Source organism: Xanthobacter sp. DMC12 (assembly GCF_056314105.1).
Genome location: NZ_JBQUYZ010000003.1, coordinates 423584 through 511227, shown reverse-complemented (window position 1 = coordinate 511227; position 87644 = coordinate 423584). Strand labels below are relative to the sequence as shown.

The window sequence follows — 87644 nt, the reverse complement described above, 5'->3', positions numbered from 1 at the left end:
CCGTTCGGCGTCTATCCCGTGTTCCTGATGAAGGTGATGTGCTTCGCGCTGTTCGCGTGCGCCTTCAACCTGCTGCTGGGCTACACGGGGCTCCTGTCGTTCGGCCACGCCATGTTCTTCGGCGGGTCGGCCTACATCTGCGCCCACACCACCAAGGTGCTGGGCTTCACGCCGGAGCTCGCCATCCTCGCGGGCGTCGCCTTCGCGGCGCTGCTGGGGCTGATCTCCGGCCTGCTCGCCATCCGCCGGCAGGGCATCTACTTCGCCATGGTCACGCTGGCCCTGGCGCAGATGTTCTTCTTCTTCTGCCTGCAGGCGAAGTTCACCGGCGGTGAGGACGGCCTTCAGGCGGTGCCGCGGCGCCCGCTGTTCGGCGTCATCGACATCAGCCAGGACATCCACCTTTATTATTTCGTGCTGGCGATCTTCCTGTTCGGCTTCTTCGTCATCTACCGCACCATCCACTCGCCCTTCGGGCAAGTGCTGAAGGCGATCCGCGAGAACGAGCCGCGCGCCATCTCCCTCGGCTATCGGGCGAACCAGTACAAGCTGCTCGCCTTCGTGCTCTCGGCGGCGCTGGCGGGTCTTGCCGGCTCCACCAAGGTGCTGGTCTTCCAGCTCGCCTCGCTCACCGATGTCGCCTGGCAGATGTCGGGCGAGGTGATCCTGATGACGCTGGTGGGCGGCATGGGCACCATCCTCGGCCCGGTGGTGGGCGCGGCGGTGATCGTGACCATGCAGAACTATCTCGCCGGCCTCGGCGAATGGGTGCTGGTGATTCAGGGCGTCATCTTCGTGCTCGCCGTCTCGCTCTTCCGCCGCGGCTTCGTCGGCGAGGTGATCGGGATCTGGGCGCAGATGAAGGCTCGCAAGTCCAACGGCTAACCTCGCGGCGTCCGGCTCCGGCCGCCGGACAGACATCCTCCCACCCCGCGGGCGTCCATCGTCCGCGGGGTTTTTGTTTGCGCTCGCGGGGCTTTTGTTGGAACGCCCCCTTCAGCGGCGGCGCACGGTATCCATGGCGAAGACCGCAAGGCCGGCGGCCAGTCCCCAGACCGGGGCGCCGAGACCAAGTGCGCTGATGCCCGACGCCGTGGTGGCGAACGTCACGATGGCGGCGGTGCGGTCCTTGTCCACGTTGAGCGCGGCGGTGAGCGAGCCGGTGAGGGGGGCGATCAGCGCCAGCCCCGCAATGGTGGCGACCAGCGCCGGCGGCAGCGCCGCGAACACCGCCACCAGCGAGGCGCCGGCCGCCGCCAGCAGCAGATAGAACAGGGCATAGACCGGCCCCGCCTTCCACCGCGCCCGCGGGTCGGGGTCGCACTCCGGCCCGGTGCAGAGAGCGGCGGTGATGGCGGCTAGGTTCGAGGCATGGGCGCCGAACGGCGCGGTCAGCACCGAGGCGATGCCTGTCGTGGCGAGGATGGAGCGCACCGGCGGGACGTAGCCGCTGGCCGTCAGCACGGCGAAGCCGGGCAGGTTCTGCGACGCCATGGTCACGAGGAACAGCGGCAAGGCGATGCTGACCAGCACGCCGCCATCGAACTCCGGTGTCACCCACACCAGCGCCGAGAGTTCGGGCGCCGGCATGGGCCCGACCGCCCCCAGCCCGAGGGCCGCGCCGATGCCGGCAACGAGCGCCGCCGGCACCGACCAGCTCGGCGCCAGCCGGCGCGTCAGGAAGAAGGCGGCCACCACCGGCAGGACCAGCGCCGGGCTTTTCACCGCATGTTCGGCAAGCGCCGTGACGAAGCGCACCAGCACGCCCGCGAGCATCGCCGCCGCCACCGCAACGGGAATGCGCGCCACCAGCGTGCCGAGCGGCTTCACCGCTGCGCACGCCACCATGAGCAGGCCGGCCACCAGAAAGGCGCCCACCGCCCGCTCCATGCCGATCCCTGCGCCGAACGCAGCGAGCAGCGCAGCACCCGGCGTGGACCACGAGCTGATGATGGGCATGCGGTGGTGGATGGAGAGGAATGCGCTCGATCCGGCCACTGCGAGGCACAGCGCCGCCACCCAGGACGACGCCTGCGCCGGGCTCGCCCCCACCGCCGCGGCGGCGGAAAGGATGAGGGCGAGCGTGCCGCCGAAGCCCACGAGGGCGGCGACGAAGGCCGACACGATGGCGGAGACGGGCACGCTCAACTCCTCGCGGACGTCTATCGGAAGGCCTCCGCCTACCGGGTCAGGGGGCCTGCGCCGACAGCACCGGGACGAGCGCCGCCAGCGTCTGCCGCCGTGCCACCAGCCCGAGGGATTCGGAGGATGCCATGTCGAGGGAGGTATAGCGCACGAACACCGCGGTGCGGCCGTCCTTCTTCGCAAAGCCGACGAACCAGCCGAACGGCCGTGACCGGTCGCTGCGCCCGTCCGGGAAGCGGCCGTAGCCGGAGCCTGTCTTGCCGAAGGTGAGCCAGCCGGCCGGCTGCTCCTCGATCGCCATGATGCGGATCGTCTGGTCCACGGCATCGGCAGACACCGGCAGCTCGCCCTTCAGCATGCGGCGCAGGAAGTCGATCTGCTCGCGGGGGGAGATGACGAGGGAAGAGGAGATCCAGTAGCGCTTGCCGGGCTCCTCTTCGCCCTTCACCCCGCCCATATTCTCGTTGCCGTAGGTGAAGACCTTGAGGTAGTGCGCCATCCGCTCCCGGCCCAGCTCGCCGGCCAGAACCTCGGAATACCAGACCACCGAATTCTTCATCCAGGAGCGGGGCGTCTGCGGGCCGCGCGTCACCTCCCGTTCAAGGTCGGCACCTGGCGGCGGCTCGTAGACCGGCTGGCTGTCGCTCTTGAGGATGCCTGTGTCGTAGCCCATCAGCGCCAGCACCACCTTGAAGGTGGAGTTGGGCGGGTGCCGCGCGGCGCACAGCCCCTGCTTCGCCAACACCCGTCCGCTGTCGAGATCGGTGACGAGCAGGCAGTCCTCGGCCGCGGCCGCGGGGCGCATGCCGAGAAGCGCCGGGGCCAAAACGAGGGACAGGGTGAAAGCGAGGCGGGCGAGGGGCCGTCCCGCCCCCGAGCGCAAGCGCCCCATCAGGAGGCCTTGGCCGGCTTGTCCACGAGGCGCGGCGCGTAGGTGTGCTCCTTGGCCGGGAAGGTGCGGGCGCGCACTTCCTCGGCATAGGTCGCCACCGCCGTCTCGATGTCCGGGCCGAGGTTCGCGTACTTCTTCACGAACTTGGGCACCCGGTCGCCGAGGCCCAGCATGTCCTCCAGCACCAAGATCTGCCCGTCGCAGGCGGGCGAGCCGCCGATGCCGATGGTGGGGCAGGGGACTTCCTCGGTGATGCGGCGCGCCAGCGGCTCGGCGATGGCCTCAAGCACGATGGAGAAGGCACCGGCCTCGGCCACTGCACGGGCATCGTCGAGGATGATGGAGGCCTCGGCATCGTCGCGGCCGCGGGCCTTGAACGAGCCGAGCGTGTTGATGGCCTGCGGGGTGAGGCCCACATGGCCCATCACCGGCACGCCGCGATCCACCAGGAAGCGCACGGTCTCGGCCATGCGGCGGCCGCCTTCGAGCTTCACCGCGCCGGCGCCGGTCTCCTTCAGCACGCGGGCTGCGGTGTGGAAGGCCTCGGTGGGGCTCGCCTCGTAGCTGCCGAACGGCAGGTCCACCACGATGAGCGCGCGCTGCGTGCCCCGCACCACGGCGCGGCCGTGGACGATCATCATCTCCACAGTGACTGGGACGGTGGTCTCCAGCCCGTGCATCACCATGCCGAGGCTGTCGCCGACCAGGATCACGTCCACGTGGCGGTCGAGCAGGCGCGCCGTGTGGGCGTGGTAGGAGGTGAGCGACACGATGGGCTCGCCCCCCTTGCGGGCCTGGATCTCGGGCGCGGTGACGCGGCGGGCGTCGGCCTGAATGGACATGGCGTTCCTCTTGGCTTGGCCGCCGTCATGGCTGCGGCCGGGGTCGTACGCGGCTCCGGCAGGAGCCGCCCTCACCTGTGCGTTATTCTTGTTCCCCTGCGGCTTTGCCGCTTCTACATCACCGGCACGCCGACGACGTAGGGATGGAATAGGTAGGCGAGGGCGAGATAGAGCACCAGCCCCCCGCCCACCACGAGGGCGTCGCCCGCCCAGTTCTTCGGCGCCACCGGCGCCGGCAGGTTGCGCCGCTTCAGCGAGATGCGGTCGAACACCGCCCAGGCCAGCACCGCGCCGAACAGCACGATGGAGGCGATGTCGCCATTGGCGAGCAGGTGCGCCACCGCCCATATCTTCACGCCCACCAGCATGGGGTGCTTGAGCCAGGCCTTCACATGGCTCGGCACATAGGCGGCGACGATGGCGATGGCGGCGAACAGCATCAGCAACAGCGTGAGGTGCCGCATCCCGACCGGCGGATTCCACACCTGCAGCGGGCCGGAGGCGCGCCACAGGGCATAGCCATACGCCGTGAGCAGCAGTCCCGACGCCGCCAGGAGGGAATAGAAGCCCTTGTAGGGCCCTTCCCCCAATTGGGCGATGAGGCTGGCGCGCAGGCCTCTGACAGTCGTCACCAGGTGGATGCCGAGGAAGACGACGAGACCGAGCAGCATCATCACCATGGGGCAGGTCTCCTTCAGGCGCGGACCGCAGACGTTCGCCGCCGCCGGGCGGACATTAGTGGCACCGGAGCCGGTTGGAAACGGGGCAGGGGCCCGGCAACTGGTGGACGGTGCGAGCGGCGGCAACAGCTTGCGCGCGACCGCAAGCGTGGCACTATGGCTGACGGGAGGGCAGCGGGCATGAGTCTAGCTCTGGTTGTGCGACCGCGTGCCGGCTGGAAGGCCCAGCATCCGCTCGCGATGCGCCCGCTGCCAGGGTCCTGCGGTTGGCTGGCGGCACTTCTCCTCGCCGTCTCGCTCATTTTGTCGCTGGCCTTTGCCGCTCCCGCCTCCGCCGGCACCGCGGCCGTGGTGGCGCGGATCGACCTGTCGCGCCAGACCATGACGGTGAGCGTCAACGGCATGCCACAATATTCCTGGCCGGTCTCCACCGCCCGGCGCGGCTATGTCACGCCCACCGGCGCCTACCGGCCGCAGCGCATGTACCGCAGCTATTTCTCGCGCAAGTATTACAACTCGCCCATGCCCTACTCGATCTTCTTCAACGGGGGCTATGCCATCCATGGCAGCTACGAGGTGAGCCGCCTCGGCGCGCCGGCCTCGCACGGCTGTGTGCGGCTGCATCCGTCAAATGCCGCCACCCTCTATTCCCTGGTGCAGAACTACGGGGCGGGCAACACGCTGATTCTCATCACGCGCTGAGGAGCCGCTTTTCCTGCTCCTCGTCCGGTGCATGCGTGCCCTGCAGCGAATCCCTCGCAACAGGTCTTCTATTCGTCGCGCACCCATGGTATCGGCCACTGCCAACTCGTAGCGAGGCGTCGGAGCCCAAGGCCAGCCCAAGGCTTGGTCCAGGATCTGTCTCTCGTTCCGGCCCCGATCCAGCGGTCGCGTTCCGCGCCGCCACCAGGAGTTGGCCATGACGACCCCCAATGGGACTGCGCATTCGTCCGCGATCGACAGCCGCTCGCGCTTCCGCGAGGCGCTGACGTTCGACGACGTGCTGCTGACGCCCGGCGCCTCCGAGGTGATGCCCGGTCAGGTGGAGATCGGCACCCAGCTGACCAAGACCATCAGCCTCAACCTGCCGATCCTCTCCGCCGCGATGGATACCGTGACTGAATCGCGGCTGGCCATCGCCATGGCCCAGGCTGGCGGTATTGGCGTCATCCACCGCAATCTGTCGCCCGAGATGCAGGCCGAGCATGTGCGGCAGGTGAAGAAGTATGAATCTGGCATGGTGGTGAACCCCGTCACCATCCATCCCGACCAGACGCTCTCCGACGCCCTCGACCTGATGAAGCGCTATTCCATCTCCGGCATTCCGGTGGTGGAGCGCGGCACCGGCGGCATCGCCGGCCGTCTCGTCGGCATCCTGACCAACCGCGACGTGCGCTTTGCCCGCGATCCCGGCCAGCGCGTCGCCGAGCTGATGACCAAGGACCGGCTGGTCACCGTCCGCGAGGGGCAGGTGAACCAGGACGAGGCCAAGCGCCTGCTGCACCAGTACCGCATCGAGAAGCTTCTGGTGGTGGATGCGGACGATCGCTGCGTCGGCCTCATCACGGTCAAGGACATCGAGAAGGCGGTGGCCTATCCCAACGCCGCCAAGGACGAGCAGGGCCGCCTGCGCGTTGCCGCCGCGACCACGGTGGGCGAGGACGGCTTCGAGCGCACCGAGCGCCTGATCGACGCCGGCGTCGATCTCGTGGTGGTGGACACGGCCCACGGCCATTCCCGCAAGGTGCTGGACCAGGTGGAGCGCATCAAGAAGCTCTCCAACCGCACCCAGATCCTCGCCGGCAACATCGCCACCTCCGACGGCGCCAAGGCGCTGATCGATGCTGGCGCGGATGCGGTGAAGGTGGGCATCGGCCCCGGCTCCATCTGCACCACACGCATCGTGGCCGGCGTCGGCGTGCCCCAGCTCACCGCCGTGATGGACGCGGTGGAAGCGGCGCTCCTCACCGGAACGCCGGTGGTCGCCGATGGCGGCATCAAGTTCTCCGGCGATCTTGCCAAGGCGCTGGCGGCCGGCGCGTCCGCCGCCATGGTGGGCTCTCTGCTCGCCGGCACCGACGAGAGCCCCGGCGAGGTGTTCCTGTTCCAGGGGCGCTCTTACAAGTCGTATCGCGGCATGGGCTCGGTGGGCGCCATGGCCCGCGGCTCGGCCGACCGCTATTTCCAGGCCGAGGTGCGCGACACCCTGAAGCTGGTGCCGGAAGGCATCGAGGGGCAGGTCGCGTACAAGGGGCCGGTGGGCGCGGTTCTGCATCAGCTCGCCGGCGGTCTCCGCGCGGCGATGGGCTACGTGGGCGGCAGCAACCTGAAAGAGTTCCGCGAGCGCGCCCGCTTCGTGCGCATCTCCTCAGCCGGCCTGCGCGAGAGCCACGTCCATGACGTGACCATCACCCGCGAGAGCCCCAACTACCCGACCAGCATCTGAAGCTGTTTGGGTGTTCACACCGGCGCGGCTCAGCCCGCGCCGGTGGCACCGCCGCCGCGCATCCGGACCACAAATTCCACCAGGAAGGCCGTGGACCAGGCGACCATCATGGGTCCGATGAGCGATTCGAACCCTGCCAGCGCCCGGAACGCCCTGGCAATGCTCACCCCGTCCGGTCCGAGCGTGGTGTAGGTCGAGAGGGAATAGTAGATCGCGTCGCGCGGGTCGCCGATGGCGTCGAGCAGCACATAGGCGCCGGCCCAGATGCACACCTCCGCCAGATGCACGAGGCTGAGGCTGAGCACGGTCGCGCTGATGATGACGGTTTCCACGAAGACATGGTCGACGTAGATCTTCCCACGGATCCGGCGGTTGAGGCGGCGGCGGATGAGCGTCAGCGATATCGCGTGCGTGACCACCGTAAGCATCGCGAGCACGATGCACGTGACGACCACCGCGAGTACCGCGCCCGAACCGATGTTTCCATCCATGTGCCTTGGCCCGCTCCCGTTTTGAGGGCGCAGACCATATCACCCGACGGCGGCTCTGCCCGCCCCTAGGGAACGATTGTCACACGTTACGGCGGGGATCCTTGGGCGGTGTCACGTCGATCATGCCGCTCTCGTCCGGCGTCCCGTAAGTGCGCGTCTCGCGCAGGTCGATGACCCGGAAGGAAAAGCCGCCGTCGCGCTTCATGCCCGGCGCGCGGCCGGTCACGAGGGCATAGACGCCGCCGCCAATGACCAGGGCGGTGATGACGATGCCCGCCACCAGGATGAGCCCGCCCACAAGCGTGAAGAGGGCGAGGCCCACGAGACCCGCCACCACAAGGCCGGCGATGCCGCCGAAGATGTTCACGAGCTGTTTCATGCCTGAAAGACTGCCGGCCAATTCAGGCGGAAATCCGTGCGGCGACGCAGGGGCACCAGCAACCTTTTCGTGACCGGGCTGGGCGCGGAGCGTGGAGGGGTGGGAGGCGGATCAGTCCGCCGGCCCATCGTCATATTGCTCCATCGCCGGCTCGCGGCCGATCAGCCGGGCGAGTTGGCGCAAGCGGTTCTGCACACGCTCGTTGACCAGTGGCACCAGCGCTTTTGGTACGCTTAGCACCAGCTGGTCGCCACGCACCTTCAGCGGCATGCGGGGCAGGATGCCCGGCATGGCAGCGGACAGCACATAGGCCACCCGCATGGCTGCGCCGAGAATGCGTGCGCGGTCCAGCATTCCAGTGGTGACGAGTTCGAGAATGCGGGTGTCGCTCTCGTCGGCGCCGAGTCCCACATGCCGGAAATAGACCGACAGCGCCACATACGCCCGGCCGGGATGATCGATGCCGGCGAAGGCGGCGTGGGCGATCATGTTGAGGCTTTGCTCGCCGCGATAGTCGGGATGGGCGCGCCAGCCCACGTCCGCCAGCAGGCAGGCCGCGCGGCGCAGGCGGCGCTCCTCCTCCGCTTCTTCCAGCACCGGCGCCGAAGCAAAGAAGCCGTCGGTCCAGGCCACCAGTTCCTCGCCGTGCAGGGGCGAGCGGGAGCGCAGGACGTTCATTTCGGCCGCGGCGATGAGCAGCGGGTCGCCGGCGCGCTCGGCTTCCGGCAGCAGCGAATAGAGCAGCCCCTCGCGCACGCCGAGCGCGGAGATGACAACCTCGGACGGACGCCCCTGCCGCACGATGTTCTCCAGCACCAGCGCGCCGTAGGCGAGCAGGGGCCGGCGGGCGTCGGAAATCACGTCGATATGGGCCAGCGCCTCGGTATCGGCGCGATGGACGATGCGGGTGAAGTCCAGCGCTTCCCGGGCAGGGATGACGTAGCCGTGCATCACATGCAGCGGATAGCCCTTGGTGAACATGTGGAGGCGCGCGAGCGCCCGCCATGTGCCGCCCACCGCATAGAAGGTGCGGCCGGCGAGGCCTTCCAGAACCTGCGCCTCGGGGATGGTATCGCGGACGATCTTCTCCGCCTTGCGCGTCGAGCGCGCGGAGCGGTCCTGGAGGGCGAGGCCGCCCAGGGGCAGGGTCACGCCGGTGCCGACGCAGCCGGCCTTGACGTCCACCAGTTCGAGCGAGCCGCCGCCGAGGTCGCCGACGATGCCGTCCGGCGCATGGACGCCGGCGACGATGCCGCACGCGGCGAGTTCCGCCTCGCGCTTGCCGGTCAGGAGTTCGATGCGGGTTCCGCAGATGGCCTCGCACTCGGCGATGAAGGCCGGGCCGTTCTGGGCGTCACGCGCCGCCGCGGTGGCGAGGGCGTGGACCTCTCCCACCTCCATGGCGTCGCAGAGCGCACGGAATCGCTTCAGGGCCGCGAAGGCGCGATCGACCGCATCCTGCGGAAGCCGGCCGGTGGAGAGCACCTCCCGTCCGAGCCCGCACAGGGCCTTCTCGTTGAAGATCGGCGTCAGCGCACGGTTGAGCCCCTCGTAAACAACGAGGCGCACCGAGTTTGAGCCGATGTCGATGACGGCAACCGGCGCCCCGTGGGACAGCCGGCCTGGCGCATGCGTCAACTCAGCGCCCGCCTCCGCGGCGGACGAAGAGGCTACGCGGCGAAGAATCCTTGAGAGACTTTCCACGTCCGGACAAGCTCGGATTTGTCATGAAGTACTGATGGGCGTTGAACGGTTCCTCGCCCGGCGCCGGGACTATGCGTTCCGAGGAGCCATCCGGCAAGACGCGCCAGCTCTGCTGGTTGTCGATTAGGTTCGCAACCATGATCTGGTCGAGCACCTGTTCATGCACCGTGGGGTTGGTGATGGGACACAGGGTCTCGACCCGACGGTCGAGGTTGCGCGGCATGAGGTCCGCCGAAGAGATGTAGACGATGGCGTTCGGGCTCGGCAGGCCGTGGCCGCCGCCGAAGCAGTAGATGCGCGAGTGCTCCAGGAAGCGCCCGACGATGGACTTGACCCGGATGTTCTCGGAAAGGCCGGGAATGCCGGGCCTGAGGCAGCAGATGCCGCGAATGACGCAATCCACCTGCACGCCGGCGGCGCTCGCGGCATAGAGCGCGTCGATGATCTCGGGGTCCACCAGCGAATTGCACTTCAGCCAGATGGCTGCCGGCCGACCGGCCCGCGCGAACTCGATCTCGTCCGCGATGTGCTTCATCAGACGCGGCTTCAGCGAGGCAGGCGAGACGGCCATCGCGTCCAGCTCGCCCGGCGTCGCATAGCCCGTGATGAAGTTGAAGATGCGCGCGACGTCCTGGGCGATCACCGGGTCGGCGGTGAAGAAGGAGAGATCGGTGTAGATGCGTGCGGTAATGGGGTGGTAATTGCCGGTGCCCACGTGGACGTAGGTGGCGAGCTGCGAGCCTTCCCGGCGCACCGCCATGGAAAGCTTGCCGTGGGTCTTCAACTCGATGAAGCCGAACACCACCTGCACGCCCGCGCGCTCCAGGTCGCGGGCCCAGCGGATGTTGGCTTCCTCGTCGAAGCGGGCCTTCAGCTCCACCAGAGCTGTCACCGACTTGCCAGCCTCGGCCGCCTCGGCCAGGGCCTTCACGATGGGGCTGTCGGAGGAGGTGCGGTAGAGGGTCTGCTTGATGGCGACGACGTTGGGGTCGCGGGCGGCCTGACGAAGGAACTGAACCACCACGTCAAAGGATTCATAAGGGTGGTGAACCAGAATGTCCTTCTCACGAATAGCGAGAAAGCAGTCTCCGCCGTGGTCGCGGATGCGCTCGGGAAATCGGGCGTTGTAGGCCTGAAACTTGAGGTCCGGCCGGTCCACCGAAACGAGCTGGGAAAACTCGTTCAGGGCGAGCACGCCGTCCACCACGAAAATCTCGTCGTCGTTCACGCCGAGTTCGCGGGCGACGAAGTTGCGCAGTTCTTCCGGCATGGCGGCGTCGGCCTCCATGCGGATCACTTCGCCGTAGCGGCGCTGCTTGAGGGCGGTCTCGAACAGGCGCACGAGGTCTTCCGCCTCTTCCTCGATCTCGAGGTCGCTGTCGCGGATGACCCGGAACACGCCCTGTCCCTTCACCGCGTAGCCGGGGAAGAGGCGGGCGATGAACAGGCCGATCATCTGCTCCAGCGTCATGAAGCGCAGCGCGCCGGTGCCGAGGTCCGGCAGGCGGATGAAGCGATCGACCTTCGCCGGAATGCGGATGAGCGCGTTCATGCCCCGCCCGTCCGACTGGCGCACCAGCTGGAGCGCCAGCGAGAAGCCGAGGTTGGGAATGAACGGGAAGGGGTGCGCCGGATCGATGGCGAGAGGCGTCAGCACCGGGAAGACGTAGTTGAGGAAGTGGCGCTCCAGCACCTCCAGGTCCTCGGGCGTCCCGTCCGCGCCGTCCACGAGCACGATGCCGGCGCCGGCGAGGTCTCGCCTCAGTTCGCGCCAGCGGCCCTGCTGGTCGGCGATCAGCTGCGCCGCGGCGGCGAGAATGGTGGTGAGCTGCTCGGAAGGGGTGAGGCCATCGGGGCTCGGGGTCTGCACGCCCTCGCGCACCTGCTCCTTCAGGCCGGCGACGCGGACCATGAAGAATTCATCGAGGTTGTTGGCGGAGATGGAGAGGAAGCGCAATTGCTCCAGCAACGGATGATTGCGATTCTCCGCTTCCTCAAGCACGCGGCGGTTGAAGCCGAGCCAGGAAATCTCGCGGTTGATGAACCGCTGCGGTGACTGCGCGAGCGGGCTTTCCACTTCGGCGACGACTTCGGTCTCGGAGAGAGCCACAGCCTCGTTCATGCCCATTCGCTCCCGTCGCTCCCTCGTGCCCCAATGGCGGAAACCGGCCGGACCATGGCTGGCTTGGATGACCACTCTATGACATTGCGGCGCCCGTGCATGCTCCTCAATCTTCCGACTGGGGAGATGCGCCCGAGGGCGCCTCGTCCGGCAGATCGGCGAGCGCGGTCGCCAGCACCTGGGCAGCAAGAGCACGCGTCACCGGACGCCGGGCGGCCAGCGCTGCCTGGTCGAGCGCCTCAACGATCTGTTGCGCGCCCGCGACCGAGCGCGGGATGCGCAACAGCAGGTATTGCACGGTTGCCTCATCCACGGCGAGCTGCCGGTCGGCGAACAGCTTGACCAGGACCGCGGCGAGCAGCGCATCGTCCGCCGGGGCGATCTCGAACACCGGGATCGCCCGCAGCCGGGAGGCGAGGTCGGCTGTGGCGAGGGTGAAGCCGGAGGGCGGCGTGCGCGCCGTCATCAGCAGGTAGGCCTGCTGCTCGCGGGCGAGATTGAGCAGGTGGAACAAGGCGGGCTCGCTGAACGTCGCCGGGTCGAGGTCTTCCAATACCAGCGCATCATGGGCGAGGGCCGCCGGCACCGCCTCGCGGGCGAGATCGGAGGCGGCCAGCGTCAGCGCGCCCGAACGCTCGGCGAAGATGGCGGCGAGGTGGCTCTTGCCCGCGCCCTCCGGCCCGACGAGGCAGGCGACGCGCGACGGCCAGTCGGGGAAGGCGTCGATCAGGGCGAGTGCCGCCGCGTTGCCGGGCGCGGCCAGGAAGTCCTCGCGCCGGAGAGCGGGCTGGTTCGGCAGATCGAGGGGAAGCTGTCGCGGCGGCTCGGCCGGGGTGCGGGGCATCGGCTCAGCGCGTCTCGGCGGGCGGATCTTCGTCCGCCGCGCCCTGATAGAGCGAGGACTGCATGTAGCGGGCGATGGCGAAGCGCACCAGCACGCCGGCGACGGCCGTGAGCGGAACCGCCAGCAGCAGGCCCACGAAGCCGAAGAGATAGCCGAAGGCGAACAAGGCGAACATCAGCCACACCGGGTGCACGCCGATGCTGTCGCCCACCAGTTTTGGCGAGAGCACATAGCCCTCGATGGTCTGGCCGGCGACGAAGATGGCGAGCACGGTGCCGATCATGCTCCAGTCCGGGAAGAACTGGACGATGGCCACGCCCATGGCCAGCACGAAGCCGGTGAGCGAGCCCACATAAGGGATGAAGGTGATGACCCCCGAGACGATGCCGATCAGCAGGCCGAAGTTCAGCCCCACCATGGAGAGGGAGACGGCATAGAAACCGCCGAGCAGCAGACAGACCATGGCCTGCCCGCGCACGAAGCCGGCCACGGCATTGTCCATGGCGTGGGCGAGGCTCCTCACCACCGGGCGGTGCGGCACGGGAACCAGCCGGTCCACCAGACCCACCATCTCGTTCCAGTCGCACAGGATGTAGAACACAACCACCGGTGTCACCACCAGCAGCGCGAACAGCGAGATCAGCGCCTGCCCGCCGGACCAGACCGACGAGAGCAGGCTCAGCACATGGCTCACCCCCTGCGTCATCAGGTCGGAGATGGAGCGCTGCATGTCCGGCAGCCGGTCGCCGACGATGCCGCTCAGCCATTCCCGGTTTTCTTCGGTCAGAAGGCCCTGCAGGCGCGTCACATAGGACGGCAGGCGCTGGATGAACTCGAACAGCTGGGACGACAGGATGGGCAGCGCCAGCAGGAAGAACAGCATCACCAGCAGCAGCATGATCCCCACCACGACCAGCGCGGAGAGGGTGCGGGCGACGCCGATGCGCTCCAGGCGCGCGACGACCGGATTGAGGAAATAGGCGAGGACGATGCCGGCCACGAACGGCAGGAGGATGCCGGCGAGCAGCCACAGGACGACGGCGGTGAGCAGCAGCGCGCCCACCCAGAAGCGGGCCTGAATGCGCACGGAGGGGCCCTCCACCTCGGCATGGACCGGCAGGGGCATGCGCGGCAGGCGGGCGAAGGCGGCACCGCGCCGCGCCGGCGACGTGGGGTCGCTGCGGAGTTCCGGCATACGGGTGCGGTCGCCGTCCATCACCTTGCGCCTTTCAACCGGCCGCCCCGAGAAGCGCCGATCCTGAACCGTTGCCCCTCAGCTTGCCATATGGCGCGTCCATGCGGCGAGATAGGCAGCGGCGGAAAGGCCCGTCAAGAGGCCGACAAGCACCAGCCCCAGATCGTACAGGCCGGGCACCGTCACCCCGAAGCCCGCGCTGGCAAGCACAAGGGCGGCGAAGCTGATCTGGGCCGCCGTATTGACCTTGGAAATCAGCAGCGGGCTGATGGTTACCGGCTTCGCCATCACCAGCGACAGCACCACCGCGCCGATGATCATCACGTCCCGCGACACCACCGCGATGGCCACCCAGCGCGGAATGAGGCCCACCACCGCCAGCGTCACGTAGATGGAGACGAGGAGCGCCTTGTCGGCAACAGGGTCCAGATAGGAGCCCAGCTCCGTCTGCATCTGGAAGCGCTTGGCGATGAAGCCGTCGAGCGCGTCGGAAATCCCGGCCGCGAGGAACAGCCAGAAGGCGAACAGCGGTTCGCCGGACGCAATGGCCCACACCACGGCCGGCACCAGGAAGATGCGCAGCAAGGTGATGATGTTGGGGATGCTCACGGCTCTTCCGCCACCCTGATAGCGTTGAAAGGCCCGTCATTGGGGGCGCGGAGGGCTCCGCGCCAGTTCAGCCGCTGATGCGCTCGATCTCGGCGCCGCAGCGCGACAGCTTCTCTTCCAGCTTCTCGAAGCCGCGATCGAGATGGTAGACGCGCTGGACCATGGTCTCGCCCTCGGCGGCGAGGCCGGCGATGACCAGGGAGACCGAAGCGCGCAGGTCGGTGGCCATCACCGGGGCGCCGGTCAGCCGCTCGACGCCCTCCACCACGGCGGTGTCGCCGTCGAGCTGGATGCGGGCGCCGAGGCGGGCCAGCTCCTGCACGTGCATGAAGCGGTTCTCGAAAATGGTCTCGGTGATGCGCGAACGACCCTTGGCCTTGGTCATCAGGGCCATGAGCTGGGCCTGGAGGTCCGTCGGGAAGCCCGGATAGGGGGCGGTGGAGACCTCCACCGGCAGGATGCCGGCGCCGTTGCGGCGCACGCGAATGCCCTCGTTGGTGGCGTCGATCTCCGCGCCGGCGTGGCGCAGGGTCTCCAGCGCGTCTTCAAGCAGGTCCGGACGGGCGCCGGCGAGCATCACGTCGCCGCCGGTCATGGCCGTCGCCATGGCATAGGTCCCGGTCTCGATGCGGTCGGGCAGCACCGCGTGGCGGGCGGCCTTGAGGCGCGGCACGCCTTCGATGCGGATGGTGGAGGTGCCGGCCCCCTCGATGCGTGCGCCCATCTTGATGAGACAGTCGGCCACGTCGACGATCTCGGGCTCGCGCGCGGCGTTCTCGATCACGCTCTCGCCCCGGGCGAGGGCGGCGGCCATCAGCGCGGTATGGGTCGCGCCCACCGACACCTTCGGGAACACGATGCGGGCGCCGGTGAGCCCGCGCGGCGCCTTGGCCAGCACGTAGCCGGCGTCGATCTCGATGTCCGCGCCGAGCGCGCGCAGGGCGTCGAGGTGGAAATCAACCGGCCGCGTGCCGATGGCGCAGCCGCCCGGCAGGGAGACCTTGGCGACCCCCATGCGGGCGAGGAGCGGCCCGACCACCCAGAAGGAGGCGCGCATCTTCGACACCAGTTCGTAAGGAGCGACGGTATCGACGATGACGCGGGCATCGATCTCCAGCGTCTGGCCGGCATAGGGGTCGTCCCCATTGCGCTTGCCGTTGGTGGTGATGTCCACACCGTGATTGCCGAGGATGCGCTGCAGCAGCGCCACGTCCGCGAGCCGCGGCACGTTCTCGAGAATCAGCTTCTCCTCGGTCAGGAGGCTGGCGATCATCAGCGGCAGGGCTGCGTTCTTCGCGCCCGAGATGGGGATCGTGCCCTTCAGCTCGTTGCCGCCGACGATGCGAATCTTGTCCATGCCGTCCTGTCCTTGCCTTGCGGGCGGCGCCCCCCGAGCCGGCCGTAAGCGGGTATAAGAGGAAAGCTCTAGCCCGCCTCGCCGTCCGGCACAATCGCGGGCTTCCCCTCGGGCGGGGCGCTGCTACCACCCGTTGCGGGATTTCCACCGGAAGCCTCGGGAGAAGACGACGGATCGGGCGCCTGCGGCGCGCGCCGGGCGCGGGCCTGCGTCTTGCGGCGCTGGAGATTGGCGCGCAGGGCGGCGGCGAGGCGGTCCGATCGATCCGTGTCAGATGCCATGATGTTCCCTTTTCGTCCCATTAAAGCTGGTCCCAAGCCGGCGCAAGGGCACCCTTTCTCCTTACCTTTGCGTGCATTGCTGGCCTTGCCGCAGGGAGTGTGCTAACGAGCCCAATTGCTGGGCCGGGGGCACGCGGGCGTTCAGGCGCTCCACCATCCGCGCGCGGCGCGAGGACGGACCGACGCAATCTCGTCTCCTTCGCGACGGAGGGGGACTGGGCACGGCGGAAAAAAGGCATTATGCCCTCGTCCAGCCGCCGAACGGCAACGGGATTATCCGAACAACCGAGGGTTCGATCTATGAGTGACATCGCCGAGCGGGTGAAGAAGATTGTCGCGGAGCATCTGGGGGTTGAGCCCGAGAAGGTCACGGAGAGCGCCTCCTTCATCGACGATCTCGGCGCCGACAGCCTCGACACCGTGGAACTCGTGATGGCCTTCGAGGAGGCTTTCAACTGCGAGATCCCGGACGATGCCGCCGAGACCATTCTGACTGTGGGCGACGCGATCAAGTTCCTGGAAAAGAACGCGGCTTGATCCATTCGCGTGTCCATCTGGCGGTCGCGTGGCGCTCGGCGCCCGCGGCCGTTGTTGCACCGGGCCGCGCGCCAGGCGCGCTGATTGCCCGCCTCCCGGAGTTTTTCCCATGAGACGTGTTGTCGTCACCGGCCTCGGCATGGTGACGCCGCTCGCCTGCGGCGTCGAGCCGACCTGGCGGCGGCTTCTCGCCGGCGAAAGCGGTGTCAAGGCGATCAGCCATTTCGAGGTCGCCGACCTCGCGTGCAAGATCGCGGCGAACATCCCACGCGGCGACGGGTCCGACGGCACCTACAATCCCGACCAGTGGATGGAGCCGAAGGAACAGCGCAAGGTCGATGAATTCATCGTCTTCGCCATGGCCGCGGCCACCCAGGCTCTGGACGACGCCGGCTGGCATCCCACGGAGTACGAGGACCAGATCACCTCGGGCGTCCTGATCGGCTCCGGCATCGGCGGCATCGAGGGTATCGCGGATGCGTCCCTGCTGCTGAAGGATCGCGGCCCGCGCCGCATCTCGCCCTTCTTCATTCCCGGCCGGCTCATCAACCTCGCCGGCGGCTACGTCTCCATCGCCCACGGCCTCAAGGGGCCGAACCACGCGGTGGTCACGGCCTGCTCCACCGGCGCCCACGCCATCGGCGACGCCGGCCGGCTGATCGCCCTCGGCGATGCGGACGTGATGGTCGCGGGCGGTACCGAATCGCCGGTCAACCGGCTCTCCATCGCCGGCTTCGCGGCGTGCAAAGCCCTTTGCACCGCCTTCAACGAAGACCCCACCCACGCCTCGCGCCCCTACGACAAGGACCGCGACGGCTTCGTCATGGGCGAGGGCGCCGGTGTCGTGGTGCTGGAAGAGCTGGAGCACGCCAAGGCCCGCGGCGCCAAGATCTACGCCGAGCTGGTCGGCTACGGCCTCTCGGGCGATGCGTTCCACATCACCGCCCCGTCCATGGACGGCGACGGCGCCTATCGCTGCATGTCGGCGGCGCTGAAGCGCGCGGGGATGACGGCCGATGACATCGATTACATCAACGCCCATGGCACCTCCACCATGGCCGACGAGATCGAGCTGAAGGCGGTGGAGCGGCTCCTCGGCAATGCAGCGGCCAAGACCGCCATGTCGTCGACCAAGTCGTCCATCGGCCACCTGCTCGGAGCCGCGGGCTCGGTGGAAGCGATTTTCTCCATCCTCGCCATCCGCGACCAGATCGCCCCGGCGACGCTGAATCTCGACAATCCGTCGGTGGAAACGCCTATCGATCTGGTGCCGCTGACACCCAAGCCGCGCAAGATCGATGCCGTGCTGTCCAATTCCTTCGGATTCGGTGGCACGAACGCGTCGCTGGTTTTCCGCCGCTACGCCGCCTGATGCGGCCCGACGGCCGGGCTCGCGCCCGGCCGCACGACGCTGGGACAGCCTGCCCCCGTCACGCCCGAATGTCCCTTTAGCAAGCCGCCAAAAGGTGGCTGACTGCCCCGCCGACAGGGCGGGAGCCTTCGCCGACGACAAGGGAGCCCGGGATGGCCCAGTCCAACGACGGATCATCGACGCGCGAGGAGCCGGTGGAGGCCGGGAGCACGGCAGCCCCGACGCCGGCATCTTCCGAGCTTGCCGCGCCGCAGTCTCACGCCGGTGCAGGCGAGGAATCGCCGCTTCTGCCGAAGGGGCAGGTCCGTCCGCCCGTGCCTGCACGTGATGCCAATTCGGGTGACGCCAGCGTGTCCACCCCGCCGCGCCCGCCCGCCGCTCCGCCGATGCCCACCGGTCCCGCCCGCGGTTCCAAGCAACGCAAGGCGCCGCCGCGCCGGCCGCCGCCGAAGCCGCCCAGGCCATCGCGCAGCGCGCGGCATCCCGCGGTGACCATCGGCAGCGGCATCTTCACCTTTCTGCTGTTCGTCTTCGTGGCGGTGGGGCTCGCCGGCTGGTACGGCCAGCGCGCCTTCACCGAGCCGGGCCCGCTGACCACCGAGAGGGTGGTGAACATTCCGCGTGGCGCCGGCGTGCGCGACATGGCGGAAATCTTGGAGCGCGAGGGCGTGGTCCAGAGCTGGGTGCTGTTCGTCGCCGGGCAGAAGATCGCCCGGCCGGATGCCTCGCTGAAGGCGGGTGAGTACGTGTTCAAGCCGGGCCAGTCGGTGGCGAGCGTCATCGACACCATCGCCTCCGGCAAGGTCGTGCTCCACCAGGTGACCATCCCCGAGGGGCTGACCAGCCAGCAGGTGGTCAAGCGGCTGATGGACAACGATCTTCTCACCGGCACGCCCGCCGTGCCGCAGGAGGGCACGCTGCTGCCCGAGACCTACCGCATCCACCGCGGCATGACCCGGGACGCCGTGCTGCAGGAGATGGCGGATGCCCAGAAGAAGCTGCTCGCGACCGTCTGGGCAAAGCGGGCGCCGGACCTGCCGCTCAAGAGCCCGCAGGAACTCGTGACCCTCGCCTCCATCGTCGAGAAGGAGACCGGGCAGGCCGACGAGCGACCCAAGGTCGCCGCCGTGTTCGTCAATCGCCTCACGAAGAAGATGCGGCTTCAGTCCGATCCGACCATCATCTACGGCATCGTTGGCGGCAGAGGCTCGCTCGGCCGGCCCATCAGCCGCACCGACATTGCCACCGCGACGGCCTACAATACCTATGCCATCGACGGCCTGCCGCCCGGCCCCATCTGCAATCCGGGCAAGGACGCGCTGATGGCGGCCGCCAACCCGCCGAAGACGAAGGATCTGTTCTTCGTCGCCGACGGCACCGGCGGCCACGCCTTCGCCGAGACCCTGGCGGATCACAACAAGAATGTCAGCCGCTGGCGGGCGATCGAGCAGGGCGCAGCCCCGGCCCAGGGCGGGCAGTCGCCCGCAGGCCCGCCCACCACATCTCCGGCCGCCCCCGGCCGCTGACCGACACGGAGACGGCGATGGCCGCGGGACCGATCATCAAGCGCGCAGCGGTCTCGGCCGGAAAGGTGGAGCCGAGGACGCCGCTCGCCAGCATGACCGGCTTCGCCCGCGTCTCGGGCTCGCACGGTCCATGGCGCTTCGGCTGGGAAGTGCGTTCCGTCAACGGCAAGGGCCTCGACCTGCGGCTCCGCCTGCCGCCCGGCTTCGAGGCGATGGAATCGGACGTCCGCAGCCGCACCGGGCAGGTGCTCTCCCGCGGCTCCGTTTCCGCCAATCTCACCGCCACCCGCGAGGGCGAAGCCTCTACCGTCCGCGTCAATCAGGGGGCGCTGGAAGCGCTTTACCGCGCCATGGCCGAGAGCGCACGTCGCCTCGGTGCCGCCGCTCCCACCCTTGATTCGCTCCTCGCCGTGAAGGGCATGGTTGAAATCACCGAGGCCGAGGACAGCGAGGAGGAGCGCCGCGCCCTGATGGCCGCCGTGCTCGAAGCGTTCGACCGGGCGCTGGCCGATCTCGGGACCATGCGCGAGCGGGAGGGCAGCGCCCTCAATTCCATCCTGACCGAGCGGCTTGATTCGATCACCGGCCTTGTTTCCCGCGCCGAGCGCCTGCCCGAGCGGTCGGTCGAGGCGGTCAAAGGCCGCATCGCAGATCAGGTCCGGGTGCTGATGGAGGCCGCCTCGCTGGATCCGGATCGTCTCCACCAGGAGGCCATTCTCGCCGTCACCAAGGCCGATGTGCGCGAGGAACTCGACCGCCTCGTCGCCCACATCGCCGCCGCGCGCGACCTGATGGCGGCCGGCGGCCCGGTGGGGCGGCGGCTGGATTTCCTCGCCCAGGAGTTCAACCGCGAGGCGAACACCCTGTGCTCAAAGTCCAATTCCGTGGCGCTCACGCAGATCGGGCTTGACCTCAAGCTGCTCGTGGATCAGTTCCGCGAGCAAATTCAGAACCTCGAGTGAAGTCCGCCGCGATGCCCAATTCCGCCTCTTCCTCCGTGTCGCCGCACTTCGCCCTGCCGGGCTGGAAGCCCGGGGCAGGGGTGCTGGCGCGCCGCGGACTGATGCTGGTGCTCTCCTCCCCGTCGGGGGCCGGCAAGACCACGCTTTCCCGCCTGCTGCTGAAGAGCGACGACCGCATCACCATGTCGGTCTCGGTGACCACCCGCGCGCCGCGGCCGGGCGAGGAGCACGGCAAGGACTACTTCTTCGTCGATCGCGACACCTTCCACCGGATGCGCGACGAAGGCGAGCTGCTGGAGCACGCCACGGTCTTCGAGAATCTCTACGGCACCCCGCGCGGCGCCGTGGAACAGGCCCTCTCGGCCGGGCGGGACGTGCTGTTCGACATCGACTGGCAGGGCACCCAGCAACTCGGCGAGAGCGCCCAGCAGGATCTGGTGAAGGTCTTCATCCTGCCGCCGTCGGCGGCCGACCTGGAGCAGCGGCTGAGGTCGCGGGCGCAGGATTCGGAGGAGGTCGTGCACCAGCGCATGGCCAAGGCCTCGGACGAGATCAGCCATTACACCGAATACGACTACATCATCATCAATCACGACGTGGAGGACAGCCTCGCCAAGCTCACCGCCATCCTTCAGGCGGAGCGGCTGAAGCGGCGGCGGCTCACCGGGCTTTCGAGCTTCGTGAAGGGCCTGCGCGACAACCTCTGAGGGACCTCGCGGGACGGTGAGAGGGCGGTGCCTACTTCTGCACCGCCACCACCTTGCCCTTGTCCACCGCCAGGGCAAGGTTGCCGGCCTTGAGGGCGAGGGCGTGAACCCCGAACAGCTCGCGCCGCCAGCCCTTCAGCGCAGGCACGTCGGCCTCGTCGCTCACCGCGATCCGCTCCAGGTCCTCGGTCGTCGCGATCACCTTGGCGGCCACGGCGTTCTGCTCCGCCGTCATGCGCAGCAGCACCTTCAGCAGCTCGACCGTAGCACTGGCGCCGTTGGGCAGGGGCTTGTCCCGCTCGATGCGGGGCAGGGTCTTGGGGTCGCGGGCGACGCCGCGCTTCACCGCCTCCAGCACGGCCTCGCCGTAGCGCGAACGCTCGAAGCCCTTGGGCAGGGACCGCAGCTCCGCCAGCTTCTCGGGAGTTTGCGGCTGCTGCACGGCGATCTCGCCGATCACCTCGTCCTTGATGACGCGACCGCGCGGCAGGTCGCGGGTCTGGGCCTCCCGCTCGCGCCACGCGGCGACTTCCACCAGCACCGCCAGCTCACGCGGCTTGCGCACGCGGGACTTGAGCCGCTCCCAGGCCTGCTCGGGGTGCTGCTCATAGGTGGCGGGGGATGTGAGGACGTGCATCTCCTCGCCCACCCATTCGCCGCGGCCGCGGGCGTCGAGGTCGGCGGTCAGCTTGATATAGATGTCCCGCAGATGCGTGACGTCGGCGATGGCGTAGGTGATCTGGGCCTGGCTCAGCGGCCGGCGTGACCAGTCGGTGAAGCGCGAGGACTTGTCGAGGCTGTGGCCGACGGTGCGCTGAACCAGCTGGTCGTAGGAAATGCTGTCGCCGTATCCCAGAACCATCGCGGCCACCTGGGTGTCGAACACCGGGTGCGGAATCAGCCGGGCCTGATGCCAGATGATCTCGATGTCCTGCCGCCCGGCGTGGAAGACCTTCATCACCCGCTCATTGCCCATGAGCCGATAGAAGGGGGCGAGGTCCAGCCCATCCGAGAGCGCGTCGATGAGAATGGCCTCGTCGGGAGAGGCCACCTGCACCACGCACAGCTTCGGCCAGAAGGTGCTTTCCCGCAGGAATTCCGTGTCGACGGTGACGAAGGGGTGTCGCGCAAGACGCTCGCAGGCAGCTGCCAGCGCCTCGGTCGAGGTGATGGGGTCCATGCTGCAAACATACCCACGACGACGCGTTCGGCAAAGGAAATGTGGCGCTATGTTGTCAGAAAGGCGTCAGGCAGCCGAGGCGCGGGCGCGGCGCAGGGCTTCCTCTGCGGAGCCCGGACGGCCCAACAGGTAGCCCTGCAAGTGTGAGCAGCCTTCGGCCGTGAGCAGCCGGCGCTGACCCTCGGTCTCGACGCCTTCGGCGGTACAGCGCAGCCCCAGCGTGCGGGCGAGGCCGACGATTGCGCGGACGATGGCGAGGCTCTGGGGCGAGGTCTCAACCTGCTCGATGAACGAGCGGTCCACCTTGATGCGGCCGATGCTGAGCGTCCTGAGGTAGCCGAGGGAGGAATATCCGGTGCCGAAATCATCGAGCGCGACCGTGATTCCCTCTTCGCTGAACTGTTCGAGGGTCGCCCGCACCATGGGGCCTTCGTGCAGCAGGGTGCTTTCGGTGATCTCCACTTCGAGCCGCGAGGGGGCGAGGCCCGAGCTTTCAAGCGCGCTCCGCACCTGCCGAAATGCTTCGGCGCCGCGGAACTGGACGGGCGAGAGGTTGACCGAGACGACAAGACCGTCAGGCCAGGCGGTTGCGGCGGTGCAGGCCTCGGTGAGAACCCAGGCGCCGAGGGGCAGGATGAGCCCGGTTTCCTCGGCGACCGGGATGAAGCTTTCCGGATTGACCAGCCCGCGCTCGGGATGGCGCCAGCGCAGCAGCGCCTCGAAACCGGCGATTCGGCCCGATTCGGCCTCGACGATGGGCTGGTAGAGCAGGAAGAACTGATGCTCCCGCCATGCGGTCTGGAGGTCTACCTCCATCTCCCGCCGCTCGCGGACCAGACGCTCCATCTCCTCAACGAAGACACGTGCAATGCCCCGCCCATCGGTCTTGGCGCGATAGAGGGCGAGGTCGGCATTCTTGAGCAGCGCCGCCACGTCGTTGCCGTCGCGCGGGGCCATCACGATGCCGATGCTGCAGCCGCTGATGATGCGGTGGAGACCGAGGTGAAGCGGCGTCCGCAGCGCGTCGATCAGGCGTTGGGCGAGTTCCGTCGCCTCGCTCTCGCGCGTCACCCCCACCAGCACGACTGCGAACTCGTCGCCTCCCAGGCGCGCAGCGAAATCCTCGGGGCCGAGCAGGCCGCGCATGCGTTCCGCCAGTTCTGCCAGCATGGTGTCGCCGGCGTCGTGGCCCAGGGTGTCGTTGACGGTCTTGAAATAATCGAGGTCGAGATAGATCAGGGCGAAGGGCGTCCCGCCGCCCCGTGCGCCCAGGAGCGCGCTCAGCCGTTCGGCGAAGGCGAGGCGGTTTGGCAGGCCCGTCAGCATGTCGATCCGCGCCATGGCGTGCTGCGTCACAGCGAAGGCGCGCTCATCGCGAAGATGCCGGCCGAGGCCCCAGGCGGCGAGGACGATGGTGAGGCAGAGCAACCCGGCGGCCACGAGCAGAGGCGTCGCCCGCTGCCACATAAGGGCGTCGAGGGACGCAACGCTGTCGCTCACCACCACCGCCACCGGCAGGTCACCGACCGCGTGGACGGCGGCGATGCGGGCCTTCTCGTCCAGCGTGCCGGCGGGCAGCTCAGCCATCTGACCGCTGCCGAACACCGCCGCCGCGGTCCGCGCGCGCACGGCGGAATCGCGGGGAGACAGGCCGGCGGAGCCGGGATTGCGGGCGAGCAGCGCGCCGTCCGATCGCACCAGAGCGATCATGCCGTCTCGGCCGAGCCGGATGCCGCCGTAGAAGCGCTCGAAATAGGCTTGCTCCATGGCTCCCAGCACCAGGCCGAGGAAGCGGCCGGAGCTGTTGGCGAAGCGCTTGGCAATATAGATGGTGACTGAGCCGGTGCCGCGGTTCGGGACCGGCTCGCTCAGGAAGATGTCGGGTCCCCGCATCCCTTCGAGAGCGAGGAAATAATCCCTGTCAGATACGTTGACCGCGGGGATGGGCCAATAGCGCGAGAAGTTGAGGAGCTTGCCGGTCTCGTCGATAATCGTGATGGCGTCGACAAAGGGCAGACCGGAAATCTTCTCCCGCAGGGTCGCGTGGATGTCTTCCCTCGACATGACGACGGCAAGCTCGGCCTGCGTCTCGATGCCTTTTTCGCGCGCATGGGCGATGAGGTCGTCCTGGATGAGGCCGACGCTCTGGAAAGCCCGGGCGGTCTGCTCGGACAGCGTCACCGCCAGATTTTCCAATTCCCTGGTGCGGTCCGCAGCGCCATCGTGCCACAGCCGCGTCACCAGCAGGCTGGTGGCCGAGATGACGCAGATGATCAGGGCGATGACGATGAAGGCGAGCCAGAGAGGCCCACGCAGCGCCGGGCCAGCCACGTCCGGCGGCCCGGTCTCCCGCCCCTTCGGCGTCTCCATGCCGGCCTCACTCTCTGTCACACCCGCACCCGCACGACCCGTCGATTGAGACACGGCGAAGCTGAACCTACATCCTTCGCGCACGGCTGAACAGGACTGCGCGCTTGACACGGGCCGGAACGCATGCACCTTCGCCCCGCCTCAGACGCGGACTTTCGAGCCGTGGCGCGCGGTGACGCGGCGCCCGGCGCGCAAGCGGCGCCTTGGGGGTCCGGTGCGCGCCAATGGCCTGCGCGCGGACCCTCGGGCAGCAGGGTTTTTCGCCCCGTGTCTTCCCTGATCAGCCTTGAAAGGGCGACCCCATGCACCGTTACCGCTCCCACACCTGCGGCGCGCTTTCGACCGCCGAGGTGGGCCAGATCGTCCGCCTCTCCGGTTGGTGCCACCGCATCCGCGACCACGGCGGCGTGCTCTTCATTGACCTGCGCGATCATTACGGCCTTACCCAGGTGGTGGTGGACCCGGACAGCGCGGCCTTCAAGGACGCCGAGAAGGCGCGGTCCGAGTGGGTCATCCGCATCGACGGCAAGGTGCGCCTGCGCCCGGAGGGCACCGAGAACGCGGACCTCACCACCGGCGCCATCGAGGTCTATGCCACCGACCTTGAAGTGCTCGGCCCGGCGGCAGAGCTGCCGCTGCCCGTGTTCGGCGACGTGGAATATCCGGAAGAGACGCGGCTCAAGTACCGCTTCCTCGACCTGCGCCGCGAGAAGCTCCACCGCAACATCATGACCCGTGGCGCCATCATCGACGCCATGCGCCGGCGCATGAAGGATCAGGGCTTCTTCGAGTTCCAGACGCCCATCCTCACGGCCTCTTCGCCGGAGGGCGCGCGCGACTTCCTGGTGCCCTCGCGCCTGCATCCCGGCAAGTTCTATGCGCTGCCCCAGGCGCCCCAGCAGTACAAGCAGCTCATCATGATGAGCGGCTTCGACCGCTACTTCCAGATCGCCCCGTGCTTCCGCGACGAGGACCCGCGCGCCGACCGCCTGCCGGGCGAGTTCTACCAGCTCGACCTGGAGATGAGCTTCGTCGAGCAGGAAGACGTGTTCGCCGCCATGGAGCCGGTCATCACCGGCGTGTTCGAGGAATTTGCCGGCGGCAAGCCGGTGACCAAGAACTGGCCGCGCATCCCCTATGCGGAGTCGCTGCGCAAGTACGGCACCGACAAGCCGGACCTGCGCAACCCCCTCGTCATGCAGAACGTCTCCGACCACTTCCGCGGCTCGGGCTTCAAGGTGTTCGCCCGGATGCTTGAGGTGGAGAAGAACGAGGTGTGGGCCATCCCCGGTCCCGGCGGCGGCTCCCGCGCCTTCTGCGACCGCATGAACAGCTGGGCGCAGGGCGAGGGCCAGCCGGGCCTCGGCTACATCATGTGGCGTGAGGGCGGGGAGGGCGCAGGTCCCCTCGCCAACAACATCGGCCCCGAGCGCACCGAGGCGATCCGCGAGCAGCTCGGCCTCAAGGCCGGCGCCGCCGCTTTCTTCGTTGCGGGCGACCCGGACAAGTTCGTGAAGTTCGCCGGCCTCGCCCGTACCAAGGTGGGCGAGGAGCTGAACCTGATCGACAAGGACCGCTTCGAGCTGGCCTGGATCGTCGACTTCCCCTTCTACGAATATTCGGAGGAGGAGAAGAAGGTGGACTTCTCCCACAACCCCTTCTCCATGCCGCAGGGCGGGCTGGACGCGCTGAACACGCAGGACCCGCTGACCATCAAGGCGTTCCAGTACGACATCGCCTGCAACGGCTACGAGATCGCCTCCGGCGGCATCCGCAACCATCGTCCCGAGGCCATGGTGAAGGCGTTCGAGCTGGCGGGCTATGACGAGGCGACCGTGGTGGAGCGCTTCGGCGGCATGTACCGCGCATTCCAGTACGGCGCCCCGCCCCATGGCGGCATGGCTGCGGGCGTGGACCGCATCGTGATGCTCCTGTGCGGCACCACCAACCTGCGCGAGATCTCCATCTTCCCCATGAACCAGCAGGCCCTGGACCTGCTCATGGGCGCGCCCAATGAGGCGAGCCCCAAGCAGCTGCGCGAACTGCACATCCGCCCTGCGCCTCAGCAGAAATGATGCAGTCCCCCAGTTGGGGGAGAAGCGCGGCCGCGCCGAAGCCGATATAGATTCTCTTCGGGACGCACCGCGGGACGAACCGCGGGCGCTCCCGGGAGGATTAAGATGCGGTTCGCCTATCCGATACTCGTGGCCGCGGCCCTTGCGGTCCAGACACTCACCTTTTCGGCCGGCGCCGCAGCCGATGAGGCGTCCGACAAGGCCGCGCTGGCGCGCCAGGTGGTCGACCTCGCGGTCGTGCCGGGCCTCGAAAAGCATTTCGGCCGCATGATCGGCCAGGCGGCGGAGAAGATCCCCGCCGACAAGCGAGACGCCGCACGTGATGTGCTCACGAAGGAATCCGCCAGCATCCGGGAGGATCTCGTGGGGGTCTTCGTGGGCTACTATGCGGACGCCTACACGCTGGCCGACCTGAAGGAACTGGCCGCCTTCTACACCAGCCCCCTTGGCCGCAAGATGGTGCAGGTGCAGGAAAATCCGCCGGAAGCGGTCAATATGGCCGTCCAGCAGCAGATCGTGAAGCTGGTGGCGTTCCTGAGCGCTGCGACCGGCGCCCCCCGGTGAGGGGCGCCGTCTGACCCACCGTCAGTCCATCGACGGCCTGCGCGCCGTCAGGGCGCCGTGGCGGTCGCCTCGAAGGTGAAGGTTTCCAGCAGCACCGTCGGGTCGCCGGAGGAGGCGAGGGCGATCAGCGGCACGAAGCCCTTCGGCTTCGCCGTCACCTTCAGCGTCCCCGGATTGCGCAGGAACGACACCAGGGCGGCGCCCACCGGGGCCATCTCCGGCATGCCTTCCTCCATCTCGGCCGCGAAGCTTTCGGCCAGCGCCACCACCTGCTCGCGATAGTCTGCCTCGCTCACCCCGGCGGCCTTGGCGAACTGGGCGTACATCAGCTTGGCGAGCCCGAGGTCGGTCAGCGTCACCGTTACTGGCCCCGCGCCGATCGCCGGCAATTCGTTGATGAAGCCGCCGGCATCGGCGAAGGCGGACTGCGGCACGTCGGAGAGGGTGGTCTCGATGGTGACGCGGAAGGCGTCCTTCACCTCGGTGGTGATGGGCGCCAGCGTCAGGGTGCTCTCGTTGATGTCGTAGAATGCCTTGGCGCCAAGCGAGACGGTGGCGCGCTTGATCCCCGCGTTGATGAGATAGGTGAAGGGCTCGCCATCCTCCGGCCGGATCGGTCCGGACACGTCGGTCAGCGCGAAGTCCACATAAGACGGCAGCACCCCGAGCGATCCCCCCCAGGACAGGGAGAAGTTGCCGATCTTCACCGGCTCATTCTTCGCATCTCCCTCACCGTAGGGCACCTCGAGGTTCTTGACCTCGATGCCCGAGATGACCCGGAACAGCACCAGCGCCGTGGTGGGGGAGGGGCTCTGCGCCTCGGCGGCGAGCGCCGCGAGCTGGTTGAAATCCAGCTGACGCACCGCAATGCGCCCGATCTTGCCAGCGCCGCCGTCGGGCGTCGTGCCGTCCGCCCGCTCCAACACGAATCCGTCGAGCACGCCGTTGGCGAGACCGTCCATGCGCACCAGGCCGATATGGCCGGTCTCGCCCTTGTCCTTGGTGTAGGCTTCGGTGAGCGCAACGGTCGTGAAGGAGAGGCCGCCGATGGTGTCACGCAGCAGTTCGGCGGCGCGGCGGCTGTCCTCGACGGAGGGATTGGCCGGCGGCTTCGCCATGAGGGCCTGGAATTTCGCAAGCCGACCCGCATCGAAGGCCGAGGGGCGGATGGCGAAATTCTCCATCAGCATGGAAGCGCCGCCCTGCGTGGGGCCGTTTTCCTGGGCGATGACATAAGGGCCGGTGACCACCTTGCCGTAGATGCGCCCGTAGGCGTCCGCGGCCTTGCCCACGGGGCCGCCCGGCTGGGTCATCAGCAGCAGCGGCGCGGTGTCGATCTGCGCGGCGACCAGCCCCTCGATGCGCAGGTTGACCTTCGCCGGTGCGGCCTGCCCATCGGCGGGGACGGCTGCCGGTAGGACATAAGAGGCGGTCGAGCGATCGATGATGAGGCTGCGGATCGCGCCCGCATTGATGCCCTCGGCGGCGAGATTGGTGTAGGTCGCCTCCATGGGTGGGGCGCCGGCCGGTGCCATGCGGACGCGGGTCTCGGGGATCGTCACCTTGGCGGCGGTCGTCGCCGCCAGCTGGCGCAGCGCCACGCGCAAGGCACCGTAGGCGCCGCCGCCCTCACCGGCGGCGATCAGCGTCATCGGGCCATTGTAGCGGTCGATCATCACCTGCGGCAGGGTGTAGGTGATCGTGCCGCCCTGCGCCGCGTCACCGCTGAGCGTCACTTCCACGCCGTCGAGGTCGAGGGCTTCCAGCGTCACCCGCCGGTCGATGGGCTTCTCGCTGCCCCGCGCGACGAGGCGCGCGATCTTCACGGCGGCAGAGCCGTCCGCCGAGGCGATGGCAATCCCGGAGACGGTCACGGCGCGGCCGGCCGGGTCGAAGCCGGCTTCGGTGAAGGAGGCCTTGCTGCCTGCCGCGCGGATGCCGGCGAACGCCTGATCCACTTCCGCCCGCACCTTGGCCCGCGACCAGGCGGCGAAGCCGAACCAGCCGCCCGCCGCCAGCACGGCGACGATACCGACCGCAACGGCAACCCTGGTCCAGATCCCGCGCCCCGCCTTCCCCTCGCTCATGTCCATTCCTTTCGGGCATCCGCCCGCATCAGACCCGCCGCCCCAGCGGCTGTAAGACCAAATCGCAGGCGCCCAAATCACGGGCCCACACAAGGCCTGCCCAAGATCGCGTCACCTGCGCCCCTCAGAGCCGCCATGCGTGCGCAACATAACCTAATTTGTGCGGTCCACCGTGACATAAGCATGCGTGGCAGTTAGGTTGCCGCCCGATTTTCCGCGACGTTCGTTATTCACGAAGGGGGAGGGGCATGGCGTCCAACATTTCCGAGGATCTGCGTTCGGGCGCACTTTATTACCATCGCACGCCGCGGCCGGGAAAGCTTGAGATCCAGGCCACCAAGCCCCTCGGGAATCAGCGCGACCTCGCCCTCGCCTATTCGCCCGGCGTCGCAGCCGCGTGCGAGGCCATCGCCGCCGATCCCCTGCAGGCCGCCGAGCTGACCATCCGTTCGAATCTCGTGGGCGTCGTCTCCAACGGCACCGCCGTGCTCGGCCTCGGCAATATCGGCCCCCTCGCCGGCAAGCCGGTGATGGAAGGCAAGGCCGTCCTGTTCAAGAAGTTCGCCGGCATCGACGTGTTCGACATCGAGATCGATGCCCTGACCGTCGAGCGCATGGTGGACGTGGTGAGCGCCCTGGAGCCCACCTTCGGCGGCATCAACCTTGAAGACATCAAGGCGCCCGAATGCTTCGAGGTGGAAGCCCAGCTGCGCCAGCGCATGAAGATCCCGGTCTTCCACGACGACCAGCACGGCACCGCCATCATCGTGGCCGCCGCGGTGCGCAACGCGCTGGAGATCGGCAATCGCAAGATCGAGGATCTCAAGATCGTCACGTCGGGTGCCGGCGCGGCCGCGCTCGCCTGCCTTGGCCTCCTCGTCACGATCGGCGCGAAGAAGGAGAACATCTGGGTCACGGATATCGAGGGCGTGGTCTATGACGGCCGCAACACCCTCATGGATCCCTACAAGGAGATCTACGCCCAGAAGACCGACAAACGCACCCTCGACGAGGTGATCGAAGGCGCGCACATCTTCCTCGGCCTCTCCGCCGGCGGCGTGCTGAAGCCGGAGATGGTGAAGAAGATGGCGGACAAGCCGCTCATCCTCGCCCTCGCCAACCCCATGCCCGAGATCATGCCCGAAGCCGCCCGCGAGGCGCGTCCGGACGCCATGATCTGCACCGGCCGGTCGGACTTCCCGAACCAGGTCAACAACGTCCTGTGCTTCCCCTACATCTTCCGCGGTGCGCTGGATGTGGGCGCCACCGACATCAACGCCGAGATGAAGATGGCGGCGGTGGAAGCCCTCGCCGCCCTCGCCCGCGAGACGCCGTCGGACGTGGTGGCCCGCGCCTATGGCGGCGAGACCCGCTCCTTCGGTGCCGATTCGCTCATTCCCTCGCCGTTCGATCCGCGCCTCATCCTGCGCATCGCACCGGCGGTGGCGAAGGCGGCCATGGACACCGGCGTCGCGACCCGGCCCATCACGGACATGGACGCCTATATCGACCGGCTGGACACTTTCGTGTTCCGCTCCGGCTTCATCATGCGTCCGCTGTTTGCCAAGGCGAAGAAGAGCATCAAGCGCGTGATCTACGCCGAGGGCGAGGACGAGCGCGTGCTGCGGGCCGTGCAGGCGGTGGTCGAGGAAGGCATCGCTCGGCCCATCATCGTCGCCCGCCCGAGCGTGGTGGACACCCGCCTGAAGCGCTTCGGCCTCTCCATCCAGCCCGGCCGCGACTTCGACCTCATCAACCCTGAGGACGATCCGCGTTACCGCGACTACGTGCGCGATTACGTCGAGGTGGCCGGCCGCCGCGGCGTCACGCCTGATGCCGCCCGCACGCTCGTCCGCACCCATCCCACGGTGATTGCGGCGCTTGCCGTCCATCGCGGCGAGGCGGATGCCATGCTCTGCGGCATCGAGGGCCGGTTCGTGCGCCACCTCAGGCAGGTGCGCGACATCATCGGCCTCGCCCCCGGCGTCAAGGAACTGGCGGCGCTCTCGCTGCTCATCACCTCCAAGGGCAATTTCTTCATCTGCGACACGCAGATCCAGACCGAGCCCACCGCCGCCGACCTCGCCGAGATGACGGTGCTGGCCGCCGCCCACGTCCGCCGCTTCGGTCTGGAGCCGCGGGTGGCGCTGCTGTCGCACTCCAATTTCGGCAGCCACGAGACGCTCTCGGCCAAGCGCGTCCGCTCCGCACTCTCCATCATCCGCGAGCGCGACCCGCACCTGCAGGTCGACGGAGAAATGCAGGCGGATGCGGCACTTATGGAAGATGTGCGCAAGAAGTCCTTCCCCCACTCCAGCCTCTCCGGAGTGGCCAACGTTCTGGTGATGCCGGACCTCGACGCGGCCGATATCGCCTTCAACATGATCAAGGTGCTGGGCGATGCCCTGCCCGTCGGGCCCATCCTCATGGGCACCGCCAAGCCGGCCCACATCCTCGGCCCGTCGGTGACGACCCGCGGTGTCGTCAACATGACCGCCGTGGCCGTGGCCGAGGCGCAGACGGACTGACAAGTCTCTGTAAGCAAACGCACTTCCCCCTCTCCGCGCGGGAGGGGGAAGGCCTGCGTCAAAGGCTCTTGCGTGCCGGCCTCAGCGCGACGGAGGGGGGCCCAGGATGCCCGCCGTGTAGCGCTCGATGAGGGCGCTGAAGGGGGTTCCATCGGGCAGGGTCAGCACCGCCCGATGGCTCAGCACGAAGGCGGGCAGGGGGAGCGCGGCGCCGGGGGCGGGCTTGAAGCCGGTCTCGTCGGCCGGCATCCACAGCACTGTGGAATCGAGGGTTTTTCGCCGGAAATCGAGCGGTTTCACCACCTTGCCGAATGGGGTATCGGTGGTGTCCAGCACCTGGTTCATGTCGGGTGTCAGCTTTTCCGGCAGATAAAAGTTATCCGCCTCCGACAAAACCGTGGGTCCGCACACGAGGCGCACCCGGCGATGCCGCACCGGCGTGTCGGGTCCGGCGCCGAGCAGCGCGCGGACCTCGGGGGGGGCGGCGCCCTCCCGCTCGTAGACCCGCTCGGCCACCACCTTGGATGGATCGGAGATGCCCCGTGTGGCGCACCAGCGCTCCAGGGTGGCGGTGGCGCTCGGATGGGCGAGGAGGTCGGCGTTCAGCGCCTCCACCAGCTCCTGCGCCTGCTGGCGGGCGGAGGCGGTATCCGGCCACTGGGCCTCCAGCGCGTGGGCCGGGACCATCAGGCAGGCGGCCAGCATCAGCGGCACCAGCAGCGGCAGGCCGGACGGGAAGCCGGGCGGAAACATGGAAACGCACCCTCCAGAGCGGCGCGCCAGCGCGCCACCCCTCTCCATACCGCAGCGCGAAGCCGCTTTCCATGGCGCGCGCCGCTCCACCGGCGGCATGAGACAGCAGCACGCAGCGCAAGCGCGTTCGGTGCGTGGCCCAATCGGCCAAGCATGACGTATAATGCCCTTGGAATGAACCTTGTCCCCGACCATCTCGCCGCTCTCTACGACAGCACGCAAGTGCTTGTGGCGGCTTATGATTCCTTCGACCGGCTGCGCTATGCGAATGCCGCCTTCCGGGCCGCCTTCGGCCTCGCGCCGGGCGAGGAGGCGACCTGGGCGGAGATCATGCGCCGCAACCATGCCGAGCGGCGGGGCACGGTCATCACCGCCCCGGATTTCGACGCCTGGCTGGTCTCCACCTCCTCGCGCCGCGGCAAGGTGCCCTACCGCGCCTTCGAGACCGACCTCTACGACGGACGCTGGCTGCTGATGACCGAGAGCGTCTCGGCCTCGGGCTGGATGCTCTGCATTGCCAGCGACATCACGGCCCTGAAGGCCGACGGGCGGGATGTGCGCCAGGCCCGCGACCGCGCCATCAAGGAGGCGCAGACCGACGACCTCACCGGCATCGCCAATCGCCGCTTCATCACCGCGCGGGTGGACGACATGCTCGCGCCCGGCGCCCTGGGCGGGGCGCTGTGCGTGCTGGACCTCGACAACTTCAAATACATCAACGACCTCGTCGGCCACCTCGCGGGCGATGCGGTGCTCCGCGACTTCGCCGCCCGCATCAACGGCCTCATCCGCCGCAAGGATTGCTTCGGCCGGATCGGCGGCGAGGAGTTCGTGCTGGTGCTGCCGCAGACCTCGGCGGCGGAGGCGGTGCTCATCGTCGAGCGGATGCTGTCCCTGGTGCGCCAGTCGCGACCGCTGCCGCAATGGCCGGACTTCGCCTATACCTTCTCCGCCGGCGTTGCCACGGGCGGGCCGGGCACCACCTTCACCGATCTCTATGGCCGCGCCGACCGCGCGCTCTACATGGCCAAGATGGCCGGCCGAAACCGCATCATGGTGGACGGCGCAGCGCCGCCCGCGGCGATGGCGGCCCGCGGGTAGGCGGCTCCGAGGTAGGTCGCGGCGGCCGCAGGGCGCCCCCGCCTCACCCGAAAGCAGGGGGCAAACGGGGCAAATCCATCGTCCACCGTGGCCATGCTTGCGCTATGCTCGGCCGGGCCATGTTCAATATCCGTGACTTCGGAAGCCTGGGCGCCGAAGACGGCGCGCTGGACATCATCGCCCGCATCCGCGCCCTCTATGAGGCGACGCCTCTGCTCGTCGGTCTCTACGATCCCGACGACCGGCTGCGCTATGCGAACCCCGCCTGCCGCGCCACCTTCGGCCTTCAGGAGGGCGAGTTCCCCACCTGGGAGGAACTGGTCCGGCGCAGCCATGCGGCGGGGCATGGCATCATCATCAGGTCGGACGATTTCGAGACCTGGCTCGCCTCCGCCAAGTCGCGGCGGGGCAAGGTGCGCTTCCGCAGCTTCGAGAGCGACCTCAAGGATGGCCGCTGGCTGCTGGTGAACGAGACCATGGACGCGGACGGCTGGATGCTCACGGTCGGGGTGGACGTCACCTCCTTCCGTGTCGACACGCGCCACATCCGGCAGGCCCGCGACCATGCGCTGCGTGCCGCCCACACGGACGAGCTGACCGGCGTCGCCAACCGCCGCTTCGCCATCCACCGCGCCAACGAGATGATGGCGCCGCACGGCCCCGGCGGCACCCTGTGCGTCATCGATATCGACAATTTCAAGCATGTGAACGACCGCTTCGGCCATCAGACGGGCGACGTGCTGCTGCGCGCCTTCTGCGCCCTGATGGCCGGCGCCATCCGCCGCTCCGACTGCTTCGGCCGGGTGGGCGGCGAGGAATTCGTGCTGGTGCTGCCGCGGACCGACCTTGTGGACGCCGAGCGCCGTGTCGCCGACCTCCTCGCCCGCGTCCGCGCCTCCCGCCCGCTCCCCGAGCTGCCGGACTTCACCTATACCTTCTCCGCCGGCCTCACCTTCACACCCCCCGGCGACACCTTCTCCGACGCCTACGGCCGCGCCGACCGGGCGCTGTATCAGGCAAAGATGGACGGGCGGGACCGCGTGAGGGTGGGGTGAGATTTATGGGAATTTAGTCCTTGACAGCGTGACGCTGCCTGGGTATCTTTTCCCCATGTTCGAGACGTGTGCCTGACGGCCGGGGCCGGTGGCGACGAACCACCCTCGCGCCCCGGACGCATGCAGCGCAGCGGAATGCGAGCCGGGGCCCAGCGCACAAGTCCGCCGCAGGCGCTTCCTCATCCCGCGCTCTGGGGCATTGCCCGCTGCGCGGAACCTTTGCGCTGGCCCCCGGATCAGCGCTCCGGCTGCGCCGTCGCTTGTCCGGGGAACGAGGGCGACGGCGGTGCGGGAGAGGCGCGTGCCCTCTCCGCCGATCCGGCGCCTCGCGCCTCTCCCGTTCCTCCTCATCCCAGAGGTCCGCCCATGGATCAGCCTCACGGCAGCGCCGTGCCGTCCGCGCGTCCGGCGCGGGGGGCGCTCGCGCGGCGGCTTTATCTGGAGGGGGCCAGCATGGCGGAGATCCGCCGGCAGACCGGCCTCTCCAGCGCCACCGTCTATTACTGGATCGACCGCGAGAGGGGGCCGGACGGCACCTTCCTCTTCAATCCCGTGCCCCGCCGCACAGCCCATCCCGTGGGCGGGCAGCCGGCGAAGGCGCGCGCGGAAAAGTCCTCCGGCAAGCCGGACCGGCGCGGCCTGCTCAAGCGGCTGTGGCGGGCGGCGGAGCGGCAGATCGACGAGATCGAGGGCCGCCTCGCCCGCACCGCCGACCCCGGCGACGAGGCGCCCCGCCCCGAACCCGAGAAGGACGCCCGCGCGCTGGCGGTTCTCGCGCGCACTCTGCGTGAATTGACGGCTCTCGAGGCGGAAGACCGCAAGAGGCGCAAGGCGAAGGACCAAGATGGAACCGTCCGCGACCTCGACACCTTCCGCCGCGAGCTTGCGCGCCGCCTTGATCGCCTGCGCGAGGGCGGGGACGGCCCGGGCGTTTCTTGAAGCCCTGCCCGAGGACGACGCCGGCCGCCTCCTCGCCGACTGGCCCCTGTGGGCGCGACCGGACCAGCTTCCGCCCGCCGAGGCGCAGGGCGGCGGCCCCTGGTCCACCTGGCTGGTGCTGGGCGGGCGCGGGGCCGGCAAGACGCGGGCGGGATCCGAATGGGTGCGCGGCCTCGCCTCCGGCACCGCCCCCTTCGCCGCGGCCCCGGTGAGCCCCATCGCGCTGATCGCCGAGACCATGGCCGATGTGCGCGAGGTGATGGTGGAGGGCGTCTCCGGCGTCCTCGCAGTCCATCCGCGCGGCGAGCGTCCGCGCTGGGAGCCGACGCGCCGCCGGCTCGTCTGGCCCAACGGCGCGGTGGCGCAGGGCTTTTCGGCGGAGGACCCGGAAAGCCTGCGCGGCCCGCAATTCGCCGCCGCGTGGCTCGATGAGCTGGCCAAGTGGAAGCGCGGCGAGGCCACCTTCGACATGCTGCAATTCGCGCTGCGCCTCGGCGCCCATCCCCGCCAGATGGTGACGACGACGCCGCGTCCCACTGCCCTACTGCGTCGTCTCCTCGCCGATCCCGCAACGGCAGTGAGCCGGGCGAAGACGGCGGACAACGCCTTCCATCTGGCGCCCACCTTCCTCGGGCAGGTGATGTCCCGCTACGGCGGCACCCGCCTCGGCCGGCAGGAGCTGGACGGCGAGATCATCGAGGACCGGCCGGACGCACTGTTCTCCCGCCCCCAGCTGGAGGCGCTGCGCGAGGCCGAGGCCCCGCCGCTCGCCCGCATCGTGGTGGCGGTGGACCCGCCCGCCTCCTCCCGCGCCGGCGCCGATTCCTGCGGCCTTGTCGCGGCGGGCGTGGATGCGGCGGGCGTCGTCCATGTGCTGGCGGATGCCACCGAGCAGGGCCTGCGCCCGGCCCAATGGGCGGCCAAGGCGGTGGCGTTGTTCCACCGCTTTTCCGCCGATCGCATCGTCGCCGAGGTGAACCAGGGCGGCGAGATGGTGCGGGCCGTCATCGCCGAGGTGGACCCCGCCGTGCCGGTGGAGCAGGTGCGCGCCACGCGCGGCAAGTTCCTCCGCGCCGAGCCTGTGGCCGCCCTCTACGAACAGGCCCGCGTCCGCCATGCCGGCGCCTTCCCGGAGCTGGAGGACGAGATGTGCGACTTCGGCACCGATGGCCTTTCCTCCGGCCGCTCGCCCGACCGGCTCGACGCGCTAGTGTGGGCCGTGACCGCTCTGGCGCTCGGCCCGAGGGCCGGCGCGCCACGGGTGCGGGGGCTCTAGGCCGTCAACTGCCGACCACGACGCCGCCGACCGGGATCTCCACCTGCACGCACAGGCCGGTGACGCTCTGGCCTGGCGCGAAGTCCGGCCATCGCTCGTTGCGCTTCAGGCTGGCGCCGAGGCAGCCGCGTTCGCTGCGGAAATAGCCGACGATCTGCTGCGAGGTCTCGGTGGTGACGAGCCGGGCGCCGGCATAGGGGCCGCCCGCATAGCCCATGGCGGAGGTCGCCGCGGGCTGGACGGTGGTGGTCGTGACGATGAGGACCAGGGCATAGAGCATGACGCCCTCCCGATCTGCTCCCAACCCACGGCCCGCAACCATTCTACGCCTGTGCTGCCCCAGCGCGAACCGGTTTGTTGGCGCGTTTCCGGTGACGACCCTTGCGTGGCATCCAGAATACGTCCATCATGTGCCTACAAATGAGGCTGCATGACAGCGTTGTGTGCAGACATTTGCCTTCCCTTGGCCCTCTCTGCCCCGTCTGGAGCCATGAGACATCATTGGAAAGCATTTTTCGCACGTCATGAGCCCCATTGCGGCTCCGTCCAGGTCGGGCTGAAGTCCGGCGCGGGCGGCATGCTCGGCATGGGCCTTGTCGGTGGCGCCGCGGCCTTCACCAGCCTTCCGCTGCTCATCGCGCCGTTCGGCGCAAGCGCGGTGCTGCTGTTCGGCCATCCCTCCTCGCCTTTGGCTCAGCCGGCAAACGTGATCGGCGGCTATATGCTGTCGGTCACGGTGGGCATCGTGTTCACGCTGCTGTTTCCGGGCGCCTGGTGGGCGGCGGCGCTGGGCGTGGGCCTCGCCATCCTCGCCATGCTGCTGCTGCGCGTGTCGCATCCGCCCGCCGGCGCCGTGCCGGTGCTGATGGCGGCCTCGGCCATCGACCCGTTCGAGCTGTCCGGCATCGTGATCGCCGGTGCCGTCTGCCTCGTGGCGGTGGCGAGCCTCTATCACCGGCTGCCGCCGCGCCACCACGAGTATCCTCGCCGGGCGGGCTAAAGCCCTGTTGCCCCGCCGCGCGGGCTGACGCCTGTGCCCGCGCGCGCTGATCCGCATGCTTTAACGCCGGCCGCCGCGCCGGCGCACCCTGTGGCCTGCAGCCGGTCCGCCGGTGTGCAACCTCCGGCCGCTCCTTGATCCGCTCCTTCCGCAGACGCCCCGAGCTGCGCGGAGGAGGGGCCTCAGGGGGCGGCCGATTTCATTTCGGAGCCCCCTCATGCTGGCCAGCCTCCTCGCCCCCTTCCGCCGCGCGCCCGAGGAGGCGAAGGCGAGCCGCACCGGCCGCCTCATCGCGCTCCTCTCCGCCGGCCGGCCGCGCTGGACCCCGCGCGATTACGCTTCGCTCGCCCGCGAGGGCTATGCCCGCAACGCCATCGCCTATCGCGCCGTGCGGCTCATCGGCGAGGCGGCGGCGACCGTGCCCCTGGTGCTCACGGTGAACGGGCGCGAGCACGACACCCACCCCTTCCTCGATCTTCTCGCCCGGCCCAATCCGCGCCTCACCCGCGCTGCGCTGTTCGAGGCCATCTGCTGCCACCTTCTCGTGGCCGGCAACGCCTATGTGGAGGCGGTGGCCCTCGATGGCGCGCCGCGCGAGCTGCACCTTTTGCGGCCGGACCGGGTGCGCGTGGTGCCGGGGCCGGACGGCTGGCCCGAGGCGTTCGACTACACGCTGGGCGCCGAGACCGTGCGCATCGCGCAGGACACGCTGGTGCCCGGGGCGGACGTGCCGCCCATCCTGCATCTTTCCGCCTTCAACCCGCTGGACGACCATTACGGCTTCGCGCCGCTGGAGGCGGCGGCGCAGGCGCTCGATCTCCACAATGCGGCCAGCGCCTGGAACAAGGCGCTCATCGACAATGCCGCCCGGCCCTCTGGCGCCCTCGTCTATGGCGGCACGGGCGCGCTCACCGAAGAACAGTTCGAGCGGCTGAAGGGCGAGCTGGAAGCCTCCTTCCAGGGCGCGGTGAATGCCGGCCGGCCGCTGCTCTTGGAAGGCGGGCTCGACTGGCGCCCGCTCTCCCTCTCGCCCAAGGACATGGACTTCGAGGCCGCCCGCAATTCCGCCGCGCGGGAGATCGCGCTGGCCGTGGGCGTACCGCCCATGCTGCTCGGCATTCCCGGCGACAACACCTATGCGAACTACGCCGAAGCCAACCGCGCCCTTTGGCGCCAGAGCGTGGTGCCTTTGGTCCGCCGCGTGTGCGACGCCCTCGCTTTGTGGCTCGCCCCGGCCTATGGCGGCGGCCTGACGCTGGTGCCCGACCTCGACCAGATCGAGGCGCTCAGCTCCGAGCGCTCGGAACTGTGGGCGCGGGTGGGCGCGGCGGACTTCCTGAGCGACGCGGAGAAGCGGGCGGCGGTGGGGTATCAGGGGTAGACGATCGCTGCAACGACGCCCGTAGATAATCTTTATCGGATAAACATTGCTTTGGCTAATCTCGCAGGATTACTCGGTCGTCCAATGTACTGTTCGCCAATGACCCCGTTGACATATACCTCTCTGTGCAGTTTTGTTTTTCCGATATTTGAAATTTCTGGGTTGCTTGCCAAAGACATTCCAATCATAACGCTCTCAAGCCATTCTATCGTCGATGAATGTGAAGATCTATTGAATGATAATTGAAAATCATTTGTTACAAGTGGAAATAAAAATATATCGGCTGAGTGACGAGGTTTTTGGGCAATTACCGCATCATACTTATCGAGTTTGTGTTTCTGAAAAATTTCGCCACGAAATCCATCTTGGCAAGTTGTTTTACCAATATACCATGGCTTTCTGGATTTCCCGTGGCTCATGCAGAATGCATAACAGCCAATTGCGCCGGAAAGACCGTCCCAAAATTCATCAACCTCTTCCCAAAAACGGGAGCGCCATTGCTCGTCCTGTAGGCGATTGTAGCTGAATGGTCCGCAAGTCTCGAACAACACAGTCTTAACTCCGTTCGTTTCTGGTCGAGATGAGAGCACAACTTTAAGAGCCAATCAAACTAAAACTAAGCCTTCGCGAGCCCCCCATGGACACCCTCATCCGCACCTTCGCCGAGCGGGGCGATCTCGCGCATCTGGCGCTGCTCTTGTGGGCGCTGGCGGCCACCGCCGGGCTGTGGCGGACGCTGACCGAGCTCGCCCGCGCCAACGCGCGGATGGACGAGCTGGTGCGCGAGCTGGCCCGCTTCAACGCGCGGTTCGACGACCTCTCCTGACCCCTCAACACATCTTCGGAGACACCCATGCGATCGCCATTCCAGAAGGCGTCCGCGCCGCGCATTCGCGCGCTCACCGGCGGGCCGAAAACCAAGGCCCGCGCCACGCCGCCGGCCCCTCCGGCCGCCGCCGGCACCGTCTTTCGCGAGTTCGTGGCGACGCTGGAGCGCATCGAGAAGAGCCGCCGCCGCAAGAAGCCCACGCCGCCCGCGGGGGGCGCCTGAGCCATGCCCGCGCGGGATTCCTTGGCCGTGTCCGATCCCCCGGCCGGCTACGCCATCGAGGGCTATGCCTGCCTGTTCGATGTGCCGGACCTCGGCCGCGACCTCATCGAGCGCGGCGCCTTTTCGGCGAGCCTCGCCCGCCAGGGCGCGGGCGGCGTGCGCATGCTCTACCAGCATGATCCCGCCGAGCCCATCGGCGTGTGGACCGATGTGATCGAGGACGGACGCGGCCTCTATGTCCGCGGCCGGCTCTCACCCTTCGTCGCCCGCGCGCGGGAGGTGGCGGCGCTGATCCGCGACGGCGCGCTCGACGGCCTCTCCATCGGCTTCAAGGCGGTGACGGCCCGCACCGATCCGCGCACGCGGCTGCGCCGCATCGCCCGCATCGATCTGTGGGAGGTGTCGGTCGTCACCTTTCCCATGCAGCCAGACGCCCGGATCCGGCGTCCGGCCCCTTCGCCAGCCGCTTTGCTCACCGCCGCGGCCGCCCGCCTGCGCGCCACCGCCGGCGCCTGATCTTCGCTCAACAGAAGGTTCTTCCCATGTCGCTGAATATTGACGCCCATTCGGGCGCGCCTGAAACCAAGGTGGCCGGCGCCGAGCAGCGCATCGCCGTCGCGGATTTCCTCTCCGCCTTCGAGGCCTACAAGGAGACCAACGACGCGCGCCTGGCCCAGATGGAACGCCGCGGCGCCGATGTGCTCACCACCGAGCAGCTCGCCCGCATCGATGCGGCCCTCGACGCTCACCAGGCGCGGCTCGATGCCCTCGCCACCAAGGCCCGCCGCCCCGCGCTGGGCGCGGCACCCGAGCGCACGGCCGATGCCTCCCAGCATGGCGCGGCCTTCGACACCTATGCCCGCCACGGCGAGGCCGGCGGCCTGAAGGCGCTGGAGGCAAAAGCCCTCTCCGCCGGCTCCGGCGCGGACGGCGGCTATCTGGTGCCCTATGAGGCGGAGCAGGAGATCGGCCGGCGCCTCGCCGCGCTCTCGCCCATCCGCGCGCTGGCCACGGTGCGGGTGATCGGCGCCGGCACCTATCGCAAGCCTTTCATGACCTCGGGTCCGGCCTCCGGCTGGGCGGCCGAGACGGCGGCGCGGCCGCAGACCGACAGCCCGGTCCTCGCCGAACTCGCCTTCCCCGCCATGGAGCTTTACGCCATGCCGGCGGCGACGCAGGCGCTGCTCGACGATGCGCAGGTGAACATCGAGGAGTGGCTGGCGCAGGAGGTGGACACCGCCTTCGCCGAGCAGGAGGGCGCCGCCTTCGTCAGCGGCGACGGCGTGGCCAAGCCCAAGGGCTTCCTCGCCTACACCAAGGTCGCCGACAGCGCGTGGGCGTGGGACAAGGTGGGCTATGTTGCGACCGGCGCCGCCGGCGCCTTCCCCTCCGCGACGCCGGCCGACCCGCTCATCGATCTCGTCTATGCGCTGAAGGGTGGCTACCGCCAGAACGCCACCTTCGTCATGAACCGCAAGACGCAGGGCGCGGTGCGCAAGCTGAAGGACGAGAACGGCAACTACCTCTGGACGCCGCCCGCAGGCGTCGGCCAGCCGGCGAGCCTGCTCGGCTTCCCGGTGGCCGAGAGCGAGGCCATGCCGGACATCGCCGCCGACGCCTTCGCCATCGCCTTCGGCGACTTCCGCCGCTTCTATCTGGTGGTGGACCGCGCCGGGGTGCGGGTGCTGCGCGATCCCTATTCCGCCAAGCCCTACGTGCTGTTCTACACGACGAAGCGCGTGGGCGGCGGCGTGCAGAACTTCGAGGCCGCCAAGCTCCTGAAGTTCGCCGCGAGCTGAGGGCTGTTCCCCGGACAAGCGACGGCGTGAGCCGGAGCGCCGATCCGGGGTCCAGCGCAAAAGTGCCGCGAGGCGGACAATTCCTCAGATCGCGGGATAAAGAAGCGCCTTCGGCGAACCTTTGCGCTGGGCCCCGGCTCAGCGCTCCACCTGCGGTGTCGCTTGTCCGGGGCGCCTCCTCAGTTCGGCAGCACGAGACAGGCGCCGCCGGCCTTGCGGAGGCGGTCGCACATCTTCATGCCCTCGGCCTTGGACTGGGCCGGCAGGCGCACGCGATAGAAGGTGCGCGGGCCGCGCCCGCCCACCCGCGTGGAGACGATGACCGGCGTCAAGTCCGCGAACACCTGCGGCGCCCGCTGCGCCTCGCGGCGGAAGGAGGCCAGCGCGATCTCGCGCGAATAATTGCCGGAGATCTGCACGCCCCAGGGCGCGAACAGCGCATTGGCCGGCTGTCCCGCCGCCGGGGCCGGCGCGCCCTTGCGCAGGCTGGCGACGGTGGCGAGGCACGGCTCAGGCGGGAAATCCGCCGGGCCGAAGGCGGCCGCATTCTGCTTCTTCAGGCCGGCCCAATCCTCCGCCGTGCGGCCGGTGATGATGCGCACATAGGCGCGCGTCTCGTTGGGCAGGCCGCCGCCGGAAAGGAACCCGTTCACCCGCCCCGGCCCGGCATTGTAGGCGGCCGCCGCAAGGCCCAGATTGCCGAACCGCCGGTTGAGATCGGCGATGAGCGCGGCGGCGGCCGGGATGGCCGCCTCGGGATCGAACGGATCGACAAGCCCGCGCTCCTTCGCCGTGCCTGGCATGAATTGCGCGATGCCCTGCGCCCCCGCGCGGCTCACCACATCGGACCGGAACGAGCTTTCCTGCCAGATGAGGCGGGTGAGGAAGGAGGTGGGCAGCCCCTCCTGCGCCGCCGCCGTATCGATGAGCCGGCAGATGGCGTGATCCACGGTCTCGCCGCCGGGCGACTGAGCGCGGGCCGGCGCTGTGAGCGCGAGCAGGACCACGAGGCCGCGTCCTGCGTGATGCAGGGCGGCCCGCATTTCAGAGCCCGGTTGAGGGGAGGGGACTGCCCAGCGCCTTCGCCGTGGCCATGATCCAGTCGCGGTGCAGCGACACCAAAGTGACGCCGGTGACGCCGCCGCAGCCGCGCGCGCCGCCCGCGGCGGTGGCCCAGCCCACCACACCGGCCACCGCGCCATCGAGGAAGGCCGGCCCGCCGGAATCCCCGGTGCAGGCCCCGGCCGCGCCCTCAGGCGCTGCGAGCCGCACCATGATGCCCCCGGTGGTGCCGATGGAGGGCAGGGCCACGCTGCGCAGCGTGCCCGCGCTTTTCATCGCGCCGTCGGCGGTGACGCCATAGCCTGCGATGAGGAAGGAGACGCCCTTCTCCGGCAGCCCGGTGGCGGCGCTGAGGCGGGCCGTGCGGAAGCGCGCGGGCAAGGGCTCGGCGAGCTTCACGAGGGCGAGGTCCGGTGTGGGGTGCCGGGTCTGGAACTGGTCTGCGTCGAAGCGCGGATGGACCACCACGCGCGCCGCCGGCACCAGCTTCGGCGCGCCGTCGCCGAGGACGGCCACCGCATAATCCGCCTTCGGTCCTACGCAGTGCGCCGCCGTCAGCACCAGGTCGCGCGCCAGCACCGTGCCGGTGCAGGAGGCGCCGCGGGTGGAGACGATGAGCACCGTCTGCGCCGCCACATCCGCCGCCGCGGGCGCGCCGCCGACGATGGCGCGGGCCGGGCCGGCGGAGAGCGCGAGGGCGCACATCAGGATTGTCGCGGCGGCACGGGTGCGGAGGGTCATCATCCCTCGTTTCTGCCGCCCGTAGCGGGACGCGTCAATGGTGCCCCGGACAAGCGACGGCGCGGCCGGATCGCTGATCCGTGGGCCTGCGAGAGACTCCGCCCGGCAGGCAAGCCCCGTCGTCCTCCGGCTCGACCGGAGGACCCATGGCACCGTTCGTCCCGGCGCGCGGATGACGGCGCGCACGGAGGGATGGGCCCTCCGGTCGAGCCGGAGGGCGACGGCAACACAAATTCTTCCTCCCCTCTCCCCTCGAAGTCGGCTGTTGCCGACTTCGACCTTCGCGAACCGAACTCGGCAGAAGCCGAGTTCGGACGGGAGAGGGGCCGGGGGGTGAGGGGGCCCTCGCCGCAACACCCGCCGCCTGCTCTTCCTGCGCACACCCCTCCCCCCAACCCTCTCCCGCAAGGGGAGAGGGAGCCCGCCGGTGCCGGGGGAGCCGCCCGCCGCGCATCTGCCACTCGCCCACCCCACCGGAGCCCCCCATGGCCGAGCTTCTTTCCGGCCCCGCCGCCGAGCCGCTGACGCGGGCGGAGGCGAAGGCCTTTCTGCGCGTCGAGACCGACGCGGAGGACGCCCTCATCGATGCCCTCATCGCCGCCGCCCGCCGGCATGTGGAGGCGGAGACAGGGCGCATCCTGATGGACCAGACCTGGCGCTTCTCGCTGGATCGCTGGCCGCTGCGCGGCGTCATCCCGGCGCCGATCGCTCCGGTGCGGGCCATCCTCGAAGCCACCGTCGCGGCGGCGGACGGCACGCCGGTGGCGCTCCCCGAGGACGCCCTCGCGCTGGTGGGGGATCGCGCGCCGGCGCTGATCCGGGTGGCGCCCGCACGGGTGTCCGCGCCGCTCGTCTCCCATGGCGGCATCGTCATCACGCTCCTCGCCGGCTATGGCGCGGACGCGGGGGACGTGCCGGCGGATCTCGTGCAGGCGGTGCGGCTCATGCTCGCCCATCTCTACGAGCATCGCGACGGGCCGGGCGACGCCACCCAGCTTCCCGCCGCCTCCCGCGCGCTGACCGCGCCCTATCGCGTGGTGCGGTTGTGAGCGGCATCGGCGCGCTGCGCCATCGCCTCACCCACCAGACGCCGCTGGAGGTGCCGGATGGTGCCGGCGGCGTCGCGCGCAGCTTCATCTCGGTGGATGTGCTGTGGGGCGCGGTGGAGGATGTCTCCACCGCCTACGGCCTCGGCGAGGAGAGGCCCCGCGCCGCGCGCGTGCTGCGCGTGACCGTGCGGGCGCCCAACACCATCGCGGCCGGTGATCGGCTGATCCATGCCGGCCGCGTGCTGGCGGTGGAAGCCATAACTGACGCCGATGGGCGGGGCCGCTTCCATCGCATCCGCTGCAGCGAGGAGCAGACATGAGGACGGAGCTCAGCGTCCGCACCCGGGGCCTCGACGGCCTCGCCCGCCGCATCGCCGCCCGCCATTTCCCCGCTGCGGAAGCGGAGGCCGCCGCCCGCGCCGCCGCCGATCTCGCGGGGGAGATCGGGGCAGAAGCCGGTGCCGTCGCCACGATCGCGGGCACACCCGCGCGGCCTCTGGTGCAGGTCTCCGGCGCGGCGTTCCTCGACCGCGTGCGCGGCGCCTTCGATCGGCCGGGCGATCCGGTGCTCGACCGCATCCGCCTTCTCTTCGCGCGACGGAGGCGCCCGTGAGCATCCCCCTCGACAGCCCCGCGCTGGCGCTGCGCGCGGCCATCCATGCCGCGCTCGTGGCCGATGCCGCGCTGGTGGCGCTGCTCGGCGCGCCGCGCGTCCATGACGTGCCGCCGGGCGATGCGGACTTTCCCTTCGTCACCCTCGGCGAGGCGGTGGTGGCGGACTGGTCCACCGCCACCGAGGCGGGCAGCGAGCAGGTGCTGACGCTGCACGTCTTCTCCCGCTCCGGCGGGCGTGCGGAGGCCTTCGCCATTGCCGCCCGCCTGCAGGAGGTGCTGCACGACGCGGCCCTCGCGCTGGACGGGCATTGCCTCGCCAACCTGCGTGCCACCACCGCCGAGGTCCGCCGCGAGAGCGACGGGCGCACCTTCCACGCTCTGGTGCGGTTCCGCGCCGTCACCGAGCCCGTTTGACCGGAGAGAAACATGGCCGCGCAGAAGGGCAAGGACCTGCTCCTGAAGGTGCATGACGGCACCTCCTTCATCACCGTCGCGGGGCTGCGCACGCGCACCCTCGCCTTCAACGCGCAAAGCGTGGACGTGACCCATTCCGAGAGCGCCGGCCGCTGGCGCGAATTGCTGGACGGGGCGGGCGTGAAGCGCGCCTCCGTCTCCGGCTCCGGCGTGTTCAAGGATGCGGCATCCGATGCCCTCGTCCGCCAGCTCTTCTTCTCCGGCGCGCTGGCGAGCTGCCAGCTGCTGATCCCGGATTTCGGCACGCTCACCGGCCCGTTCCAGGTGACGGCGCTGGAGATCGCGGCCGAGCACGACCGCGAGATCACCTTCGACCTCACGTTGGAGAGCGCGGGCGAGATCGCCTTCGCGGCGCTGTGATGGGCGGTGGCATGCCCAACCGCCGGCGCGGCGAGATTTCCGCCGTGCTCGACGGCACGCCGCGCGTGCTCGTGCTCACCCTCGGCGCGCTGGCGGAGCTGGAAGCCGCGTTCGGTGCGGACGATCTCATGGCGCTGGCTGAACGCTTCGGCCGCGGCCGCCTCTCGGCGCGGGATGCCGCGCGCATCATCGCCGCCGGGCTCAATGGCGCGGGGGCGTCGGTGAGCGTGGAGGAGGTGGAGCGGATGCGGGCGGATGGGGGCGCGGCGGGGTTCGCGCGCATCGTCGCGGACCTGCTCGCGGCAACCTTCGGCGGAGAGGAGACGATCCCGTCCCCTCCCGCGCCGCAGCCGGCCTAAGCGCGACGCCCGCGGCGCGCGCCTCTACCCAGGACAGCGCGACGCCCGCGGCGCGTGCCTTTCCCTGGGCGCTCGCCATGGGTGTCGGCTTCGGCCTGCTGCGGCTTGCCCCCGACGCCTTCTGGCGGATGACGCCGCGCGAACTCGCGGCCGCCCTCTCCGCACTCCTGCCCGCCCCGCCGGAGGCCATCGACCGCGCCGGCCTTGCCGCCCTCATGGCGCGGTTTCCCGATCGCACGAGAGGATGACGCCGTGACCGAGACCGTCGATATCGCCCTTCAGGTGGACACCCGCAGCGCCATGGCGGCGCTGGGCGCGGCAGAGGTGTCCGCACGCGGCTTTTCTTCCGCGCTGGCTTCCGCTTTCACTGGGCTTGCTGTGCAGGGCAAGGATCTCGGCACGGTGCTGGAGCAGCTCGCGACCCGCCTCGCCAACCTCGCCCTCACCGCCGCTTTGAAGCCGCTCGAAAGCTCGCTCACCTCGCTTCTCTCCGGTGCCGGCGGCCTCGGCTTCGCCAAGGGCGGGGTGATCGGCGAGGGACAGGTGAAGCCCTTCGCGCGTGGCGGCGTTGTGGCGGCGCCCACCTATTTTCCCCTCGGCGCGTCCCTCGGCCTGATGGGCGAGAAGGGGGCGGAAGCCATCCTGCCGCTCGCGCGCGGGGCCGACGGGCGGCTCGGCGTGCGCACGTCCGAAGGGGCGGGCGGCGGGGCGGTGACGGTGAACATTTCGACGCCCGACATCTCGGGCTTCCGCCGTTCGGATGCCTATGTCGCGGGCCTGGTGGCGCGGGCGGTGGCGCGCGGGCAGCGCAGCGGCTGAGCCCTCAGCGCGAGGACTTCCACGGGTCCGGCGCGGGGGCGGCGGTCGAGGGCTGCGAGGACGAGATCGTGTTGTTGAACTGGTTCGGCGCGTTGCTCGGACCGCTGCCGCTATAGGCATCGGTGCGCACGACCGCGCCGGTCTTCACGCAGGAATCCGAGCCGGGCACCCGCTGGAAGCCCGGGCCGTAGCTGGCGCAGAAGCTGTCGCTCTTGCTGGTAGAACTGCCGCTGGTACTCCCGCTCTTGCCGCTGGACTGCGCCAGCGCCGGGCCTGCGGCAGCCATCAGCAGCGCCGCGCCGAAGGCCAGCGTGCCGGGTATCCGTCCGCGGGTTGCCGGCGCCGGGCCGATGGCGGCGGGGCGGTGTCCGGACGAAATGGGGCTTGAGGCGCGAGTGGGCATGGCAGCAGAGGACGGTCCGGACAGGCTCGCCCGATGCGAGCCCGCCGACCATAGCGTTGCCGCGCGTGCCGGGAAATCCCCTGACGGATCGGCACCTTGAACGCCAAGGCGGAATATCTCGAGTGACCTGAGGTCAAACGACGTCCGGCGGCCGCGCCGGAAGGTCTTTCGTGACTACGTGTCGCCGGAAGGCGCGACCTGGCCGAGCGGACCGGCCGAGCGGACTGGCCCAGCGGACCTCGCACCTCTTGTTTGCGCCGGCAGACATCCGGCGTGCGGAGTGGGAGCCGGGTGTGGTCGTCCCGTTCGCGGCATTCCGGCCTTGCCCCTCTGGCCGATGTCCGAACGGATACGACATCACCCGATCCGGCGCCCGAAGACGCGGGTGCCCGAACACGCAAAGGCCCAGGCCACGCGGTGCCCGGGCGCATACGGATGCCACATGAGGCCCCGGATGAACCGCCGGGCCCCGATCCTGTCTGCCGCCCATGGGCGGCATCGTCTCTTTGTCGCCCGCCCATGGGCGGGCATCGTCATGCGGCCACCTCGGTGGCGCTCCGATGGCGGTGGCGCGGGCCCTGAGCCGCACGCCGCCATCGGGGAGCGAAGATCACTTCTTCGCGGGAGCCTTCGGGGCAGCGGCCTTCTTGGCGGCGGGCTTGGCAGCGGCCTTGGGCGCGGCAGGCTTGGCCTCGGGGGCCGGAGCGGGCGCAGCAGCCTTGGGAGCAGCGGCCTTCTTGGGAGCGGCAGCCTTCTTCTCGGCGGCGGGCTTGGCAGCGGCCTTGGGAGCGGCAGCCTTGGGAGCCGCAGCCTTGGCGGGCGCCTTCGCAGCCTTGGGAGCGGCGGCCTTCTTCTCGGGAGCCGGAGCCTCGGCGGGCTTGGCGGCGGCCTTCGCGGAAGCGGCCTTGGGGGCGGCAGCCTTCTTGGCAGGAGCCTTCGGGGCAGCGGCCTTGGCTTCAGCCTTGGGAGCCGCGGCCTTGGGCGCAGCGGCCTTCTTGGCGGGAGCCTTCGGGGCAGCAGCCTTGGCCTCGGCCTTCGGCGCAGCGGCCTTGGGCGCGGCGGCCTTCTTGACGGGAGCCTTGGGAGCAGCGGCCTTGGGGGCAGCGGCCTTGGCTTCGGCCTTCGGCGCAGCAGCCTTGGGGGCGGCGGCCTTCGGCGCAGCGGTCTTCGCGGCGGCGGTCTTGGGTGCTGTGGTCTTGGCAGCGGCCTTGGGGGCAGCGGCCTTCTTCTCGGCAGGTTTCTCGGCGGCGGCGGCCGGCTTCTTCGCGGGCTTGGTAGCCATGCTTTCGCTCCATGCTCAACGGGGCACCGGAAAGTCAAGGCGTCACGTTCAACTATGTCAAGGCCATCTCTACTGTTTTCGGCCAAGAATTAGGGGATGGGGGCATCATATGGCCGCCTTTCATGAGATTTTGTTCCCTCTGGAGGTCGCGCTCGGCGCTTCCGGCGGTCCCGAGCGCGTCACCGAGGTCGTCACGACCGCCTCCGGACGCGAGGAGCGCAACACCCGACAGGCTGATTCGCGACGCCGATGGGATGCCGGATACGGGGTGAAGACCTTCGCCGCGCTGGCCGAAATCGTCGCCTTTTTCGAGGAGCGTCGCGGGCGTCTCCACGGCTTCCGCTGGCGCGATCGTCTCGATCATTCCTCGGCCGCTCCGCAGAGCGAGGTAAGCGCCCTCGACCAGCTGATCGGCGCGGGTGACGGAGCACGCGCCACCTTCGCGCTGACGAAGCGCTACGGCGCCCTCCACGCGCCCTATCTGCGCGCCATCACCAAGCCCGTCGCGGGGACCGTGAAGGTCGCGGTGAATGGCATTGAACACGTTGAGGGCGCACATTTTTCGCTCGATGCCGCGTGCGGCGAAATCACCTTCGCCGCGGGTGCCATCCCGCCCCCCTCGGCGGTGGTCACGGCCGGCTTTCGCTTCGATGTTCCGGTGCGCTTCGACACCGATTTCCTGGAGGTCGATCTCTCCGCCTTCGCGGCCGGCGCGATCCCCCGCATCCCAATCATCGAAATACGCGTGTGAGGCCGAAAATGCGCACCCTCGATCCCGCGCTCGCCGACCATCTCGCGAGCGGCGTCACCACCCTGTGCCGCGCCTGGCGCGTGACCCGCCGCGACGGCACCGTGCTCGGCTTCACCGACCATGATCGCGACCTCGTCGTTGAGGGCGTGACCTTCATCGCCGCCTCCGGCGTCGCGGGCTCGGAGAGCAGCGAGGCCCAGGGGCTTTCGGTGACGGGCACCGAGCTATCCGGCGCGCTCAGCGCGGATGCGCTCGATGCCGCCGACCTCGCCGCCGGCCTCTATGACGGGGCGGGCGTCGACCTCCTCCTCGTCAACTGGCAGGCCCCCGCGCAGCAGCACCTCCTGCGGCGGGGAACCATCGGCGAGGTGCGCTCAGAGGATGGCGTCTTCACCGCCGAGATCCGCGCCCTCGCCGACGCCTTCAACCAGACGCGCGGCCGCCTCTTCACCCCCACCTGCGATGCCGATCTCGGCGATGCCCGCTGCGGCGTGGATCTTTCCGCGCCGGCCCATTCGGCCACCGCCTCCGTGAGCCGCGTGGACGGGGCGCTGCGCCTGCGTGTGAACGGCCTCGACGGCTTCGCGGCCGGGGCTTTCGCGCGCGGCCGTGCGGTGTTCACGGGCGGCGCCAATGCCGGCTTCGTCACCGAGGTGAAGGCGCATCTGGTGGATGCGGAAGGGGCGGTTCTGCGCCTGTGGCAGCGCCCGCCGTTCGAGGTCATGGAGGGCGACGAAATCACCCTCACCGCCGGCTGCGACAAGCGCTTTGCGACCTGTCGCGATCGCTTCTCAAACGCATTCAATTTCCGCGGCTTCCCGCACATGCCGGGCAACGACGCGGTGATCTCCGTCGCCATCCCCGGCGAGGGCGGATACGACGGGAGTCTCCGGGAATGAGCGGGGCTCCTGATCGCGCCGCCCTCCGCGCCGCTATCCTGGCCGAGGCCCGCGCCTGGATCGGCACGCCCTATCTCCACCGCGCCTCGCTGAAGGGCCATGGCGCGGACTGCCTCGGCCTCGTGCGCGGCGTCTGGCGGGCGGTGGTGGGCCCGGAGCCGGAGGCGCTCCCGTCCTACGCGCCGGACTGGGCCGAGGCCTCCCGCAGCGAGACGCTGGCCGACACCGCGCGGCGCCATCTCGTCGCGCTTTCGCTGGCCGAGGCGCAGCCCGGCGACGTGCTGTTGTTCCGCTTCCGCGAGCACCTTCCGGCGAAGCACGCGGCGCTGCTCTGCGACGGCGGGCGGATGATCCACGCCTATGACGGCGCGAGCGTGTGCGAGACCGCCCTCACGCCCTGGTGGCGGCGGCGGCTGGCCTATGCCTTCGCGTTTCCGGCGGTGGGGTAGGGGGCTCATCGAAACAGTTCCCCGGACAAGCGACACCGCAGGTGGAGCGTCGATCCGGGGTCCAGGGGAAAGGTCGGCGAAGCCGGCACCCGCCCGCAGAGCCTCGGAAAGAGCTGCCTTCGGCGACGTGTTGCGCTGGGCCACGGCTCTCCTTCCACTGCGCTTCGCTCCGTTCCAGTCGGCCGAGGCGCGAGAGCGAAGCGGGGCGCTTGCACCGTCCTCCCCGCCGTCATGCCCCGGCTCGTCCGGGGCATCCACTGAGCGGCTTGCGCGCTGCCTGAAAACCGGAACCCGACCGACCGTGGATCGTTCGGACACGCCGGGCGATGACGGCACCATGTCGGGGTAGGGCCTACCCTCTTCCCACATTCCCCCGATCCCGGAGCCTCACCCATGGCGACGCTGCTTCTCGGCGCGGCCGGCGGCCTTATCGGCGGCGCGCTGTTCGGACCCATCGGCGCGGTGGCGGGGCGGGCGCTGGGCGCGCTCGGCGGCTCGGTCATCGATGGCGCGCTCCTCGGCGGCAACCGCTCGCGCCATGCGGAAGGCCCGCGCCTTACCGACCTCGACGTGATGGCCTCCACCGCCGGCGCGCCGCTGCCCCGCGTCTACGGCCGCGCGCGCCTCGCCGGGCAGGTGATCTGGGCCACCAAGCTGAAGGAGGTGAAGAAGGAGGAGACGCAGTCCGTCGGCGGCAAGGGCGGCAGTCTGTCCGCCAGCACGACGACCTACACCTATTACGCCAATTTCGCCGTGGCGCTGTGCGAGGGGCCAGTCTCGCGCATCGGCCGCATCTGGGCGGACGGCAAGCTGCTGGACACGCGGCGCCTCCATATCACGCCCCACCTCGGCGGCCCGGATGAGCCACCGGATTCGTGGATCGAGGCGAAGCAGGGCGCGGCGGGCACGCCGGCCTATCGCGGCGTCGCCTACCTCACCTTCCGCAATCTGGAGCTGACCGACTACGGCAACCGCCTGCCGCAGATCACCGTGGAGGTGGAGCGCGCCATCGGCGCGCTGGAGCAGCAGGTGAGGGCGGTGACGCTGATCCCCGGCGCCACCGAATTCGGCTACGACACGCGCAACATCCGCCAGGTCTATGGCGAGGCGAGCTACGGGCCGGAGAACCGGCACGTCACCAGCTTCTTCAGCGATTTCGAGGCCTCCCTCGACCAGCTCCTCGGCGCCTGCCCGAACCTTGAGCGGGTTTCGCTGGTGGTGTCCTGGTTCGGCGACGATCTGCGGGCGGGCGCGTGCGCCGTGCGGCCGAAGTGCGAGCGCGTGAACAAGGCGACCGCCCCCGCGCTGTGGAGCGTGGGCGGGCAGACGCGCCTCACCACGCCCGCCGTCTCCCAATACGAGGGCCGCGCGGCCTATGGCGGCACGCCCTCCGACGACAGTGTGGTGCGCGCCATCCAGCGCATGGCCGAAGCCGGGCTGAAGGTGACACTCAATCCCTTCGTCATGATGGACATCCCGGCCGACAACACGCGCCCCGATCCGTGGACCGGCGCCGCCTCCCAGCCGCCCCACCCGTGGCGCGGGCGCATCACGTGCGATCCGGCACCGGGGCGAGCGGGCACGGTGGACGGCACCGCCGCCTGCCGGGCGCAGGTCGCGGCGCTTTTCGGGACTGCGGCGGCCGGGGACTTCACGCGGGTTGGATCAAGCGTGATCTATCACGGGCCGGAGGAGTGGAGCCTGCGCCGCATGGTGCTGCATTACGCCCATCTCGCCGTCGCGGCGGGCGGGGTGGAGGCCATCCTGATCGGCTCGGAAATGGCCGCGCTCACCCGCCTCACGGACGACACCGGCGCCTTCCCCGCGGCCGAAGCGCTCGCTGCGCTGGCCGCCGATGTGAAGGCGGTGGTGGGGCTGGACACCCGCGTCTCCTACGCTGCCGACTGGACGGAATATGGCGCGCAGGTGCTCGCCTCCGGCGACGTGCGCTTTCCCCTCGATGCGGTGTGGGGCGCCGACGCGGTGGACTTCATCGGCATCGACTACTACCCCCCGCTCGCCGACTGGCGGGACGGCTCCGACCATCTCGATGCGGCGCTGGCGCAGTCCATCCACGACCGCGCGTATCTCAAGGCCAACCTGCGCCGGGGCGAGGCCTTCGACTGGTATTATCCCGACGATGCCGTCCGCGCCGCGCAGGCGCGTAGCCCCATCACCGACGATGCCTTCGGCGAGCCGTGGGTGTATCGGCAGAAGGATCTCTGGTCCTGGTGGGCGAATGCCCATCACGAGCGCATCGCCGGCGTGCGCAGCGCGAGCCCTACCTCTTATCTGCCCGGCGCCAAACCCATCCGTCTGATGGAGGCGGGGTGCCCGGCGGTGGATAAGGGCGCCAACCGGCCGAGCGCCTTCCCCGATGCGAAATCCGCCGAGAACCGCCTGCCGCCTTTCTCCTCCGGCGCGCGGGACGATCTCATCCAGCGCCGCGCGCTGGAGGCCATCCTCGCCACCTTCGGCGCGGAGGCGGACGCCGCCGACAACCCCGTCGCGACCCGCTATCCCGGCCGCATGGTGGAGCCGGACGCGCTCTTCCTGTGGAGCTGGGATGCGCGGCCCTATCCGCAATTCCCCTACGCCACGGACGTGTGGGCGGACGGCGCCAACTGGGCCACCGGCCACTGGCTCACCGGCCGCCTCGGCGCCGCGCCGCTGGATGCGCTGGTGGCGACGCTCGCCGCCGATTTCGGCATTGCGGACGTGGACAGCACGGGCCTCTCCGGCGCCGTCGAGGGCTATGTGGTGGAGCAGCCCATGACCGCCCGCGCGGCGCTGGAGCCGCTCGCCCGCGCCTTCGCCTTCGAGGCGGGGGAGGAGGCGGGCCGCATGGTGTTCCGCCCGCGCGGGCAGGGGGCGGTGGCGGAGATCGCCACGGACGATCTGGTGCAGGCGGAAGGCGCGCCCCTCCTTGCCGTCACCCGCGCGCAGGAGACCGAGCTGCCGCTGGAGGTGACGGTGGGCTTCGTCGATGCCCTGCGCGACTACCGCCGCGCCACGGTCTCCTCCCGCCGCCTCGCCGGCAGGAGCCGGCACGCAACGCAGGCGGACCTCGCGGTGGTCGCCTCCGATGCGGTGATGGTGCGCGCCGCCGATGTCTGGCTTCAGGACCTGTGGGCCGGGCGGGAGACGCTCACCTTCTCGCTGCCGCCCTCCTTGCTCGCGCTGGCGCCCGGCAACCTCGTGCGGCTGACCTTCGACGGGCGCACGCGGCTCGTGGAGATCGTCCGCGTGGAGGCGGCGGAGGCGCTGGCGATCACCGCCCGCACCATCGAGCCGGAAGTGTTCGACGTGGCGCTGGCACAGGAGGGGGCGGGCGCCATCGCGCTGCCCGGCGCCTCCGGCCCGCCCGCCGTGCGGGTGCTGGATCTGCCGGCGCTGTCTGAGGCGGAACCCGTGCCGCTGCAATGGCTTGCGGCCGCGGCCACGCCCTGGCCCGGCACGCTCGCCATCTGGCGCTCCACCGATGGCGCGAGCTTCGAGGCGCTGGCGCCCGTCACCGCCTCCGCCACCTTCGGCACCCTCACCGCGCCGCTGGGGCCGGGGCCGCTCTGGCGGTTCGACCGGCACAATGGGATGGAAGTCAGCTTGCAGACCTCCATCCTCGTCTCGGTCAGCGAGGCCGAGGTGCTGGCCGGCGCCAACCTCCTCGTGCTCCTCGCCGACGACCGCGCGCCGGAGATCGCTGCCTTCACCGAGGCGGAACTGGTGGATGCCGGCAGCTATCGCCTCACCGGCCTGCTGCGGGGCCTCGCCGGAACGGAAGGCGCGGGGGCGGACGTCTGGCCGACGGGGACCCGCATCGTGCGGCTCGACGGCACGCTGGTGAGCGTCGCCAGCGGCGTCGCGGCGCTGGGGCGTTCCTTCATCTACCGCGTCGGCACGGCGCGGGACGACCAGGGCGCGGAGGAGGTGACGGAAGTCGCCGTCACCGTCTCCGGCCGGGCGCTCGCGCCGCTTTCGCCGGTGCATGTGCGGGCGCGGCGGACGGGGGCGGGCGTCGCGCTCTCCTTCATCCGCCGCACCCGCATCGCGGGGGACGGATGGGAGGCGGTGGAGGTGCCGCTGGGCGAGGCGAGCGAGGCCTACCGGCTCGACATCCTTGATGGTGAAACGGTGCGGCGCAGCTTCACCCTCACGTCCCCCGAAGCCCTCTACGCGGCGGCCGACGAGATCGCCGATTTCGGCGCCCCGCAGGGGGAACTCACCGTCCGCATCGCGCAGCTCTCGACCAGCGTCGGCGCGGGCGGGGCGGTCACGGTCACCGTGCGGCCGTAAGGCCCTTCTCCTTCCATCGAGGTCCAGCCATGTCCGAGCAATCGGCGAACCTGGCGCTGCCGTACATCGCGGCGGCCCAGGCGCAGAAGCATGTCACCCATAACGAGGCCATCCGCCGCCTTGATGCCTTCGTGCAGCTGGTGCTGGAGAGCGCCACCGCGACCGCCCCGCCGGCGTCGCCCGCCGAGGGCGCGCGCTGGTTCGTGCCGTCCGGCGCCACCGGTGTCTTTGCGGGCCGGGCGGGGATGATCGCGGCCTATGAGGCGGGCGCATTCGACTTCCTGCCCGTGGCTCAAGGCTTCCTCGCCTTCATCCGCGACGAGGGCCGGCTCGCCCTGTTCGACGGCGGCGCCTGGGTTTCACCGCTCGCGGCCAGCGCCCATCGCGGCGCCATCTCAGCCGAGGTGTGGGAGGCGGATGCGACCCTCTTCGGTGCCACTGTGGACACCGCGCTGGTGATCCCCGACCGGGCCATCGTGCTCGGCGTCTCCACCCGCACGCTCACCGCCGTCACCGGCGCCTCCGCCTACGACTGCGGCATCGCGGGGGAGCCCGCGAAGTTCGGCGGCAGCCTCGGCACCGCGCCGGGCGCGACGAACATGGGCGTCATCGGCCCCACCGCCTTCTACGCGCCCACCCCCGTCCGCCTCACCGCCAGCGGCGGTGCCTTCAGCGGCGGCACGGTGCGCCTCGGCCTTCACCTCCTCCTCCTTGCCATTCCCGGCGCCTGACGCGCGTCGCGCGGCCGCCTTTCGGAGACTTCCCATGGCCTATGATCCCGCCCGCGACCCCATGCGCGGGCTCGCCGCCTCGCTCTCCTCGCCGACGCGGCAGATGACCCGCGTCACTCCTTCCGACAGCGACGAACTCGCCGCCTACGCCAAGGCCGTGTGGGTGTTCGTGCCGGAGGATGTCGCCGGCGGCGTCGCCACCGTGCGCATCACCCCCGTGGGCGCCGACGATGCCACCCGCATCGACGTGCGCGCCCTGCCGGGCCTCCAGCCCCTGCCGCCCTGCCAGGTGCGCCGGGTGTGGGCCACCGGCACCAGCACGGGCATCGACATCTACGCCTTGATCGACCGCTGAGCGGAGCGGCGGCCATGCTGTCCCTCGCCCTCTCTGCGGCCGCCATCCTGCGCGGCCGGCGCGGGCTCCGTCCGCCCCGCGGCTTCATCTTCCTGGTGGATACGGACGGCACGCCGCTGACCGACGCGGACGGCGCGCGCCTCATCGAGCGCATCTGAGCGGCCCTCGCGGGCGCCGCTCCTGCCCGCACCCGCTTCCCCATTCCCATCCCCGGATCGCCCGTGCCGCTCACCCCGGCGCGGGTGTGTTTTGCCCCTTACTTTGGGAGTCGTTCATGTCTTCTCGAAACTGGAACCAGAGCATCGCCGCCCTCAAGAACAAGCTTGAACGAGCGATCGTCGCCGGCCGGCCGCTGTGGACCCGGCCGTGGATCGGCCCGTCCGCTTGGACCACGGGGGAGGCGGTCAAGCAGGGCGACGTGCGCAAGAATTCCGCCACGCCGACCCAGTGGTACGTCGCCGCCGGCAGCGGCACCTGCGGCGCGACCGAGCCCACGCATGTCAATGGAGCCGCCGTCACGGATGGCGCGGTCCTGTGGACCCATCTCGGAGGTCCGGCGTGGGATCCGGCGGACGACGTGGCCAAGCCGACCCTGACGTTGACCGGCGCCACCAGTACCCCTGCGGGCCTGACGGCCCTCGACGTGTGGGCAAATCGTTCTCTGTTCACCTTCAACGGGTGCACACCTGTTCAATACGCGACGAACCGCGCCAATCTCCAGGTGTTCAACTATAATGCCGCCGCCTCGGTTACCCAGCGAGGGGGCTCTGTCAGCTTCTGGTCCGATGCCCCGAAAATCGGCTTTGAAGTGGCGTCGGGGACCGCAGGCACCTGCCTGTTCGTCGATGGGCGTCCGGTTACGACCGGCCCCATCTATCCCTTCGCGGGCTCCAACTTTTGGGCGACCGTCGATTGGGGTTCGCGCAAGCCGCGCCTGTGGGAAATCCATTATGGCAAGGACAACGCGGCCCTTTACCAGATCGCGGTGACCTCGGCCGACCAGATCTGGCCAGCGCCGGCGGCCGGCGCCCTGCGTGCCGGCTTCATCGGCGACAGCTACCTCGCCGGGTCCAGCTATGGCCCGTTCCTGCTCGGCAACACGCTGTCCGAGCATTTTGGCCGGCTCATCGGCATCGATGACATGTGGCGGATGGGCATCGGCGGCACCGGGCTTCTCAATCCCGGCACCGGCCCCTACTTCACCTATCGTGAGCGGGTGCCGCAGCTTCTGGCCCTCAATCCCAACGCCATCTTCGTCTACGGCTCGACGAACGACCTCAGCTACTCGCAGGCGGCCATCACGGCCGAGGCGTTGGCATTCCTGGACGCGATCCGTGCGGGCAGTTCCGCCCCGATCTTCTGGTTCGGGCCTGCTCCCATCGCGGGCAGCTACTCCAGCATCCAGACCGTGGACACGGCCGTCGCGGCTGCGGTCGCGGCGCGGCCGGGCAAGAACGTCATCTACAAGTCCATGCTCACCGCCGTGCCGCCGTGGCTGACGGGCTCGCACAACAACGCCAACTATAGCTGGTCGTCCGACATCAGCCAGTACATCGGCGGTGACAACGTCCATCCTGTCGACAAGGGAACCATGTACCTCGCCGGCCGCATGGCCGCTGCTTACGCCAACGAGATGCTGCCGCTCGTCGCCTGACCTGGGCCTGCCATGAGGCGGGGGCGCTCCGGCGCCCCCGCCTTTGGCCGTTCTTACGTGCCTTTTCAGGAGAGCCTTGCCATGGCTGCCGAAAGCTTCGCGCCGGCGCTTGCCGCTGTGCTCCGCCACGAGGGCGGATATTCCAACCATCCCGACGATCCCGGCGGCCCGACCATGAAGGGCATCATCCAGCGCGTCTACGACGCCTGGCGCCGCTCGAAGGGCCTTCCCGAGCGCCCGGTCCGCGAGATCGAGGACGCCGAGCTGAAGGAGATCTACCGCCGCCAGTATTGGGACGCGGTGCGCGCCGACGAACTGCCCGCCGGCATCGACTATGTGGTGTTCGACGGCGCGGTGAATTCGGGCCCCGCCCAGTCCGCCAAATGGCTCCAGCGCGCGCTCGGCCTCTCCGCCGATGGGCAGGTGGGGGAGGTGACGCTCAATGCCGCCCGCGCCGCCGCCGAGCATGCGCCGGCCCGCCTCGTGGACGACATCTGCGACCGCCGCCTCGCCATGCTGCAGGCCCTGCGCACCTGGCCGGTGTTCGGCAAGGGCTGGGGGCGGCGCGTCGCCGACGTGCGCAAGCTCGGGAAATCCTGGGCGACCGGCGGGCGGACCTCGTCCGTCGCGGTGCCGGCCAGGGACGGGGAGGGCGCCAAGGGCGCGCTCGCCAGCGCCAAGCCCGCGCCGCGGCCCGAGGCGGGTGCGGGTGCGGTTGCCGGCGGCATCGTCGCTTCCACTGTTGCCGAGGCGGCGCGGCAGATCGAGCCCCACGCGGCGGGTTCGCCTCTGCTCGCCAATGTGTTCGCCGTCCTCACCCTGCTCGGCCTCGCCGCCACCCTCGCGGGCCTCGGATGGGTGTGGTGGAGCGCGCACGCGGGAGCGAAGCGGGCGGAGGTGCTCGACCTCGGAACCGGGACGGCGAGGGAGGCGAAGCCGTGAGCGGGGCGCTCGACGCCCTCGGCGGTTTCTTCGGCTACGCCGTGCCGTGGTGGGCCTGGGTTCTCCCGGGCGCGCTCGCCGTGGCGCTGCTGCTGCGCCTGTTCGGCGTGCGGGCGGCGGGGATGGCCGCCGCCGTTCTCGCCCTCTTGCTCGCCACCCGCCGCGCCGCCCAGCGCGGCTATGACCGCGCCCTGAAGGAAGGAGAACGCGATGTCTCGAAGAGCCTTTCTGCCGCGCGGTCTGCGCGGGATGCTGCCGCTCGCCGCGACGGCGATGCTCGCCGGCTGCACGACGACGATGGGTTCCGGCGCGACTAGGGTCTATTGCGGCGCCGCCGCCCCCATCCGCTGGTCGCTCTCCGACACCGACGAGACCATCCGCCAGGCCAAGGCCGCCAACGCGGTGGGCCGCCGCCTGTGCGGCTGGCAGTGAGGGGCGAGAGGGGCTCGGGCGCGCTCCCCGCAAAAAGCCCGCGCGGCGCTTGAGCGTGGCCACCAAAAACTTCCGCGCGGCGCTTGAGCGTGGCCCACTCGGCTCCGGTCGAACAGACCGGAGCCGATGGCTCAAGTCTCGCCTGCGGCGCCCCGTCATCGCTGACAGGTGCGCAAGGCTCTGTCATTCTTGGCCTCTCTCGCTTAAGGAGGATCAGGCGAAGGCGGAGGGGCACCGTGCGCTTGTTGGTGATCGAGGACGATCCCGAGCTGAACCGGCAGCTCGTCGAGGCGCTCGGCGACGCGGGCTATGCCGTCGATCGCGCCTATGACGGCCTTGAAGGCCAGTTCCTCGGCGAGACCGAGCCCTACGACGCCATCGTGCTCGACATCGGGCTGCCCAAGCTGGACGGCATCTCGGTGCTGGAAAGCTGGCGGCGGGCGGGCAAGACCACCCCCGTTCTCATCCTCACCGCCCGCGACCGCTGGAGCGACAAGGTGCAGGGCTTCGACGCCGGCGCCGACGATTATGTCGCCAAGCCCTTCCACATGGAGGAGGTGCTGGCCCGCCTGCGCGCGCTGCTGCGCCGCGCCACCGGGCACGCCTCCAGCGAGATGTCCTGCGGTGCGGTGCGGCTCGACACCCGCTCCGGCCGCGTGACGGTGGACGGCAATCCGGTCAAGCTCACGTCGCACGAATATCGCCTGCTCTCCTACCTCATGCACCATGCGGGGCGGGTGGTGTCGCGCGGGGAGCTGGTCGAGCATCTGTACGACCAGGATTTCGACCGCGATTCCAACACCATCGAGGTGTTCGTCGGGCGCCTGCGCAAGAAGCTGGACTGCGACGTGATCCAGACCGTGCGCGGCCTCGGCTATCTGCTCGCCGCACCCGAGGAGCCGCGCTGATCCATGGCCGGTTCCCGCGAGGCGGCAGCCTGCAAGGCGACCTCCTGACATGGCCGCGAACGCCGCGCGGCCGCCGGAATACACGCCCGGCTCCCTGGCCTTCCGTCTCGTGCTCTCCGCCATGGCCATCACCGTGGTGGTGCTGCTGGTGGTGGGGCTCGTGCTCGCCTCCCTCTACCGCAGCTCCGCCGAGCGCGCGTTCGACCGGCAGCTCGACATCTACCTGAAGATCATCGTCGCCGACGTCGCCAACGCGCCGGATCGGCTGCCCGATCCGGCCGCGCTGGCCGATCCGCTGTTCGCCTTCCCCAACTCCGGCTGGTACTGGCAGATCGCGCTGAAGTCCGGCGGCCAGCTTGAGCGGCGCACCTCGCGCTCGCTGGTTGGGGCCAGCCTGCCGCTGCTCGCCGAGCAGGGCATCCGCGGCCGCCCCGGGCTGATGCGTCAGGGCTATGCGACCGGGCCGGGCGGCGTCGCCCTGCGCGTCGTGGAGCGCGACGTGGACCTCGGCACCGATGCCCATTACGTGGTCTCGGTGGCCGCGGTGGCGTCGGATCTCGAAGCCGAGATCTCCGCCTTCAACCTCTCGCTGGCGGCGACGCTCGTGGTGCTGGCCTGCGCCTTTCTGCTGGTGGTCATCGTGCAGGTGCGGTTCGGGCTGAAGCCGCTCACCCGCATCTCGGAGGCGCTCTCGGACGTGCGCTCCGGCAAGGCCGAGCGGCTGGAAGGGACGTACCCCATCGAGATCGTGCCGCTGGTGCGGGAGGTGAATGCCCTCATCGACGCCAACCACGAGATCGTGGAGCGCGCCCGCACCCATGTGGGCAACCTCGCCCATGCGCTCAAGACTCCCCTTTCCGTGCTGATGAACGAGGCCGGTACCCGCGACGACCCCCTCGCCATGCGGGTGCGCGACCAGGCCGGGGTGATGCGGGACCAGGTGGCACACCATCTGGAGCGCGCCCGCATGGCGGCCCGCATCTCGGTGGTGGCGAGCGTGTGCGAAGTGACCCCGGTCATCACCTCGCTCGCCCGCACCATGGAGAAGATCCACCGCACCAAGGACCTCGCCATCGACGTGCACATTCCCGAGGACGTGCATTTCCGCGGCGAGCAGCAGGATCTCGAGGAGATGTTCGGCAATCTCATCGATAATGCCTGCAAATGGGCCTCCTCTCGCGTGGAGGTGGAGGTTCTGGTGGAGCGGCCGCGCACCCCTGGCGACCGGGTCTATTTCCACGTGACCATCGACGATGACGGTCCAGGCCTCGATCCCGCGCGGCGGGTGGATGTGGGGCGGCGCGGGCGGCGGCTCGATGAATCCAAGCCCGGCTCCGGGCTCGGCCTCTCCATCGTCCACGAGCTGGCCCTGCTCTATGGCGGGCGGTTCGAACTGAGCTCGGCCCCCATCGGCGGCCTTCGGACCGAACTGGTGCTGCCGGCCGCTGCGGCGCCGCCCCCACCCACCTGACGTTTCGGGACGGCGCGGCCCCGGGGGTGACACCGTGGCGCCACAGGCTGCGGCAAACCGTCTTCACAGTGAGGCTTGCGGCGCCTAAGAGAGCCCGTCAGCCTCTTTGTCGCCCCAATCGGTGATCCGATGGGCTGGTCTGAGCGTTGATGACGTGCACGGGCATTTGCCCGGGTCCGTCCTGCCCGTTGTTCTGCCCGAGGCCTGTTCATGTTCGTCCGCGTGTTCCGCGTCCCTCCCGCGTTCGCAGCGGTCCTCGCCCTTGCGCTCGGCGGGTGCGCGACCGACAACACGGGCAACAAGGCGACGGCGGCGCTCGCGGCCCTGCCCACCGCGCCCGTGATGTCGGGTACGGTGTCCGGCGGCCTCATCAGCGGCGGAATCGGCAACGGGCTCGACGACGGCGACCGGCAGCGCGCCTACGACGCCGAGATTTCGGCGCTGGAGACGGGCGGCCCCGGCTATCCCATCGGCTGGAAGGGCGACGGCAACGCGCGCGGGACGGTCATCGCCGGCCCGCCCTACAACCGCGCCGGCTACCAGAGCTGCCGCGACTATTCCCACACCATCTATATCGACAATCGCCCCCAGATCGCCCGCGGCGCCGCCTGCCGCACGGCAGACGGCCGCTGGCAGCCGGTGAGCTGATCTGCGCGCTGAAGGCGCCCGCCGCCTGAGGCGGTGCGGGCGTGGAAAGCGGGGACAGGATTTCGCGACAGGCTGCGCGGCCGCCTGAGGCGCGCCGCGGTCGGCCGTGCGGGCCTCAGTAGGACATGAGCAGGGGAACCCTGCAGTCCTCCAGCAGCGACTCGGTGACCCCTCCCAGCACCCATTCGCGGATGCGCGAGTGGTTGAAGGCGCCCATGACGATGAGGTCGGCACCGATCAGCCCGGCCTGCTCCCGCAGGGTCTCGGCGACGCCATCCGGGCTCACCACCAGATTCTTCACCTCCACATGGACGCCATGGCGCGCCAGATGGGGCGCCAGCTCGGCGCCGGGCACCTCGTGCGCCAGCTCCTTTTCCGAGCCGATGGCAAGCACCTCCACCGAAGCGGCGGACTTGAGGATGCCCATGGCGTCGTTGACGGCCCGCGTCGCCCGCACGCTGGCGTCCCAGGCGATCAGAACGCGGTCGTGCCTGAAGGTGTCCACGCCGGGCGGCACCACGATAACCGGACGGCCGCTCTCGAACAGCAGCGCCTCGATCAGCCCCCGATCGGCATTGACGGTCGCGACCTCCGCGTCGAGCACAGCGATGTCATGGACCCGCGCCTGCGCGACGAACAGCTCCACCAACTGGCCATAGGCGAGCTGCGGCGCCTCCACCGAGGCTGCGACACCGGCCGCCGCCGCATCGCCCCGCGCCCGCTCTGCCACGGCCTGCGCAAGCTGCTTCAGCCGGCGGTTGTGGGCGGCGACGAGGCCGGTCGCGACGTTGCTGACGAAGGCATTCCCCATCACCACCTTGAGCGAGGCCGCCTGGATGGTGGCGTGCGCGCCGGATTGCTGGGCCAGCGAGAGGCCATAGGCGAGCGCGGCAGAGGGCTCGTCGATGCCCTCTTCGGTCATGCCGATGAGTACGCTTTTTATGTTCTGCACCATTTGGCGTTTCCTCCTGACACAAGATCAAGGTACCCGAAGGCTTCAGCTTGTCGTTGCGTCATGTCAAGGCTGCAGAGCCCCTCTGCCGGTTGCCAGCCCATTCCCTTGAGGTAATAAGGGGTGCAGGGGGTGCCGATGATCGACGATCTGAACCTGTTCGCGAGCCAGCTGGTGACGCTCTGGGTCGTGCTGGAGCCGCTGAGCCATCTCAGCATGTTCCTCGCCACCACCGACCATCTCGACCGGCAGGAGCGGCACAAGGTGGCGGCCATGGGCACCGCCTTCGCCTTCCTGATCCTCGTGGTGTTCACGCTGATCGGTCGGATGCTGCTGGAGGCGATGGGCATCTCCATCCTCGCCTTCCAGATCTCCGGCGGCATCATCCTGTTCTATTTCTCGATGACCATGATCTTCGGGGCGATGACACCCCATGCCGTCACGCCCGCCCCCGAGCGGCGGCTGACCCATATCGCCATCTATCCGATTGCGACGCCCATCATCGCCGGGCCGGGCGCCATCCTCGCCATGGTGCTGTTCTCCGACAACAACCGGGGCGCGCCGCTCTCCCAGCACCTCGTCACGGTGAGCGTGCTGGTGCTGATGTCGCTGGTGCTTTTCGCCATCTTCTGGCTGGGCGACTACATCGCCAAGGTGCTCGGCGAGGGCGGAGCGAGCCTCCTGCGGCGGATCATGGGCATCCTGCTCGCCGCCTTCTCGGTCAATCTGGTGCTCAACGCCTTCCAGAAATGGCTCAACCTGCCGCCGATCTGAGCGGCGGCAGGCTGGCTTTCTCGGGCCTTAAGGTCAGGCCTCGATCTTCTCCACATCCGGCGCGATGCCGGGCGAGGTGGGCGAGCCGTCGTCCAGGGGCGCGAGGTGGTCCACCACCATCTGGCGGAAGCGCGGAATGCCCTTGTAGGCGGCGATGTCCGGATGCAGGTCGCGCAGCACGCGATGCAGCCGCCGGCGCCACTTCGGCACCTTGGCGATGTCGGCGACGCTGGTGAGATAGCAGCGGATGCCGAACAGGATGGCGTTGGAGCGGGGCAGGCGATAGAGCGTCTGCAGCTCCACGCGCAGATGCACCTTCTCCGCCACGTTCTCCGGCGTGATCGACGCCTTGTCCGGCCCCCACACCGGATAATTCTCCGGCGAGGTGTCGAGGCGCGGGTTCACCGTCATGGTCCAGTTCAGGCGGCGCACCGGCTGGCCGTACTGGAGGCGCAGGAGATACTTCAGGGCGCGGTCGAACACGCCCTTCTCGTGCGCCAGCGGCACCGGGCCGTGCCATTCCTGGAAGCTCATGCCGATGTCGAACTCCAGCGACCAATCGGCCTGGGTCGTCACCATGCCGCCGTCCACGAAGAGGTTGTCCTCGCGCTGGTCCTGGAGGGTGAAATCGCCCTGCGCCTGCCGGGTGATGTACTCGAACGGCCCGCAGGGCAGCGTCTCGGCCTTGCCGAAGATGAAGCTCTGCTGGATGCCGAGCGGCCGGTTCACCCAGGTCCAGGCGTCGCCGTCCTTGGACAGGGTGAAGTGCTCGGGATAATCAGCCGCGAGGCTCTCCATGATGAGCTCGAGGCTGTCCCACTCCGCCGTCATCATGTGCGGCAGCACCTGGCAGCGCTTGGGGTCCTCGGCAAGGATGCGGGCGCGCTCCTTGCACTCGGCGATATAGTGCTCGTCGATGTCGAACGCCGCCTGGAAGGCTGCGGTGGGCCCCCCGCGCACGTGGGGCTCAATGTTCACCGAATACATGTAGCTGTCTTCGGGGAACGGGAACGGGAAGCGCAGGAGGTCCTCGGGCGACTTCTTGTAGGTGAAGGTGTCGCGGAAGGTCTCTGCGGGCTTGAACTGAAGGGTCATGGAACCTCCCGGGATCACAGGTCGATGACGATGCGCGGGCCGCGGGCGCGCGACACGCAGGTCATGATGAGGGTGCCGGCCGCCTTCTCCTCCGCGGAGAGGAAGTCGTCGCGGTGCTCCGCCTCGCCCTCGACGAGAGGCGTGGCGCACTGGCCGCAGGCGCCGCCGCGGCACAGGCACGGGGCGTCCACGCCGGCCGCCTCGATGGCCTCGAGCAGGCTCTGGCTCTCGCCCACCTCCACCTCGATGCCGGACTTCCGGAGCACGGCGCGGAAGGGAAGGCCGGTGACGTCGCCGCCGAAGCTCTCCTTGTGCACCTTGCCCTTGGGCCAGCCGAGCGCGGCGGCGGTGGAGGCCACCGCCTCCATCAGGCTGTGCGGCCCGCAGACATAGACATGGGTGCCCAGCGGCTGGCGCGCCAGCAGGCCGGCGAGATCGAAGGCAGCGCGGCCGCCGCCATGCACGCGGATTTCCTCACCCGCCGCATAGGGCGCGAGCAGGCGCTCGAACACCGGCACTTCCTCCAGCGTGGCGAGCTGGTGCAGCTCGAAGCGCGCGCCGCGCGCCTTCAGCTCCGGCAGGAAGGACAGGAGCGGGGTGATGCCGATGCCGCCGCCGATGAGCAGGTGCTTCTTCGCGGTGGAGGCGAGCGGGAAGAGGCTCACCGGATTGGCCATCTCCAGCACGTCGCCCGGCGCGACCCGGCGATGGAGATAGGAGGAGCCGCCGCGCGACTGGGCGACGAGGCGCACGATGATGTCGTAGCGCGCCCGCTCAGAGGGCGGGGAGACGAGGGAATAGGCGTTCTTCATCACCCGCGCCCCGTCGCGCAGGGTGAGGAGCACGTGCCCTCCTGCCGGCGGGGTGGGGAACACGCCGCCGTGGGCGGGTTCGAAGGAGAAGCGCTTGAGGCTCGGCGCAAGCTCGACGATCTCGCGCACGCGCACATTGAAGGGCTGGGCGGCGTTCATGCGTAAAGCTCCTCGGCCTCAGGCACCTCACCGGGCACCTCGGCGTCCACCTGGACGGCCATGAAGGCGGCGAGCCGCCGTGAGAAATGATCGCGCACGAACAGGGATGCGCCGCAGCCCGGGCAGGTGAAGATGGAGGTAGTGACACCCTCGCTCACCGTCCGGCAGTGGACGCAATAGATGCGCCGCGCCTTCGGGCCGACCGCGGCGAAGGCGGTCTCCTGCCGGCTGAGGCCGGCCTTGTCGGCGCGCCCCCACACATCCCACAGGAACGGCTCGGCGCCGGCCGCATAGAGGCGCAGCCCCATGGTTTCGCGGGCGAGCCGCTCCTCCAGCGCGGAAAACAGGTGCGGCACAGAGCGGAAGACGGCGACGCTGCCCGGCGCCTCCTCCATGGCCGGGGCGGAGGGCACGGCGCTGCGCCGGGCCACCGTCCAGACCTCGAAGGCGGAGGGGGTGACCCCCTCCGCCAGCGCTTCAGCCGGGACCTCGGCCGCCTCAACCACCAGAAGGTGGTGCCGTCCGGACGGGTCCGGGGCGATGGGGGCGTACGTCGGGCGGCTCTTGATACCCTGGTCGCTCATTTCGTCTCCGTTCAATAGACCGCAATGCTGCGGGCCACGATGATGACAACGGCGCCAAGCACGAGGGCGAGGTAGGGCAGCATCCCCGCTCGCGTGCCGGCACCGGGTTCGGCCTTGAGGTGCATGTCCTCCATCATTGCGGCCGGGAACTGGCCCTTGTCCGTCACATAGTGCCGGAACAGGAACACCGGGATGATGGCGGCCGATACGATGAGCCCGGTGACCAGCGTGCCCGCGCCCCAGATGTCGGCACCCATGCCGAGCAGGAACAGGTTCACGTAGGCAAGCACCGTACCCATGCCGAGGAGCCAGACGGGGGCCTTGAAGGGGCGCTCCCAGGCGGGGCGGTCGATGCGGTGCATCCAGGCGGAATTCAGGTTCAGGAAGTTGAAGAGGATGTAGCAGACGTTGGAGATGGCAAGGATGAACACGTAGTCCGACATCATCAGCAGGATGAGGTTGAACCCGAGGTCCGTCCACATGGCGCGGGTGGGGGCGCCGTTCTCGTTCACGTGGCTGAGGTACTTGGGCAGCCAGCCGTCCACCGACGCCTGGTAGAGCGTGCGGGAGGAGCCGGCCATGGAGGTGATGATGGCCAGCATGAGCGCGAGGATCAGCATCACCACGATCACGGTGTGGACGATGGGTCCGCCCTTGATCATGTCGGCCATGGCGCTCGCGACACCCATGCCGGAATAGATGTCCGCGGAGAGGATGCCGGAATAGACCGCCGGCGTCGTCACCGTGCCGGAGGCATCCACCACCGCGGGGGTCACGAGCTGGCCGAGGCCGAGCACGCCCTGGAAGGAGATGGGCACGATGGTGAAGACGAAGATGCAGAGCAGGCCCGAGTAGAGGATGGCCTTGAACGTATCCGTCTTCGGGTCGCGGAACTCGCGCGTGTAGCACACCGCGGTCTCGAAGCCGTAGGTGGACCACGCGGCGATGAAGAGGCCGCCGGCCATCAGGGTGAGGCCCGCCATGTTCCACTCGCCGGCGATCACCTTGCCGGCCTCGTCCTTGGCCAGCGGGGCGAACGGCCCGAGGTTGGCGGCGAGCACGTCGCCGGTGAACAGAGGCACGAGGCCGATGAGGATCAGCGGCAGCAGCGCCACCACGCCGAGGATGACCTGCACCTTGGCGGTCTGGCTGATGCCGCGGTGCTGGATGGCGAAGGCGACGAGGAGCAGCACCGCGCCGAGGATGAAGGTGGCGTTGATGCGCAGCGCGAGGCCCGCCTTCAGCCAGCCGAGATCCACCAGCGTGAGCTGCCAGGTGTTGATGGCCGCATCCGGCGCGAACAGGATGGAGAGCACGTAGCCCGCCGCCAGGCCCGAGCCGATGGACAGCACCGGCGACCAGGCCAGCCAGTTGCACCACACCGAGAACGGCGCGAGCAGCTTGCCGTAGCGCACCCAGGCGATGGCGCCGTAGACCGAGGCGCCGCCCGACTTGTGCGGGAACAGGCCGGCGATCTCGGCGTAGGAAAAGGCCTGGATGAAGCCGAAGATGATGGACAGGATCCACACGAACCAGGCCGGCGCGCCCACCGTGGCGCCGATGGCACCAATGGAGAAGAGCACGAGGGCGGGCACGCCGCTCGCGATCCAGAAGGCGCCGGTCCAGCTGATCTTGCGTTGAAGCGTGCCGGCCTCAGGCGCGGCGATCGCCTCGTTGGTTGCTGCGATGCTCATGTTATTCCCCTCAATTATGGAGGGGAGTTTCCAGAGAAGAAACTTTTTTGTCAACGTATAAATTGGCCAACTGGATGGTGAAAGCGGCTCAATTTGCACGCATCGCCCGCTCAATGCTTGGGCATACTATCGTTAGGGAAACAAATGCCTGCGGCCCCGCAGTGCAATGCGCGGGGCCGGGCTGGTTTTACCTCTGCTCAAGTGTCATCGCGCGGGCGATGACAGGTCAGGATCTCACCCTCGTCTTCTGCGGATCGAAATGGGGGAAGGGCACGATCTCGGCGCCGATGCGCTTCCTGTGCCCATCCAGCTTGCCGATCTCGAGGGCCGTGCCGGTCGCGGCATGGGCCACATCAATGCGGGCGAGGGCGATCTGGGCCTTCAGGATGGGCGAGCGCGTGGCGCTGGTGACGAGGCCCACCTGCGCCCGGCCGACGAACAGCGGGTCGCCATGGCCCACCGCATCGTTGTCCTCGATCTTGAGTCCCACGAGCTTCCTGGCCGGGTTCGCCTTGCGCCGCGCCAGCGCCGCCTTCCCCACGAAATCCTCATCCTTGTCCGCCACGGCGAAGCCGATGCCGGCCTCAAAGGGGTCGGTCTGGTCGCAGAAGTCGTAGCCGGCGAAGACCAGCCCCGCCTCGATGCGCAGCATGTCCAGCGCGGAAAGGCCGAGCGGCTTCATGCCCTTCGGTGCGCCCGCCGCCCACACCGCATCGAACAGCGCCTTGCCGTCCTTGGGATGGCACCAGATTTCAAAGCCGAGTTCGCCCGTATAGCCGGTGCGCGAAACCACCAGAGCCGGCCCCGTGGGGCCACCGAGGCGCGCGACCGCGAAGCGGAACCACTTCAGCTCGGCGATGGCGGGCTGGGTCGGCCCGGTCCAGATCACCCCGGCGAGAATCTCCCGCGCGAGCGGCCCCTGCACGGCGATGTTGTGCAACTGGTCGGTCGATGAGCGGACGTGGACGTTGAGGGCCCATTCGGCCGCCCTGGTGCGCAGCCAGGCGCCGGTGAATTCCTCCCCGCACACCAGCCGGAAATTGGTCGGCGACAGGCGGAACACGGTGGCATCATCGATCATGCCGCCATGGTCGTAGCAGAGCGCGGTATAGACCACCTGGCCCACCGCCAGCTTGCGCATGTCGCGCGTCACCGTGCGCTGGAGCAGAATCTCGGCATCCGGCCCCGTCACCTCGAACTTGCGCAGCGGGGAGAGGTCCATCACCGCCGCCTTCTCGCGGCAGGCCCAGTATTCGGCGATGGGCCCTTCGCTGGTGAAGCAGGTGGGCAGCCAGAAGCCGCGATACTCCACGAAGTTCCGCGTATGGGCAGCAAGGCTCTGGTGGAAAGCGCTCTCGCGCGTCAGGCGCGGCTCGGCGTCGGCACTCATGCGGAACGCGATCCCCTTGGAGAAGTTTTCGGCGCCGTCATAGACGCGCACATGGATGTCGGTGGGCTCCCAGCCATTGGCTGGGTCGATGTCATCGGCGCAGGAGGAGGTGGCGCACACGAGGTCGGTCAGCGCCTTGAGCAGCACATAGTCGCCGGGCCGCGACCACGGCTCGTCCATGGTGATCGCGTTGGTGTGGTCCACGGCGGTGTTGTAGAAGAAATTGATGGCCGGCCAGCCGGCGCGCTCCCGAATGCCCAAAGGTGCGAGCACGGCGTTGAAATTGTCCGTGCAATTGGCATGGCCGGGATAGCCCATGTCCTCATAGTATTTCGCCGAGCAGGCGAGGGCGAAGGTGTCGTGGCGCCCGACAGTATCGCGGACGACCTCCACCAGCGGCAGCTGGCGCTCGTCGTAATATTTGGAGTAGAGCCCCGGCCCCGGATAGGCGGCGCCCATGAGCGTGCGGGTGGTGGTGGCGTCGAGGCCGTATTCCACGCCTTTCTCCAGCGCGGCGGCGTCGAAAGCGAGGAAGTCGGCGCACTGGCGGCCGTCCACGTCGATGATCTGGATGTAGTCGCCGGCCTTCACCCGATAGGCCCGGGCCTCGGCCGCGGGCACGCGCACGTCGAGCTTCGGCGGCGCGAGCGGGGCGGGGAGGGGACGGCCGCGGCCCCGCGCACGGGTGACGGTGACGATGAGGTCGGTAGGCGCGTCCTGCGCATACGGTGACATGGGGCCCCCGGGGGCGGCGATCACCACGAGCACGTCGGCTCGGGCCGCGACGTCCGCCGTCGCGCCCGCGCCGCCGTCTCGCGAAAGCAATGTCCGGCCCGCCAGCGCTGCTGGCGCGAAGCCGTTTTCCGCCAGAAGCCGGGCAACCTCCGCGCTGCCCTCTCCCCCCTGGTCCAGCAGAGCCGGCAGCGTCTCCACGCCGGCGGCCTCCCAATCCTCCACCGCATCTCCATCAGTGACAAAGACCAGCGCCGGCTGGAGCCCTTCCGGGTCCAGCACGGTCAGTCGGTCTCCGGCGCCGAGCGTGAGGGCGGCGAGGCCGCCGCCGCGCACCACCACCCGCTCCCGGGCGGCGGTGGTCGAGGAAGGGCCGGGCGGAAGCAGGGAGGCGTCCATTCACCCCTCTTGAGCGATGGATGCGAGCAGCCGGTAGCTGCCGCGGTAATAGAGCAGCGGGTCGCCCTCGCCCTCGGCGTGCAGATGCACCACCCGGCCGACGAAGATCACATGGTCGCCGCCGTCGTAATGGGCGTAGGGCACGCATTCGAAGATGGCGTGGGCGGGCACGAGGCGCGGCGCGCCGGAGGGACCGACCTCCCAGGGCGTGGCGGAGAACTTGTCCTCGCCGGCGCGGGCGAAGCGGTTGGAGATGTCCTGCTGGCTCTCCATGAGGATGTTGACCGAATAGGCCTTCACCTTCTCCAGCCGCGCCAGCGAATGCAGCGAGCGGGCCATGGAGAAGAGAATCAGCGGCGGGTCCAGCGAGACGGAGGAGAAGGAATTCACCGTCACGCCGATGGGGCCGTCCTCGTCCTGCGCCATCACTACGGCGATGCCGGTGGCGAAGCGGCCGAGGGCGTTGCGCAGTTCGCGCGGGTCGAAACGGGCGTCGAGATCAATGGTCGTCATGGCAAGGTACTTTCTGAAATGCGACAGCCCGTCCATGATAATCCCCTTCGATGGCGGGCGCGCGGGCCTTCGCCCCCCTCCTGAGCGACGGAGAGGGACGAAGGCTCCGCGTGGTGGCGTCCCGCGTTACGCCACCTTGGCCGGCTGAAGCTCGGCCAGCAGCTTTTCGGCGAAGGCGCGCTTCTCCGCCTCGTCCATCTTCTTGATCTCGTTGTTGAGCACGCGCTCGTTGATCGACTTGTTCCAGTAGTCCAGCGAGCCGAAGCCCAGCAGCGCGGCCTTGCCGACGAACTGGCGCAGTACCTCGTTGGTGGGGCCCATCACCCAGCCGGCCTTGCCGTCACGCAGATAGCGCTCGATCTGGAGCGCCGGGCGGAAGCCCGTGCCGCCGGTGGCGTGGAGCATTTTGTCCACTACATGGGCGACGTTCTTCGCCGCCTCGAACTTCACCTGCCACAGCCAGTGGAGCAGGGTGGAGCGGGGCAGCGCGTCGATGTCCTTGTGGATCGACCAGTCGCAATTGTTGGTCACCGAATCCAGCGCCTGGGCCATCTGGTAGTCGAAGGCGCGGCAGGAATTGGTGTCCATGATCGCCTCGCCCACATAGTCCTGGATGGTGGGGTAGTCGGCGACGCGCATGCCCACGTCATTGTGGGTCTTGCGGGTGGTGTGGCGCTTGGCGATGTCGATGACGGCGAGCGAGATGCCGTTCCAGCAGGCCGACGAGCAGGTCAGGAAGAAGGGGTCCACCACCTCGTCGTTGGACTTGGCGCCGTCGCCGATGGGGCCGACGAGGGCCTCCTTCGGCAGCACCGCATTCTCCACCACGATGGGGCCGGACTGGTTGCCGCGCAGGCCGAGGCCGTCCCACTCGGAGGGGTTGGCCTTCACCTCGTCCTTGGTGACGAGGAAGCAGGAAAGGTCGGAATAGTCGCCCGAGAAGCCGGGGCTGGTGGTCTGCACGATGTACCAGTCGGCAAAGCCGCCGGAGGTGGTCCAGGAGGCCTTCTTGGTCACCTTCCATCCGTCGCCATGGGCCTCGGCCTTGGAGGAGATGGGATACCAGAAGTGCGAGCCGGTCTCGGGATCGGAATAGGAGAGCGTGCCGATGAGCACGTCGGTGTCCAGCCGCTTCAGGATGTCGGTAAGGAGCGGGTTGTCGTGGTGGCGCAGCAGCGCTGCGGCCACGGCGCCGAGGTGCATGGTGTAGCACATGGCGGTGGAGGGGCAGCCGTAGCGGGCGATGGTCTCCACCACCATGGCGGCGCAGACATGGTTCTGGCCGAGGCCGCCGAGGTCCTTCGGCACGATCAGCGAGAGCAGTCCGAGGGTGGCCAGGGCCTCGAAATTCTTGCGGGGGTAGATGTAGTTGGCGTCGCTCTCCACGGCGTTCGCGCGCAGCGTGGTCTCGCACAAGGCGATGAGCTTCGCCTGCAGGTCCTTCTGCTCGGCGCTCAGCAGCCACTGGGGGTCCCACTCGAAGCCGAGCCCCCAGAACTCTTCCTTGCCCCACATCTTTGTCTCGGACATATCTCAAGCTCCGCCCGGGCCGGCGCGCGGGCAGTCCCCGCGGCCGTCCCTGCCATTTGCGATCACGCTGTGGCGCGCCTGTTCCCCTCAGTGAACTTTTTTGACGCGGTAGAAACGAGAGTGCCACGGGCCATTTTTGGTGCAAGCCCATTAGTTGGGCGTTTGACGCCTGCTGGATGACCACGATCTGGGCGACGCATGGGTCCACCTCGCTTTCCTTTGCCGCCTTTCGCGCCATGCTACCAAAGAAATTTCTTCTGAGGAAAAGTAATTGACAGCAACGTTGGCCCGCCATCAGGATGCGGTCGTCGCGGCGCGCATGGCCGGCCTTCCGGCCGCCTGAGCCGCCCGCCTTAACGACGGGCCCGGCGCACGGGCCGGCATCCTTCAAGAGAGGGCACATGACCAGCGCGATCCTTCTGCGCCAATCGATCCTCAACGGCCGTCACCGGGACCTCGGCTCCAAGCTGGAGGAATCCTGGAACGACATGGCGATTCCCCAGCACTACGCCACCGATCCCCATGTGGAGACGGAGACGGTGCGCACCCGGGCCGGCCTCTTCGACGTGTCCGCCCTGAAGATCATCGACATCGGCGGCCCGGACGCCCTCGCCTTCCTCAACAAGCTGCTCACCGCCGATATCGCCAAGATCCCGGCCGGCCGCTCCATGATTTCGTCCATCGTCGATGACGAAGGCGGGCTCATCGACGACGTGCTCGTCTATGTGGACGGCGACGGCAAGTTCCGCCTGTCCCACGGCGGCGGCGCGCTGGAAGAGGCGCTGCCAGTGGTGGCGCAGGGCTTCGACGTCACCTTCGCGCGCGACAACGACGTCCACATCCTCTCCCTGCAGGGCCCGCTCGCCCTCGACATCCTTTCCCCACACACGCCGATGGTGCTGAAGGACCTGCCCTATTTCGGGCACGGCAAGACCACCCTGTTCGGCATTCCGGTGTCGCTCGCCCGCGGCGGCTACTCGGCCGAGCGCGGCTACGAAGTCTTCTGCGCGGCGAAGGATGCGGTCTTCCTCTGGGACAAGATCCTCGAGGTGGGCAAGCCGTTCGGCGCCATGCCGGTGTCGTGGGACTGCCTCGACATCGTGCGGGTGGAAGGCTCCCTGCTGTTCTTCCCCTTCGACATGCCGCACAAGGACACGACGCCCTTCGAGGTGCTGATGGACTGGTCCGTGGACCTGTCCAAGCCGGACTTCCGCGGCAAGGCGGCCCTCCTCGCCCGCAAGGGCACGGAGCGCACCCACCAGGCGGGTCTCGAAGTGCTGGCGGCCAAGGCGATCACGCCTGGCGCGAAGATCTTCAAGGATGGCGACGAGGTGGGCGTGGTGAATTCCACCACCTACAGCCGCCACCTCATGAAGTCGCTGGCGCTGGTCTCGCTGCGGCCCGACGTGACCGCGCTGGGCACTGCGCTCACCGTCACCGACGGTGACGAGAGCTTCGAGGCGACCGTGGTGCGCACCCCCTTCTACGATCCCATGCGGCTGCGCACGCACCCTCTGGAAGAGCGGGCCTGACGCTCGCCTGAGGCGCAAACAAAAGGCCGGCCGGACGGGATCTCCCCGTCCGGCCGGCTTTTTTTGCGTTCTGGGCACCGCGTGCGTTCGCGAAATCCCTGTTGCCGCCCGGTGGATCGCCCGCACGAGGCGGGCGATGACAGCGAAGAGGATCTGCCCTCAGAGCGGCTTCAGCCCGGCCTCGATGGCGGCGCGGCGGCCTTCCAGGAAGGGCGGAAGCGCGAGGCGTTCGCCGAGGTGCGCGGCATCCTCGTCGGCGGCAAATCCCGGCCCGTCGGTGGCGAGCTCGAACAGCACGCCGTTGGGCTCACGGAAATAGAGGGAGCGGAAGTAGAAGCGGTCCACCATGCCGCTGTTGGGGATGCGCAGCTCCTTCAGCCGCCGCGCCCATTCCTCGTACTGGTCGAAGGTGGTGACGCGGAAGGCGACGTGATGCACCGCGCCGGCGCCCTGTCCTGCGGGGGAAAGCCCGGGCTCCACCTTCACATGCACCTCGGCGGCGGGGCCGCCTGCGCCCATCTCGAACACATGGATGGCGCGGCCGTCCTCGGCGGCATAGGTGCGCACCTCCTTCATGCCCATCACGTGGATGAGCACGGCGGCGGTGGGGGCAAGGTTCGGCACCGAGATCAGGATCGGGCCGAGGCCGCGAATCTGGTGCGCCTCCGGCACCGGGCTCTTGGCCCAGGCGACGCCCGGACCCTTGCCGTCATCGACGATCAGGGCAAGGCGCTGGCCCTCCCTGTCCTCGAAGGGAAGCTGGTGGCGGTCGTCGCGTGTCTCGATGCCGGCGTGGGAAACGCCCGCGTCAGTGAGGCGCGCCGCCCAATATTCCAGCGCCGCCTCATCCCGCACCCGCAGCGAGGTGCGCACGGCGGCGTGGCTGCCCCGGCGCTCGCGCGGCACCGGCCAGTCGAAGAAGGTGAGGTCGGTGCCGGGGTTGGCTTCCCCATCGGCATAGAAGAGGTGATAGGCGGACACGTCGTCCTGGTTCACCGTCTTCTTCACGAGGCGCATGCCAAGCGTCTGCGTATAGAAACGGTGGTTGTAGGGCGCATCCGCGGTGATGGCCGTGACGTGGTGAAGTCCGGTCAGCGGCCCGGTGGTCTCGGTGGTGTTCGGCATGGCGTCCTCCTCCGGCGTGCGGAGCCTGTATCTGTCTGATGCCAGAGATAGGCGCGCAGCCGCTTCGGGACGAGAACCACGTTCGCAATCCGGGTTTGCCGATTTGCAAGAGCCTTTTGTGGAATAGGGTCCGGTCAGCTCGTTCATGCAATTTGTGGTAACCGGCAGCGTGGCCGCGTCGGCACCATTTCACCGGTGTTCAGCATTTCCCGCGATCGCCGTTCATCCGCCTCATTGTTTGTGCCAAGAAGGCCGTTCCATGCGGGGGCATGCAGGTGGGCGTGGCGGACTTCGGGGGACTTTGGCGCATGACGTTCCGCAATATGGCCCTGCGCCTCATGGCCGCTGCAACGGTGGTGATGCTTGTCGCCGGCTGCTCCGATCGCCCCGGCATCGATGCCCTCGTCCCGGTTTCCGCTCCGCTGGCGGAGGGTGCGCGCGAGCAGGTGATCCTTGTCGCCTCCACCCGGGAGCGTGATCCGCGCCCCGGCGTCTTCTTCAACGGTGAGCGCTCCGCCCAGCTCAATTTCGCGAAGATCGACCTCTCCGTGCCGCCCACCCACAGGCCGGGCGAGATCGAGTGGCCCAAGAACGGCCTCGGCAATCCCACCACCGACATGGTGGTGCGCGAGGCCATCTACCGCGACACCGAAGGCGAGTTCCTGCGCGACCTGAAGAGCGAGCTGGCCCGCCGGCCCGCCGGCAAGCGCAACGTCTTCATCTTCGTGCACGGATACAACACCATGTTCTCGGAGGCGCTGTACCGCCTCGCGCAGATGGCGACGGACTCCGATGCGCCGGCCGTCCCCATCCTCTTCACCTGGGCCTCGCGGGCGACGACCGAGGGCTATGTCTACGACAACAACAGCGCCACCGCCGCGCGCGACCAGCTCGAGGAGACCATCCGGCTCGCCTTCGGCAGCGGCGCGGACCAGGTGAGCATCCTCGCCCACTCCATGGGCAACTGGCTGACGGTGGAGGCCCTGCGGCAGATCCGCATCTCCGGCAAGACCCTGCCGGTGAACAAGATCGGCAACATCATCCTCGCCGCGCCCGACATCGACGTGGACGTGTTCAAGACCCAGCTGCGTCGCTTCGGAAAGCCGCCGAAGCCGTTCATCGTCGTCGTCTCGCGCGACGACAAGGCGCTCGGCTTCTCCGACTTCCTTGCCGGGAAAAAGCCGCGGCTCGGCGAATACGCCAACGACACCGAACTCGTGAGCCTCGGCGCCGTCGTGGTGGACATGACCGACGTGAAGGCCCTCGACAGTTTCAACCACGGCAAGTTCGCGCAACTGGCGGAAATGGCGCCGCAGCTGCAAAGTGCGCTTGCCAGCGCCAACGGGACCGCGTCCTCCAACACGGTTCAGATGGAGGGGGTGCGCATCACCGGCCTCGATCAGGCCCGCGCGGCCCATCCGCCCGGTCCCGTGGGCCAGTCCGCCAGCGTGCAGCCGGCCCCCGCCCAATAGAGGCCGCGCAGGCGACCTATGCCGGGCCGGCGCTTCCCTCGCGGGCGCGTTCGGTCTAAAGGCGTCGCCTCATGGCCTATTCAGTCAAGGAAATGTTCCTCACCCTGCAGGGGGAGGGGGCGCAGGCGGGGCGTGCTGCCGTCTTCTGCCGGTTCGCGGGGTGTAACCTGTGGTCCGGGCGGGAGGAGGATCGCGCCGCCGCCCAGTGCCGTTTCTGCGACACCGATTTCGTCGGCCTGGATGGCGAGGGCGGCGGCCGCTTCGCCGATGCCGAGGCGCTGGCGGATGCCATCGCCGCCGTGTGGGGACAGGCGGGCGCCGAACGCCGCTTCGTCGTCTTCACGGGCGGCGAGCCGCTGCTCCAGTTGGACGATGCGGCCATCGCGGCAGTGCATGGACGGGGCTTCGAGATCGCGGTGGAGACCAACGGCACGGTGGTCGCGCCGGAGGGGCTCGACTGGATCTGCGTCAGCCCCAAGGCCGGCACCGAGCTGAAACAGCGCGCGGGCCACGAACTGAAGCTCGTCTTCCCGCAGGCCGGGCTCGATCCCGCCGAGGTCGCGAACCTCCCTTTCACCAACTTCTTCCTCCAGCCCATGGACGGCCCGGATCGCCGCGCGAACACAGATGCGGCGGTGGCCTATTGCCTCGCCCATCCGCGCTGGCGCCTGTCCGTCCAGACCCACAAGATGATCGGAATTCCATGACGACCCGTGACACCCCTGCGGCGCTGCCCGGCCGCGTGCGGATCACCCAGGGCTTCACCTTCGAGGCCGCGCATTTCCTGCCCAACGTGCCGGAAACCCACCGCTGCCGGCGCGTGCACGGCCATTCCTATCGCGTGGACCTTGCGCTCGAAGGGCCGGTGGACCCGGTGACAGGCTTCGTGGTGGACTTCTTCGATGTGGAGAACGCCTTCGGCCCGCTCTTGAAGCAGTTGGACCATTATTGCCTCAACGACATCGAGGGGCTGGAAAACCCGACCGCCGAGATCATCGCGGCGTGGATCTGGACGCGGATGAAGCCGCTCCTGCCCACGCTCGCCTCCGTGCGGGTCTATGAGACGCCCATGTCCTACGCGGAGTACGCAGAGGGGTGAGCGGGCCTCAGCCTGCTGCCTCCCCCGCCTTGGCCCTCTTCACGAAGGTCGCGAAGGCGGAAAGCTGCTTCTTCGTGAAGTCCAGCGTGCCCTGGTCGGTAACGACGCCGTCCGTGATCTTGGTATGGGCCTGGGCGACCATCACCTCCGGCACGTTCATGACGTGGGCATTGAGCGCCACCAGCACCTGCCGCAGGTGATATTGCGCGCGTGCGCCGCCCATGCTGCCGGGCGAGGCGGACAGGATCAGGGTGGGCTTGCCGGCCAGCGGCTGCGGCTTCAGGCGCGACAGCCAGTCGAGCGCGTTCTTCAGGCCGCCGGGGACGGAATAATTGTATTCCGGCGTCACGATGACGAGCGCATCCGCCGCCGCGACCTTCTCCCCCATGACCGTCACAGGCGCCGGGAAGCCTTCCGCCTCGATATCCCCGTCATAGATGGGGAATTCGGCGATGGAGGGCAGGATTTCCAGCGTCGTCCCCTCCGGCGCGATTCCCGCGAGCGCGCGGGCAAGCGCGGCATTGAGGGACCCCTTGCGAACGCTGCCGACCAGCACGACCCAGTTCATCGCCATTCTCCCGCTGCTCGCAATCCCCTGCCCACATGGGCACGCCCCGGATCATGGCGCAAAAACAAGAAGGTTGCGTGAGCCCAAGTGAAAACCGTCGGCGAAAATCAGCCGATGCGCACCATGTGGTTGTCGTAGCGCGGCCCGCCGGTGCGCCGCGCGGTGATGGCGACGCCCTCGGCCGCGGCCTTCACCACGATCACCTCACCATAGCCGGATGCCGCGACGAATGTGCCCGCTTCCGCTCCCGCCGCGAGGCCGCAGCCATCGGTGAGCGGCACCGCCCCGATATAGCGCCCGTCCGCCTGCCACACGGCGACCTGATTGCCGCGCGGGGTGGCGCAGGCGACGAAGCGGCCGGAGGGATCATAGGCCACCGACCCCACGTAGCCGCGCAGCGCCCGCCAGGCGGCGTCCGGCGCATCAAAGGGCGTGAGGGCGCCATCGGCGGCGATGCGGAACAGCAGGGGGCGGGCCTCGCCGTCCTTCAGCAGGTCCTGCGCCGCCACCACCGTGCCGCCGGCGCCGTCGCGGGCGAGGTGGCGGAGCGACAGGCTGGCGAGATCGGCGGAGAGCTTGCCCTCGCCGCGCACGGCGCCGCTCTCGGGGTCCACGAGGGTGATGCCGGAGCCCGTCACCTCGGCGTCGCGCGCCTCCGGCGTGTTGGGCTCGATGCCGCCATTGGCGATCACGAGGGCGGCGCCCGAGCGCATCAGATCGTGCGGGCCGTCGCCGCCGCTCGCCCATTCGTCACGGATGGCGAAGCCGCCGTCCACCACCCGCACGGCGACGACGCCGCGGCCCATGGCGCGCACGCCGTCGGCCGGGCGCTCGATCTCGTTGGTCAGGAACAGCCTTCCGTCCGCTGTGAAGCGGCCATGGCCGGAGAAGACGCGGGCCTCGCCCGGACCGAAACTCGCGACCACGCCGCCCTTGCGCCGGTCGAACACCAAGGCGATGCGCCCCGGCCGCCGCCCCACCGCCACGGCGAGCGGACCCACCGGGCTCGCCTCGATGCCGTGCAGGCGAGCGTCGGAGGGCGCCTCGGGGGTCGGCGCGAAGCTGGGATCGAGGCCGATGGCGGCGAAGCCTTCGCCGACGCCCGCCGTTGCCAGCCAGCCTTCGTCCAGCTCGGCGGCGCGCAGGCCACCCGGCAAGGCGGCGGAGGCGAGGAGCGCGGCGCCGCCGAGAAGCAGGCCGCGCCGGCCGATGAAGGGCGTGTGGTCGAGGCGCGCGCGCATGTCAGACGCCATCGCCTCAGTCGCCATCGAGGGCGTTGAAGCCCAGCGAGATGCCGAAATAGGACGCGATGGGCTTGTAGACGGCGAGCTGCGCGGCCTTGAAGGTCTTGATGGTTGCCTGGATGCCCTGCGCCCCCGATGCGGTGGCGGCGGCTGCGCCGATGTCGGCGGGCAGCTTGTCGGCGGCGGCATCGGCGGCGGTGGCGGCCTTGTTGACCACGAATTGCGGGCGGCTCGGCATCTGCGTGCCCACGGCGACGAGGAGCGCGTCGGCACTGTGGATCATGTTGGCGGCGACGCGGCCGGAGCGGCCGGAGCGCCAGCTGTCGGCGACCGTCGGCTTGGCGTCCGCAGGGCTGGCGCCGAGCACGGGCAGGAGCTTGGTGTCGGTCACCCGCTGGTAGGCGCCGGAGAGGTCGGTGAGGATCATGCCGGGCAGGGCGCCCACGTCCGGGAACAAGGCCGGATCACCCTTGCCGGAGACGATGGCGCCCAGCACCCCCGTGGACTTGTCGCCCCAGGCCGTGCGGATCTCCCCCGTGATGGTGGCGAGGTTGTTGGCGATGGCGGTGCCCAGCGCGCAGCGCCGCGCGGCCTCGGGGCCGGAAACGAGCGCATCGGCTGCGCCCTCTTCATAGAGCAGCCGCTCCAGCGCCGGCAGGCCCTGCACCGCCGCGCTCGACTGGATGAAGCGCTCCGGCGCGAGGCGGGCGGGATCGCTGTCGGCGATGATCTCGGCCAGGCCGCGCGTGACGCCGTTGCGCCGGTCCGGGAAGAAGGAAATGCGGTCGGCCCGGAGCGACAAGGTGATGGGGCCGAAGGTGACGAACTCCACCGCATTCCACGCATCGGCCGCCTTGCCATAGGCCTCCTTCAGCGGCCCGACGCCGGCAGCCGAGGGGGCGGGGCAGAAGGCGGCCCAGGCCTTCGCCTGCGCGGCGGTGGCGGCGGCGAGCGCATCGTAGCGTGGCAAAAGCCAGCCCTCGATGAGCGGCACGGGATCGAGCTTCGGATCGGCCGCGGCGGCCGGGACGGCGCCAAGGGCGAGCGTGGCGGCGAGGGCGGCGCCAGCGAGGCGGGAGGAAGAAAGGCGCATGGCTTCGATCATGACGTCGATCCGCAATATCAGGTCGGTGCCGGCCGCAGCCGGCGGAAATCACAGGCTGGAAACGTAGCGCACCAGCGCCGCCCTGTCCTTGGGCGGGAGCGCGCCGAAGCGCCGCTGCGCCGTCGCCGCCTCGCCGCCGTGCCAGACGATGGCCTCTTCCACCGTGCGCGCGCGGCCGTCGTGCAGCAGGCCGGTCTTGGCGGCGAGCGCATCGGAGAGGCCGGCGAGCGGCGCGGTGCGCCATTGCGAGGCGCCGACGCCCGGCTCGGGCATGGTGTCGCCGAGGTCCGGCCCCATCTCGTGCAGCAGCAGGTCCGTATACATGCGTGCCGCGCCGCCGCCGGCCATGGGCAAGGACGGCCGGTGGCACTGGGCGCAGCCGGTGGAGGCGAACAGCGCCGCGCCGTGCTTCGCTTCGGCCCTGGGCAGGTCTTCCGGCTCGGGCTGGGGGAGGGAGGCGACATAGGCCACCACCCGGTCGAGCACCGCCGAGCCGATTTCCAATTCGTCGTCCGCATCCCCGGAGGTGGCATTGGCATTGCCGTGGAGGGCCTGCCGGCAGGCGGTCTGGGTGGGGGTGCAGTCGCCCCACGGCTCGGGATGGAAGCGGTTGGAGAGGCCGAGATCGAGGAAGAAGGCTTCCGCCGACTGGCCGGCGAGGGTCGGCTGCGACGCCTTCCAGCCGAAGCGGCCGATGGCGGTGCTGCCATCGGCGAGGGTGACGCGCCGCGCCATGCCCTTCACGCCATCTGTGCCCTTCGCCTGCTCCCGCTCCACCGCGAGGATGGCGGCATCCGGCACGGCGGCGAGCGCCCCGCGGCCCTTCAGGTCGGGTCCCACGCGCAGGGAAAGTCCGCTCGCGGGATCGAGCGGGCCATAGCCCAGCGCCTCGGGATGGGGCTTGCGGGCCATGCGGCCGTCCGGCAGCGGCGTATCGGTGACGCCGATGACGCCTTCGCCCGGGATGCCCGGCACCGCATCGATCTGGAAGCGCCGGCCGTAGACCGGATCGCCGCTGCCGTCGGGCCGGCCGATCATCAAGACGAAGCCGCGCTCCGCCGTTCCGTTCTCCAGACGCGCGGGAGCGCGGCGATCGGCGGGGTGGCAGGTGGCGCAGGAGCGGGCATCGAACAGCGGGCCGAGGCCATCGTCGCCCCGGGTCGAGGCGGGGGCGGGCACCCACGGGCGCTTGAACAGGGCCTTGCCGATGGCGAGGTCGAGCTTGTCCAAAGTCTCGGCAGCGGCGGGCGTGATCGCGAGGGCAGCGAGCAGCACGAGAAGGAGGCGCCCGCGCATCACACCACCCTGATCCAGCCCATGAGCCCCGAATCCATGTGCTCGAGGATGTGGCAGTGGAACACCCAGTCGCCGCTGGTGGCGCGGAAGGCGATCTCCACCGTCTCGTTGGGCTCGGTCATGACCGTATCGGCGAGATAGGGCGGGATGTCCTTCTTCTTGGAGGAGGACAGCACACGGAACACATGCCCGTGCAGGTGCATGGGGTGGACGTGCTTGGTGACGTTGGTGATGGAGACGATGTAGCTCGACCCGTCCTTCAGCGTCGCCAGCGGCGGCGGTAGGCGGAGGTCCGCGCCGGCGCCCCAGGAATTGCGGTTGATGGCCCAGAAGGTCTTGCTGCCGACGCAGGCGGAGGCGATGAGCGCCTTGGCCAGCGGATCGTCCGGCGGGAGGGGATCGCCGCTCACGATGGGGCCGGCGGCGGTCTGCACGAGATAATCGATGCGGCTCGCGCGCTTCACGTCCGGCAGGGGTACCTTCGCGGCGGGCAGCGCCTTGGGGCGGAAGGCGGTCTTCTTTCGGCCCTTGTCCACGCCCACCAGCGTGGTGAGCAGATAGGGTTCGGCGGTGCGGTAGTCGTAGACCTTCACCTCCTCGCCGGGGCCGGGCATGCGCACATGCACGTCGATGCGCATGGCCGGTCCCATGCGCCAGATCTCGTTCGGCAGCTTGGAGAAGGGGAGGGGCGTCAGGGCCTGTCCGTCGATGGCGATGATGGCCGCGTCTTCCGTCTCGCAGCCGAAATCGATGGTGCGGGTGGAATCGGCGACGATCACGCGCAGCCGCACGTCGCCATAGGCCGGCGCCTCGACGCGGGGCGGCACGATGGAGCCGTTGGTGGCGCGCACCGTGCCGAAGGTGCCGGCGGTGGAGGCGCCTTCGTCGGTGAACATCTCCAGCCAGCGGCCGTCCTTCTCGTCGAGCCGCCAGTCCTTCACCACGATGAAGTGCTCGGCATCGAAGCCGAGCTTCGCCTCGGCCGGATCGTCCACCACGAGCAGCCCGACGAGGCCACGGCCCACCTGGCCCGTCTCGTCGCAATGGGGATGGAAGAAATAGAAGCCCGGATCGGGCAGGGGCACGTTGTAGGTGAATGTGCTGCCCGCCGGGATCGGTGCCTGGGTGATGGGCGAGACGCCATCCGAGAGATAGGGCACGCGCACGCCGTGCCAGTGGACGGTGGTGAGGTCCGGCAGGCGGTTCTCGAAATCCACCATCAGGCGGGTGCCCACCGGCGCGCGCAGGGTGAGGAAGGGCGTGCCGTTATAGGCGCAGAAGCCCTTGGTCACCGGCTTGCCCGGCCCGAGCAGCGGCATTTCCATTTCCGCCGCCGAAAGGGCGAGCCGGCGCACCGGCGCCGTCTTCGGCAGCGTATCCACGGAGGCCGGTACGCGGCCGAGGGCGGAGGGGGCGAACCCCGCCGCCCCCGCAGCCGCTGCGACCGCAAGGAGCGCCCGACGCGAAATCATCGCGTCCGTTCCATCGTCATCGTCTCACTTCTTCTTCGCGTTCTTCGGATCATCGAGGCTCTTGGAGCCTTCCACCTTGATCTGGATCTTGAGAACCGCGACGCCGCGCTCGATGGCGTGGGCCTGGGCCACCAGGGCGTCGACGCCGTCCTGGATCAGCTTGGCGCCCTTGGTGTTCCCCTCTTCCAGCATCTTGTCGTAGGTGATCTCGCCGGAATCCGCCACGTCCTTCAGGGCCTTGAGGGCGGCCAAAGCGGCATCGGACTTGGCATCGATCTCGTCGGCGATCTTCGGGTCGGTGGCGCGAATGAGGTCGGCGACCGAGGGGCCGGTGACCTTGGAACCGTCCGGCTTCACGTAGGAGCCGTAGTAGACGTTGCGGATGCCCACTTCGTCGTAATAGTGCGCGTTCTGGGTGTTGTTGGAGAAGCAGTCGTGGGCCTCTTCCGGATCGTGGAGGATGAGGCCGAGCTTCATGCGCTCGCCGGCGAGTTCGCCATAGGAGAGGGAGCCGAGGCCGGTGAAGATGGTGGCGAGGCCGGCCTTGTCGTTCTTCTTGACGAGCGCGGCGCGGGCCTTGCCCTTGGCACCCCAGTTGGCGGTCATCTCGTCGAGATCGGCGACCAGCGTCTGAGTGGCGACCTTGAGATATTCGCCGCGGCGGTCGCAATTGCCGTTGGTGCAGTTCTTCAAGTCATAGTCGGTGTAGGGGCGCTGGCCCTGGCTGGGCGTCGCGTTGTGGAGGTTCTGGCCCCACAGCAGGAACTCGATGGCGTGCCAGCCGGAGCCCACGTTCGCCTCGACGCCGCCAGCCGAGTTCAGCTCATGCAGCAGCTTGGGCGTGATCTTGGTGACGTCCACCGTCTTCTTGCCGATGCGGATGGACTTCGAGGCGATCACGTTGGCGGTGTAGAGCGGGTTCTCGTCCGACTTCTCGCCGTAGCTTTTCTTGTCCACGTAATCGATGAGACCCTCGTCCAGCGGCCAGGCGTTCACATTGCCTTCCCACTCGTCGATGATCTTGTTGCCGAAGCGGAAGGCTTCGGTCTGCTGGTAATAGACGCGGGCCGCCTTCCAGGCATCGCGCGCCTTGCCGAGGGTTTCGGCGCTGGGAGCGGCGAGGAAGGCGTCGATGGCCTTCTGCATGTCCTTGGCGGTGGCGGCGGACGTCCCGTAGGACACCTCGGCGAGGTCGGCATAATGGACGATCACGTCACGCGGCTTCGGCGCATCCGCGAGCACGGGGCTCGCGAAGGCTGCGACTGACGCGATGACTGCGCCGAGAAAATGCGCGCGCATCGACCTTCTCTCCTTGAAATTCGAAAACAGGAACCGGCGCCCGGACAACCGGGGCAGGGACAACCGGAACCGGGGCCTTTGCCCCGTCGCCGCGGAGAGTATGAGCCGGGCTGGTGACGGGCAAGCGCTTGGGAAAATAATGGAATTGTTCCATGTCCAGAGTGCGGGACATCGACTTGCCGCCCCCAAGTCAAAGCGACGCACTCCTTAGTAGAAGACGTAACGTCACCTGTATCCGCGTCGCGCTGGGCCGTTTCGTCGCGCCCCGCTGCAAACGCTGAACACGCGCCGATCGCGGCCGGGTGCAGCCGCCCTCCAACTATAGTCTGAACGGTCGCCGGATGGCCGCGTAGGTTTTCATTTGAACAATTCCAAACCTCGGCCGTTGCCGTGACAGGGGCCGCGCCCGGGTGATAGGATTTCGTCATATTCAACTGGTTTTCGTCCCGCCGGCCTTGATCGCCCCCGGGGCGATGGCCCTGGGGGCAGCGTTTGTGCCCGCTCGTGCGTGCCGGCAGCGGCCGTCGGGGACAGAAGGACAGGTCGCGATGATTGCCGCGCTTCTGATCGTTTTCCGGGAAGTCCTCGAGGCCGGTATTGTCACCGGCGTGGTGCTCGCCGCCTCAGAGGGCATCCGCCATCGCGGCCTCTGGATCAGCCTCGGCATTCTGGGTGGGATCGCCGGCTCGGGCGTGCTCGCGCTCTTCGCCGACACCATCGCTTCCACGTTCGATGGCTCTGGCCAGGACATCCTGAACGCCGCCATCCTTTCCGTCGCGGTGGTCATGTTGGTGTGGACGGTCGTCTGGATGGCGAGCCACGGCAAGCACATGGTCATGGAGATGCGGGAAGTCGGCCGCGACGTGAAGGAGGGGCGCAAGCCCCTCGCCGCGCTGGCCATCGTCGTCGGCATGGCCGTGCTGCGCGAGGGTGTCGAGATTGTGCTCTTCCTCTATGGCATCGCCAGCACCGGTGCCGACTCGACGGGCCAGGTCGTGCTCGGCGGCCTTGCGGGCCTCGCCGGCGGCGCGGCCCTGTCGCTGCTGCTCTATCGCGGCCTTGTGGCGATCCCGCTCAAGCACCTGTTCAAGGTCACGTCCGTCCTCATCACGCTGCTGGCCGCCGGCCTTGCCGCGCAGGTGGTTGGCATCCTGCAGGATTCCGGCTTCATCCAGTCGCTGGCCGAGCCGGTGTGGAATTCGAGCTGGCTGCTGGCTGACGATAGCGCGCTGGGCCGCGTGCTGCGCACGCTGATCGGTTACCGCGCCGAGCCCACGGGCATGCAGGTGATCGCCTATGTGGCGACGGTGGTGGTCATCCTCGGCCTGTCGGCCATCGTCAACGGCCGCCTTTCGGCCGCCCCGCGCCGTCAGAGCGCCGGCCACTCGGCCGGTGGCCAAGTGTCCCGCGCCTGAGCCTCCTCCCGCGCCTGATCTTCGGAGCGCTTCCGTCGCCCTCCGGCGTTTCCGAGGTCGCCGGCTTCCGGTATGCTGACTGCGCTGTTCCGGGCTCCCGGGACAGGCGGTGCGCCGGGCGGCATCCGAGGAGAAGCATCATGAGCGGCGGAACGGGCGGCAGTGGCCGCAGCAAGGACAGCCGCACCAAGGACGGGCAGGGCCGGGACGGCACCCGCCTCTTCCTGCGCGTGGACTTCGCCGACGGCCGGCGCCTCGGGCCGGGCAAGATCAAGCTTCTGGAGGCGATCCGCGAACACCGCTCCATCCTCGCCGCCGCCAAGGCCATCGGCATGAGCTATCGCCGCGCCTGGCTGCTGGTGGACGAGCTGGACCGCATGTTCGAGCAGCGCGTGATCGTCACCTTCCCCGGCCGGCGCGGCGCAGGCACCGAGGT

At 69.2% G+C, this 87644-nt stretch carries 87 protein-coding genes and 1 pseudogene (1 of these 88 cut by a window edge); 50 read left to right on the top strand and 38 right to left on the bottom strand.

Annotated features, from left to right (window positions below):
• On the top strand, positions 1–885 hold an 885-nt coding region (locus ACT535_RS15545; RefSeq protein ID WP_476365095.1), incomplete at its 5' end, for a branched-chain amino acid ABC transporter permease.
• Positions 886–996: 111 nt separating this feature from the next.
• Here the strand turns inward: ACT535_RS15545 and ACT535_RS15540 are convergent.
• The 4 genes from ACT535_RS15540 to ACT535_RS15525 all read right to left on the bottom strand — a co-directional run bounded on the left by ACT535_RS15540 (position 997) and on the right by ACT535_RS15525 (position 4559).
• Complete coding sequence (locus ACT535_RS15540; protein ID WP_476365094.1) at positions 997–2142, bottom strand: benzoate/H(+) symporter BenE family transporter; 1146 nt, start codon at positions 2140–2142, stop codon at positions 997–999.
• Between the two features lie 46 nt (positions 2143–2188).
• Complete coding sequence (locus tag ACT535_RS15535; RefSeq protein WP_476365093.1) at positions 2189–3037, bottom strand: penicillin-binding transpeptidase domain-containing protein; 849 nt, start codon at positions 3035–3037, stop codon at positions 2189–2191.
• A complete protein-coding gene (gene panB, locus ACT535_RS15530) occupies positions 3037–3879 on the bottom strand; it encodes a 3-methyl-2-oxobutanoate hydroxymethyltransferase (protein ID WP_476365092.1) in 843 nt (280 codons plus the stop codon). Before panB ends, ACT535_RS15535 begins: the two co-directional genes overlap by 1 nt.
• A gap of 113 nt (positions 3880–3992) precedes the next feature.
• On the bottom strand, positions 3993–4559 hold the full coding sequence (locus ACT535_RS15525; protein ID WP_476365091.1) for an NnrU family protein: 567 nt from the start codon (positions 4557–4559) through the stop codon (positions 3993–3995).
• Positions 4560–4829: 270 nt separating this feature from the next.
• Here ACT535_RS15525 and ACT535_RS15520 point away from each other — a divergent pair, with 270 nt between their 5' ends.
• The gene (locus ACT535_RS15520; protein ID WP_476365105.1) at positions 4830–5261 is read left to right on the top strand and encodes a L,D-transpeptidase; all 432 of its coding nucleotides are present in this window, start codon (positions 4830–4832) and stop codon (positions 5259–5261) included.
• Between the two features lie 217 nt (positions 5262–5478).
• Entirely contained in the window at positions 5479–7005 is a 1527-nt protein-coding gene (gene guaB / locus ACT535_RS15515; RefSeq protein WP_168459225.1) for an IMP dehydrogenase, read from the top strand.
• A 29-nt stretch (positions 7006–7034) separates the two neighbouring features.
• On the opposite strand, the gene ACT535_RS15510 is transcribed toward guaB, so the two are convergent.
• From ACT535_RS15510 to ACT535_RS15470, 9 genes are all read right to left on the bottom strand, one after another.
• Entirely contained in the window at positions 7035–7496 is a 462-nt protein-coding gene (locus tag ACT535_RS15510) for an ion channel (protein ID WP_476365090.1), read from the bottom strand.
• 79 nt (positions 7497–7575) lie between these two features.
• Positions 7576–7875, bottom strand: coding sequence for a hypothetical protein (locus ACT535_RS15505; RefSeq protein WP_029555160.1), 300 nt, complete (start codon positions 7873–7875; stop codon positions 7576–7578).
• 111 nt (positions 7876–7986) lie between these two features.
• Positions 7987–9513, bottom strand: coding sequence for an exopolyphosphatase (ppx, locus tag ACT535_RS15500; RefSeq protein ID WP_476365089.1), 1527 nt, complete (start codon positions 9511–9513; stop codon positions 7987–7989).
• 1 nt (position 9514) lies between these two features.
• Positions 9515–11701: an RNA degradosome polyphosphate kinase gene (locus ACT535_RS15495; RefSeq protein WP_168459222.1), complete on the bottom strand. Its 2187-nt coding sequence runs from the start codon at positions 11699–11701 to the stop codon at positions 9515–9517.
• Positions 11702–11807: 106 nt separating this feature from the next.
• On the bottom strand, positions 11808–12545 hold the full coding sequence (locus tag ACT535_RS15490) for an HdaA/DnaA family protein (RefSeq protein WP_476365088.1): 738 nt from the start codon (positions 12543–12545) through the stop codon (positions 11808–11810).
• A 4-nt stretch (positions 12546–12549) separates the two neighbouring features.
• Positions 12550–13761 (bottom strand): AI-2E family transporter, encoded by a 1212-nt coding sequence (locus tag ACT535_RS15485; RefSeq protein ID WP_476365087.1) that lies wholly within the window; start codon positions 13759–13761, stop codon positions 12550–12552.
• A gap of 57 nt (positions 13762–13818) precedes the next feature.
• The gene (locus ACT535_RS15480; protein ID WP_476328518.1) at positions 13819–14349 is read right to left on the bottom strand and encodes a CDP-alcohol phosphatidyltransferase family protein; all 531 of its coding nucleotides are present in this window, start codon (positions 14347–14349) and stop codon (positions 13819–13821) included.
• Between the two features lie 67 nt (positions 14350–14416).
• Positions 14417–15706, bottom strand: a complete 1290-nt coding sequence (gene murA, locus ACT535_RS15475; RefSeq protein ID WP_168459219.1) for a UDP-N-acetylglucosamine 1-carboxyvinyltransferase — start codon at positions 15704–15706, stop codon at positions 14417–14419.
• A 68-nt stretch (positions 15707–15774) separates the two neighbouring features.
• On the bottom strand, positions 15775–15987 hold the full coding sequence (locus ACT535_RS15470) for a hypothetical protein (RefSeq protein WP_476365086.1): 213 nt from the start codon (positions 15985–15987) through the stop codon (positions 15775–15777).
• A 300-nt stretch (positions 15988–16287) separates the two neighbouring features.
• On the opposite strand from ACT535_RS15470, the gene ACT535_RS15465 reads away from it, so the two are divergent.
• The 5 genes from ACT535_RS15465 to gmk all read left to right on the top strand — a co-directional run bounded on the left by ACT535_RS15465 (position 16288) and on the right by gmk (position 21091).
• Positions 16288–16524, top strand: coding sequence for an acyl carrier protein (locus ACT535_RS15465; protein WP_012115109.1), 237 nt, complete (start codon positions 16288–16290; stop codon positions 16522–16524).
• 109 nt (positions 16525–16633) lie between these two features.
• The gene (gene fabF, locus ACT535_RS15460; protein WP_168459217.1) at positions 16634–17896 is read left to right on the top strand and encodes a beta-ketoacyl-ACP synthase II; all 1263 of its coding nucleotides are present in this window, start codon (positions 16634–16636) and stop codon (positions 17894–17896) included.
• 488 nt (positions 17897–18384) lie between these two features.
• Complete coding sequence (mltG, locus tag ACT535_RS15455; protein WP_476365085.1) at positions 18385–19422, top strand: endolytic transglycosylase MltG; 1038 nt, start codon at positions 18385–18387, stop codon at positions 19420–19422.
• Between the two features lie 92 nt (positions 19423–19514).
• Positions 19515–20384, top strand: a complete 870-nt coding sequence (locus ACT535_RS15450) for a YicC/YloC family endoribonuclease (RefSeq protein ID WP_476365104.1) — start codon at positions 19515–19517, stop codon at positions 20382–20384.
• 11 nt (positions 20385–20395) lie between these two features.
• The gene (gene gmk, locus ACT535_RS15445; protein ID WP_476329220.1) at positions 20396–21091 is read left to right on the top strand and encodes a guanylate kinase; all 696 of its coding nucleotides are present in this window, start codon (positions 20396–20398) and stop codon (positions 21089–21091) included.
• A gap of 31 nt (positions 21092–21122) precedes the next feature.
• Here the strand turns inward: gmk and rnd are convergent, their stop codons facing one another.
• Both rnd and ACT535_RS15435 read right to left on the bottom strand, forming a co-directional pair.
• Positions 21123–22271: a ribonuclease D gene (rnd, locus tag ACT535_RS15440; RefSeq protein ID WP_168459216.1), complete on the bottom strand. Its 1149-nt coding sequence runs from the start codon at positions 22269–22271 to the stop codon at positions 21123–21125.
• 66 nt (positions 22272–22337) lie between these two features.
• Positions 22338–24641 carry a bifunctional diguanylate cyclase/phosphodiesterase gene (locus tag ACT535_RS15435; protein WP_476365084.1) on the bottom strand — a complete coding sequence of 768 codons (2304 nt, stop codon included), beginning with the start codon at positions 24639–24641 and terminating at the stop codon, positions 22338–22340.
• 302 nt (positions 24642–24943) lie between these two features.
• Between ACT535_RS15435 and aspS the strand changes: the two genes are divergently transcribed.
• A complete protein-coding gene (gene aspS, locus ACT535_RS15430) occupies positions 24944–26716 on the top strand; it encodes an aspartate--tRNA ligase (RefSeq protein ID WP_476365083.1) in 1773 nt (590 codons plus the stop codon).
• A 105-nt stretch (positions 26717–26821) separates the two neighbouring features.
• Positions 26822–27280 carry a DUF2059 domain-containing protein gene (locus tag ACT535_RS15425; RefSeq protein WP_476365082.1) on the top strand — a complete coding sequence of 153 codons (459 nt, stop codon included), beginning with the start codon at positions 26822–26824 and terminating at the stop codon, positions 27278–27280.
• Between the two features lie 47 nt (positions 27281–27327).
• Here ACT535_RS15425 and ACT535_RS15420 read toward each other — a convergent pair whose 3' ends face one another.
• Positions 27328–29367 carry a hypothetical protein gene (locus tag ACT535_RS15420; RefSeq protein ID WP_476365081.1) on the bottom strand — a complete coding sequence of 680 codons (2040 nt, stop codon included), beginning with the start codon at positions 29365–29367 and terminating at the stop codon, positions 27328–27330.
• Between the two features lie 248 nt (positions 29368–29615).
• Here ACT535_RS15420 and ACT535_RS15415 point away from each other — a divergent pair, with 248 nt between their 5' ends.
• A complete protein-coding gene (locus ACT535_RS15415; protein ID WP_168459211.1) occupies positions 29616–31895 on the top strand; it encodes an NADP-dependent malic enzyme in 2280 nt (759 codons plus the stop codon).
• 81 nt (positions 31896–31976) lie between these two features.
• Here ACT535_RS15415 and ACT535_RS15410 read toward each other — a convergent pair whose 3' ends face one another.
• Positions 31977–32648 (bottom strand): hypothetical protein, encoded by a 672-nt coding sequence (locus tag ACT535_RS15410; RefSeq protein WP_029555143.1) that lies wholly within the window; start codon positions 32646–32648, stop codon positions 31977–31979.
• A 174-nt stretch (positions 32649–32822) separates the two neighbouring features.
• Here ACT535_RS15410 and ACT535_RS15405 point away from each other — a divergent pair, with 174 nt between their 5' ends.
• From ACT535_RS15405 to ACT535_RS15390, 4 genes are all read left to right on the top strand, one after another.
• Positions 32823–33749 (top strand): diguanylate cyclase, encoded by a 927-nt coding sequence (locus ACT535_RS15405; RefSeq protein ID WP_476365080.1) that lies wholly within the window; start codon positions 32823–32825, stop codon positions 33747–33749.
• A 119-nt stretch (positions 33750–33868) separates the two neighbouring features.
• The gene (locus ACT535_RS15400; protein WP_476365079.1) at positions 33869–34804 is read left to right on the top strand and encodes a sensor domain-containing diguanylate cyclase; all 936 of its coding nucleotides are present in this window, start codon (positions 33869–33871) and stop codon (positions 34802–34804) included.
• 366 nt (positions 34805–35170) lie between these two features.
• Positions 35171–35743: a terminase gpP N-terminus-related DNA-binding protein gene (locus tag ACT535_RS15395; RefSeq protein ID WP_476365078.1), complete on the top strand. Its 573-nt coding sequence runs from the start codon at positions 35171–35173 to the stop codon at positions 35741–35743.
• Entirely contained in the window at positions 35649–37019 is a 1371-nt protein-coding gene (locus ACT535_RS15390) for a DNA-packaging protein (RefSeq protein WP_476365077.1), read from the top strand. The genes ACT535_RS15395 and ACT535_RS15390 overlap by 95 nt, the downstream gene beginning before the upstream one ends.
• Before the next feature lie 4 nt (positions 37020–37023).
• Here the strand turns inward: ACT535_RS15390 and ACT535_RS15385 are convergent, their stop codons facing one another.
• Positions 37024–37299 (bottom strand): hypothetical protein, encoded by a 276-nt coding sequence (locus ACT535_RS15385; RefSeq protein ID WP_476365076.1) that lies wholly within the window; start codon positions 37297–37299, stop codon positions 37024–37026.
• Positions 37300–37605: 306 nt separating this feature from the next.
• On the opposite strand from ACT535_RS15385, the gene ACT535_RS15380 reads away from it, so the two are divergent.
• Both ACT535_RS15380 and ACT535_RS15375 read left to right on the top strand, forming a co-directional pair.
• Positions 37606–38019 (top strand): HPP family protein, encoded by a 414-nt coding sequence (locus ACT535_RS15380; RefSeq protein ID WP_476365075.1) that lies wholly within the window; start codon positions 37606–37608, stop codon positions 38017–38019.
• 217 nt (positions 38020–38236) lie between these two features.
• Positions 38237–39400 (top strand): phage portal protein, encoded by a 1164-nt coding sequence (locus tag ACT535_RS15375; protein WP_476365074.1) that lies wholly within the window; start codon positions 38237–38239, stop codon positions 39398–39400.
• A gap of 32 nt (positions 39401–39432) precedes the next feature.
• Here the strand turns inward: ACT535_RS15375 and ACT535_RS15370 are convergent, their stop codons facing one another.
• Positions 39433–39951: a hypothetical protein gene (locus ACT535_RS15370; RefSeq protein ID WP_476365073.1), complete on the bottom strand. Its 519-nt coding sequence runs from the start codon at positions 39949–39951 to the stop codon at positions 39433–39435.
• Between the two features lie 86 nt (positions 39952–40037).
• Here ACT535_RS15370 and ACT535_RS15365 point away from each other — a divergent pair, with 86 nt between their 5' ends.
• The 4 genes from ACT535_RS15365 to ACT535_RS15350 are packed head-to-tail and all read left to right on the top strand — an operon-like array spanning position 40038 to position 42250.
• Complete coding sequence (locus ACT535_RS15365) at positions 40038–40226, top strand: hypothetical protein (protein ID WP_393974292.1); 189 nt, start codon at positions 40038–40040, stop codon at positions 40224–40226.
• Positions 40227–40253: 27 nt separating this feature from the next.
• Positions 40254–40451 carry a hypothetical protein gene (locus tag ACT535_RS15360; RefSeq protein ID WP_476365072.1) on the top strand — a complete coding sequence of 66 codons (198 nt, stop codon included), beginning with the start codon at positions 40254–40256 and terminating at the stop codon, positions 40449–40451.
• A 3-nt stretch (positions 40452–40454) separates the two neighbouring features.
• A complete protein-coding gene (locus tag ACT535_RS15355; protein WP_476365071.1) occupies positions 40455–40967 on the top strand; it encodes an HK97 family phage prohead protease in 513 nt (170 codons plus the stop codon).
• Positions 40968–40993: 26 nt separating this feature from the next.
• Complete coding sequence (locus tag ACT535_RS15350; RefSeq protein ID WP_476365070.1) at positions 40994–42250, top strand: phage major capsid protein; 1257 nt, start codon at positions 40994–40996, stop codon at positions 42248–42250.
• Positions 42251–42429: 179 nt separating this feature from the next.
• Here the strand turns inward: ACT535_RS15350 and ACT535_RS15345 are convergent, their stop codons facing one another.
• Both ACT535_RS15345 and ACT535_RS15340 read right to left on the bottom strand, forming a co-directional pair.
• The gene (locus ACT535_RS15345; RefSeq protein WP_476365069.1) at positions 42430–43257 is read right to left on the bottom strand and encodes a lytic transglycosylase domain-containing protein; all 828 of its coding nucleotides are present in this window, start codon (positions 43255–43257) and stop codon (positions 42430–42432) included.
• A gap of 37 nt (positions 43258–43294) precedes the next feature.
• On the bottom strand, positions 43295–44056 hold the full coding sequence (locus ACT535_RS15340; protein ID WP_476365068.1) for a S1 family peptidase: 762 nt from the start codon (positions 44054–44056) through the stop codon (positions 43295–43297).
• Between the two features lie 482 nt (positions 44057–44538).
• On the opposite strand from ACT535_RS15340, the gene ACT535_RS15335 reads away from it, so the two are divergent.
• The 8 genes and pseudogenes from ACT535_RS15335 to ACT535_RS15300 all read left to right on the top strand — a co-directional run bounded on the left by ACT535_RS15335 (position 44539) and on the right by ACT535_RS15300 (position 47729).
• Positions 44539–45102, top strand: a complete 564-nt coding sequence (locus ACT535_RS15335) for a head-tail connector protein (protein ID WP_476365067.1) — start codon at positions 44539–44541, stop codon at positions 45100–45102.
• Positions 45099–45422 carry a head-tail adaptor protein gene (locus ACT535_RS15330; protein ID WP_476365066.1) on the top strand — a complete coding sequence of 108 codons (324 nt, stop codon included), beginning with the start codon at positions 45099–45101 and terminating at the stop codon, positions 45420–45422. The genes ACT535_RS15335 and ACT535_RS15330 overlap by 4 nt, the downstream gene beginning before the upstream one ends.
• A complete protein-coding gene (locus tag ACT535_RS15325; protein ID WP_476365065.1) occupies positions 45419–45715 on the top strand; it encodes a hypothetical protein in 297 nt (98 codons plus the stop codon). Before ACT535_RS15330 ends, ACT535_RS15325 begins: the two co-directional genes overlap by 4 nt.
• Positions 45712–46131, top strand: coding sequence for a DUF3168 domain-containing protein (locus ACT535_RS15320; protein ID WP_476365064.1), 420 nt, complete (start codon positions 45712–45714; stop codon positions 46129–46131). The genes ACT535_RS15325 and ACT535_RS15320 overlap by 4 nt, the downstream gene beginning before the upstream one ends.
• A gap of 12 nt (positions 46132–46143) precedes the next feature.
• On the top strand, positions 46144–46551 hold the full coding sequence (locus ACT535_RS15315; RefSeq protein ID WP_024277874.1) for a phage major tail protein, TP901-1 family: 408 nt from the start codon (positions 46144–46146) through the stop codon (positions 46549–46551).
• 11 nt (positions 46552–46562) lie between these two features.
• Complete coding sequence (locus ACT535_RS15310) at positions 46563–46910, top strand: gene transfer agent family protein (protein WP_476365063.1); 348 nt, start codon at positions 46563–46565, stop codon at positions 46908–46910.
• Positions 46911–46981: 71 nt separating this feature from the next.
• Positions 46982–47158: pseudogene (locus ACT535_RS15305) on the top strand (rcc01693 family protein); the annotation flags it as partial.
• Positions 47159–47162: 4 nt separating this feature from the next.
• A complete protein-coding gene (locus tag ACT535_RS15300; RefSeq protein ID WP_476365062.1) occupies positions 47163–47729 on the top strand; it encodes a phage tail tape measure protein in 567 nt (188 codons plus the stop codon).
• Positions 47730–47733: 4 nt separating this feature from the next.
• On the opposite strand, the gene ACT535_RS15295 is transcribed toward ACT535_RS15300, so the two are convergent.
• Positions 47734–48132 (bottom strand): hypothetical protein, encoded by a 399-nt coding sequence (locus ACT535_RS15295; RefSeq protein WP_476365061.1) that lies wholly within the window; start codon positions 48130–48132, stop codon positions 47734–47736.
• A 610-nt stretch (positions 48133–48742) separates the two neighbouring features.
• Complete coding sequence (locus tag ACT535_RS15290) at positions 48743–49414, bottom strand: hypothetical protein (protein ID WP_476365060.1); 672 nt, start codon at positions 49412–49414, stop codon at positions 48743–48745.
• 109 nt (positions 49415–49523) lie between these two features.
• Here ACT535_RS15290 and ACT535_RS15285 point away from each other — a divergent pair, with 109 nt between their 5' ends.
• The 14 genes from ACT535_RS15285 (at position 49524) to ACT535_RS15220 (ending at position 62947) form a co-directional block, all read left to right on the top strand.
• The gene (locus tag ACT535_RS15285) at positions 49524–50165 is read left to right on the top strand and encodes a phage distal tail protein, Rcc01695 family (RefSeq protein WP_476365059.1); all 642 of its coding nucleotides are present in this window, start codon (positions 49524–49526) and stop codon (positions 50163–50165) included.
• Positions 50166–50173: 8 nt separating this feature from the next.
• On the top strand, positions 50174–51064 hold the full coding sequence (locus tag ACT535_RS15280) for a DUF2163 domain-containing protein (RefSeq protein WP_476365058.1): 891 nt from the start codon (positions 50174–50176) through the stop codon (positions 51062–51064).
• On the top strand, positions 51061–51513 hold the full coding sequence (locus ACT535_RS15275) for an NlpC/P60 family protein (protein ID WP_476365057.1): 453 nt from the start codon (positions 51061–51063) through the stop codon (positions 51511–51513). Before ACT535_RS15280 ends, ACT535_RS15275 begins: the two co-directional genes overlap by 4 nt.
• 393 nt (positions 51514–51906) lie before the next feature.
• Positions 51907–55806, top strand: a complete 3900-nt coding sequence (locus ACT535_RS15270) for a baseplate multidomain protein megatron (RefSeq protein WP_476365056.1) — start codon at positions 51907–51909, stop codon at positions 55804–55806.
• 29 nt (positions 55807–55835) lie between these two features.
• Positions 55836–56537, top strand: coding sequence for a DUF2793 domain-containing protein (locus ACT535_RS15265; protein ID WP_476365055.1), 702 nt, complete (start codon positions 55836–55838; stop codon positions 56535–56537).
• 34 nt (positions 56538–56571) lie between these two features.
• Positions 56572–56892, top strand: a complete 321-nt coding sequence (locus tag ACT535_RS15260; protein WP_168459184.1) for a spike base protein, RCAP_Rcc01079 family — start codon at positions 56572–56574, stop codon at positions 56890–56892.
• Positions 56893–56906: 14 nt separating this feature from the next.
• The gene (locus ACT535_RS15255; protein ID WP_168459183.1) at positions 56907–57050 is read left to right on the top strand and encodes a hypothetical protein; all 144 of its coding nucleotides are present in this window, start codon (positions 56907–56909) and stop codon (positions 57048–57050) included.
• A 116-nt stretch (positions 57051–57166) separates the two neighbouring features.
• Positions 57167–58546 carry an SGNH/GDSL hydrolase family protein gene (locus ACT535_RS15250; RefSeq protein ID WP_168459182.1) on the top strand — a complete coding sequence of 460 codons (1380 nt, stop codon included), beginning with the start codon at positions 57167–57169 and terminating at the stop codon, positions 58544–58546.
• Positions 58547–58627: 81 nt separating this feature from the next.
• Complete coding sequence (locus tag ACT535_RS15245) at positions 58628–59488, top strand: glycoside hydrolase family 108 protein (protein WP_476365054.1); 861 nt, start codon at positions 58628–58630, stop codon at positions 59486–59488.
• Positions 59485–59805: a hypothetical protein gene (locus tag ACT535_RS15240; RefSeq protein WP_476365053.1), complete on the top strand. Its 321-nt coding sequence runs from the start codon at positions 59485–59487 to the stop codon at positions 59803–59805. The genes ACT535_RS15245 and ACT535_RS15240 overlap by 4 nt, the downstream gene beginning before the upstream one ends.
• Entirely contained in the window at positions 59786–59920 is a 135-nt protein-coding gene (locus ACT535_RS15235; RefSeq protein ID WP_476365052.1) for a hypothetical protein, read from the top strand. Before ACT535_RS15240 ends, ACT535_RS15235 begins: the two co-directional genes overlap by 20 nt.
• A 236-nt stretch (positions 59921–60156) precedes the next feature.
• Positions 60157–60828 carry a response regulator transcription factor gene (locus ACT535_RS15230; RefSeq protein ID WP_168459179.1) on the top strand — a complete coding sequence of 224 codons (672 nt, stop codon included), beginning with the start codon at positions 60157–60159 and terminating at the stop codon, positions 60826–60828.
• A gap of 49 nt (positions 60829–60877) precedes the next feature.
• Complete coding sequence (locus tag ACT535_RS15225) at positions 60878–62299, top strand: sensor histidine kinase (RefSeq protein ID WP_476365051.1); 1422 nt, start codon at positions 60878–60880, stop codon at positions 62297–62299.
• A 210-nt stretch (positions 62300–62509) separates the two neighbouring features.
• The gene (locus ACT535_RS15220) at positions 62510–62947 is read left to right on the top strand and encodes a hypothetical protein (protein WP_476365050.1); all 438 of its coding nucleotides are present in this window, start codon (positions 62510–62512) and stop codon (positions 62945–62947) included.
• A 115-nt stretch (positions 62948–63062) separates the two neighbouring features.
• Here the strand turns inward: ACT535_RS15220 and ACT535_RS15215 are convergent, their stop codons facing one another.
• The gene (locus ACT535_RS15215) at positions 63063–63902 is read right to left on the bottom strand and encodes a universal stress protein (RefSeq protein WP_476365049.1); all 840 of its coding nucleotides are present in this window, start codon (positions 63900–63902) and stop codon (positions 63063–63065) included.
• A 135-nt stretch (positions 63903–64037) separates the two neighbouring features.
• On the opposite strand from ACT535_RS15215, the gene ACT535_RS15210 reads away from it, so the two are divergent.
• A complete protein-coding gene (locus ACT535_RS15210; RefSeq protein ID WP_476328433.1) occupies positions 64038–64673 on the top strand; it encodes a MarC family protein in 636 nt (211 codons plus the stop codon).
• Positions 64674–64706: 33 nt separating this feature from the next.
• On the opposite strand, the gene ACT535_RS15205 is transcribed toward ACT535_RS15210, so the two are convergent.
• The 7 genes from ACT535_RS15205 to ACT535_RS15175 all read right to left on the bottom strand — a co-directional run bounded on the left by ACT535_RS15205 (position 64707) and on the right by ACT535_RS15175 (position 73581).
• Positions 64707–65768, bottom strand: a complete 1062-nt coding sequence (locus ACT535_RS15205) for a heme-dependent oxidative N-demethylase family protein (protein WP_476365048.1) — start codon at positions 65766–65768, stop codon at positions 64707–64709.
• A 14-nt stretch (positions 65769–65782) separates the two neighbouring features.
• On the bottom strand, positions 65783–66739 hold the full coding sequence (locus ACT535_RS15200; protein WP_476365047.1) for a PDR/VanB family oxidoreductase: 957 nt from the start codon (positions 66737–66739) through the stop codon (positions 65783–65785).
• Positions 66736–67323: a dimethylamine monooxygenase subunit DmmA family protein gene (locus ACT535_RS15195; protein WP_476365046.1), complete on the bottom strand. Its 588-nt coding sequence runs from the start codon at positions 67321–67323 to the stop codon at positions 66736–66738. Before ACT535_RS15195 ends, ACT535_RS15200 begins: the two co-directional genes overlap by 4 nt.
• Positions 67324–67334: 11 nt before the next feature.
• Positions 67335–69017 carry an APC family permease gene (locus tag ACT535_RS15190; RefSeq protein WP_476365045.1) on the bottom strand — a complete coding sequence of 561 codons (1683 nt, stop codon included), beginning with the start codon at positions 69015–69017 and terminating at the stop codon, positions 67335–67337.
• Between the two features lie 226 nt (positions 69018–69243).
• Positions 69244–71538, bottom strand: a complete 2295-nt coding sequence (locus ACT535_RS15185; protein WP_476365044.1) for a DUF1989 domain-containing protein — start codon at positions 71536–71538, stop codon at positions 69244–69246.
• Positions 71539–72087 carry a flavin reductase family protein gene (locus ACT535_RS15180; protein ID WP_168459169.1) on the bottom strand — a complete coding sequence of 183 codons (549 nt, stop codon included), beginning with the start codon at positions 72085–72087 and terminating at the stop codon, positions 71539–71541.
• Between the two features lie 90 nt (positions 72088–72177).
• Positions 72178–73581: an acyl-CoA dehydrogenase family protein gene (locus ACT535_RS15175; protein ID WP_476365043.1), complete on the bottom strand. Its 1404-nt coding sequence runs from the start codon at positions 73579–73581 to the stop codon at positions 72178–72180.
• Positions 73582–73982: 401 nt separating this feature from the next.
• On the opposite strand from ACT535_RS15175, the gene ACT535_RS15170 reads away from it, so the two are divergent.
• Positions 73983–75113, top strand: coding sequence for an aminomethyl transferase family protein (locus ACT535_RS15170; protein WP_476365042.1), 1131 nt, complete (start codon positions 73983–73985; stop codon positions 75111–75113).
• Positions 75114–75272: 159 nt separating this feature from the next.
• Here ACT535_RS15170 and ACT535_RS15165 read toward each other — a convergent pair whose 3' ends face one another.
• A complete protein-coding gene (locus tag ACT535_RS15165; protein WP_476365041.1) occupies positions 75273–76238 on the bottom strand; it encodes a ring-cleaving dioxygenase in 966 nt (321 codons plus the stop codon).
• 308 nt (positions 76239–76546) lie between these two features.
• On the opposite strand from ACT535_RS15165, the gene ACT535_RS15160 reads away from it, so the two are divergent.
• The 3 genes from ACT535_RS15160 (at position 76547) to queD (ending at position 78809) form a co-directional block, all read left to right on the top strand.
• On the top strand, positions 76547–77710 hold the full coding sequence (locus ACT535_RS15160) for an alpha/beta hydrolase (protein ID WP_476365040.1): 1164 nt from the start codon (positions 76547–76549) through the stop codon (positions 77708–77710).
• Between the two features lie 71 nt (positions 77711–77781).
• A complete protein-coding gene (queE, locus tag ACT535_RS15155; protein WP_476365039.1) occupies positions 77782–78417 on the top strand; it encodes a 7-carboxy-7-deazaguanine synthase in 636 nt (211 codons plus the stop codon).
• Positions 78418–78452: 35 nt separating this feature from the next.
• Positions 78453–78809 carry a 6-carboxytetrahydropterin synthase QueD gene (gene queD / locus ACT535_RS15150; protein ID WP_168459270.1) on the top strand — a complete coding sequence of 119 codons (357 nt, stop codon included), beginning with the start codon at positions 78453–78455 and terminating at the stop codon, positions 78807–78809.
• 7 nt (positions 78810–78816) lie between these two features.
• On the opposite strand, the gene ACT535_RS15145 is transcribed toward queD, so the two are convergent.
• The 6 genes from ACT535_RS15145 to ACT535_RS15120 form a co-directional block, all read right to left on the bottom strand.
• The gene (locus ACT535_RS15145; RefSeq protein ID WP_476365038.1) at positions 78817–79377 is read right to left on the bottom strand and encodes an NADPH-dependent FMN reductase; all 561 of its coding nucleotides are present in this window, start codon (positions 79375–79377) and stop codon (positions 78817–78819) included.
• Between the two features lie 107 nt (positions 79378–79484).
• On the bottom strand, positions 79485–80630 hold the full coding sequence (locus ACT535_RS15140) for a DUF1513 domain-containing protein (RefSeq protein ID WP_476365037.1): 1146 nt from the start codon (positions 80628–80630) through the stop codon (positions 79485–79487).
• A gap of 4 nt (positions 80631–80634) precedes the next feature.
• Entirely contained in the window at positions 80635–81726 is a 1092-nt protein-coding gene (locus tag ACT535_RS15135; protein WP_476365036.1) for an imelysin family protein, read from the bottom strand.
• Between the two features lie 48 nt (positions 81727–81774).
• Positions 81775–83022 carry a di-heme oxidoredictase family protein gene (locus tag ACT535_RS15130; RefSeq protein WP_476365035.1) on the bottom strand — a complete coding sequence of 416 codons (1248 nt, stop codon included), beginning with the start codon at positions 83020–83022 and terminating at the stop codon, positions 81775–81777.
• A complete protein-coding gene (locus tag ACT535_RS15125) occupies positions 83022–84494 on the bottom strand; it encodes a multicopper oxidase family protein (protein ID WP_476365034.1) in 1473 nt (490 codons plus the stop codon). The genes ACT535_RS15130 and ACT535_RS15125 overlap by 1 nt, the downstream gene beginning before the upstream one ends.
• Positions 84495–84518: 24 nt before the next feature.
• Positions 84519–85793, bottom strand: coding sequence for an imelysin family protein (locus ACT535_RS15120; RefSeq protein WP_476365033.1), 1275 nt, complete (start codon positions 85791–85793; stop codon positions 84519–84521).
• Positions 85794–86341: 548 nt separating this feature from the next.
• Here ACT535_RS15120 and ACT535_RS15115 point away from each other — a divergent pair.
• Both ACT535_RS15115 and ACT535_RS15110 read left to right on the top strand, forming a co-directional pair.
• On the top strand, positions 86342–87208 hold the full coding sequence (locus tag ACT535_RS15115) for an FTR1 family iron permease (protein ID WP_476365032.1): 867 nt from the start codon (positions 86342–86344) through the stop codon (positions 87206–87208).
• 140 nt (positions 87209–87348) lie between these two features.
• Positions 87349–87644, top strand: the 5' portion of a protein-coding gene (locus ACT535_RS15110) for a winged helix-turn-helix domain-containing protein (protein WP_476328396.1). Its footprint extends 193 nt past the window's final position; 296 of the gene's 489 nt are visible here — the first part of the coding sequence; its start codon is at positions 87349–87351; its stop codon lies off the right edge, out of view.

Excerpts from the sequence above, each read along its gene's own strand:
- ACT535_RS15235 (WP_476365052.1), top strand. The coding sequence starts at position 59,786 with ATGGGTTCCGGCGCGACTAGGGTCTATTGCGGCGCCGCCGCCCCCATC.
- ACT535_RS15160 (WP_476365040.1), top strand. The coding sequence starts at position 76,547 with ATGACGTTCCGCAATATGGCCCTGCGCCTCATGGCCGCTGCAACGGTG.
- ACT535_RS15490 (WP_476365088.1), bottom strand. The coding sequence starts at position 12,545 with ATGCCCCGCACCCCGGCCGAGCCGCCGCGACAGCTTCCCCTCGATCTG.
- ACT535_RS15215 (WP_476365049.1), bottom strand. The coding sequence starts at position 63,902 with ATGGTGCAGAACATAAAAAGCGTACTCATCGGCATGACCGAAGAGGGC.
- ACT535_RS15145 (WP_476365038.1), bottom strand. The coding sequence starts at position 79,377 with ATGAACTGGGTCGTGCTGGTCGGCAGCGTTCGCAAGGGGTCCCTCAAT.
- ACT535_RS15375 (WP_476365074.1), top strand. The coding sequence starts at position 38,237 with ATGCTGGCCAGCCTCCTCGCCCCCTTCCGCCGCGCGCCCGAGGAGGCG.
- ACT535_RS15310 (WP_476365063.1), top strand. The coding sequence starts at position 46,563 with ATGCCCAACCGCCGGCGCGGCGAGATTTCCGCCGTGCTCGACGGCACG.
- ACT535_RS15280 (WP_476365058.1), top strand. The coding sequence starts at position 50,174 with ATGCGCACCCTCGATCCCGCGCTCGCCGACCATCTCGCGAGCGGCGTC.
- ACT535_RS15265 (WP_476365055.1), top strand. The coding sequence starts at position 55,836 with ATGTCCGAGCAATCGGCGAACCTGGCGCTGCCGTACATCGCGGCGGCC.
- ACT535_RS15135 (WP_476365036.1), bottom strand. The coding sequence starts at position 81,726 with ATGATCGAAGCCATGCGCCTTTCTTCCTCCCGCCTCGCTGGCGCCGCC.
- ACT535_RS15410 (WP_029555143.1), bottom strand. The coding sequence starts at position 32,648 with ATGTTTCCGCCCGGCTTCCCGTCCGGCCTGCCGCTGCTGGTGCCGCTG.
- ACT535_RS15180 (WP_168459169.1), bottom strand. The coding sequence starts at position 72,087 with ATGGACGGGCTGTCGCATTTCAGAAAGTACCTTGCCATGACGACCATT.
- ACT535_RS15505 (WP_029555160.1), bottom strand. The coding sequence starts at position 7,875 with ATGAAACAGCTCGTGAACATCTTCGGCGGCATCGCCGGCCTTGTGGTG.
- ACT535_RS15340 (WP_476365068.1), bottom strand. The coding sequence starts at position 44,056 with ATGATGACCCTCCGCACCCGTGCCGCCGCGACAATCCTGATGTGCGCC.
- ACT535_RS15390 (WP_476365077.1), top strand. The coding sequence starts at position 35,649 with ATGGAACCGTCCGCGACCTCGACACCTTCCGCCGCGAGCTTGCGCGCC.
- ACT535_RS15495 (WP_168459222.1), bottom strand. The coding sequence starts at position 11,701 with ATGAACGAGGCTGTGGCTCTCTCCGAGACCGAAGTCGTCGCCGAAGTG.
- ACT535_RS15270 (WP_476365056.1), top strand. The coding sequence starts at position 51,907 with ATGGCGACGCTGCTTCTCGGCGCGGCCGGCGGCCTTATCGGCGGCGCG.
- guaB (WP_168459225.1), top strand. The coding sequence starts at position 5,479 with ATGACGACCCCCAATGGGACTGCGCATTCGTCCGCGATCGACAGCCGC.
- ACT535_RS15400 (WP_476365079.1), top strand. The coding sequence starts at position 33,869 with ATGTTCAATATCCGTGACTTCGGAAGCCTGGGCGCCGAAGACGGCGCG.
- rnd (WP_168459216.1), bottom strand. The coding sequence starts at position 22,271 with ATGGACCCCATCACCTCGACCGAGGCGCTGGCAGCTGCCTGCGAGCGT.
- ACT535_RS15510 (WP_476365090.1), bottom strand. The coding sequence starts at position 7,496 with ATGGATGGAAACATCGGTTCGGGCGCGGTACTCGCGGTGGTCGTCACG.
- ACT535_RS15525 (WP_476365091.1), bottom strand. The coding sequence starts at position 4,559 with ATGGTGATGATGCTGCTCGGTCTCGTCGTCTTCCTCGGCATCCACCTG.
- ACT535_RS15130 (WP_476365035.1), bottom strand. The coding sequence starts at position 83,022 with ATGCGCGGGCGCCTCCTTCTCGTGCTGCTCGCTGCCCTCGCGATCACG.
- panB (WP_476365092.1), bottom strand. The coding sequence starts at position 3,879 with ATGTCCATTCAGGCCGACGCCCGCCGCGTCACCGCGCCCGAGATCCAG.
- ACT535_RS15485 (WP_476365087.1), bottom strand. The coding sequence starts at position 13,761 with ATGGACGGCGACCGCACCCGTATGCCGGAACTCCGCAGCGACCCCACG.
- ACT535_RS15245 (WP_476365054.1), top strand. The coding sequence starts at position 58,628 with ATGGCTGCCGAAAGCTTCGCGCCGGCGCTTGCCGCTGTGCTCCGCCAC.
- ACT535_RS15535 (WP_476365093.1), bottom strand. The coding sequence starts at position 3,037 with ATGGGGCGCTTGCGCTCGGGGGCGGGACGGCCCCTCGCCCGCCTCGCT.
- gmk (WP_476329220.1), top strand. The coding sequence starts at position 20,396 with ATGCCCAATTCCGCCTCTTCCTCCGTGTCGCCGCACTTCGCCCTGCCG.
- ACT535_RS15205 (WP_476365048.1), bottom strand. The coding sequence starts at position 65,768 with ATGACCCTTCAGTTCAAGCCCGCAGAGACCTTCCGCGACACCTTCACC.
- ACT535_RS15175 (WP_476365043.1), bottom strand. The coding sequence starts at position 73,581 with ATGTCCGAGACAAAGATGTGGGGCAAGGAAGAGTTCTGGGGGCTCGGC.
- ACT535_RS15425 (WP_476365082.1), top strand. The coding sequence starts at position 26,822 with ATGCGGTTCGCCTATCCGATACTCGTGGCCGCGGCCCTTGCGGTCCAG.
- aspS (WP_476365083.1), top strand. The coding sequence starts at position 24,944 with ATGCACCGTTACCGCTCCCACACCTGCGGCGCGCTTTCGACCGCCGAG.
- ACT535_RS15355 (WP_476365071.1), top strand. The coding sequence starts at position 40,455 with ATGCCCGCGCGGGATTCCTTGGCCGTGTCCGATCCCCCGGCCGGCTAC.
- ACT535_RS15190 (WP_476365045.1), bottom strand. The coding sequence starts at position 69,017 with ATGAGCATCGCAGCAACCAACGAGGCGATCGCCGCGCCTGAGGCCGGC.
- ACT535_RS15195 (WP_476365046.1), bottom strand. The coding sequence starts at position 67,323 with ATGAGCGACCAGGGTATCAAGAGCCGCCCGACGTACGCCCCCATCGCC.
- ACT535_RS15200 (WP_476365047.1), bottom strand. The coding sequence starts at position 66,739 with ATGAACGCCGCCCAGCCCTTCAATGTGCGCGTGCGCGAGATCGTCGAG.
- ACT535_RS15325 (WP_476365065.1), top strand. The coding sequence starts at position 45,419 with ATGAGGACGGAGCTCAGCGTCCGCACCCGGGGCCTCGACGGCCTCGCC.
- ACT535_RS15415 (WP_168459211.1), top strand. The coding sequence starts at position 29,616 with ATGGCGTCCAACATTTCCGAGGATCTGCGTTCGGGCGCACTTTATTAC.
- ACT535_RS15295 (WP_476365061.1), bottom strand. The coding sequence starts at position 48,132 with ATGCCCACTCGCGCCTCAAGCCCCATTTCGTCCGGACACCGCCCCGCC.
- ACT535_RS15120 (WP_476365033.1), bottom strand. The coding sequence starts at position 85,793 with ATGCGCGCGCATTTTCTCGGCGCAGTCATCGCGTCAGTCGCAGCCTTC.
- ACT535_RS15465 (WP_012115109.1), top strand. The coding sequence starts at position 16,288 with ATGAGTGACATCGCCGAGCGGGTGAAGAAGATTGTCGCGGAGCATCTG.
- ACT535_RS15405 (WP_476365080.1), top strand. The coding sequence starts at position 32,823 with ATGAACCTTGTCCCCGACCATCTCGCCGCTCTCTACGACAGCACGCAA.
- ACT535_RS15140 (WP_476365037.1), bottom strand. The coding sequence starts at position 80,630 with ATGGCGTCTGACATGCGCGCGCGCCTCGACCACACGCCCTTCATCGGC.
- ACT535_RS15210 (WP_476328433.1), top strand. The coding sequence starts at position 64,038 with ATGATCGACGATCTGAACCTGTTCGCGAGCCAGCTGGTGACGCTCTGG.
- ACT535_RS15365 (WP_393974292.1), top strand. The coding sequence starts at position 40,038 with ATGGACACCCTCATCCGCACCTTCGCCGAGCGGGGCGATCTCGCGCAT.
- murA (WP_168459219.1), bottom strand. The coding sequence starts at position 15,706 with ATGGACAAGATTCGCATCGTCGGCGGCAACGAGCTGAAGGGCACGATC.
- ACT535_RS15165 (WP_476365041.1), bottom strand. The coding sequence starts at position 76,238 with ATGCCGAACACCACCGAGACCACCGGGCCGCTGACCGGACTTCACCAC.
- queE (WP_476365039.1), top strand. The coding sequence starts at position 77,782 with ATGGCCTATTCAGTCAAGGAAATGTTCCTCACCCTGCAGGGGGAGGGG.
- ACT535_RS15395 (WP_476365078.1), top strand. The coding sequence starts at position 35,171 with ATGGATCAGCCTCACGGCAGCGCCGTGCCGTCCGCGCGTCCGGCGCGG.
- fabF (WP_168459217.1), top strand. The coding sequence starts at position 16,634 with ATGAGACGTGTTGTCGTCACCGGCCTCGGCATGGTGACGCCGCTCGCC.
- ACT535_RS15315 (WP_024277874.1), top strand. The coding sequence starts at position 46,144 with ATGGCCGCGCAGAAGGGCAAGGACCTGCTCCTGAAGGTGCATGACGGC.
- ACT535_RS15290 (WP_476365060.1), bottom strand. The coding sequence starts at position 49,414 with ATGGCTACCAAGCCCGCGAAGAAGCCGGCCGCCGCCGCCGAGAAACCT.
- ACT535_RS15250 (WP_168459182.1), top strand. The coding sequence starts at position 57,167 with ATGTCTTCTCGAAACTGGAACCAGAGCATCGCCGCCCTCAAGAACAAG.
- ACT535_RS15360 (WP_476365072.1), top strand. The coding sequence starts at position 40,254 with ATGCGATCGCCATTCCAGAAGGCGTCCGCGCCGCGCATTCGCGCGCTC.
- ACT535_RS15125 (WP_476365034.1), bottom strand. The coding sequence starts at position 84,494 with ATGATTTCGCGTCGGGCGCTCCTTGCGGTCGCAGCGGCTGCGGGGGCG.
- ACT535_RS15225 (WP_476365051.1), top strand. The coding sequence starts at position 60,878 with ATGGCCGCGAACGCCGCGCGGCCGCCGGAATACACGCCCGGCTCCCTG.
- ACT535_RS15185 (WP_476365044.1), bottom strand. The coding sequence starts at position 71,538 with ATGGACGCCTCCCTGCTTCCGCCCGGCCCTTCCTCGACCACCGCCGCC.
- ACT535_RS15435 (WP_476365084.1), bottom strand. The coding sequence starts at position 24,641 with ATGGAGACGCCGAAGGGGCGGGAGACCGGGCCGCCGGACGTGGCTGGC.
- ACT535_RS15285 (WP_476365059.1), top strand. The coding sequence starts at position 49,524 with ATGGCCGCCTTTCATGAGATTTTGTTCCCTCTGGAGGTCGCGCTCGGC.
- ACT535_RS15220 (WP_476365050.1), top strand. The coding sequence starts at position 62,510 with ATGTTCGTCCGCGTGTTCCGCGTCCCTCCCGCGTTCGCAGCGGTCCTC.
- ACT535_RS15275 (WP_476365057.1), top strand. The coding sequence starts at position 51,061 with ATGAGCGGGGCTCCTGATCGCGCCGCCCTCCGCGCCGCTATCCTGGCC.
- ACT535_RS15335 (WP_476365067.1), top strand. The coding sequence starts at position 44,539 with ATGGCCGAGCTTCTTTCCGGCCCCGCCGCCGAGCCGCTGACGCGGGCG.
- ACT535_RS15450 (WP_476365104.1), top strand. The coding sequence starts at position 19,515 with ATGACCGGCTTCGCCCGCGTCTCGGGCTCGCACGGTCCATGGCGCTTC.
- ACT535_RS15115 (WP_476365032.1), top strand. The coding sequence starts at position 86,342 with ATGATTGCCGCGCTTCTGATCGTTTTCCGGGAAGTCCTCGAGGCCGGT.
- ACT535_RS15380 (WP_476365075.1), top strand. The coding sequence starts at position 37,606 with ATGGGCCTTGTCGGTGGCGCCGCGGCCTTCACCAGCCTTCCGCTGCTC.
- ACT535_RS15255 (WP_168459183.1), top strand. The coding sequence starts at position 56,907 with ATGCTGTCCCTCGCCCTCTCTGCGGCCGCCATCCTGCGCGGCCGGCGC.
- ACT535_RS15350 (WP_476365070.1), top strand. The coding sequence starts at position 40,994 with ATGTCGCTGAATATTGACGCCCATTCGGGCGCGCCTGAAACCAAGGTG.
- ACT535_RS15170 (WP_476365042.1), top strand. The coding sequence starts at position 73,983 with ATGACCAGCGCGATCCTTCTGCGCCAATCGATCCTCAACGGCCGTCAC.
- ACT535_RS15385 (WP_476365076.1), bottom strand. The coding sequence starts at position 37,299 with ATGCTCTATGCCCTGGTCCTCATCGTCACGACCACCACCGTCCAGCCC.
- ACT535_RS15420 (WP_476365081.1), bottom strand. The coding sequence starts at position 29,367 with ATGAGCGAGGGGAAGGCGGGGCGCGGGATCTGGACCAGGGTTGCCGTT.
- ACT535_RS15260 (WP_168459184.1), top strand. The coding sequence starts at position 56,572 with ATGGCCTATGATCCCGCCCGCGACCCCATGCGCGGGCTCGCCGCCTCG.
- ACT535_RS15470 (WP_476365086.1), bottom strand. The coding sequence starts at position 15,987 with ATGGCATCTGACACGGATCGATCGGACCGCCTCGCCGCCGCCCTGCGC.